An 84,853-nucleotide genomic window follows, 5' to 3' on the forward strand; every position below is an offset into this window, starting at 1 on the left:
AGTAGCAAATCAAAAGGGCGGTGTAGGTAAAACCACAACGGCTGTTAGTCTTGCGGGTATTTTAGCATTGCAAGGTAAACGCGTATTACTTATTGATACCGACCCTCACGCTTCACTTACGTATTATTTTGGTATTGATTCTGAAGATTTAGAAGTCAGTGTGTACGATATTTTTGCTCGCGGCACCTCAATGCAAAGTGAAGAAATATTGCAAGCTTTGTGCCCCTCTACAATGGAAAACCTAGATATATTGCCCGCAACGATGGCTATAGCAACTCTCGATAGAAGTATGGGCAATAAAACGGGGATGGGCTTAATTTTAAAAAAAACACTTGCAAAAATTAGTGAACATTACGATTATGCGTTGCTTGATTGCCCTCCTGTTTTAGGTGTTCTAATGGTGAATGCGTTAGCTGCCAGCGAACGTATTTTAGTGCCTGTGCAAACTGAGTTTTTGGCGCTCAAAGGGCTTGATAGAATGATGCGCACTATGGAATTAATGCAAAGCTCTCAAGCGAAACAGTACCAATATACTATAATCCCTACTATGTATGATAAGCGCACAAAAGCGTCGCTTGAAGCCTACAAAACGTTGCAAAATACATATAAAGATAAAGTATGGCCAGGGGTGATCCCCGTTGATACAAAGTTTAGAGATGCAAGCCTTGCACAAAAGGTACCCATAGAGTTTTGCCCACGTTCGCGTGGGGTATACGCTTATAAAGCGTTATTAGATTATTTAATTGGACAAGGTTAATGAATGAGTAAGCAATTATTTGCTAATGAAAAAGTAATGACTCAATACTTAGGGGCGCTCTTATGCGAAGACGAACCTGAGGAAAACCTTGAGCCTGTAGCTAAACTCCTTGAACAAGTACCTAGTGCCATACAAAACGACGAGGTACTTTTAAAACCCAAAGCGCAATTAAGCGTGACCGAGCAGCTTTATTCTGAGCAAGTAAAAGAGGCTATTAGTGACGTTGAGCCCGTTCCCTCTCAAACAGCGCCTATTGAGCCTGAGCCAGTAAATACACCTGAGGTGCAAACCTTGCAAAGTACAGAGCCTGCGCCTTTACTACATAGCCAAGAAGATTACTTTGAAGGAGAATTTCAGGCTCTATTTTTTGAAGTGGCTGGCTTAACATTGGCTGTTCCTTTAAAAGCGCTTGGGGGTATTCATCAATTAGGTGAGGTAAATCATTTATTTGGTAAGCCAAAGTGGTTTAAAGGCGTTATGCTTAATAGGGATGAAAAACTAAACGTAGTTGATACCGCCCGTTGGGTAATGCCAGAAAAGTACGATGAAAAGTTAGAGGCTTCTCTTAATTATCAGTATTTAATCACCCTGGGGGATAGTAACTGGGGGTTATTGGCCGAAAAGTTAATAAATAACATTACATTGAGTAAAGAAGATGTAAAATGGCGAAAAAACAGCGGCAAACGTCCTTGGCTTGCTGGTGTTATTAAAGAAAAAATGTGTGCTTTAATAGATGTAGATAATTTAAATGCACTATTAGAAAAAGGCTTAGATAGCCGTCAGTAGTAATGACCATTACGGGGTAACAGCATGAGCGAAGATAAACTATTATCAGCGAATAAAAACGCAGATAACAACGATGAAATTTTACAGTGGGTAACGTTTAAGCTTGAAGAAGAAACCTACGGCGTAAACGTAATGCAGGTACAAGAAATTTTACGTTATACCGAAATAGCCCCAGTACCTGGTGCGCCTTCTTACGTTATTGGTATTATAAACTTACGTGGTAACGTAGTTACTGTTATTGATACTCGAGCTCGCTTTGGCTTACCAGCTGCAGATGCGACTGATAACTCTCGCATTTTAATTATTGAAGCAGAAGAGCAAGTAATTGGTATTTTAGCTGATAGTGTATCTGAGGTTGTGTACTTACGCAGCTCTGAAATCGACAGCGCCCCAAATGTTGGTACCGAAGAAAGCGCTAAATTTATTCAAGGCGTGTGTAACCGCGATAACGAATTACTTATTTTAGTCGATTTAAATAAATTACTTAGCGATGACGAATGGGATGAGTTGAGCGATATTTAAGCTTTACCACTAAAATTATGTTGTTACTTAGTATCGCAATAATAGCGCTAGGGGCTGGTTTAATATCGCTGGCGCTAATTGTTGCATTAAAAAATAAACAGTCGGCAGAGCTTAATGCAGTATCACAGCAATTAAAAGATACCTCAGAGCAAACACATATATTACGTAGTGAAGTGTCTGAGCTCAGAACAGGGCTTTTAAGTATTGGTAAGCGTGTACTTGAAGTTGAGCAACAAAATCAAGAGTTGATGCAACAACAAGCTGCTCAAAAATATGACGACCCAGACGCAAAAATATATTCTCGAGCTGTTAAAATGGTTGAGCTTGGTGCAGATTTAGATGAGGTGATACGCGAGTGCGAGCTTCCTAGGGCTGAGGCTGAACTATTATTTTCGTTACATAAACAAAAAGACGCCTAGCGTCTTTTTTGCTTTTAACTAAACACAATATCAATGTGCAGTAATACTTAATAAGAGGGAGATAAAATTCACCCATCTGTTTATGCCTTTACATTTAGCTTACCTTGAAAGTCTTGCCAGCCAGGTGGGAACTGCCCACGAAGCACGTACGAAAAAGCAATCAATTCAGCAATAACATAATAAAGCTCTTTGGGTATTTCCTCTCCCAATTCTAAGTGTGAGAGTGTTTTAGCAAGTGCTTCATCTTGGTGGATCATAATGCCTTTTTGTTTTGCAGCAGCGATTATTTCATCAGCCAACTCGCCAAACCCTTTTACACTTACTGCTGGGGTACTTCCCGCTTCATACAAGAGGCCAATAGCTGATTTATTATTTGCTGCAAAATTAGAGGAGTCAGTCATGTTATACCTTAATATTTATAATGGCATGCGATTGATAAAACGCTTGATGACTCGCATCTCCACGTTTTAAGTTTAGCTCGCCTACTTGCAAGCCATGTTGAGCTAATTTAGCCCTGAGGCTATCTAAATGAGGATGTGCAATTGCACTTACTTCTTGGCTAGAGGCTAGCAGCTGGCAATCGAGCGCTTTGTCCATAAGCTCAGCCACTATTTGTAATTGCCCTTGCTGTGCATAATCAAAATTTAATCTAACAAACCACACGTTTTTTTCGGTTTTATCTACACTGGCCTTTTTATATTGCCCTAAGGTTATTTCTGTTTGTCCCGCTTCAGGCGGAAGTTTCATTGGAAATAAAAACTGTGCTAGCGGGTTTGTGTCGTTTTGCTGGTTTGGTGTAGTTACTTGCACTTGGCTAAGGGTATTTTTAACCTGTAGTAGCTCTGGGGCAAGTTCTTGTATGTGTGTTTGTTGAAGTTGTTCTAATAGTTTATCCGCGCCATTACCTACTTTAAAAGTAGGTAAAAGCACGTTAAGTAGGGCATCCACTCCGGTGTGGTTGTTAAACGTTAGTGAAGTACTCGATTGGCTTATTATTGGCGCCGCTAAAATAGTCACCGCAAGCTGCTCAAGTCCTTTTGTAAAGCTACTTTGTAGTGTGTCGTTTGGCGTAGTAAGCGGCTGTAAGGTACTTAAAAGCTCTCGCTGTATGGTTGCTGGGTGAACATTATTACTAGAGACCATTCTATTAAAAGCTTGATTTACCAAACGTGTTAGATCAGGTGTATTTTGAGTCGCTTTACTTGCTATGTCAGTAATTTGGCTACTCAACAATGTTGTAGGGTTAGAAGCGCTATTTGGGCGCTCACTCTCTGTTGGTAAATTTAAAAGCGAAGTTAAAAGCTTGGCTTCAATCGGTTGTAATTGCTGACTTGGTGCGGTTTTAAAAAGCGAGTGAGGTAAACCGGGTTGATTCGAAGTATTTACCTGTGATGTTGTGGCATTTAATGTTTTTAAACTCAGCGGCCCAGAAGGAATGCCTTGCGTACTTATATATGTTGGTTGAGCGCTCACTGCTTGTGGCTGAGCCATGTTGTTTGCTGATTGCCATAACGACACACTGGCCTTTAGTTGCTGGGTTATTTGCACTAAAGGAGGAAGCTGCGCAAAGTGTTTAGCTAAAGGGCTGTTAGGAGTATAAGAATGATTAGCAACTTCAGCGGTTATATTTAGCTTGCTTAAATTAGGGTTTGCTAACGGGTTTATTTGTGTAGGCGTTTTGTTTACATCAAGATTAGCTTGTTGAGCCTGCAAAGGTGACGTTTTACTCGCAAAGGGTTTGCTTTCAAAGTATTTAACGGCATCGTTAATTCGCGTTTTTAAATCACTAAAGCTGCTTTGTAACCATGATTTTATAGGGCTCTGTGCACTTAACTGCGGGCTTGTTTTATCAGCGGGGGGGCTGGTTGCATTTTGCTGCTGTGATAAAACCAAGTCGGTAAAGGATTTACTAAATGAGTTGTTAAGTGCGACCTGCATATTGGGTAAGTTAGTTTTAATGAGCAGCTTATCTGCTTGATGAGTAATATTTACTGCCACGGGTTTACTGGGCAATTCACTAAGTTGTTTATTAGTGATTGGAGTGGTGAACGAGCCGCTATGCTGAGGGTGAGAAATAATAGCTAATTTAGGCGTTGCTTGTAGTTTCGCGCTAGGCAGTAAGTTAGTTAATAGCTGCGTAATTTTATGTTGGCTGAGAGTTTGAGTATGAACGGAATCAGCAAAACGGTTAATAACATTTATTTGTGCGCCTTTATTAGTGGTATTAATAAGTACCTGTAATGGCTGCTCGGTATTTAATAGTTGTGCGGTTTCTTTGTTAATTGCAATACTGGCATTAAGGCTAGGTATTATAAGCTGTGGTGACGGCGAAAGCTTAATATTAACAGGCAAGGGTTTGCTTTGTATTTCACTACCGGTACTTACATAATTTAAAAAACGCTGCAGTTGAGATGCGTTGCTAAGTGTAATATTGGTATTGTTGGGAGTTATATTTAGCTGCTTTCCATCAGCGCTGAGCTGTATGTTAGCACTTGCTATTTTGTCTGTGTTTTGAGAGGCATGGGTAATGCCTAAACGTAGTGTTTGCCAGTGTTTATCAATTAATACATCGAGTGTAATTGAACCTTTTGAAAACTGAATATTTTTAGCCGCAAGTACCTGCTCGGGTAATTGTACTAATTCGTCTGAAGTGCTCGGGGCGCTTTGGTTATTAACCAATGAATTAGATAATGTGATTTGCGTTGGATTATTCATTATTTTAAATCAAGTTTTCGCTAATTTTCGTGAATCGATTTTAAAGCAATATTCGTATTACCCTATCATTATGGTAGACTAACGCCTAATTTTTGGCATAGAGAAACGTCATCTTGTTACACATTAAGTCCGTCACCTGCATCAAGCAAGAACGTTGTTTGTTTGCGGATCTTAATTTTAGCCTAAATAGCGGTCAAATCATGCAATTAGCGGGTCCTAACGGGGCTGGCAAAACATCATTATTGCGTATTGTCGCAGGCTTTAGTGTGCCTGATGAAGGCGCTATTTTTTATAAACAGCAAGCTATTACCAAACATTATGAAGAGTACGCCAGAGACTTACTATTTATAGGCCACAAAACCGGTGTTAATGCACAGCTCAGCGCACTGGAAAACGTAAGTCATTGGTTACACATTAATGGCTATACAAATGAGCCCGACTTATATCCAATGTTAGCTAAGCTTGGCTTAGTGGGCCTTGAAGATGTGCCAGTAAGAATGCTCTCTGCAGGGCAGCAGCGTCGTGTCGCTTTAGTGCGCTTATGGTTAAGCGATGCAAAACTATGGGTGCTTGATGAACCCTTTACTGCACTTGATAAAAATGGCGTTGCATTTTTACAACAACGTTTTTCTGAGCATTTAAAAAGTGGTGGCGCTATTTTACTCACAACCCATCAAGATTTAACAACACAGTTTGAAAACCTACAAACGGTGACCTTGGAGTATCGTTACTGATGACTCGTCAACATTCATATTGGCTGCTGTTTAGTGCGGTATTTAGTAAAGATGTAAAGCTTGCGTTTCGCCAGCGTGCTGAAATTATCAATCCTATCTTGTTTTTTCTCATTGTTATTTCGTTATTTCCGTTAGCAATAGGCCCAGAGCCCGGTCTATTAAACAGAATGGCGCCAGGTATTATTTGGGTAGCCGCTTTGCTCTCTACTATGCTTGGGCTCGATAAATTATTCAGAGACGACTATAACGATGGCTCGTTGGAGCAGTTAATCGCTTCATCGTATCCGCTATCCCTCACCGTGTTGGCCAAAGTCGCGGCGCATTGGGTTGTTACCGGTTTACCATTAGTATTAATGACACCGTTATTTGCTTTATTGCTTAATTTAGAGAGCTCAGCGCTGTTAGCCACCGTATTAACATTATTATTAGGCACGCCATTATTAAGCTTTATTGGTGCTATTGGGGCTGGCCTTACTGTGGGATTACAAAAAGGCGGCATTTTAATGAGCCTATTAGTGTTGCCTTTGTATATCCCTGTTTTAATTTTTGCAACGTCAGCCATTGATACCAGTACTATGTCGCTGGATTATAGCGGGCAGCTTGCCATTCTTGGGGCCATGTTAGTAGTTGCTATTATGTGTGCACCCATCGCCATATCGTCAGCATTAAAAGTGAGTGTAAGTTAATATGTGGAAGTGGTTACATCCCTACGCAAAAGCAGAGCGCGCATATCAATTATGTAATACGTTACTGCCTTATTTTGCCGTTGTTACGGTTATAAGTATGCTTGTTGGTTGGATTTGGGGCTTAGGTTTTGCGCCAGCTGATTACCAACAAAAAGACAGTTACCGTATTATTTTCATTCATGTACCGTCGGCTATTTTGTCTATGGGCGCATATTCTTCTATGGCTATTGCAGCCGTGGTTGCTTTAGTGTGGCAATTACGTAACGCCGAACTTGCAGTCATTGCTATTGCCCCGGTAGGAGCATGTGTAACTGCTATTGCGTTAATTACAGGCGCAGCATGGGGCAAACCTATGTGGGGCGCTTGGTGGGTGTGGGATGCACGTTTAACCTCTGAGCTTATTTTATTATTTTTATACTTAGGTGTACTTTCGCTTTATCATGCATTTGAAGATAAAAAGTCAGCAGGGCGAGCGGCGTCTATTTTGGCCATTGTTGGGGTTATTAACCTACCTATTATTCATTATTCTGTTGAGTGGTGGAATACCCTACATCAAGGCGCAACAATCACAAAGTTTGACACCAAAGCTATTGACCCTAGTATGTTTTGGCCGCTTATGGTGAATATTTTAGCGTTTGGTGCTTTTGTTGGCACTGTAACGTTAATTCGTTTAAAAAATGAAATATTACAACGTGAAAAGCATCGACCGTGGGTTCGAGCCTTGTTAAGTAAGGGGTAAATTATGCAGTTTGACTCTTTTTCTGATTTTATTGCAATGGGGGGCTACGGGTTTTACGTGTGGCTTTCTTTTGGTACGTGCGCCTTAATTTTGTTGGGCATTTTATTTAGCTCTTTACGTGATACAAAACGTATTATGGCCTCAGTAGAGCAGCAAGTTGCGCGCGAAGCGCGAATTAAAAAAGCGAAGCAGGAACAAATCTCATGAACCCTAGACGTAAAAAACGCCTATTGGTAATTATTGCTGTGTTGTTTGGCATTGGTGCTTCTATAGGCTTAGTACTTTATGCACTTCAAGAAAACATTAACTTGTTTTACACACCGAGCGAGCTAATAGAAGGCAAAGGCCCAGATAAAGAAAAACCGCAAATAGGGCAAAAGTTGCGTATAGGCGGTATGGTTGTGCCAGGTTCTGTTATTCGTAATGAACAAAGTTTGCAAGTCAGCTTTAAACTAATAGATACAGGGCCATTGGTTACAATTAAATACCAGGGCATTTTGCCTGACTTATTTCGCGAAGGCCAAGGTATTGTAGCGCAAGGTGTGCTTGTAGAGCCAAACGTGATTGAAGCTTTTGAAGTACTGGCTAAGCATGATGAAGAATACATGCCAGCAGAAGTAGCAGAAGCCGTAAAGGGAATTAAACACGAAAAACCAAAATACAACCTAGATAGCGGTAGCTAATATGATCCCAGAACTTGGTTATTTTTCTTTAACGCTTGCCATGGTGTTAAGCGTTTTACTGTGTATTTTTCCGCTGTGGGGCGCACATACCGGTAATCTTCGTTTAATGCGTGCGGCCCCGTCTTTAGCCGTAGGGCAATTTGTATTTGTCCTTCTCTCATTTGCTGCGCTTATCTATGCCAGCTTAACAGATGACTTTACGGTATCTTATGTAGCGTATCATTCAAGTAGTACCTTGCCTTGGTATTATAAAATCACCTCTACATGGGGTGGGCACGAAGGTGCGATTTTACTGTGGCTTGTAATGCAAGCAGGGTGGAGCGCCGTGGTTGCTATACGCTCTAAAGCACTGCCTTGGGTATTACGTGCACGTGTTTTAGGCGTGCTTGGCTTTTTAGGTGTGGGTTTTATGATGTACACACTACTGCTTTCGAGCCCATTTGAGCGTTTACTGCCATATTTTCCTGTTGAAGGACGTGATTTAAATCCACTATTACAAGACCCTGGTATGATCATTCATCCACCGTTACTTTATATGGGATATGTAGGATTATCGGTTGCGTTTTCCTTTGCTATTGCAGCACTTTTAACCGGTAAACTTGATAACACTTGGGCTAAATGGTCACGCCCATGGACGATGACTGCTTGGGGCTTTTTAAGTTTAGGAATAACCATAGGTAGCTGGTGGGCTTACTCTGAGCTTGGCTGGGGTGGCTGGTGGTTTTGGGATCCGGTAGAAAATGCATCGCTCATGCCTTGGCTAGTCGCTACGGCTTTATTGCACTCTCTGAGCGTGACAGAAAAACGCGGTGTATTTAAATCGTGGACTGTGCTGCTTGCTATCGCTGCATTCTCGCTGAGCTTATTAGGTACTTTTATTGTTCGCTCGGGCATTATTGTATCGGTGCATGCATTTGCCACAGACCCCGATAGAGGTTTATTTATTTTAGCCTTTTTAGGCATTGTGGTTGGTGGCGGTTTATCGTTGTATGCGCTGCGCGTATCACAAGTTAAGAGTGAAGGTCGTTACAAGTTTGTATCTCGCGAAGTAGCGTTGTGGTTAAACAATATATTCTTAGTCGTGGCTACATTAATTGTTCTTTTAGGTACTTTATTACCTATGGTACACAAAGAAATGGGTCTAGGCAGTATTTCTATTGGCGAACCGTTCTTTAATAAAATGTTCGCCATTTTATTAGTACCTTTTGCCATATTAATGGGAATAGGGCCTTTTCTTCGCTGGAAACAAAATAAGTGGGCTGTACTACAAAATAAAGTATTCGTAGGCGTGCTAGTAAGTGTTGTTATTACCTGTGCGTGGTTGTTCTCAAGCTACGATGTAGTAAAACCGCTTACATTACTAGCCACCACCTTAGGTGTGTGGGTTGCTGTCTCTACTGCCATAGATTTATATGCTAAGGCGTCGGTTCACGGAACACTAAAAGAAGGCGTTAAGCGTTTAGGGGTCAGCTACTGGGCGATGGTGCTAGGTCATGTTGGTTTAGCATTTGTTATTGCGGGTGTTACGCTGACTTCGGCGTACTCGGTAGAGCGTGATGTGTCTATGAAGCAAGGCGATATTGTTACGCTAAACCAATACGAATACCGATTTGATGGTGTTAAATCAATACGCGGCCCTAACTACAGTGGTCATGCTGGTGTCGTGTCGGTATTTAATGACAATGAACTAGTGACTGAGCTGCATGCAGAAAAGCGTAAATACGATATTGGTATGCAATTTATGACCGAAGCGGCAATTGATGCTGGTTTTACTCGTGACCTATATTTAGCGCTGGGTGAGCAATTAAGCAAAGGGGCATGGTCACTGCGTATTTATCACAAACCGTTTGTGCGTTGGATGTGGATAGGCGGTGTACTTATATCGCTTGCAGGGTTTATGATTTTATTTGATAAACGCTACCGTACCTCAGCAAGTACACGTAAAAAAGCGTTGGAGAATGCGTAATGAACCGTAAAATTTTAGCTTTAGCGCCGTTATTAATATTCATATTTTTATGTGTATTCTTATATCAAGGTTTGTTTGCCAACCCGCGTGAAATTCAAACCGGAAGACTAGGCCAAACGATGCCTGCGTTTAACCTGCCGGATTTAATGCAAGATAATAAGCGCTGGACAGATGAAAGCCTAAAAGGCGAAGTTTATTTACTTAATGTATGGGGGACTTGGTGCCCTACATGTTTAGTTGAACTAGGGTATTTAACTAAGCTACGCGAGCAAGGCGTAAAAATTATTGGTTTGTACTATGTACAAGGGTACGATGCCGATTTTGATGGCCCATTTGATATGCAAGCTTTGCGCACCGATGTGAGCGATATGCTCAGCCGTGCTGGCGACCCATACCAATTTAATATTTTAGACTTGCACCGTACCTTGTCATTAGATTTAGGTGTATCGGGTGCCCCTGAAACATTTTTAGTGGATAAAACGGGTAAAATTTTATTACACCATACGGGAGATCTAAATCCGCGCGTATGGCGTGCTAAATTTGCCCCGGTTATGCAGGAGCTAAATTAATGCGAGTGTTTTTATTAACCCTGAGCTTTTTTATAAGTATGGCAGTGTATGCCGAGCAAGATCGCTATCAGTTTGACAATAACCAACAAGCCGTGCGCTTTGAAGAGTTAACTAAAGAGCTTAGGTGCCCTAAATGTCAAAACCAAAATATTGCAGACTCTGATGCCATTGTTGCAAAAGATTTACGCGACAAGGTACTTGCGCTGGTAAAAGAGGGTAAAACAAAAGACGAAGTTATCGATTACATGATAGACAGATACGGTTATTTTGTTCATTACGACCCGCCTGTGACACCAGCTACATTAGTGCTGTGGGTTTTACCTGTACTTATTGTAATTTTGGGGTTTGGTTTTATTGTAATTCGTCAACGTAAGGCGTCAGTTAAGCAAACCTGGAACAGCGACGATGAAGCAAGACTTGCTAAATTAATTGCAGAAAATAAACGCCAGGAGCAAATTTAATGATTTTAATGTGGGCGTGTTTTGCCTTACTCATACTCATTGCACTGGCATTTATTATGGTGCCTTTTTTAAAAAAAGAGCGCGTTCAAACCATTACTCACAATGCTAATGCAGAATTGATCAGCATTTACGAGCAGCGTTTAGTTGAGCTGCAAAATGACTTAGATAATCAACGTATTGATGCACAAAGTCATAACGAATCTGTTATTGAATTAAAGCGTCGTTTATTGAACGAGCTATCACCAGAAAAATCGCTTAATAGCAAAGGTAATAATCGTATTTTTGCTTTAACTGGCGCAGCATTTTTATTAGCCCTCACCGGTGTTTTTTACACCTTTACAGGGAGCCAACAACAAATAGCCGCGTGGTATGATGCAATGGATAACCTTGCTGATTATGGCGAGCGTGCTGTAATGCAAAAAGGTGAGCCACTTACTCAAAACGAGTTACAAGCCTTTGCTTTAGCTTTGCGTACTAAACTTAGCGAATCTGGTGATGACGAAGTTGCATGGATGTTACTCGGGCGTGTAGCTATGTCGTTAAACGAATTCGACATGGCACAGCAATCGTTTGATAAAGCACTGCGAATAAACCCTGACAACATGCAAGTACTCATTAGCTACAGCCAAGTTTTACTGCTTGAAGGTAGTGAAGAGAATATGACGCGTGCAGCGGGTATGCTATCTAAAGTGCTAAAGGTTGAGCCGACAAATCTTGATGCTATTTCCTTATTAGCGCTCATTGCTTATGAGCGCAAGGACTGGCCGCAAGCTAAAGCGGCGTTCGAGGTACTACTTGCTAGCATGGATGAAAGCGATACGCGTTACTCAATGATAGCGCAGCGTATTTCTGATATTGAACAACAAATGCAAAATGAGGGTTCTGTAATGCCTGTCTCTGCTAACAGTGCTATTAATGTTACTGTGAGCTTAGCAGATGAGCTTTTAGATAAGCAGCCACAGCAGGGGACTTTATTTATTTTTGCAAAGGCTGCTCAAGGCTCTCCTATGCCGCTAGCGGTTGTTAAACTTAATGAATACAGTTTTCCGCTCACAGTGCAACTCACTGATGCTAATGCAATGGTTGATGGGTTAAACTTATCAAGTGCAAAAGATATTGTGATTACAGCGCGGATCTCAATAGATGAGTCAGTTATGCCAAGTAGTGGTGAGTTAGAGGGTCACTCTGAGGCACTGCAACGTGAAAACGTAAGTGACTACCAACTTCAAATTAATACATTAATACCTTAAGGACAGTAGATGTTAAAGCATAGTTTTACTTTTTTATGTTTATTGGTGCTAGCCGGATGTGCGCAAGTGCCAGAAAACAAAGTTGATGAGCGAGACCCGCTGCAAAGCATAAACCGTCCATTGTACGACTTTAATATGGACATTTTAGATGCTTATATTTTACGCCCTGTAGCTGTAGGGTATGTAGAAGTAACCCCTGTACCTGTACGCAATGGTATTGTTAACTTTACCGATAATATTAGTGCGCCTGTTGATATGATAAATGCTGGGCTACAAGGTAAGGCAGGTAACGCAGGCGTGAGTTTAGCGCGTTTTTTAGTTAACTCTACGGTAGGCGTATTTGGTATTTTTGATGTTGCAAGCTCATTAGGACTTGAACTTGTAGATGAAGATTTTGGCCAAACATTGGGCGTGTGGGGCGTTGGTGATGGCGCATATATTATGTTGCCAGCAATGGGTCCGACAACAGCACGCAACTTAACAGGCGATGTAGTCGATAACTTTGTGTTACCAGAAATAGCGCTGACTACGCCGCAAACTATTTTGGTGTTTGCGCTAAAAGCGGTTGAAGCTCGTGCGGCACTTATCCCGCAAGAAGGCCTACTTAATGACTCACTTGACCCGTACTTGTTTGTTAAAGACATATACTTTCAGCGTCAGCTTTATGAGCTATACGATGGCAACCCGCCAATTAAAGAAGAGCCTGAAGACTTTGATGAAGACTTCTTAGAAAGCTTATAAATAATAGCCATAAAAAATGCCAGCAATTGCTGGCATTTTTTTATGTGTAATTTGAGCTTAAATAAACGAGCACGTGTTTATTATTCTTTAACCATCAGCTGCATTTGCTCATTTACCCAGGTTAGGGCGTCATGGTATGCATTGGCCACTTCTTCGCCTAAATTTAACTGTTTAGCAATTTCGTTGGCGGCTTCCCAGTCTGCGTGCTCATAAAACTTAACCAAGTTTAGATACTGAGCAAGCAGGCCTTCGTCATTTAAGAGCGCTGCTTTGATCTCTGCAGAAAGCGGAAGCTTTTGCATAACGCTTTCCATGGTTTCATCTAAAATGGCATCCATAAGCGACATCATGCCGGTTAAAAAGGCCATACCGGTGTCTTTAAACTGGCCATGTGAAATAGCAAGTAGTTCGCCAAACCGTGCACGCGTTAGCGAAAGCCTGATTAGCTCTACGGGTTTATCCGCCGATACTTGCGCTGCAAATAGCAAAGATAACAGCTTTTTAATTTCGTTAGCGCCAAGTACGATGAGTGCTTGTTTAATTGTGTTTATTTCTGCTCTGCGTGCAAACGCAGCAGAGTTTGAATAACGCAATAACTTGTATGATAGATTTACATCACGTTCAAACACATCGGTGATCTTTTTAAGATCCATTTCAACAGATGAGGTTTCGTAAAGTAGCTCTGCTAATGCCATTTCTGATGGCGGTAGCGCTTTACTTTGTACCATTTCAGGCTTTGAAAAAAAGAACCCCTGAAAATACTCAAATCCAAGCTCAAGGGCTAAGTTATAAGCCTCATAGGTTTCTACTTTTTCAGCTAAAAGCTTGATGTGTGGATAGGCTTTAATATCGTTAATTATGGTTTTTATTGCACTTTCGTCAGTGGTTAAAAAGTCTATTTTTATAATATTGATAAACGGGTAAAAATGGCGCCATACAGGCTGATGAACATAGTCATCTAGTGCCAGTGTATAGCCTTTTTCGTTTAGCTCTTTGACTATAGCGAGTAAACGTTTACCTGGTTGCACTGTTTCAAGGATTTCTACAACAACCGTCTCTTTCCCTAACATCGTAGGGTAACCTTTTAGCAAAGTTTCCAGAGTAAAGTTAATATAGGCGGGCTTATTGCCAGTCAAATCTTCTAAACCAAAATTAAATTGACTTCCTTCGATTAGCTTCGTTGTTGCTTCGTCACCGTCTATGTCTGGAAATACATTATCCACGCCATCACGAAATAATAACTCGTAACCAACAAGCTCCTTTTCGCGGTCTAAAATAGGTTGGCGTGCAGCATAAAAATACATAAATAGTTCCGTACAAATTAATAATAAATAGCAATGGCTATAATATATGGGAAAACACTCTAAATAGCATTAGGTAATTATTATTGATTTAATGAATTGTTATTAAAAATTAGCTATATATGTAAATAAATTTACCATATATCGGGTGTTTGAGGGTTAAATAGTCAATAAGGCTGTTTTTTGTTCACTTCAGTGTAACAAGTTGGAGTTATCACCTTTAAGCATGATATAGTCAAGACGGATGGTTTTTACCCCAATAGTGTCTTTATTATAATATTTTAAGAGTCATTATTAGGATTAAAAGCCTGTTTTATACAACTTTGTGGAGGCGAATTTGGAAACAGGAATGATTATTTCACTGGCATTGTATTTTGTAGTCATGCTTGGCATTGGACTTTATGCATACAAACAGTCTACAAGTGATGTATCGGGTTATATGCTGGGTGGGCGTAGCTTATCTCCAAGTGTTGCAGCATTATCTGCTGGCGCATCGGATATGAGCGGTTGGATTCTAATGGGTTTACCCGGCGCAATGTTCGTTACTGGCTTTAGTAGCACATGGATAGCAATTGGTTTGGTTATTGGTGCATGGTTAAACTACTTTTTAGTTGCGCCTCGTTTGCGTGTTTACACTGAAAAAGCAAGCGATTCAATCACCATTCCAGACTACTTCTCTAATCGTTTTAATGATAAATCAAACCTTTTACGTGTAGTTTCTGCGGTAGTAATTATTGTTTTCTTTACGCTTTATACATCATCGGGTGTTGTAGCAGGCGGTAAATTGTTTGAAAGCTCATTTGGCTTAAGTTACGAAATGGGTTTATACATCACCACTGGTGTTGTTGTTTTATATACCTTATTTGGTGGCTTTTTAGCTGTTAGCTTAACGGACTTTGTGCAAGGCTGTATTATGTTTATCGCCTTGATACTTGTACCAACTGTTGCTTACTCTTTATTAGAGCAACCGCTAGAGTCGACTCTCCATAGTGTTAATCCAGATATGCTTAATTGGATAGGCGCAGGCTCTGCACTAGGTATAATTTCGGCAATGGCATGGGGCTTAGGCTACTTTGGTCAACCTCATATTATTGTGCGTTTTATGTCTGTGCGCAGCGTAAAAGACATGCCAACGGCTCGCCGTATCGGTATGACATGGATGATAGTTGCAGCGATTGGTGCTGTGGGTACTGGTTTATTTGGTGCCGCGTATACATACGAAAACAACATTGTTGTTGACGACCCTGAAACCATTTTCTTAATTCTTTCTGAATTATTATTCCACCCATTAATTGCTGGTTTTTTATTGGCGGCTATTTTAGCTGCAATCATGAGTACTATTTCTTCTCAGTTACTTGTTAGCTCAAGCTCATTAACAGAAGATTTTTATAAAACGTTTTTACGCAAAGAAGCAAGCGACACTGAGCTTGTTACTGTAGGGCGCGTTAGTGTTGCTGCGGTTGCACTGTGTGCGATTTACTTAGCGTATGATAGAGACAGCTCAATATTAAGCTTAGTAAGTAATGCATGGGCAGGTTTTGGTGCGGCATTTGGCCCACTGGTTCTATTTAGCTTGTACTGGAAACGCATGAACTTTGAAGGCGCTCTAGCAGGTATGATTGTAGGTGCTGGTACGGTTCTGTTTTGGATTTACTCACCATTTATGATTGATGGGCAAAGCTTAAGTAGTTACATGTACGAAATTGTACCTGGCTTTATTTTGGCAAGTATTGCAATTGTAGTGGTAAGTTTAGCGACGAAAGAACCAGCGCAAAACATTACTTCGCTATTTGATGAAGTTGAAAAGGAACTTTAATTAAATAACGTACTATAAGTATAAAAAAAGCCACCTAATTTAATTAGGTGGCTTTTTTATTGCTCGTGTTTTATTGAAACATCATAATCAATAGTTATTTAGCGGGTAATACAGTACTTTCTACGCTGCCAAAACCAATACGTGCAAAGCCTTCTCTTTCACACCAGCCGCGCATAATTACATTATCGCCATCTTCTAAAAAGCTGCGTTGCTCACCATTACTCAGGGTTATTTTTTCTTTTCCACCACGAGAAAGCTCTAATAAAGAACCCGCTTCTTCATGTGTAGGGCCAGACTGTGTACCTGAGCCGAGCATATCACCGGGCATAAAGTTACAGCCATTTACTGTGTGATGAGCCACCATTTGCGCCACTGTCCAGTATGAATGTTTAAAGCTTGAGGCAGAGACCTGCGTGGGTTGGTGGTTTTCATCACGCATTTTTTGGGTCTGAATTTTAACATCCATTTGAATATCAAACGCACCTTGCTCGCGGTTAGCTGCAGATTCTAGGTACGGCATTGGTTGCGGGTCGTTTTCATCACGTGTCCACGCCGTTCTAAAAGGCGCCAGTGCTTCAGTGGTAACAATCCAAGGCGATACGGTTGAGGCAAAGTTTTTAGCTAAAAACGGACCTAATGGTTGGTATTCCCATGCTTGTAAATCTCGTGCCGACCAATCGTTAAATACACAAAAACCAAATACATGGTTTTCAGCGTTTTCAATGGCGATAGCATCACCCAGTGCATTACCTTTGCCTAAGTAAATGCCAAGCTCTAACTCATAATCTAGGCGTTTACATGGGCCAAATGAGGGGGTATCTGCATCGGGGGCTTTAGTTTGCCCTTTAGGGCGGTGAAACGTTTGCCCCGATACATCAATAGATGATGAGCGACCATGATAGCCAATCGGCACCCATTTATAGTTTGGTAAAAGCGGGTTATCAGGGCGGAATAAACTACCAACGGCCGTTGCATGGTAAATTGAGGTATAAAAGTCGGTGTAATCACCAATACGACATGGCAGTGAAAACTCTATATCAGCTTGCGCAATAAGGGTACTTTGCATGTCTTTTTGTTGCTGTGCGCCTTCGCGTAATGCCTTTGAAAGTGCTAAACGAAGTGCTGACCAATACTGACTACCTAAACCCATAAATGTATTTAATGTTGATTCGCTTGCTGCATCAAGGGCTGTTTTAGCGTCACCGGTAAAAATGTTTAAGCGGCTCAATTTTGCTAAATCAATAACCTGATCGCCAATAGCAACCCCGCCTCTGAATTCCTCATTTGTGTTTTTAGTACGAAATTCTGCAAAAGGTAAATTTTGAATCGGGAAGTCACAGCCTTTAATATTGGCCGACTCTACCCAGCTGGTTAAATTAATGTCGTGGGTTTCGTTAATTTGGCTCATTACTTATCCTTTAGGTTTGATGTGAGGTGCATGCATTTATTTAAGCATACTTGTATCTTGCACCCTACTTTTTAAATATTAAAACGACAAAAAGCAGCGAAGATCGCTGCTTTTAATTTACTCAAAAAAAGTTATAAAACGCCGCGACGCTTTTGGTCTCGCTCAATTGACTCAAACAATGCTTGGAAATTACCTTCACCAAAACCACCGTCATCTACACGCTGGATCATTTCTATGAAAATAGGTCCAAATAAGTTTTTAGAGAAAATTTGTAATAGGTAGCAATTTTCACTTTGGCTATCGACTAATATTTGATGCTCGCGAATTTTTTCTTTGTCTTCTGCAACCCAAGGCACACGGTCAAAAATAGTGTCGTAGTACTCAGGAATAATGTCTAAAGTAGCAATGGTCGATTTATCAAGCTTATCAAGTGAGCTTACTAAATCGTCAGTTAAAAACGCGAGATGTTGTACACCAGGACCATTATATTCGCCTAAGTACTCATCAATTTGATTGTTGTTATTGCCTTTACCTTCATTAATAGGAATTGAGAAGGTGCCACAGGGCGATTTAAGTGCATACGATAGCAACGCTGTTTTTTGCCCTTTAATATCGAAGTAGCGTACTTCTGTAAAACCAAACACGTCTTTGTAAAAGTTTGCCCATGTTTCCATAGTGCCTTTATAAACGTTATTAGTTAAGTGATCTATACGAATAAAGCCTTTATCTTCAACTACATTTGGAGATGATAAATCGTCAAAGTCAGACTCATAAATAGACCCTTTATCACCAAATTGCTCAATAAAGTAAATTAGGCTGTCGCCAATACCGTAAATTGCGGGATAAGGTAAGTCTTTATGGGTAGAATCGGTTGCGGGTTTTGCACCCCTTGCCACAGCTGTTTCAAATGCATGCTGTGCATCGTTTACGCGCCAACCCATAGAGCAAATTGCTGGTCCATGACTTTTTGCAAATTCAGCAGAAAAGCCATCGCGTTCGTTATTTAGTAAAAAGTGAATGTCGTTTTGGTTGTAGTAGACAATATCTTTGCCTTTAAATTTTTTTAATTTTGAAAAACCAAAATCAGTAAACACTTTATCCATGTAGTCTGCATCAGGTGTTGCGTATTCAGTAAACTCAATACCAACTAAACCTAGTGGATTATTTGCTTCACTCATTTTTATTACTCCTGCAATAAATATTGCTACTGCGATTATGTGTTGTTGTCGTGTTGAGCTAGATAATCAACTAGATTTTGGATTTGGGGAAGAGGGGGGGCAGATTTAGCATTTGAGTAAACTGTAAATTTAATAAGACGTTTAATGTGTCAGTAGGTTTATACCTTACGCTTTAGCGTGAATATGTATAAATTAGCTTGATAATTTTAATTTATTAAAGTTTAAGATGTTGATTTAAATAAATAAAAAAGAGGTTTTATAAAAATAAAACCTCTTTTTAAAATATGGTTACGTATTGTTTTTTGTACTTAATTATTTACACTTTGTGTGCGATTGTTAAAAAACTGGTTGCGCTGCTCGAGCCAAAGGTTAGGTTTTACCGTGGGTGCTGCTTGGTAATGGCGCTCAATAGCTTGGTTTAATACCCGTGTTGTAGGGGTAAACGTAAGCTTTGATTGAGCGCTGCCCATGCTTTTAATTTCGTTTCGACTCAGGGCGCGCCCAGCATATAAAAGGGCGTTTAAATAACCAGGTACTGTTTCAAAGTTGTTATCTGTAAAGAGTAAAACAGCTGATGTTAATGCCCAGGTGTTATTTATTTCACCGTCTTCTTTAACACCAGCAAGCTCGCCGTCAATGTACACTTCAAATACCCCATTGCTGGGGGCGGTATAAAATACAAATGCTACACGGTGCCAGTTTTCAGGCTCTGTTTGCCCAAAATAACCACTATCACTGGTTGATTTACCGTAACCGCCCGCTGGGTCGATAAACATATCGGCATCATCAGTGAGGTAATCCTGTGTGTTTGCTTGCATGATAGCGCGATAAATATCTTTACCTTCTTCAGGCCAGTATAAGTCCATTACTAAGGTGTAGTCAGAGACCATGCCTTCGCTTGCATAATCACCATTGGCAGGTGTATTGAGGGTTATTAATAGCCCCTCAGTAGGCGCGTGGCGTGAAAACGCCATTACACCTGAGCTGCCATCAGCAAAATCAGAAATACCAAGCGCTTGCGTGGTACTATATTGAGTTTCCTCAGGGCCCCAGTTTGTTTGCTCAGGGTCAAAGTAGCTCAATACCGAAGGACCATAATCTGGTGTTAAAGGGTTGTTAGCATCGTCAAAATTCCACACAGTTACGTTGTTTTGTTCATCACATGAAAAGAGTCGATTATCGGTATCTAGGTATAGGCATTGGCTGGTTCTAAAGCGCGCATATTGATCAAGTAACCACCATGCTTCGTCAATGGCTTCTACGTTTAAAAAGTTGACGCCATTAAAAAATAATTCAGGATTAAGCGCTGCCCCTTTAAATAAAGCAACTTGATAGGTGCTCGCCGCTTGTATATTGTCTGGTTTGAGTAAAAGCCAATCGGGTTGACTGGCAAACATGGTGTTTAAATCGCTCCCAGTAACCGTTACGCTATATAACGAATTAAAACCGGGTGTGTTAGAGGGCTGGCGCTCAACATAGTAGGCTTTATGAAAGTCTTCTTGTGTTACAGTCCCGGGTGTCCACCTTGTTTGTACTAACTCAGGGTTGAGCAGTGCGGCCGTTATATCACTAGCATGGGCTGCAGCTAATGCCGTTATTTCTGCAAGCTCGATACTACTTGGGTAATTTTCAGAAATAGCAATTTCTGTGTTTGCATCAGGCGCATAACGCCCCATAATTTCGTCGATGGCACGTTTTGTTGCTTCATCATGTTCGCTAACGCTGTCAGTTTCAATGGTGCTGTAATCTATCGTTGGCGATGTCTTATCTTGCAGATTAAATGTCAGGGTAACATCGGTAATGCCTTTAGCATAAAAATCTGGCTGAATAACCACAGCGCCGTTCTCGAGCGTATTATAACTTTCTCCGCCATGAGTATGGCCGCCTAATACTAAGTCTATACCGCTTACATCGGTTGCCATATCAATATCTAAGCCTTCACCTAAATGGCTTAGCATTACCATATAATCAACGTCGTCTTGATACTGGCTTATTATACTTTGTGCTATTTGTTGCCACTGCCAGCTCATTTTAAATTGTTGGATAAAATCAGGAATGGGCTCATCATCTATCGGCTCATCTAGTTCGTTCCATGGTACAGAGGTCATGCCGAATACGCCCAAGGTCACACAGCCCACTTGTACTTTAGCGAAGCCTACAGCGGCAAAATCTTGTAATTGTTCACCTTCGTAGCGCGTATTACTGGCAAGCACAATGGCATTGTCATCTTGTGAATAGCTTAATAATTTTTCAGGTCCCCATGCATAGTCGTGATTACCTACCACACGTAAATCAAACTGCATGGCTTTAATGGCTTCTTCTGTAGCGCTACCTTGTGATAGTTGCTCAGCAACCGTGCCTTTTTCGTAGTCATCACCCCCGTTGGTAAAAAGGGTATGCGGCGTTTGTGCAAGTACTTGGTTGTAGTAGGCTTTTATGCGGCTAAAGTATTGCTCTTCATAACCGAATCGAGCATGTAAGTCGGCAACGTGAATAAACCTTACTGATTGTTCTGTTGCAGTGCTGTCACACGTTGGGCCAATAGCAGCAAAGGCCTCTTTACGTTGCATCATTATAGCGAAGGTACCCAGAGTTGTTACTTGTGCACTGATAAAGCCATCTTCAACAAAAGAGTTTTCAATAATTGTCCAAGAATCGTCCGATTGACTGGCAATAAATAGCTGGCCACCTAATTGGTAATCATCAGGTATTTTTATGGTAATTGTTATTGGATTACTAAAAGAAAACGTACTAGGGGTCAGTAGGTGTATATCTGAGATAATATTTAACAGTGCATTGGCATCATCTAATACTGTTTTTTCGTAGGTAAGCTCAGTACTTTGAGAAACAGCATTGGCGGGTACAGTCAGCAAAAAGCTTCCTTCATCAAGGCTGACATCTAAACCGGTAGTTGAAGATACGGTTAACTCGCTTGGCTCTGGCTCGACTGGATCGTTAGGGTTAGTTGTAACTTGATCGTCTGAACCACCACAGGCAGATAATAAAAAAATACAAAAAATTAAAAATGGGGTGCGATATAAAGTTAACAAGCGCATGTACTGCGTCCCTGAGACAAGTTAAAAATTAATCAGCAGATAATAGCAGTTTACAGCGAGGTGATATAGAAGTTTGAGAAAATTTCCCCCATAGCGGCTATGGGGGAAATTATAAGTAGTATTACGCGTAATTAAACGTGCAATATTATGCGGTTTTTTCTTCCAGGCCTTGTTTTTCCCATACTTTCGCTTTAAAGCTCATTAGTACTAAAACAATACCAACGCCAATGCTGAATAAGGCGATTTGTAAATATAAGTTAGGGATTTCTTGAACGTTATTCGGATCAAAGTTACCCGCAAGTATGCCCGAGATAACATTACCAATAGAGTAGGTTAATACAAATACACCCATTAACTGGCCTGTATAACGGCGAGGTGATAATTTGCTTACCGCACTTAATGCTACAGGGCTTAAACAAAGCTCACCCACTGTATGTAAAAAGTAAGTAGTAACAAGCCAATAAGGCGCCACTTTTAATCCTTCAGCAGCGTACTGAGCAGCCATGAACATGACTAAAAAGCCAGAAGCCATAATAATCAAGCCAAGTGCACATTTAACGCTGTAAGTTGGCGAGATCATTTTCTTAGATAAATTAATCCAAAGCGCTGCGAAAAACGGCGACAGTACAATAATAAACAGTGAGTTTAAAGATTGAAACCATGTAGTTGGAATTTCAAACGTACCGATAAGGCGGTCTGTGTAATCACGAGCAAATAGGTTAAGTGATGAACCCGCTTGCTCAAAACCAGACCAAAAACACGCAGAGGCAACACACACTAAAAATAGTGCCCACATTCTTTGTTTTTCTTCACCAGTTAAATTGCCTTTAAAGTAAATAAGGCCAAAGTATACAAAAAATATAACAGTAAATATAACGGCTGTGTAACCGGCTACAACCGACGGGTTTATGGTAATAACACCCGTCATAGCGGCTACTGTAACGCCAGTAACAACAGCAACAAACAATGCAATTGCACCCCATGTGCGTGTAGTACCTTGAGGGCTTAATGGGTTAGCAGGTAGTGCGCTGTGCTCAGGTAGGTTGTTTAATGTACGTTTATATTGGATTAAGCCAATCGCCATACCTACAGCTGCAGCACCAAATGCCCAGTGCCAGCCAACGTTTTCCATAAAGTAACCACATACGTAGTAACCAATTAAAGAACCTAAGTTAATACCCATGTAGTATATAGCGTAACCGCCATCGCGGCGCTCATCAGCATCACTGTATAATTGGCCTACCATAGCGCTGATATTTGGTTTAAGTAAACCAGTACCTGTTGCTACAAATATTAAACCAATAAAAAATGAATATTCATGTGGAACGGCCAAAATAATATGGCCACACATAATTATTATACCGCCATACCACACCGCTTTTTGACCACCGAATAATCTATCGGCAAGCCAACCACCTGGCAGGCCTAAAAAGTATACCGCGCCTGTGTATAAACCATAAATTGCAGCAGCTGATGCAACAGTAAAGCCTAAGCCTTCTTGTTGTAAGCTTGCTGTCATAAACAATACGAGCATCGCTCGCATGCCGTAGTAACTCATTCGTTCCCACATTTCAGTGAAGAACAATGTTGAAAGTCCTTTAGGGTGGCCAAACCAACCACTATCTGGAGCTGAACTCATATTTACTTCCTAACTTTAAGAATTGTTGTAATGGCCTTATAATTTTTTGCTTTAGCTGTTTTGTGCCATGGGGCATTAAAACGCTCGACCATCTGTATATTATTTGTAGCTAAGATAATGATTTGCTAAATGGTAGTAACACCACAAGGTAAGAGACACACCCTTATCCTAGTTACAATTGCGCTCAAGTATACATATACCTTAGTGCGAGGGGAAGCATTCGCGATGTATCACCTTGCGCTGCGTTAAAAGTCTGCATAAGGAACAATTGGGGTGCCAGGGAACTCTAACGCCCCGTACACAGGATTGAAGTAATAGCGAATATAGAGCTGACCAAAGTTGGGCTCATAAAAATCAGAGCGGTCTATGGCTAAGTAGCCCCCAAAAAACCAATGCGGCGTTATACGATACTCAAAGCTTCCTTCAAGATTGTATGAGATGCCTGCGCTGTCATCACTCTCAAATACAGGGTCTACCCCAGTTATCGACTCTCTATCGTAGGCTTGTAGTTGCAAGTCTGTGTCGTTGGGATAAAAGTCAATCGCTTGCGTTTTCGTTTGCGAGTACGATATACCTGTTTTTAAGCGATAAACAAAATCATCGCCCCAGCGCGCATCGTAGCTTAAAGGCAGTGATAACCCAACGTAGTTTTGAGGGCTATAGTAACCGCCGTGACCCCATGTTTCTTCACTTAAATTATACTGATACGCCCAATGCAATAGGCTTGCGCCGACAGTAAATTCGCGTTCTTGATTGCTAATAACGCGATAATACGACCCACCCATTACTCTATAGCGTTGGTTATCTTTAACATTTTGACCTTTATAAAGTGTAAAGTCGGCGCTTGACCAAAAGCCCCAATCGTCACCTAAATCATGAGATAGATTGGCCGTTAGGCCAGTTGAGCGCACGCCGCCCCAAATTTCACCGGTATTTACATCCTCAAGGCCAGCATAAGAGAGCACAGAGCTAGTTACAGGGCGTTTTTCGAGCTCTAGGCTATAGCCAAAATCGCCAATGCTGTTTGCGTAGTTTACACCCCATACTATGTCTTCAATCAAAAAGCCAAGTGGGGTAGTACCCACATCAACACGCCAATTTTCATTTTGCCAGCCAATACCTATATCGACCCCATCTTGCTCAGGGCTAACCTCATCAATGCCGCAGGTAAATATACACAGTGCACCTTGGCCGTAGCGGCTTCCAGCAAATTGCTCATCAAAGCGCGTTGTTTGTGCACTGATGCTAGTTGGATCTATTTTAATAAACCCTTGACCTTGCCAAAGTGGAAAATAGGCCTCAATAGGGACTAAGCCAGCGCCAAGCGTCGCTTCGCTTTCTGTACTTGTTTGGCCACTAAAGTTAACCCCAATGGCAATGTATGCTTGGTTTTTGCTTTGCTCATTTATAAGCTCGCGTTTAGCACCATTGATATACCACGCATCATTTTCATCTATACGCGCAATTTGTTTGTAAAACGATTCATCGTTTAGGCGTTGCTCGCTCGATAGTGTTTTTAAATACCATTGCTTAGCTTGGTCGTGTTCATTAAAGTTTCGGGCAACTTCAGCGCCCAAATAACTAAGCTCTTTATCATTGGGTGATTTAGCTATTAATTGATTGGCTAAAGCTAACGCATCACCTGCGTAATTAAAGTCATTTAACGAGGCCATAATTTGGCGCTGTAAATAGGCCTGCTGATCATCTGTTTGCGCTATTGCACGCTCAGTCACTTCTTTTGCTTGAAAGTCATTACCTAATTCTCTATGAGCTTTTGCTATTGCTAACATAGCTTGAGGGTCAATTGGCTGATTGTTTTTTAGTTTTTGTTGATAAACAATAATTGCCGACTCACGCTGCTCAAGGGCTAAATTAGCATTTATTAATGCCGTGGTCGTTGCGGGGGTACTTGGGTACTTTTGATCAAGCTGGTTTAGCTTAGCTAATAGTTCGCCGCCTTCGTAATACTCATTAATATATGTAGTGTATAAATTGACGTACTGTTCTATTTCGCCAGTACTGGCATTACTAGGTAAACTATAATTAGTAAACCATTGCTCTACAGATGGGCGCTCATTTTGCTCGAGTAGCCATTCTCCATACAGCATATGCCAATAAGGTGATAAAGAAGGTTCAGTATTTAATGCATCATTAATTAACTTTATAGCGTGTTTTTTCTCATCTATTTGATACCAGCTACGCGATAGCTCGGCTTTCATTACGGGTGTTAAATTTTGCGCTTCTAAATTACTTAAATGAAAAATAGCCGTGGTTCTATTTTTGCTATTTAAGTGGCGCTCACTTTGTCTGAGAGATTCGTTCAGCCTAAGCTGTTGCTCAAGCGTAATTATGTCGTCATTTCGCTCATTAACTGGTACATACTCTAAGGTGTTTAAAGCACCTTGGTAATCATCTATTGAGCGCAAAAATAGGGCATGGCTGTAGCGTAACTGTGGATTAAGAGGAAACTGCCAAAGCACATTGTTAAATAACGTTTTTGCCTTTTGCGTTAACCCATTTTGTTGATAAATAAACGCTAAGTCATAATAAAGCCAAGGCTGCTCAGGGGCTAATTCTATGGCCTCTCTTAAAGTCTGCTCTGCAAGTCCTACCTCACCCGAATCGGTGTACTGACGTGCTTTTTCGCGAAGCAGGCTACTCAATGAAGCTACATAAACGGGCTTTAGCTGTGCTTTTTGCGTATCGGATAAAGCATTGTAAAAGTTGATTAACGACTGCTCAGAGTTATCCAGTTCAGCGATTTCTAATAACCCGGTCAAGGCACCATTATTTAAAGGATCACCTTTGAGCACCGTTTGGTATATGGTTGCCGCCTGAGAGAAGTTACCTTGTGCAAACTGTAATAGCCCTCGGTTATATAAAACAGTAGCAGGGTCTTGTTCTAAGGTCTTGGCTAAATCTAGCTTTAGCTTGGCTGTTTTAAATTCACGCTCGTTTATAGCTTCTTTTGCTTGACGGATATAAAGCCAAAATTTAGCTGTAGTGGCTAGCGCTTTTAATGTTTCGCGCTCAGCAAAATCCGCAGTGTTACTTTGCGCTCGCGTAAAATAATTATATGATTTTTGGTTTTCACCCATTCGCAGGTATAAGATGCCAAGGCTGCGCATAATCGCGCCATCTTTTGGGCGCCCTTTGAGTGCTTTCAATAAAATGGGCTCTGCGGCAGCTAACTTGTTTTTTTCAAGTAATGCTTCTCCTTTCACCCATAACTGATAGTGCGGATTAGCTAATAGCTTTTGTCGCGCTTTAAGATCTTTTTTGAAATCTTGATACTGTAGCTCACCTTTATTACTGAAAGGGTACACAGTAAAGTAGCGCTGAAATTGCTTATCAGTAGCGCTGTTTAATTGCATGTTAGATAGAGCACCTAACCAAATCGCTTCTACCTCATTACTATAACGAGAGGTAGCACCATATTTGCTTAAAAGAGATAACGCAGCGTCATCAGTCGGGTTATTTCTGAGTAAGTGGCGAGCGTATGGGATATCTATAGCACCAATGTTTTCATAAGTGCGTAGCAGCCTTTCGTAACCTTTTTTTACATTTTGCCATTGGCTCTGATCTTGTGCATACCAACTTAAATGCTCTAACTCAAACGCTAGGCTTGGATAGGCATTTTTAAAAAGAGAATTGTAAATTAAACGTGCTTGTTCAAAGCGACCCGCACGGGCAAGTAATTTAGCTTGCTGTATGTCCGCTTTATCTTCATTTTCTAATCTAGCAACTAATCGTAATTGCTCTATACAAGGGTGAATTTGTGTATTGCTATTATCTATTTTTCTTAATATTTGATTTGCTTGCCCCGCTTTGCCATTGGCAAATTCATAGCGAGCAAGCGCACACTGACTTTCTATGCGATTAGGCGCTATTGCCAATAGCTTTTGTAAGCTATCGGCAACTAAGTCTTTATTTTCTTGTACTTCACCAATGTTGATTTGGCTTAAAAGCCACTCAACAGAGCGTGTATCAATGTCATTATTTGTTTTAGCATGTACACTTGCGCTGACTGCTAACGTACAAACAACAGCCCATTTTAGCGACATTCAGTGCTCCACATTGGCTCGAGCGTCCCGTCTGCTGATATTGAAAAGCGTTTATTTAGTGTACTATTACCAAATAGATTTAATACACTGTCGTAGTAGCGAGTTCGTGTAAATGATTTATCGACCATCAACTTTTGCTGAATAGCCATAACCTGCGAATCATTCCCTTTTTCTTTTAGCATTGGCAATAGGGCAGCATTAAAACCAACTGGGCCACGCTTTTGGGTTTTGCCAGAGCTTGCATAAGTGTTTAAAGGCACATAGCCACGGCTGTTTATAGCCTCTAAAAAAGGACTAAATTGTTCGCTTAGCTGCGTTTTGTAAGGGGCATCCTCTGCCATCATACTGGCCCATAAGTAAACCCGAATAGCATTGTAGCTGCCTAAGTCAGTTGCTTTATTATTATGATAAAAGCCTTTTGCAGGGCTATACATTACCCAATCAGGACTAACGCCGTTTTTAGCGGTGTCTAAAATAAGCTTGGCAGACGCTTGATGGAGTTGCTGCCACGGGGAATTGGGGTATAGTTTGCTAAACTGCTGATAAATAAACAACGGAGAATAGCTAGGGTTAAGTTTGTAGGTGTTATTTTCAAACTCAAACCCAGCCGGTGCGGGTAATAAAGTCAGCCCTAAACCAGAGATATAAGCGGTTTCCTCTCGCATAATACGCTGCGCTAGTACGGCAGCTAAAATACTATAACGGCGTTCATCCCATAAGATGGCTGCTTGCGATAAACTATATGCTATCCATAAATCAGAGTCTGATGCTGGGTTTGAGTCTAAAATTCCAGTGGTGTCATTACCTGTTTTGCCCCATTGCCAAGCAGGTAAACGTGTACTTAAATCACCTTCAGAGAGGTGCTCTTGCGTCCAGTCTAAAATAGTATCAAACGCAGCTTTATCATTTGCCACAAGCGCAAAAAATAGCGCGTATGATTGACCTTCTGAGGTGGTAATATTTTGCTTTGAGCCTAAGTCGATAACGCGCCCTTCATCACTAATAAAGTGGTTTTTAAATACTTGCCATCCTTGCCAGGGCTCGCACTGCTGTGTTTGCGCTGATACAGAAAAACTAAAAAATGTGACTATTAATAATGCACGGTTAAGCAATGTCATTATTCATCTCCTTCAGCTAAACGTTTATGGGTAAGTGCTTGCAGTAATCGCCATAAAATAAATGAGATCAATAACAGCGTTAATATCGAAAGTAGAGCTAAAATAAACGGGTGGTCAGACAAATGGAACCACACCAGTGTATGTACAGGAATATGGCCTACAAAGTATTGCTCATCAGTTTTTATGGTTTTAACACCTTGTGAGTTTATAACTGCGGCACTGCCTTTTAATTGACTTAATGTTTGTGAGTCCATAAGGGTTTTATCAATTAAGCCAAAAGCTTTTTCGGTAGTTGCATTGAGTGACACGACAGAGCGCTCAGAATCAAAAGGAGATTGATACGCTGTAATGACCGCCATATCACCACTGCTTTTTACACTTACTTGGATTTTGTCGGGCGTCTGCTCATCGTATGCACCGTTATAAATTGCCTGCTTTATTTCGCGCTGATTATTATTTAAAAGTACATTTGTTTGCACATCTTCATCTAGTTGTTGTGCTGTCTTATTAGGCTTTGCAATAACTAGAATATCTTTATCGTCTAAGTCAACGTTCTCATTTAAATGGGCAACGGCCATTCTATGGGTTGGGTAACCTGTTATAGCACCAAAATGTCCAGTAAGATTAAACAGTAACGTTAATGCTTTTGCAGAAGGTTGCTGATCAACAAGTACAAGTGTTTGTTGTAAGTCGGCATATTTAGTGTAAGGGAAACCACTATTAGCAAATACGTTTAAATCCGGCAGGGCAATGTAATGATCAAAACCACTTACATCAATGTGTGAATTACCATCAATAACTCCAAACTCGCCCCCAGGCGGTGCTATTGCACATTCGCCCTTTTTTAATACACCAAATTTAAAATCAAAATTTAGTTCGTTTCGTGTGGCTAAATTAATACCATTTAATGAAAAATTTTCTGCGTTTTGTGTGGTGTCCGTATTAGCAATAAGTGGCAATAATGTTTTTGTCGTACTGAGAGTAGATTCCTCATTATCTAACAAATAACCACTAATAAACTTTTGATTAATCAGCATATTTAACCGAGAGTCCAAAGACTCACTCTCGGGCGTGCTGCGATACTGTAATGTGATGGGAATGCCTTTTTCACGCCAGGTAAATAAATCGGGTGCAAAACGTACATTTAATTTCACGGGCCCGTTATTTAATCCCTGTGCTTGTAGTTGGGTATCAAAATCGATTAGTTCGTCAAAATGTACCGCTCTATCACCGCGTAACCAACGCGGGGCGTCGTAAGGCTTACGAAGCGGGAGTTGGTTAATTGCTTCTATGCTTGCAGTTCTACCTGTCATTACTTTGTGCCCGAAGGCCAACCCAGTAACGGCTGTTTTTAAATCATCTTCATCACGGCCCAAAATAAGCAACATTTTGCTGTATCTATGCAGTGGGTTTGAAATAATCTCAACGGTTGGCTTTTCAACATCTGGGTAATCTTTTAAAAAGTCAGGCTTTGAATCGTTGGTAATAAAAACAACGCTGTGCGTATCTAATGATTTATTAATGACTACCGGGAAATCAGCACCGCGCCAGTCAGCTTGTGCGCCAAACCAACTAGATAAAGTGGCTGCCGCTTCAATCGTTTTGGTGTTAGGTGTTTTTGCAAACACAAACGGTAAGCTTAACTTATTATAATCTTTGGCATCAAAAAAAGGCGCTGGTAAATATTCCAAACGACTATCTATTGCTAATTGCTTTTGATTAAGTGTGATATTGCTCGATTTATTAATTTCGGTCCAAATAGAGCGGCTAAAGTAGTCTTGGCAACGTAAATCATAATAGCCCACAAGCTCAAAGCGTACTTGGTTGTAGTCTTGTACATATTTAGCATTGAGTTTAAGGCTATGATTAACCGTATTTTTAACTACACTTAGTTGCTCATTGATGGGCAGTACAGTGACTAAGTTTTCATTAAAATACACTTTTAAATGCGATACGTTAGCAATTAATGATGGCGAGTTTGTGTAAGAAAAATTAAGCTGTAAATCGGTGCTTAATTTATCAATGCGGTTTGTAAAATCCACTCTTGAGTTATTGTTTATGCCATCTAGCTTGTAACCATTAAAACCTAAAGCAGCAAAGTCTAATCGTAAACTAGATACGTTGGCGCTCTCAGGGTAGCCATTTATAAACACAGATTTATCGTGCATTGGCTCAATAGCACATGCCTTATGGGCGCTGCATGTTATAAACAGTATTAGAAATGTATTAAGCAAATTTTTAATCATAATTATTATGCACTATTGGTTTTTTAGGGGTGAAAGAGTTTATATATACAACAATTTTTGTCATTAATTTTACAAACGGTTGTAACGGTTTAGGAGCATGAAACAATAAATTGCTAAATCCTCTTAAACTTGTTTTTTGTACTTCTTTAAAACTATAAGAAGGGCGGTCATGGCGAAAGTTATTTTGCCAATCAAGCCATGCATCCGCTCTTGAAAAGGTGCATTGTATAAATGCTTTTTGCTTTTCGAGCGAAAGATCTTTTAAGGTTAAGCCTATTTGTTTGTTTCGAGTGTTACAAACATACGTTGTAAACGAAAATTGCTTATTACCGCGGCTCATTAATAGCTCTATTTTATCGTTTACACGGCATAAGTGAGCATGTTCTGTTTCAATGCCCACCCCGTTATCAGAGTAATCAGTTATTTTAACTTTTAACGTATGGCCATTTGCTAAACGCACACCTGCTGGAAAATGCGCCTTAATACGATGTGATTGCCTTACTTGTCTTGCTTCGGCTGCAACGGCTACCGCAGCACCTAGAATAATAATATTGTAGATTGCCCACCCCATGCTTATCAGTAAAACGCCCACTTGGCTTGGGTCGCCAAAGCCTAAGCGTAAAATACCTACCAGCATGCCGACTAGGTTTATCAGCAAAAGCACCAAGTAAGGTTTAGATATGCCCCAATCGTAATGTTCTTTATCGTTTAAGCCACCTTTCTCGGTCACATTAAATTTACCCTTATTAGGGTTAATTAGCGCAACGGTTGTTGGCTTTAATATGTACCACGCAAGCACAGACTCATACACTTCACCCCAAAAAGAGTAGCGATATTTACCCTGAATGCGCGAGTTGGTCGCTTTTATTTGTATTAACGTAGGCACTACGTAAATAAAAATGGCTAAAAATGGTGCATAAATAATGTACGCATTAAAGTATATAAGCGCTAAGGGGGCGGTTAAAAATACAATCCGCGGAATGCCTGATAAAAAATGCAACATGGCGTTTAGGTAGCATAGGCGCTGAGGTATATCGAGCCCTTTACCTAAAATTGGATTATCGAGTCTAAATATTTGCGCCATACCTCGCGCCCACCGAATACGCTGACCAATATGAGCTGACAGGCTATCTGTAGCAAGCCCTGCAGCTTGAGGGATATTAATATATGCGGTTTTATAACCGGCACGTTGCATACGCAGAGCAGTGTGGGCATCTTCGGTTACCGTTTCAAAAGCAAAGCCACCAATATCATCCAGTGCTTGTCTTTTTAGTACAGCACATGAGCCACAAAAAAAGGTCGCATCCCACATGTCATTACCGTCTTGAATTAACCCGTAAAAAAGCATGTTTTCATTAGGTATTTGGCTGTGGTTATTCAAGTTACGCTCAAACGGGTCCGCAGAAAAAAAGTGATGCGGTGTTTGCACTAAACATACTTTACTATCTTTTAAAAATTGTCCCATGGTCATTTGTAAAAATGAGCGGGCAGGGACGTGGTCGCAATCAAAAATAGCGATGTAATCACCGTTGGTATAGCGCATGGCGCTGTTCATGTTACCGGCTTTAGCGTGGTTATTATCAGGGCGAGTTAAATAACCGACTCCCACTTTCTGAGCAAACTCTTTAAATTCAGGGCGTTTTCCATCATCAAGAATATACACGTTTAGTTTATCTGCGGGCCAATCAATACTCATGGCCGCAAGTGTGGTTGGCTGCACAACACTCAGTGGCTCATTATAAGTAGGTATGTATACATCAACTGTTGGCCATAAGTCGGTGTTTTCAGGCAACGGAACAGGTTTGCGCTCAAGCGGGTTTATAGTTTGGAAAAAGCCTAAAATAAGCACTAACCATGCGTAGGTTTCTGCAAGTAGCAACCCCGCGCCCAAGGTAAGCGCAACAGGGTCATCCCAGTTTAGGGTTTCTGTGTAACGCCACCACAAATAACGCGATGAAGTGGTTACCGATAGGGTGATCATTACAATCGTGGCCATTTGCCCTTTTACGCGCTTAAGCCCATAAGCCACTATTAATATAAAACTAATAAACACAGCTTGTGCTTCTAAGCTAAACGGAATGGTGATAAAAATAGCCAGTAAAAACAATATAAAGGCCACAACCACATACTTTATTAGTTTATTTTGCCATATTTTGGCATCTGCCATGGTCTTAAATGCGCTTTTTTTAGGTCCTTTAGCATTTTTTGACAATAAGCGTTTTAGCATTCGCCCTAACTTTAAATCAAACCAACGCAACTGTTTAAGTGAGTAGCTTACCCCATTATAAAACTGATTAGAGAGCCGCTCCCTTACTGAATTTTTTTTTGGTCTGTATTTAAAAAATAATAAATAAACACTTTGAATGATAAAGCGCAAAATATTTGAATAAATAAACGTACGGTACGGTAAGCGCAGGTGCGGGTAGTAATCATATAAAATAAGTTCAAAGTTAATTTTGTGGTCTTTTATATTGATAAACAATGAACTAATTAGCGTAATAAAAGGCATTAAAAAGGCTTCTATTACGTTTACTTTGTGCTGATTAAAATAACTATGAAACTTAAATAAAATATAACGGACAAGTTTTTCAGTAAATATAATGCTTAACAGTATATATAAAGTACTGTGTATTGGGCGCTTATAAAATAGAGAAAAGCTCATAATTACAAAGCCGACTTACTTACAAGCCAACCGGCAAGCGTTTCAAAGTCATCGTTAGCAACACTGTAAGGCGCACAGTTAAGCGCTACATTTCGATAGGCTGTAGACTCTTTAATGACTTCATCACTGTTTATAAAAAAAGGCGCTATAAATGGTAAAGTAGATTGCCACAATGAAAACAGGTCAAATTCAAGTGTTGATGCAGAGTTATAACGATTGACTAAAAAAAAGTGTTTCCACTGGTTGTCAGTCTGTTTTAGCGTTTGCAGGTTTTTGTAAATTAAGCTGTGACAAATAGCATCACAATTGACTATTTCAATTACTATGTCGTTTTTATCTAGGGGGTAATGGGTAATATCGACATGTGCAGGGCAATCGAATAGAAGCCAAGTATCTTTGTTATAATCCAGTTTATTGCAATTGTTAATAAGCTCAAATAACGCTTCACGACTTACGCAATTGTTGCCGAATGGCAAAAATACAATACCATCACTATCTTGATGAAAGTGCGCTAAAGCGTCCTCAAAACGTTCCTCATTGCTCCAACCCTGGTTGTATTTCCAAGGCAGGCCAAAGTGCAGTCCCAAATCGCTTTTAGAATCTAAATCTATAGCAATCACATCTGAGCCTGATTTTTTTAATACGCAGGCTAAGTTGGCAACCATCGAAGTAGCGCCAGTACCGCCTTTAATGCCTTTTAGAAAAATTCTTTGCAAAGGGTTGTTTACCTGTCGTTTTAATTACACATTACGCATTTACCGCACGGTGTATTTCGTTTAGTAATGCGTATTTTTTTATTGTTTGTTTATTTTTCTGTTTATTAACAATTTCAACGTAATCTTCGCTTTTGCCACCAAAGCGTCGTGCGAGGTTCTCAATGTCGTTGGATGTTAAGGTTTCAGAGCTTTTTGTTGTTAATTTGTGCATTGATGCCTTTGTGCTAAAGTTTATTATTTTTATTTAAAGTGGACAATATTTGTCTATTATATATAGAATAGCGGGTAAAACTAGTAAAAAAGTATTTTTTATAGGCTAAATTCAGTGCAAAACTTTAACATCTCAGGCTTACAGCCCGCTGCTACAGAGCTAAAACCTGCATCGTTATATGCAATTTTAGCCCCTTTAGATCATTTTTCTACTGAACTGGCCCTACATGCAATTAATAAGCCCTCAACCTCTGATATATATATTGTTTCTTCGCAAATAGAAACATTTTTTGAGGGTGCTTACAGCGATGCTTTAAATCACGCATTTGACCAGCACAAAGTGCACCCATTCAGGTTTTCTGCTGACACCCGCGATTGGCCTAAACAACAAATAATTAACAATACTTTAAAAGAGCTAAATGCTTATAAACAGTTAAACGAAGCGCTAGTTATTGTGCACTTTAGCACGACGGATTTAGCCTCGGTGGATCAGCGGCAACTGACAAATAGCATTCATGCCTTTAAGGGTTTTAGTAGAGATTCGGGGGCGACTACTTTATTTTTAGTTTCTGGCCCTGAGGTAACTAACTATCGTTTTCTGTTCAGGCGGTTAAATGATGTTTTAGATGGGTTAGTTTATGTTGAGAATGATTCAACGGTGCGTGTGCTTGAATACGATTATTGGCACCACAGTACGGGTATTTTGGCCTCGGTGCAGTACCCTTTAATGATTGAGGATGGTTACTTTAAAGTCCAGCAAGATACTATTATTGAAAAACAACCTTTAACTGCAGGTGTGTTTGCAGATGAAGATGAAGTGTGGATTGTGCAAGGGGCGATTCCTGAAGGTACCAAGCTTCCTGCAAAATATAAAATAATAAAAGACAACAACGCGCTTTTTTCAAAAGGTCCTAAACTTGAAGCGGCGACATTGGTGTTTGCAGTGTCGCGTTATACTGATTTAGCTCTGCTTGCTAAGCAATGTTTTGAGCTTAGAAAAAACTGCGGTCGTTGGCTTAAATTAGTGATTCAAAACGTTGATGGTGTGATCCGCCATCAAGATGAATGCTTATTTTTGACTTTAGGTGTTAACCTTATTTTGTATAGTTTTTCGGAACCTTCAAGGTTGCTTTCACAGGTTCAGTCAATTCAAGGGTTTCAGTTTTCAAGGCCCTTACCGCCCTCTATTGAACATGTACTTCAATTTACCGAAAATACCTTTTCGAAAGGCTACTTACCTTTTATAGAATTTACCAAACAGGTTGAAGTGCACAGCGATTCAGCTGTAAATCTAGGGGTTAGCGGGGTGTTGGTTAAACTTGAGCTTTTACCCCGAATTGACCCCATCCATCCATTGCATTTGTTTCATATTAAACGTGAAGGTGACGTTTTCAGTTTGGTAGAAAATACCGTGTACTTGTACTTGCATGCGTGTCGCGAAAATGATGTTAATAACGCGATAAAACACTTATTTAAATTAGAAACAAACGACTTTTTTGCACAACAAAATATAATTTCCGATCATTTTTATATTCAGCAAGAATGTAAACAACTCAGGCGTTACTATGCAGGGCAGGATATAACGGATTACTCTGCCCAATTAACGGAAAATGAAAGCTATAAATTTACTCAAGCAATTGATGCAAGTGTTGCAGCAGATATAGAAACCCCTGAGTTTACTAAAAATGAGCGCGCAGATGCCGTGCCGTTTAAAATGGCTTTAAAGAGTAACTTATGAGTATTAATCAATTATTGATTACAGCAATTTTAGCGATGCTAGTTGGCGTATTTTTGTGTATGTCGGGGTCGCTACTACTGAATAAATTAAAAAAATACTATGCTCAGCTTACGTTTAAGCATGAAGTACTTGAACCTTACAAACCAAACAGAATAAAGAAGGGTAAATAGTGAAATTATCAGGCTTAGGGGTATGGAACCTTTACTTTTTAGTTAAGTTTGCACTTTTTTATTATGGTGCGATCGACTTTAGCTTATTGGCAAATGCGGCGTTAGCTGCTTTTTTTGCTATTTCTTACGCACACCCTTTTCTCAATAAAGTTAAGCATTGGTTAGGCGCGGTAATAGCCATCGTTTTATTGTATAAAGACTCGTGGTTGCCACCAATAGAGCGCTTAACCCGTCAGGCCGGCAATGTACAAGATTTCAGTTTTGGCTACTTTTTGGAGCTGATGGCGCGTGTTATCAATGTTGACATGTTATTGGCTTTGTTTGTTATTACGGTGTGTTTTTGGTATTGCTCGCAATGGATACGCTTCACCACAGTAACCGTTGCTGGGTTAATGTTTGTAGCTTGGCAAAGCAATCACAGTGAAGATGAATTAATGACCCAGCCAGTAGCAGCTAATAACGTAACAACAGCTGCGCCTCGTGCACAAGCACAAGTAGTAACACAAGAAGCAAAATCACCAGATGAGCAGTTAAAAGCGTTTTATGAACAACAAAGTAGACTAATTAGCCAATTCCCACAGCAATATAACGGTGAGTTATTTGATGTTATTGTGTTAAATATTTGCTCTATGGCAGTGGCTGACTTAGAAACTATTGGTGTAAGTCTTGACGATTTATACAGCGACTTTGATGTGGTGTTTTCTGATTTTAACTCGGCTACTTCTTACTCTGGACCGGCTGCAATTCGTCTGCTTAGAGCAAGCTGTGGTCAAACAAGTCAGACGGCTTTATTTGAGAATGCGCCTGAACAGTGCCACTTATTTAAAAATTTAGAAAGCTTAGGGTATAAGAGTAGTGTTGTAATGAACCACGACGGTCACTTTGATGAGTTTAAGGGCTTAGTTAAAAGGTTCGGAAAAATAGATGAGCAGCCTTACGATATTACTAACTTACCCGTTGCTCAATATGGGTTTGATAACAAGCCTATTTATTCAGACGGTGCGGTACTTAATTCATGGCTAAATGAAAAAGGTGAAGACTGTGCGCCATGCGCTATGTATTATAATACAACCAGTTTGCACGATGGCAACCAATTAGCTAATCAGCCTCGCATGAGTAGCCTTGAAAGCTACCCGACCAGGCATAAAAACTTATTTAACGACATTAACGGGTTTATTAAAAATTTAGAAAAGCGTGGCCGTAATGTGATGCTAATGATAGTACCAGAACACGGTGCAGCTTTAAAAGGCGATAAAGTGCAATTTGCAGGTCTTCGCGAAATACCAAGCCCAAGTATTGTATCTGTTCCGGTGGCGATTAAGTTTATTGGTAAAAATGTACAAAGCTATTCACAAACGCTTGTAAGCGAATCAACAAGTTACTTTGGTTTATCGGAGCTAATTAGTGGCGTGCTTAGCACAAACTTTTTTGCAGGTAATGGCAATATTGCTGACTTAGTTGATACGCTGCCTCGTGCACCTAAAGTAGCCGAAAACGCCGATACAATAATGATGTATGTTAATAAGCGCCCTTATATCCAATTAGATGGCGGAGACTGGACCCCATACCCGCAAAACTAATAGCATATAGGTATTACCCCTTTTTAAAACGCAGCTTACACGCTGCGTTTTTACTTTTAAGCTGGACGTTATTACAGTTTGATGTTTACAGGTGTAAGGTTACAGTAAAAAAGATCTGGGCTTGTCCAAATTTGTTTACAATTTACTGTATTGAATAACGCAGTTAGCGTATTATTCGGCTAATATAGTTTTTCCTTATTCGAGGATGTATGCGTCTAGATATTCATTGTGCCGACCGTGTAGGTATTGCCCAAGAAATCCTAAATATTTTAGTTAACTACGATGTTGATTTAAAAGGGATTGAGGTTGATTCGGTAAATTGCCGTATGTATGTAAGCTTTCCTGAAATTGAATTTGAGCAATTTCAAAAAATTATGCCTTCTATTCGTTTGATTGATGGCGTACATGATGTTCGCACCACTGCCTTTTTACCCTCTGAACGAGAGCATAACGAGCTCAATACACTGCTGCGCGCATTACCAGATGGAGTTATCTCGATTGACGCAAAAGGGTGGGTTCGTTTGTGTAACGATGCCGCCTGTAAAGACTTGCAACTAAGTGAAAAAGAAGTGGTAGGAGCCAATATTAATAACCTACTAAAAGGTTTTAATTTTACACGCTGGCTAGAAGGCAAAGAAGTACTTGGTCAAACAACCCGTGTAGATGTGGCCGGTGAAGACTTTATTGCCGATATTTTACCGATTGCCGTCCCGCAAGGTGGTGAAGGTGATGTGTTAGCTGGTGCGGTTATAAATATTAAATCGCAAAGCCGATTAGGTCAGCAAGTCAGTGCCTTTAGGCGTTATGGGCAAGAAAGCTTTGCAACTATTCACAATTTTAGTACTGCTATGCGCCGTGTTGTACGTGAAGCACGAAAAATGTCGCAGTTAGAAGCGCCCATTTTAATAACTGGCGAAACTGGCACGGGTAAAGAACTTCTTGCTCGTGCTTGTCACTATGCTTCTAACCGTTCGGTTAAACCATTTATCGCTCTATCGTGTGCATCGTTGCCTGATGATGTAGCCGAATCTGAATTATTTGGCTACGCCGGCTATGAAGAAAATACCGCGCCTAAGCGTGGGGTATTAGAACAAGCAGATGGCGGTACTGTGTTTTTAGATGAAGTAGGCGAAATGTCTACACAGTTACAAACAAAGCTACTGCGCTTTTTGCAAGACGGTACATTTAGAAAAGTGGGCGATGAAAACGAAGTAAAAGTAAATGTACGTATTATTGCAGCCACACAAAAAGATTTACCAGCCATGGTACAAGAGGGCGTATTTAGAGAGGATTTATATTACCGAATTAATGTGCTCACGTTAGAGATTGCACCACTAAGAGACCGTAAAGCTGATGTGGGTCCATTAGCCGAGCACTTTATCCAAAAATACGCACAGCAAAACGGCCATGCTATTCCGTTATTATCACAAGAATGCTTACGCTTTTTACAAGAATACCCGTGGCCGGGTAATGTACGCCAGTTAGAAAATGCGATTTACCGAGCTGTGTCGCTACTCGATGACAGTGAGCTGCGTGTGGAGCATTTACAATTGCCCACATTTACGCACGATCTAGGCTATTTAGAGTCAGATTTTGAGGGGACGTTAGATCAAGCTGTAAAACGTTTTGAAGCAACTTTATTACGTAAGTTGTATCCTGCTTACCCAAGTTCAAGGCAATTGGCTAAACGTTTAGGGCTTAGTCATACTGCAGTGGCAAATAAACTGCGTGATTATGGTATTAATCGCAAAACTGTTAAAGTTTAATAGCTGATTTACTGGGCGCCAGGGCGTGTTGTTCTTTGATGGTTGAATTTGCAGCAGTATGTTTGGTTTTTAGGCAAGGCAGAGCCTATGAAGTGTGGTTATTCCCCATAAATAGGCGATAACGCAGCATAAATACCAAACATGCGCTGCCCTTTGGGTTCTGCCTAGGGGCGATCAACTCTTTGTTGCCTACATGGATGTAGGTAAGGGGCGTGAGCAGGGCGCGGCAGCTTTACTCGGTTTTTACTTATTCTTACATGGATGTAAGTCATTAGAATAACGCAGGAGCAGTTATCGAGCCCACTAGGTTACAAACCTCGCGCCGCGATTTAATCGCCCCTAGGTTGAACAAATTTCAATCCGCAAAGGTCAACACGCCCTAGTTTTTAGTGCCCATGTTTTTTGTAACTCCATCAATGGCGATCGTTTCTATGCCATTTTCATCAAAATTAATCACTATGCTTGCGTTATTACGAGTAAAAAAGTAACTGCGGCCATTGAGCTCAATCACGTAATTGCCTTTTACGGGCTCTTTAAATTGCTGCTTTTTTAGACTGACAGTATGTTTACCTATATGCCATTCAAACGTTTCAATAAAGCCATTATTAAACTCTTGTACCCACACTTGGCTATCATCTTTAGCTAACGTGATTGCCACCGAGTATGAATTAGGTAATTGCGACATATCGTAGCTTTTATTTCCTATTGTAAATTTACCCAGTTGCTGCTGCCATGCAAACCCAAAATTAAATGGTTTTTCTATGCCTGTGGGGTAACTCACCGCGCCTGAGCCTTTAATTGTAAAATCGGCCAGTGCGCTGGGGCTAATGCATAATAAACTGATGGTAAAAAGTGTCGCTAATTTATATTTCATACTATGACTTTTTTATATTTATAATTTGAGAGTAAAACGGAACATTCGCCTTAACAAGTGGTTATGTTACACTGAGTTAACTTTATACTGGTAAGACCTTCTCGTGAACTTATATATTAGACTTCTTTTATTATTTTTAAAAATTAAGCGCAACCGTGACTACCAACAGTTACTTGATACGGTAGATATTGATTACAAAGCACTACCCACAGATTGCGATATAAACCTGCATCTAACAAATTCGCGTTATTTGGCGATGATGGACTTGTCGCGCACCTGGATGATTGAGCGAATAGGCTTACTAAAACAAGTAATGAAGCGCCGTTGGTTTCCTATAGTTAATGCGACAGCCATCACTTATATTCGCGATATTAAACCTATGCAGCGTTATACCATCAGTACTAGGCTGGTGGGGTGGGATCATAAATATTTTTACATTGAACAAAAATTTCATTCTGCGCGTGGCCTGCACGCTATAGCGTATGTGCGTGGTGTGTTTAAAAATAAAAAAGGCATTGTTTCTATTGAAGAAATGCTTGAAGTAGCCGAGTTTGATGGCGTGGCGCCTATTTTGCCAGCTGAAATTATGCATTGGAAAGAAATGCTTGAGCAAAAAAAGGTGAATAACCTGCCTAAATAATTTTCATAAAATAAGGCCTTTCGGCCTTAAACACATAGAACATAGGCACTGCAAACTTAACTAAAAGTTGTACCTTACACCAAACATAGCAACGACTGGGTCAAGCTCAACGGTTGATGTAAGGGCTTTAGCTCCGTTTGCATACACAGTGGCATCGGTATCTATATCAATCATGGATACCATAGCATGTAGCCCCCAATGTTGATCGATTTTATAGTTAGCGCCTACTTGTGCAATAAAGCCAAACGAATCATCGAGTTTTACTTCAACATCATCAGTACCTAGGGTTGCTTTTAGCGCTTGTGAAGGCTGCTCGTCAAAAAAGGTGGTGTAATTTAACCCTACACCAATAAACGGTCGTAGCGCGTAACTGGTATCTAAAAAGTGGTATTGCGCAACCAATGATGGCGGAAGCTGTTTTATGTCGGCAATCTTATTGCCCGCTAGCCCACCCGCGCCATTTACATCGTGCGAAAACGGCGTAGCGGCAATAAGTTCTACCACCCACTTATCGTTAAATGCATAGTCGATTGTAATACCTAGCTGCGTGTCAGAGTCGCCTTTAAGGCCCAGTGTTGGCGCTTCGTTAATGGCCGAGCTGCTGTTATCTGGATTTACATTAATAGCGCCAACATTAACGCTTAAGTTAGCGTGTGCCGCAGGGGTAATAGCAAGTAAAGAGGTAAGTAATGCAATGCTGATTTGGGTTTTCATGTTGTGCTCCAATAACTACTTTTTGATTGCCGCTATTATTACAACCTCCGAGCGTTAAAAACCTGTTCTAGATCAAAGTTTCAAAAATGTTTGAAGCATGTGAATCCTTTTATTGATTTAGATTAAAGTTGCTGCAAAAAGTATTTTAATTAATTGACACTGCTATGTATTTAACAGTCATCGCACTGTATTAACTTTGCCATTATTTGGTCATATTAGCGCGCTTTAATAATCTCTCTTATGGTTATTGAGTGTGTTGTTATGTCTGTTGCAAAAGTATCGCAAAACAGTGTAAGTAAGCCTTTAAGCGCGGTGGTCAAAAGTACGCAAACGCTTATTAGGTTTGAATCTGTAACGCCGAACCAAGGCGGTGCCATAGATTGGCTTAACAATGAGTTAGCTGCGCTTGGTTTTAACTGTGAGCAGTTTATGTGTGAAGACGTTACCAATTTAATTGCCTACATTAATTTTGAGCAAGAAGGGCCCTGTGTTGCGTTTTCTGGGCATATTGATGTTGTACCTGCAGAGTCGGGCAACTGGTTAAGTCCGCCTTTTGCCGGCAATATTTTTAATAATGCCGTGTATGGGCGTGGCGCTGCAGATATGAAAGGTGGCGTGGCGGCTATGTTGGGTGCTACTAAGGCACTATTAAATGATACAAAAAATAAAAAAGGGCATTTTTACTGGCTTATTACCTCCGATGAGGAAGGCGAGGCAGAATTTGGCTCAGAGGTAATAGCCGCGCGCCTAGCAAAAAATAATATACAACTTGATGGCTGTATTGTTGGTGAACCGACAAGTTCTGCACACGTAGGCGATACAATTAAAAATGGTCGCCGAGGCGCTATATCTTCTCGTATAAAAGTACATGGCAAGGCTGGACATGTTGCCTACCCGCAGAACACTATAAATGCAGCGCATATTGCGGGTAATATTGTAAATTGTTTAAGCAATTTAACATGGCCTGAAGATGAGCCAAGCTCTAAAACCGCCTTGCAAGTGACTGGTATTAATATAAATAATGTTGTTGATAATTTAGTGCCTAGTGAATGCGAAATTACCTTTAATGTGCGATATAGCCATGGTTATACAAGCAGTAAAATAAAGCAGTGTATATCAGCGGCACTGAGTGAGTACGCTCAGCACCTTGATGTTGAATGGGAGCGAGCGTGTGAGCCCTATTATACAGCACCAACAAACGGGTGGAGTTTATTACAGCAGTTAGAGCACACCATTTATGCGCAAACAGGAAATTACCCCATGTTAAGTACCAGCGGTGGCACGTCTGATGGGCGATTTTTTGCAAACCAGCATACCCAAGTTATTGAGTGCGGAGTTAAAAATAGTACCATTCACCAGGTAAACGAGCATGTTCCGGTTGATGATTTACTTAAAATTGAGGCCATTTATACCGACTTATTAGCGCGGATTTTTAGCCATAAATAGGCCTTATATAAATAAACAGCGAGAATTACCTCGCTGTTTGTTTGAGTAGGGCGTGTTGATCTTAAATGATTGAGTTTGCAGCAGTATGTTTGGTTTTTAGGCAAGGCAGAGCCTATGAAGTGTGGTTATTCCCCATAAATAGGCGATAACGCAGCATAAATGCCAAACATGCGCTGCCCTTCGGGTTCTGCCTAGGGGCGATAAACTCTTTGTTGCCTACATGGATGTTGGTAAGGGGCGTGAGCAGGACGCGGAAGCTTTGCTCGGTTTTTACCTATTCTTACATGGATGTAAGTCATTAGAATAACGCAGGAGTAGTTATCGAGCCCACTAGGTTACAAACCTCGCGCCGCGATTAAATCGCCCCTAGGTTGAACAAATTTCAATCCGTAAAGTTCAACACGCCCTAACCTAAATAGCGCTTGGCTTTGTTTTCTTTTACGTTTTGTAAGTCTACCAGCACTAACCCATCAATACAGTTGTTAAAGTCGGGGTCGATACTAAAGCTTAAAAACTTTACGCCACCAGGCTGACACAGTTCGGTATATTGTTTAAATAGGGTGGGAACGTGTGCACCCATATTGGCCAGTACGTGTTTTAATTCTACAAAGTCTTCTTTTATATCATTGCCATTAAAAACAGTTTTACACTGAGTAAGTTGTTGTTCGCTTAATTTAAACTCGTTATTAGGGATGGCGAGGTGCTGCTCTGATTTATAATAATGTTGATAGTAATACACGAGCGTGGCTTTTGCTTGTTCAGGCAAGGCGTTAGAGACGCTAACTGCGCCAAATAAGTAACGATATTGCGGGTAGTTTTTAATAAATGCACCAATACCATACCACAAGTAGTCTAAGCTTTTTCGCCCCCAATACTTAGGTTGCACAAAACTGCGACCAAGCTCTATACCTTGCTCTAAATACGGTTTCATTGCTTGTGTGTAACTAAATAAACTATCGGTGTATAAGCCTTCTCGACCATGTTTATTTATTATTTCCTTTGCACAAGCAAGGCGATACGCCCCCACTAATTCTAATTGCGTAGGATCCCATAGCACTAAGTGTTGATAATCCATATCATATTTGTCGATGTCGCGGCGTTTCCCGCTGCCTTCACCTACCGCTCTAAAGGCAATTTCTCTCAGTCGCCCAAGCTCTCTAAACACCGCTGAGCTCCCAGTATACTGGTATAAATGAATATGCATGCCATCTTGTGTTTTACCTAATATCTGACAACTTTCTATGGCTTTTTTTAGCTCTTTGCGGCACTCGGGTATTGCAATAGGGGTTTGGGTTTTAAGAGGGAGGGGCTTTTTAGTGGTAAGGCGATAAAGTTGCTTGCGAATGAGGTTAACGATTTCTTTATCTTTTAAATTTTCGATTAAATATGATTCAGGCGGAATGGAAGCGCCAATTTCAAACTCTAATGACTTTTGTCGCTGCTTAAACATTTCTTTTACTAATAATAAGCTCGCAAGCGGCTTGTAAATCATTGAGGTGCCATAAAAAAGCGGGCTGTTTTTAGCTTTTATATAAATAGGTAAAATAGGGCTGTTTGCTTTTTTAGCCATGCGTAAAAAGCCACTGTTCCACTTGCAATCTTTAATTCCGGTAGGGCTTAATCGAGAGACTTCGCCGGCAGGAAAAATTAACAAAGCACCTTCATCTTTTAAGTGTTTTTGTATATTACTTAGTTCTTGTTTTTTACTGGTTCCCGATAAATTATCTACTGGCAACAGCAATGAATGCATAGGGGTGACCGACATTAGCATGCGATTGGCAACCACTTTTAAGTCTTGCCTAACGCTTGATAGTACCTTTATCAGTGCAAGTGCGTCGAGCGAGCCTATGGGGTGGTTAGCCACAATAACTAACTTACCTTCGCTGGGTATATTTTCAATTTGCTTTGGTTTGTAGCGGGTATCAAAGTCAAGTTCATCAAGTACTTGTTCAACAAATTCTAGCCCTTGTAGATGAGGGTAAGCATCGCCAAAGGCAACAAACTCTTGTTCATGTAATAAGTAGCCAAGCCCTTTTTTAACTAAACCTTTTACTTTAGGGGAGTTCTCTAACTGTGGTAAGTTTGCTGCTATTACTTTATCAACGCTTATCATATTAACCTCATTTACAATTTGGCCTATTCGCCATCCTGTTTAGAGTAAAAAAAGGGTGTGACATTTACTTTGCAGTAGTGTGACTTTTTAAAGAGTAAATAACCAAGAGTACATTTACCCAGTGAAAAACATAAAATTATTTAAGCTTATTAGGAGTTTACATGTCAGTTTTAGTTGCCATTACAGGGCGTGATAATACAAAGTTAATCGCAAGGCTAACTGAGTTGCTACCAAATGAGACCATTGAGGAATGGCCATCATGTAAAAACCCCAGTAATGTAGAGTTTGTACTCGCCTGGAATGCCCCAAATGACTTGTGGCAACAATTGCCAAATTTAAGAGCCGTTTCTTCATTTGGTGCCGGTGTGGATAGTATTAACCTGTCGCTATTGCATGAGCATATAGATGTGGTGCGTATTGTAGATAAACAACTAGCTGATGATATGGCAGAGTATGTACTAACTCATGTGTTAGCTCAAAAGCTACGCTTACAAGAGTACTTTGTTAAGCAATCGCAAGGTAACTGGAAACCCAAACGTGGTTACAAATATAAGCATGTCGGTATTTTGGGGTTTGGTGAACTCGCAAAAGCATGCGCAGATAAGCTACTTATTAATGGCTTTACGCTAAGCGCATGGTCAAAAACGGCTAAAGAAAGTCAGCATGTTAAGCTATACACTGGAACAGGGCTTGATGAAATGTTACCTCAAATAGATTTTTTAGTGTGTTTATTGCCACTAACTGACGAGACGAAAGGCATCATAAATACACAATTATTAGCAAAGCTTCCCAAACACGCCTGCGTAATAAATGTAGCAAGAGGGCAGCATATTATTGAGTCGGATTTATTATCAGCTTTAGATTCAGATAATCTAAGATCAGCAACCCTAGACGTGTTCACTGAGGAGCCGTTACCGAGTTCACACCCATTTTGGCAGCACACTAAAGTGACTATTACCCCGCATTGTGCAGCAATATCAGATTTAAATAGTGTGGCAGTACAAATAGCAGAGAATGTTGATCGCTTAAATAGGGGGCTTGAGTTAAACAATCGAGTTAATAGAACAAAAGGTTATTAATAGATAACAAATTGGTTTAGAAAACACCTTGTTAACATTTGTAATTTTAATTAATGTAGAATTTAAACACCAAAATAAAAATAATAAGAGTGACGTATGAAATCAAGTCAAGGCGGAGTAAAACTAAGTTTAGTGGTGGTTTCTATTATTGTGTTGGGCGTTTCTGCTTGGTTAAACCAAGCGAGTGCCGATCAATTACCTCAAAGTGGTAACGCACAGTCAACGCAAAGTGAGTAGTTACACTCTTCAGTATGCTCTAAAAAGGGAACTCTTTTTATTCATTCATGGCTAAGCCTGAATGTTCAAGAGTATCCCTCCTTTCATATAACCTTACAATTGCTTTAGCTTGCTTTAATTATCTAGCAACAAGCTAGTTAATAGCGCTTAGCATGGATCTCTCGGTTTTCGTGTTTTTTCTCATCACTTTTTTTAAGTAATACGTAGGTTGCACCACTGCCACCGTGATGTTTGAGGGCGGTATGATAAGCTAAAACTGCGGGTAGCGTCTGTAGCCACTTATTAACATAGCTTTTAAGTATACCGGGCTTCGCTTTATTTTTTATGCCAATACCATGGCGCACTAATACAACACGAATGTTTCGTTGATGGCAATCAGTAATAAAGTTAAATAATGTTGTACGGGCATTTTTAAGTAGCTGGCCATGTAAGTCTAATGTGGCATCAACTTGGTACTTTGCTAAGCGTAAGTTTTTAAAAACAGCGCTTTGTACACCGTCTTTTTTAAAGCTTAATAATGCATGTGGGTCTAATAGTTCTACATGCTCAGTTTGTAAGTAATTTTCATCGTTCGCGAGGCTAAGTTCAGCAGCTTTGCGTTTCTCTTGTTGTGCAAGGGTGACACTGGGATTACTTGCAAGAGGAGTTACAGTATCGTGGTTTATAGGTGTTACATCTTCCATAGAAGATAAAAATAAATCAAAATCAGATAAAGACATAGTAAGACCTAAATGAGGATTAATACGCGGTAAATATTATCTTAGTTCAATCTGTTCCCCAAGCCTTTTAATTTTTTAAATAAAAAAGCCCAGCAAGGCTGGGCTATAAAATATTCTAAGGGGAAATGTTAATTCTGCGTTACATTAAACTGCCCAAACGTATACACTTTGAACAAATAAAACGTATTGATCAACACTAAACTCATATTCGAAATAACACTCGACGACATCAAATCCAAGCTAAAAGTCAAAAATAACAGTCCACACGCACTAATGGCTGCAACGCGCAGTATTGTTATATTATTAATAAAGAATGCACCTAGTCCTAGTGCAAGTAATACAGTGTTTAAAAGCCAATCTAGCTCGTTTAGCATGGTCGTTTCAATAGTTCAGTTGTTGAAAAAAGGAGCGCCATTATGGTGATCTTTTGCACACCTTTCAACCAAGTAATTTTAAATTTTCAGATTAGTTTTTTTAATGCTAAATGTAGCTAGTCAATGCAGCAAAAAAGCCATTATTTTTTATTAGTTGGTACTTTTGACAGCTTTGCGGCACCTTCATATCTGCGCATAAATAAAGGGCATTGCGCTTCTCGTCTAGTTGCGGGTGCAAGTTTGAGTCAAGCAGTGTACGGCCATAACCAAAAACGCCAGGCCAATAAATACTTTCGCTTACTAATCCTAATTTTTTATAGGTGAGCAAAGTTGGTTTTGGAAAAATAATAGCTATAGCAAAAATGATAGCCAACGCAATAAGTAACCCTTTTTTAGACTTTACTGGCTGCTCTGCTGGGGGAGCTATTGGGTTAGCTGAAGATTGCGGTGCTGTTTGCGGCCTATTGCGAGGCTTTTTTACAGGGGGGTTTCTTTTTTGTGGTGTTTTACCAAGCAATGATTGTTTTTTTGTATTGTTTGACATAAAGCAAATCTGGCCTTTTGAGCTTAGGTCTCTATAATAAAATGATTAAATATCTAGTTATATAATAACTTATACAATGCTTTTAGCCTACGAGGAAGATACATGGATACGCAGCTATCAATTTTAATAGTGGATGATGTTAGCACAGTGCGTAGTTTTTTGAGCCAAACGCTCATGCACTTAGGAATAGAAAACGTTAAAGAGGCTTCAACGGCTAAACAGTGTATTAGCGAATGCCAGGCTGCTAATTACAATATGATTTTTTTAGATATAGAACTGCCTGATGGTGATGGTAAAGAGTTAATCGCGCAAATTAATAATATTAACCCTGAGACTAATGTGGTGATGGTGTCGGCCCATTCAGCAGTAGAAAACGTGAAAGAAGCCATTGATAAAGGTGCTAAAGGGTTTGTAGTAAAGCCATTTACACCTAAAAAAATAGCAGCCATGTTGAAAAAGTTTTATCCCGATCTAGAAAGCGTTTAGTCATTTTTTAAGGACTAAACTGTAGACATAAAAAAACCGGCCTAAGCCGGTTTTTTAATCATAAAACAAATTATAGCGCTTTAATTTTAGCTGCTAAACGGCTCTTATGACGAGCTGCTTTGTTTTTATGAATTAGACCCTTAGTTGCGTAACGGTCTAGGATAGGTGTAGCAACAGAGAAAGCTTGCTGTGCAGCTTCTTTATCGCCAGCTTCAATAGCAGCGGTTACTTTTTTGAAGTAAGTACGCATCATTGAACGACGGCTTGCGTTGTGCTGACGGTTTTTTTCGCTAGTGATAGCGCGTTTTTTTGCAGACTTGATGTTAGCCAAGGTTTGCTCCTAACAATCTTAAATAAAGCTTAAATTAAAGGCCGTGGAATATGCCTGTTTTTATCATGAATGTCAATGTAAATTTAACAATTCAAGAAAAACTGCTCCTTATAACGAACATCAATTTGCCGCTTCAGCAGTTAATATCGCTATTGTAACAAAGCACAGACGCCCAGCCTAGTGCTTTAAAGCGATTTATAAAAAAGACTGTGGCATAATTGCCTCAATTAAAGGTTTTTAAGTAGGTTTAAGGTGTCAAAAGGATTATTTCGCTCCGGTATGATTGTAAGTGCTATGACAATGATATCGCGTATTTTAGGGTTAGTACGAGATGCCGTTGTTGCAAACTTATTAGGTGCAAGTGCTGCTGCCGATGTTTTTTTATTTGCTAACCGTATTCCCAATTTTTTACGACGTCTATTTGCAGAGGGGGCTTTTGCTCAGGCTTTTGTGCCTGTACTTAGCGAAATTAAAGAAGACCATGGTGATGATAAAGTTAAGTTATTTGTAGCACAAGCGGCTGGTACGCTGGGCACTATTTTACTGTGCGTAACTATTTTTGGCGTTGTTGCCTCACCTGTTATTGCCGCGTTGTTTGGAACCGGCTGGTTTATTGATTGGTGGCAAGGAGGACCCAATGCAGAAAAATTTGTGCTGGCAAGCTCATTACTAAAATTAACCTTTCCGTATTTGCTATTTGTAAGTTTAGTGGCACTTAGCGGTGCAGTAATGAATGTATATAATCGCTTTGCAGTGGCTGCTTTTACGCCCGTATTACTTAATGTTTCTATTATTACCTGCGCTATTTTATTGCACGACAAATTTAGCGTTGGGGCATATGCGTTAGCCGTTGGTGTATTTGTGGGTGGGGTGGTGCAATTGTTGTTTCAGTTACCATTTTTATACCGCGCAAAAATGTTGGCGCGCCCGCGCTGGGCTTGGCAAGATGAAAACGTTAAAAAAGTGCGTAAGCTTATGTTGCCGGCCTTATTTGGTGTGTCGATAAGCCAAATTAATCTTCTGCTCGATACTATGATTGCCTCGTTATTAATGACGGGGTCTATCGCATGGCTTTATTACTCGGATAGATTAATTGAGTTTCCACTTGGTTTATTTGGTATTGGTATTGCCACTGTTATTTTACCTGCACTTTCTAAATTACATAGCAGTAAAAAACGCAGCGATTTTCAGCATACGCTGGATTGGGGAGTGCGTTTTGTCATCTTTTTAGGCATACCCGCTATGGTCGGGTTAATGATTATAAGCCCGCTTATTATTACTGTGCTGTTTGATCATGGCGCATTTAAGGAGGCGGATGTTGATCATGTCAAAGCGGTAAGTTTAGGGGTGGTCGCCTACTCGGTAGGGTTAGTTAGCTTTATGCTTATTAAAGTCTTAGCGCCGGGTTTTTACTCGCGCCAGGATACTAAAACGCCTGTGCGCATTGGAATTATTACGTTGGTACTTAATATGGTATTCAATATAATGTTAGCCCCATTTATTGGGTATTTGGGGCTTGCTTTAGCAACGTCTATGTCGGCCAGCTGCAATGCCTTTTTACTTTACAGGCAACTTAAAAAAGAAAACGTGTATCAGTTTTCTGCTATGAGCCTACGCTTTACCATAAAATGTATAGTGGCAAGCTTAGCCATGGGCGCGCTAACTTGGTATGTCAGTAGCCGTTATTATTGGGCTACATGGCACTTTCATGAGCAAATAATGTTGTTAATTGTACTGTTACTGGTTGCTGCAATAAGTTACTTTGCAGTGCTGTTTTTACTTGGCGTAAGACTAAATACGATAAAAAGTGTAGCAACTACTGAATCAAACTAAAAAAAAGATTATAATCGGCAGCCCTGTGGTTTTGAACAATTTTAAACTCGTTAATAATACTCGCTGAAAAAGGCATTAGGTGGCATGGAGTTAATTAGAGGTATACACAATATTCGAGCGCAACATTATGGTTGCGTATTGACTATTGGTAATTTTGACGGTGTGCATTTAGGCCATGGTGAAGTGTTAAAAGGGCTGTTAGCGGATGCCAAAGCACATAACTTACCCAGTACGGTGATGTTATTTGAGCCACAGCCGCAAGAGTTTTTCGCCAAAAATAATGCACCTGCTCGACTTACTCGGTTACGCGATAAACTTAAGCTGCTTAGTAACTTAGGTATTGAGCGCGTTATTTGTATTAGCTTTAATCAACAATTTGCCAATATGCACGCTGAGCAATTTGTTAGCGATATTTTAATTAAAAAGCTAGGTGTAAAAGCATTAACAGTAGGCGATGATTTTAAATTTGGTAAACAGCGCCAAGGGGATTTTAATTTACTGCGCAGTATGGGCAAACAAGCGGGCATGGATGTAAAAAGCACCGCGAGTTTTCGCCAATTAAATGCTAGAGTAAGCAGCACACTAATACGTGAAGCATTAGCCGCAGGCGACTTAGAAAATGCTAAGTTAATGCTAGGGCATAACTATGCTATTTCAGGGCGTGTAATACATGGTTGGAAAAGAGGGCGAGAGCTTGGTTTTCGAACTGCAAATATAGCGCTTAAACGCCAAGTTTGCCCTGTAAATGGGGTGTTTGCTGTAAAAGCTAATATTGCCGGTAAGCAGGTTTATGGGGTAGCCAATATTGGTAATAAGCCCACTTTTAATGGAACGCGTGCTTTGTTAGAAGTTCACCTTTTTGACTTTGCACACGATATATATGGACAGTTTATGCACGTGGAGTTAATTGAAAAACTTCGCGATGAGAAAAAATTCGAGACATTAACACAGTTAACGGCACAAATAGCAACCGATGTTGCCGCCGCAAAACAGTGTTTTGGTTTAAATTAGGTAGCCGATAGATACGGAAAGTAGGATTAATGAGCGACTACAAACATACTTTGAATTTACCGGAAACACAGTTTCCAATGCGTGGCAATTTGGCACAACGTGAACCAAAAATGCTTAAAGCATGGTATGAAGACGACCTGTACGGTCAAATTCGCAGCGCTAAAAAAGGTAAAAAAACCTTTATTTTGCATGACGGTCCTCCGTATGCAAACGGCGATATCCATTTAGGCCACTCAGTAAATAAAATTTTAAAAGACATTATTGTAAAGTCTAAAACTTTATCTGACTTTGATGCCCCTTACGTGCCTGGTTGGGATTGTCATGGCTTGCCGATTGAGTTAATGGTTGAGAAAAAAGTAGGCAAGCCTGGTGTTAAAGTAACCGCGAGCGAGTTTCGTGAAAAATGCCGTGCTTACGCTAAAAAGCAAGTTGAAGGTCAAAAAGTAGACTTTAAACGCTTAGGTGTGTTTGGCGATTGGGACAAACCTTACCTAACAATGAACTATGACTTTGAAGCAAACGCCATTCGCGTGCTTGGCCGTATTATTAAAAATGGCCACCTTCATAAAGGTGCAAAGCCTGTGCATTGGTGTACAGACTGTGGCTCTGCACTTGCAGAGGCAGAAGTTGAGTACCAAGATAAGCAATCACCAGCAATCGATGTGCGCTTTACATTTGCCGATCAAGATGCGGTTGTTAATGCCTTTGATTTAGCCGATGGCCATAAAGGTCAAGGCAGTGTTGGTACTGTTATTTGGACTACAACACCGTGGACCTTACCCGCTAACCGTGCCGTAGCTGTGCATGCAGATTTAGAGTACGCCTTAGTACAAGTCGATGATGAAGGCTCACAGCAACGCTTAATTTTAGGCTCAGAGCTTGTTAAAGATGCAATGGACCGTTACGGGTTTAATCATTTCCACGTACTAGGTTATGTTAAAGGTGCAGCACTAGAGAATTTACAGGTTGCTCACCCATTTTACGATTTTGATGTACCGGTCATTGTAGCAGATCACGTTACTACTGAATCAGGTACGGGTGTGGTTCATACTGCGCCAGGTCATGGCCAAGAAGATTTCGCGGCAGGCTTAAATTACAATCTTGAAGTAGCAAATCCTGTAGGCGCTAATGGTGTTTACCTACCTGATACAGAATTATTTGCAGGTCAGCACGTATTTAAAGCAAACGCCAGTGTAATTGATGTATTAACAGAGCGTGGTGCCTTAATGCACCATCATGCGCTTACGCATAGCTACCCGCATTGCTGGCGCCACAAAACACCTATTATTTTCCGTGCTACACCGCAGTGGTTTGTAAGCATGGATCAGGCTAACTTACGCCAAGACTCGTTAAGCGAAATTAAAAACACTCAATGGTTGCCAGAGTGGGGCGAAAGCCGCATTGCAAACATGGTTGAAGGTCGCCCAGATTGGTGTATTTCTCGTCAACGTACTTGGGGTGTGCCAATTGCTTTATTTGTTGATAAAGACACCGGTGCTTTACACCCAAATACGCAAGAACTGATAGAACAAGCTGCAGAACTAGTAGAAAAGTCAGGCATTCAAGCGTGGTATGACCTAGAGCCTGCCACCTTGTTAGGCGAAGACGATGCCAAGCAATACATGAAAGTACAAGATACGTTAGATGTATGGTTTGATTCGGGCGTAACACATGCCTGTGTTGTTGATGCACGTGAAGAGTTAGTTGGCCCAGCTGATTTATACCTAGAAGGCTCTGATCAGCACCGTGGTTGGTTTATGTCATCAATGATGACCTCAGTTGCTATTAACGGTCACGCTCCTTACAAGCAAGTACTAACGCATGGCTTTACCGTAGATGAAAACGGCCGCAAAATGTCAAAATCATTAGGTAACGTTATTTCACCACAAAATGTGATGAACAAACTTGGCGCTGACATTTTACGTTTATGGGTTGCTTCAACCGATTACACGGCAGAAATGACCGTATCGGATGAAATATTTAAACGCTCTGCCGATCGCTACCGTCGTATTCGTAACACAAGCCGTTACTTATTAGCTAACTTAAGTGGTTTTGATCCTAAAACAGACCAAGTTGCTGTTGATGACATGGTTGAGCTTGATAAGTGGATTGTTGGCCGTGCAGCCCAATTACAAGAAGAAATTTTAGCAGCCTACGATAGCTACCAAATGCTATTAGTAACGCAAAAGCTAATGAACTTCTGTACAGGTGAGTTGGGTTCATTCTACTTAGATGTAATTAAAGACCGCCAGTACACAGCAAAAAGCGACAGTCACGCACGTCGTTCTTGTCAAACTGCGCTTTACCACATTGCAGAAGCAATGACGCGCTGGATGGCACCAATTATGAGCTTTACAGCGCAAGAAATTTGGGAAGCATTACCGGGCGAGCGTAGCGATTACGTATTTACATCGGTATGGTACGACGGTTTACATGCACCGACAAACAGCCAATTTAGCAACGATGACTGGCAAGCGATTCTAAATGTACGTGACGAAGTAAACCGCGTACTAGAAGCAGCCCGTAAAGAAGAAGTGATTGGCGCAACGCTGCAAGCAAGTGTTAACTTATATGCCGAAAAATCATTGGCTGATAAGTTAGCTGCATTAGGTGATGAGCTACGTTTTGTATTACTAACCTCTGCGGTTACTGTATCTGCAGTAGATAGCCAGCCAAGTGATACACAAACAACCGAAATTGAAGGTTTATACATTAGCGTAGCAGCCACAGATGCAACTAAATGTGAGCGTTGTTGGCATTACAGCGACGATGTAGGCTCTGAGCCTGCACATCCTGAAATTTGTGGTCGTTGTGTAAGCAATGTTGACGGCGAAGGTGAAAAGCGTCAATTCGCTTAGGAGTTTTACTCAGTGAGCAAACTAGCCCAAAAAAGTGGTTTAGTGTGGCTTTGGTTAAGTCTATTACTGCTTGTAATAGACTTTGCCACTAAAACACTTGTTGTAAATACCATGGCTTATCAAGAGTCGATTAATTTACTGCCTGTTTTTAGTATTACCTACGTACATAACTATGGAGCGGCCTACAGTTTTTTAAGTGAAGCTGGTGGCTGGCAACGTTGGTTTTTAAGTTTTATTGCCATTGCTATTAGCGCGCTATTAGTATGGTGGTTAAAGCGCTTACCAGCGACAAATAAAATATTATGTAGTGCTTATGCGTTAGTACTTGCTGGCGCTATTGGTAATTTGTATGACCGCGTTGCTTATGGTTATGTAATTGACTTTATACATGTGTTTTATAAAAACTCGCATTTTCCAGTATTTAATATTGCCGACTGTGCAATTTGTATTGGTGCCGCATTATTATTATTTGATGCCTTTACAGGCGAAAGTCCGAAGGAGCATAAAGCATGAGCCAAGCTGTAATTGGTGAAAACTCAGAGGTTATTTTTCACTTTTCTATTAAACTAGAAGATGGCTCTGCCGCAGACTCAACAAAGGTGCATAATAAACCAGCCAAGTTAACGATGGGTGATGGCAGCTTAACGGCTAATTTTGAAAAGTGTTTGCTCGGTTTAAGCGCAGGCGAAAGCAAAACGTTTGAGCTAGAACCAGAAGATGCATTTGGCCAACCTAATCCAGATAATATTTACTATGTAGAACGCAGCAAATTTGGTGCAGAAACGCCAGCTAAAGTCGGCGCAATTATTGCCTTTACTCAGCCAGATGGTACTGAGCTGCCAGGACTGGTACGCGAAGTACAAGGTGAGTCGGTTACTATCGATTTTAATCACCCGTTAGCGGGCCAACGCTTAACGTTTGAAGTAGATATTATTGAGGTGCAAGGCTAATGGATATTTTATTAGCGAATCCGCGAGGCTTTTGTGCAGGGGTAGATCGTGCAATTAGCATAGTAGAGCGCGCTTTAGATATTTTTGAAAAGCCAATTTACGTACGCCACGAGGTAGTGCATAACCGCTACGTAGTAGATGGTTTAAAAAACCGTGGTGCCGTATTTGTTGAAGAGCTAGACCAAGTACCTGATGACAGCATTGTTATTTTTAGCGCCCACGGTGTATCGCAAGCGGTACGCTCAGAAGCTAAACGCCGCGATTTAAAAGTATTTGATGCAACATGCCCATTAGTTACTAAAGTGCATATGGAAGTAACACGTGCGAGCCGCAAAGGTATTGAATGTATTTTAATTGGTCACCATGGTCACCCAGAGGTTGAGGGGACTATGGGACAGTATGACAACAACGACGGTGGTATTTACCTTGTAGAGACCGCAGAAGATGTTGCCAAACTTAACGTTAAAAATGCTGATAACCTATTTTATTGCAGCCAAACAACGCTCTCAGTAGATGACACTGCAGATGTAATTGATGCGCTGCGCGAAAAATTCCCAGCAATTGATGGCCCGCGTAAAGATGACATTTGCTATGCCACACAAAACCGACAAGATGCGGTGCGTGATTTAGCAGATAAAGTTGATGTGCTTTTAGTTGTGGGAGCAAAAAACAGCTCTAACTCTAATCGTTTACGTGAACTTGCAGATAAAATGGGCACAACCGCTTATTTAATCGATGATGCAACAAATGTTGAAGCACAGTGGTTTGCTAACACGAGCGCTGTGGGAGTAACTGCGGGGGCTTCTGCGCCAGAAGTGCTTGTTCAACAAGTTATTGCGCGCTTAAAAGAGCTTGGCGGTACGCAGGTAGTTGAAAACCCAGGTGAAGAAGAGAATATCGTATTTGCCGTTCCTGTTGAGCTGCGTTAATCTATATAAATTAATTATTTAGATTACAAGGAGAGCCGTTATGAGCAAGTTGCCGCAAGGTGAAACATTGCTTTTTTCGGCTCTTTTTAATGAGCGAGGGGTACTTGCCACGCTTATTGTTACCCAAGTTGTTGCTACCATCTTAGCATTTTCTCCTTTTGTTGAGGGGGATAGCTGGCAAAGCCTTGGCGTAATTAGTTTATTTTCTCATATGACCGTGCTGGTCAGCATTTCTGCTTTATACTCTTTTCAGCGTGTTTTACAAAAAAAGCCGCAAACCACTCAACTTTTTGCTTTTTTTATTTCCTTTTTAGTCAGTACCGCTTTATTCAGTGCGCTGTGTGCCCGCTACTTTTTAGATATTGCAAATAATGAAACGAGTATTTATTTTGTACTACGAAACTGCTTAATTGTTTTTTTGATTACGGCTTTATTTGTACAGTTTTTACTGATTTATTTTGAAAAAGAGCAGCAAACAAAAGCGCTTTCGCGCGCAGAGCTTGACGCTTTACAAGCCCGAATACGCCCACATTTTTTGTACAATAGCTTGAATACCGCCGCTGAGCTAACACACCACGATGCCGATGCTGCAGAGCAAGCAATTCTTGCGCTTGCAGCGTTATCGCAAGCAGCTATGCGTTCAGGGCAACGCGTTTCTCTCGAGGATGAGCTGACCTTATCAAAACAATATGTTGCGCTGGAAACATGGCGCTTTGGCAGCCGCTTAGAGGTTAACTGGCAACTGCCTGCTGACTTGCCCGATATTAGTATTCCGTGCTTAACCCTTCAGCCGTTAATAGAAAATGCGGTGTGCCACGGGGTAGAGCCCAGTGAAACAGGGGCTGTTATTAATGTAGAACTGCATGTAACAACGGGATACTTAACATTGATTGTTTCCAATCCGATTACTCATACTGAGGCGTTAACAAGACCAAATAACGGTATGGCGCTTGAAAATATTCGCCAGCGATTGTTTATATATTACAAAGAAAAAGCACAGCTTTCAGTCACGCACAAAGAAAATGTGTTTAGAGTAAAAGTGGTGATCCCTAAACAGTTTGAGAATACCTAATGAATGTTGTAATTATTGATGATGAGCCACTTGCTCGCGCTAGAATAAAACGTTTACTGCAGCACAATGAGCATATTTTAGTACAGGGTGAAGGGGATAATGGCGCACAGGGGCTTGCCCTTATCAAGCAGGTTCAACCCGATTTGGTGTTTTTAGATATAGATATGCCCGGGATCAATGGTTTAGAAGTGGCACAGCAGCTCAATACTTTAAGTGTGCCACCAGCGATAGTATTTGTGACAGCCTATCCAGAGCATGCACTTGATGCATTACAGCTCAGTGCAGCAGGCTACTTAGTAAAACCAGTCACTGAGCAAGCATTAGATAAAGTATTAGCACAGGTAGGGCGTTTAAATAAAGCACATATGCAAACGCAGCAGTCTACAAAAATTAGTTATCAGCTTGGCGGTACGATTAAAAGTATTGAACTTGATCTCGTATATTATTTTAATGCTCAAGAAAAATACACCAATATGGTATTTGAAGGGGGCGAGGCGCTAATTGAGCAAAGCTTAAAGCAACTTGAGCAGCGCTTCCCAACGCAATTATTGCGTATTCACAGAAATACACTGATAAATAAGCAAAGGCTTGTTGCCTTACACACCCTAAATTCAGGTGTACATAGTGTAGAACTCGCTGGGTGTAAGGAGCAATTAAACGTGAGTAGGCGAGAGCTAAAAACAGTAAAAAGTATATTACAGTAGTTTTGTTTACCGTTTATCAACAAATTTAACCGTTTATCCTAGTATATATTGCATCTACATTTTCAATGCATAAACTTATGATCAGATAAAATTGATTTGGTTTTTACTATGCATTCACCTCACAAAAAACCTCAAAAAGGCTTTACCCTAATTGAAGTGCTGATTGCGTTTATTATTTTAAGCTTTGGCTTATTAGGCGCTGTTGCACTGCAGGCAAAAGCTAAGCAGGCAAGCTTTGACTCTATGCAGCGCGCAGCAGCAGTCGCGTTAGGAAATGACATTATTCAACGCATTAGAGCAAATGATACCGCACAGCTCGTTGCCTTATATACGCAAACATTCACGAGCAAAACCTCAACATCTACCTCTACTGCGTGTTTTAGTGGGTCGTGCACTGCAGCGCAAGTTGCAGCCCTCGATTTACAACAATGGAAACGCGCCATTCGTGCACGCGAAAATACCGGCACACTTGATGATGCCACAGTGTGTATAAACCCTACGGCTGCAGCAGGCACGGGGGGGCGTGGCTTTAATATTGAGGTCATAGTGTCTTGGCAAGGTCGTCAAGAGTTTAATGCTAATGATGAAACCAAAGCGCTTAAATGTGGTACTGATGACAAAAAACGCCGCTTGGTTGCATTAAATAGCTATATATACCTAAGGAGCTAACATGAGAGAAAAAGGTTTTACACTAATAGAAATGATGATTTCATTATTTATTGGTGGGCTTATTTTAGGTGGGGTGATGTTTACCTATATTGGTATGAAGGTAACCACAAAAGACACAATGACAATAGGTGAATTGCAAGAGTCTGGTCGCTTAGCAATTAATATTATGCAGCGCGATATTGAGCAGGTAGGCTTTTGGGGAACTTATTATGATGATTCGTTCACGGCAGCAAACACACAAACGCTTGCTACCCCTGGTGGAGATTGCTTTGAGGGGCTTAATAACGGCAGCTTTCCAGATTTAACATCTTCTAGTAATTTCAGAACTATTTATGCAAAAGAAGCCAGTTCAACAAGCGAGCTTAACTGTATAACTAAGCCAATTGCAGGGACTGATATTTTACAAATTAAGTTTTTACAAGGTGAGCAGCTCACTGTTGATGGTGCAACGAATGAAACACAAGCGGGTGAGAACTATTTTATAGCTGAGCAAGAAAGCGCAGAATTTACCCGAGGCGTTGTAGCTGCTGGTAGTTTGAACGTAAATGCCACGGTGTGGCCCTATAGCCATCATGTTTATTACCTCGCAGAGCAAACTTATACGGTAAATAATAAAAGCCTTACAGTCCCAGCATTAATGCGAAAACGCTTAAATGGCGCCAATATGAAGGCCGAAACCATTATGGAGGGCGTTGAAAATATGCGCTTTGTGTTTGGTTTAGATACAGATAGTGATAGCCGTGTAGACTCTTACCGAAGCATTAAGGACATGCAACACACTGATTGGGAAAACCGCAAAAGCATTCTAACAGTACAAGTTTTTTTATTAGTAAGAGCATTGCAGCCAGATCCGGGACTTAAAATAAAAAATCAAACATATACTTTAGGTGAAGATGAAGACGCTCGAGAGCTTACTTTTAATGACTCTTACAGAAGAACAGTATTTACCACCACCATTCGTTTAAATAACGTGGGAGCAAATTTATGGCGTATCTAAGTAAACACGCAAATAAACAACAAGGTGTAGTGCTTATTACAGCCCTCATTATGGTTATTGCAGTAACGGGTATTGCCGTTACATTAATGAGCAGTAGTAGCGTTGACATAAAAATTACCAATGCAGCCCAAGAGCGTGAAGTGGCTGAAAATGAGCTTATTGGTGAGGTACAGCGCATGATTTCTGATGAAGCAAGTAAAGGCGCTGCTAATCAGTTTTTTTTAACGCCAGATGAAGTCTCAACTCATGCAGGCGCAGACGATGAGGGAATGGTCATCGCCGCGCATGACGACATGCAAAGCAAAATGGTAAACCTAAATCAGGGAGCGCTTGATTTAGAATGCCCACGCCGATTTAATTTTACTGCGGGTATATCGTGCAACATGCTGCAAGTTTCTACCACTATAAAATATGGCTCTAAAGCGAAACACGAACTTACAATTGTAACCGGCGTTGCTCAAGAAATGGCCAGTATAAGTAAGGGGATTTAAAGATGAAACCGAATAAAGTTCTCGCCTCTTTAATTGGCATCACTTTAAGCAGCTATGTTGCTGCCGAAGATATAGAGTTGTATGTAAACCACGATGTGGATGTGGAAGAAAAACCGCGAGTACTGTTAATTTTTGATACATCAGGCAGTATGGCTTTTTCATCTACTAATGGTAATAGCTGTGGTTATAGCAATCAAACAGGTTACTACTTATGTGCGGATAGTCGACTTGCGGCAGCACAATATGCCATGACAAAAGTAGTATCAGATAACGAAGACACTATCGATTTTGGCCTAATGCGCTTTGAAAGAAATTCAGCCGGAGGATATGTTGTAAATGGAGTTGGTAGTGATTCATCGGTAGTACGTACTTCTATCGCAGGGTTACCAGCAGATGGGGGGACACCACTGACAGAGACGCTTTGGGAAGCATATTTGTATATCACTGGACAGGAGGTTCAATACGGAGAGGGGGTTACCACTGCAGAGCGTGATACAAATGTAGAGTTACGCACGGGTAGCCAATGGACAGATGTTGAGTGTGAATGGGTTTGGAATCGCCGTCGAGGTTGGGTGTATGAATGTGAAAATATAGTGAGAGATAATTACGAGTATACTTATATATCGCCATTTGCAGACAGTGAAGCTGAAGCGGCTCGTTGTGATAATTCAATCAACATCATTTACATGACCGATGGTGATCCATCTAATGATAACGGCAGCGATAGTGATATTAGTGATGAACACGAAAAGTACTTTGGAGAGCCATTAAACTGGGACACCGATAGTTATTACAGTAATTATTTACACCAAATGGCCAAAATTATTCATGGTACAAGTGATGTTACTGTTGATTTATACCCTGCTACTGCTGATATTCACGAAACAGGCCGCTTATACACCATAGGTTTTGGGTCAGGCATGAGTGACGAAGGTCAAGAGTTATTAAGGCGTGCGGCCTTATTAGGTGGCGGTGAAAACTTACCAGCGAGTACACCTGACGAGCTCTCTAACTCATTAAATAGTGCAATTTCTCGCATTCGTGAAGTTAACGATAGCTTTTCATCGCCTTCGGTAGCAAGTAACAACGTAGACCAAACACGTAGCCGTGATGCCATTTACTTTGCCATGTTTTATCCAGAAACAAACACACGCTGGGGCGGTAACTTAAAAAAATTAAAAGTATCAGGCAGTGAAATAGTCGACTCAGTTGGCAACACCGCGCTTGACTCTGATGGTTTAATCGATACTGATGCTAAAACATTTTGGTTGCCAGATGGCCAGTCAGCTGATGGTAACTTAGTAGCACAAGGGGGGGTAAATTATCACTTGTCTTCATTAACAGGCTCACCCGCTGAGGGCAGACGTAACCTCTATACCGATAAACAAGGCGATATAGTTGAGTTTACAACCAGTATTGTGAGCGACATTTTAGACTTAGTAACTAACAACCCGATTAGCCTAGCCAGTTCTGATATAAAATGGGCAATGGGAATAGATGTTGATGATGAAGATAACGATGGCTCTAACACCGATCAACGCAGTGATATTTTTGGTGACCCTTTACACTCTAAGCCCGTAGCAATCGACTATGGTAATAACGACATACGCATATTGATTGGTACTAATGCCGGCTTTTTACATATGTTTAAAGACGATGATACTAATAATCAAGTAACCGAAAGTTGGGCATTCATTCCCTCCGATCTTTACGATATTATTCAGCCTTTACGCAATGAAAACACCGGTAAACTCTATGGTATGGACGGCCCAATCAGTGTTTACTTTAGTGATAAAAGCTTAAATGATGATGGCATCAATGATGGTATTGTTGATGCGAGCGATGGTGATGACGTGTGGGCGTTTGCAGGCATGCGCCGTGGCGGGAAAAACTATTATGCCTTTGATATCACTAACCCCGATCAGCCTAAAAAACTATGGGATAACCCTATAGAGGGTGGTAAAGGCGATTTTAAAGAGCTTGCTCAAACGTGGTCAAAGCCCCAAATAGCCTACATAAAAGCATTTGGTGATAAACCATTACTCATTTTTGGTGCAGGGTATGACACGAATAAAGACGCCGTGGTAAGAAGTGAAGATTCTGTAGGCCGCGGTATTTATATTGTAGAAGCTGAAACAGGCAAAAAAGTGTGGGCTTTAACACCAAGCGAAAACGGATTTAAAGGTAAGCACTCGATTGCAGCAAATCTATCTACGCTTGATTCAGATTACGATGGTTACATTGACAGAATTTATGCTGCCGATACCGGGGGCGATATTTGGCGTATTGACATGCCAGGCACTAGCACCAGTAATTTTACGCATTTTAAACTTGCAGAACTAGGTAGCAGTTTAGCAAGCCAAGACCGTCGCTTTTTTTATCAACCAATGGTGGCGCGCACACTATATAGCAAGGTAAGTGAAACAACCGTTAATGGCGAAACAGTTATTACACGTTTAGATACACCTTATGACGCGATAGTGATTGGTAGCGGTAACCGCTCAAAACCCACCGGGACCAATGAAGACGATCAACTGTTTATGATAAGAGACGAAAACACAGTAACTCAGTCATTCACGACTGCACCAGCAGCGATTAAACCAGCAGATCTAATGCTAATGAACAGCGACCCGTTTGGTAATGCATTAGACGATGTAGATGAGTTTGTTGATTTAGAAGTTGATTTAGCTAAATTCAAAGGGTGGCGTTATGAGTTAGGCACCGGCGAAAAATCTTTAGCCGCTGCAACCGTGGTTGGCGGTGTCGCTTATTATACAAGCTTTACACCTTCATCTGAAACTTCCACAGAGAACCAATGTTCGTTAAGTGGTGGAGGCGGCTCGTTATATGCTTTCCATTTACATTATGGCACCAAAGTCTATGACGACCTAAAATTTACCACTAGTTATGATGTACCTGACACACCACAATTGTACTTCGGTGAAGCCCCATCGTGTGCAGATGGCAACGGTGATGGCATGTGTGATGATAACCCAACCATTGAAGTGACCGAAGAAAGCCAGTTTTACCTAATTGGGCCGGGGATAAAAGGCGAAAATGCGCAAAACCCAATGAAGCCAGTAGAAATAATGGGCCCAGGCTTAACGGTTGTAGATGGTACAGTACAATTAGTTAATGACGACGATAATGTAGGGTTTGGTTTTAAAACCCAACAAACCTATATTTATAAACGTGAAGAGAATGATGAAATTGATGATTAAGGAATATTAATGAATAAACACGTACGCGGATTCACGTTGATAGAGTTAATGATAGCCGTGGCTATTGTAGGTATTTTAGCCTCAATAGCACTGCCTAATTATACTGAGTATGTAAAACGCTCTTCTCGCGCAGAGGCTGCAGCAGCGCTTTTAGATGCCGCAAACAAACAAGAGCAATACTTTGTAGACAATCGTGAGTACACAGAGTCATTTTCAGACCTAGGTATACAAGACACCACAGAAAACGGCCATTTTGAGCTGTCGATTGATGTGGAAGAGGACGACAATACCTTTGTAATTACAGCTAAACCTATTGCAGGTGCAGTAAAAGGCGACGGTGATTGCACACAAATTACAATCACTGATACAGGCTATAAAGGCGCAAAAGGCACTAAAGGTAACTCAGACGTTGAGTACTGTTGGGGACGTTAACTTAATCTGGTTAACTAGTCGCGCTGACATTTGTCGGTTGATTTAATTCGTATACGCCCTGTTTGACTAACAGATAAAGCCAGCCCCTCAAGGTTGGCTTTTTCTTTATTTGGGCAGTATATAAATGTTCCATTTTGAAAACCATTTAAAGAGCCATCGGGCCGAAAGGTAATTGCACTTCGGGGGTACTGCATAGAATCGGCATTATGGATTTTTTCAAAAGTGCTTATTAATAAGTCGTCGGCGTCTAATGATGTAGACTTGTCGTTATCAATAAATAACGACATTTGTCCATCCCACTCATCTTTAGTGCATTGATTATTTTTTAAAGCACACAAAGTAACATAAGTGCCATTTTCAATGGCGTAAAGGCGGCCATAATTAATGTTTCGGTGCAGCAAACTAACATGGTTATCGGCGCGGTTTTTCGCTAAAAAGTCAGGAAAAACCGATAGAGAAATTTGGCTAACAATACTCACTATAGCAATAGATGCCATCAATTCTAAAAGCGTATAGCCAGCCTGAGTTTGGGTAGATAACCTCATCCCTGAAGCCCTGAGTCAAAAAATGTATTAGCTCAGTGTAGTAAATGATAAAAATATGACAACTTAAATTGTATATTTTTTAACCGCAACTAAGTGCGCTGTCACCGGCATAAAAAGCGGTACCAGATTGCGATAAAGTAAGGGCTTTATTATTTTCAGTACCACCATTGGGACAAAAAACAAAGTCACCTGGGTTAGTGGTAATTCGTCCACTGGTATTAAATCGTAAGCGACGCTCATTGCCTGTAAAGGTTAATTTGTCGTTATCTGAAATTTTTTCCATTACTCTAAGCAATGTATCGGTAGCACCATTATAGTGCCCGTCGTTATCTAAATCGATAAACACAACAATAATCTTATTCTCGTCCCACTTTTTGTTGCAATTGAAAGTGTCTTTGCTGTTTTTAATTTTACCTTGACCGGTAGGGCATACAACAACAATTTCATCGGTACTGGCGGCTTGCGAACGGGCAAAACTAATATTACGTTTTAGTTCAAGTAAGAAGTTTTCAGCGCGGTTTTCTTCAAGCATATCGCTGCTGTCCCAAAGCGCTATAGAGGCAATAATACCCACTATGGCCACTGCCACCATAAGCTCTAATAAAGTTAAACCGGTTTGGAATTTTTTCATATTTTTTACACCTACTACATTTGTTATTGTTATAGCGAGTTGAGAATATTTACACATTGGACTTATAAGCAATTATACCATGCTTGGTTGTTTTATCATCGAATTCAATTGCTTTGTTTGCTATGAACCCCATGATTGTCTAAAATCGAGGCAACTAAAGCTTTAATAAGTAGTGAGCATGAAAAAAATAGAAGCAATCATCAAACCCTTTAAGTTAGACGATGTACGCGAAGCCTTATCAGATGTAGGTATTACAGGTATGACTGTAAGTGAAGTAAAAGGCTTTGGCCGTCAAAAAGGGCACACAGAACTTTACCGTGGCGCTGAGTACATGGTGGACTTTTTACCTAAAGTTAAACTTGATATTGTACTAACCGATGAAGACGTTGAGCGCGCAATAGAAGTAATAGTAAAAACAGCGCAAACCGGCAAAATTGGTGATGGTAAAATATTTGTCACTGATGTTGAGCGTGTAGTGCGTATCCGTACAGCAGAAGAAGACGAAGAAGCAATTTAATTTTATAGTGCAAAACATTTTTGTATATAAAGCTAAAAAGGCTGCAAATAGTTATATTTGCAGCCTTTTTTATAAGGTACTATTTTTTAAGTAGTAAAACTATTAAAGCTTATTGCTCTTGAGAATGCGCTTCACGAGCTTCTTCAATTTCTTGTGCAATTTCTTGCGCTTTTTGCTTTGTTTTTTCAGTTAGCTCGCCTGCGGCTTCTTTACTTTTTATCCATGCATCAACGGCAATTTCTTTGCCATCGTCGTACATGTCTAAGCCCATCGCTTTACTTTGCTCAAGTAGCTCATTTAACGACTCATCGTTTTTAAGCTCGTTGGCTTTATCTTTTACATCGTTCCATGTATCACCAAGCTGCTCTTGCATTTGTGCGCTTTTATCTTTTGCATCTTCTTGTGTTTGTTGGGCATCTTCACAGCCCGTAAGTGTAATTAAAGTGCCTAATAAAGCTAAACCTGCTAATTTGTTCATGTGTTATCTCTCCTTAGAGACAAGTAATTAATTCACCCTAATAATAGAACAACGAAAATGAACACACCTGTAACAACACGCTTAAATTTTGAATTAATGAATGAACACGACTGGCCTTTGTTGTATGAACTAGATCAAGACCCCGCGGTAATGAAATATATAAATCGGGGCACTCCTTCTTCATTAAAGCAAATTAAAGAAATAGGAATCCCCAGAATGCTTGCCTACAAAAATGCAAACAAAGGTTGGGGGCTGTGGAAAATCACCCTAAAAAAAGACGGCTCTTTTATAGGGTGGGTACTTATTAGGCCTATGCACTTTTTTACTCAAACGCCCGATTTTTCAAATATTGAAATAGGATGGCGCTTTAAACAATCTAGTTGGGGGCAAGGCTTTGCAACTGAGGCTGCGAGCGCATTATGTAACGCTTTAAAAATGCAGCCAGAGGTAAAAACACTATCGGCAATGGCACTGGCCGATAATAAAGCTTCAATTGGTATTATGAAAAAGCTTGGGCTTAGGTGGGTCAAAAATTATGTGCATACCGATGAGCAAGGCGACTTAAATGCCGTTTTATACGCTAAGCCGCTATAGCATACAAAAATTAACGTGTATAAACATTGACCTAGCATTCTATGGTATGCATAAATGAGCCAAGCGAGATTAAAATAATAAAGTAAGGATGTTTTATGGGATTATTTTTTCGACCAAGCAGGCTCATTGTTAAGAGTGTATTGATTGCACAATTTTGCATATTTAGCGTGCAGGCAGAGCAAGTTGCTAAAAGCGCGGTAGCAATGCCTGACGCTTTCAGTGCAGATGTCGCGCAAGCTATTTTAGAGCAAGGTGGAAATGCTGTTGATGCGGCTATAGCTGCGCAATTTGTATTGGCGGTAACACTTCCCGAGGCAGGTAATATTGGCGGGGGAGGTTTTATGCTTATACAAAAAGAAGGAAAAAGTGATTTTATAGACTATCGCGAAACCGCCCCCCAAGCAGCGCACAGAGATATGTATTTAGATGCCAAGGGCAATGTAATTAAAAACAAGTCCATTTATGGTATTCACGCCAGTGGCGTACCGCGGAGTGTAGCTGGTATGTGGTTGGCGCACAAAAAACACGGCACCTTAAAATGGCAAACATTAGTACAGCCGGCGGTTACCTTAGCAGAGCAAGGCTTTAAGGTGCCGCCCAAATTGGCCAAAGGCGTTAAGCAATACATTGCTCATTTAGACAAGCAAAAAATAAATGTAAATTTTAAGCACTATTTTGCAGATATAAAAGCAAATCAGGTATTTAAACAACCCGAGCTAGCGGCTACTTTAAAACGAATAAGAGATAACGGCCAAGACGGATTTTATAAAGGTGAAACAGCCCGCATTATTGCCAACTTTATGCACCAGCATGGCGGTATTATTAATGAAGCAGATTTGGCTCACTACTCTGCTGTGTCGCGCACGCCTATTAAGGCTAATTGGAATGGCTATGAAGTATTAACTGCTCCACCACCAAGTTCTGGTGGAATAGCTATTTTACAGTGGCTAAAAATGTTTGAGCTTAAAAAAAGCGAAATGGGGCTAGTACATAACTCTACTCAATACGTACATTTACTTGCTGAAATAGGCAAACGAGTGTTTGCCGATAGAGCAGAGTACTTGGGCGATCCTGACTTTTTTGATGTACCAGTGACTGAGCTTACTAATATTGATTATTTAAAAGGGCGCAGTAAGGGGATTTCTTTAACCGCTATTTCCACCACCGAAAATATAAAACCTGGGCTTAAAGAAAGTGAGCAAACCACACATTTTTCTATTATTGATAAAATGGGTAATGCGGTGGCCAATACCACAACAATTAATTTAAGCTTTGGTAGTGGCGTTGTGGTTGAAGGTGCGGGCTTTATATTAAATGACGAAATGGATGACTTTAGCGCTAAACCAGGGGTAATGAACGCCTTTGGTGCGCTCGGTGGTAAAGCAAACGAAATTCAGCCAAAAAAGCGTATGCTTAGCTCAATGTCGCCAACTATACTGCTTAAAAACAATCGCGTTAAAATGGTTACGGGTTCGCCTGGGGGCACAACAATCATTAGCTCGGTGTATCAATCGATTATAAATGCGGTTGAATTTAACATGAGCGCCGAGGGTATTGTTAACAGCACGCGGTTTCATCATCAGTTGTGGCCTAAAAACGTGATCAGAGTGCATGCAGGGCTTAGTGAAAACACAAAAACTGAGCTTATAAAAATGGGCTACACACTGGATGAGCGAGGTTTTGGTGACTTGCAGGTTATTGTAAATAAAGACGGTGAGCTACAAGCTGCGTCTCAGGCTACAGGTCGCGGTGAGTCTCGCTTTTTTTAAAGGCCTGGAGCTAACTCCTTTAAGCTAAAGGGGTTAGCCTTTAATTTATCAACCAATAGCGGGTACTAATCCCAACATTTGCATAAATTGGGCGACAATAATTGCAATACCGCACAGCCCAGCAACTGCTAAACCAACATTACCACTTCGTACTTTATACCCTGATTGCGGGCCTACCTTACGCTGCTTATAAACCATCGACACGGGTAAAAATATAGCTAGTACCACAAGGGCGATGGCTGCATAACCCAGCGCCATTATAAATCCCTGAGGATAAAACAACGCAAACCCTAAAGGAGGAATAAAGGTAATTAGTGCGGTTTTTATTCTCTCTGATTTGGTATCGCCTTTATTAAATGCATCAGCAAAAAAATCAAATAAGCCTAAGCTAACACCTAAAAAAGAGGTGGCCAATGCTAAGTCGGCAAACAGTGTAACGGCGCTTGTTACTTGCGGATTATGCGCAATATTCGCGACACTCTCTACAAAGCCTGTTAAGCCATTACTATTGAGTAAATCACTTTGCTGCATAATACCTTGGCTAAGCAGTTGCCAAAAAATATAAATCACTAAAGGTAAAGCAGCCCCTGCAATCATTACTTTACGCAATACTTTTGTTTCTAGCCCCACATACTTAACAATTGACGGAATAGAGCCGTGAAAACCAAACGAGGTAAAAATAACGGGTAATGCAGATAAAATCAGCCCTTGCTCAACGGGTATTTCAAGTAAGTGCTTACCTTGTACATAGGGTGTAAGCATATAAAACAAGCTGCCTAGTACTAAAATTTTAATAGTAAATAACACGCGGTTGAGTTTATCTACTTTACTGGTACCTAAAGTAACCACGCTACCAATTACAGCGGCCAAAACCACAGAGGCAATTTGTGGCGCGATGTTTATGCTTAAATCACTACTAATCCGCGACTGTAACTGTGCGCCACCACCGGCAATATAAGCTGCACACAGGGCGTAAAATAAAAATACCATCGAAAAATTAGCAATATATTGCCCACGCTTTCCTAACCAGCGTTTTGCTAAGGTGTTCAAAGTTGCATCTCTGGGAGCGTGTTGGTGGAGCTCTAGCATTAATAAAGCGGTGTAGGTCATCAGTAACCAGCTGGCTATTATCAGTGCAAGAGCAGTATTAAAGCCAAGCCCAGCAGAGGCAATGGGTAACGCTAGCATACCAGCGCCTATGGTGGTGCCTGCAACAATTAACATGCTGCCTATTGTTTTATTTTTAAGCACTTAACTATCCTTAAATGTGTGAGAGGCACTCAAGATATAACTAGTTACTTAAAACATAAATAGTTTTGTAATAAATGCGCGTAAATAATAATGTAACCATGAATTTACAGCTGTATTTACGCGCTTAAAGTAGTTACATTTTCGCTATTTGAATAATTAAGCGGCGGTTTTTATTTCGGCCTAAAATATTTTCATTGGTATCAACAAAGCGTTTTTCACCAAGGCCAGTGGTTTGTACTTTGTTTTCATCAACACCTAAGCTGACCATATAGTCTTTTATCGCATTGGCACGCTTACGCGATAAGTCTAAGTTATTCCAGCGTCCACCGTAACTATCGGTATACGAATCAATACTGATAGATTCAATACTCGCGTCATTTTTTAAATACTCAGCAATTTTATCTAAGCGCTTTTGCGACTCTTTAGTGAGCTTGCTACTATTTGATTGGTAGTTCATTACGGTAAATGAAATATCCTCAAAACTGTACGGTAAAAGCTCATCTCGGCACTGCAAAAATGCCCAATAGGCTTGTTTAAAATTAACGCTTGAAATACCAACGGCAATTTTGTCGGCACTATTTTGCCAGTCTTGGTAGTAAAAGGTAGGATGAAACCCTTTTTCAAGTTCGCTCAGCATTTCCCATGCGGTTTTATTACCAAGCTCACCATCAAACTTTTTAAGTAACTTCATCGTAGTTATATCACGCGTGGGCAAGCCTGCTCGCCATGCTGGTGGCACTGCCTTTAAACCTGCTATATCATAATTTTCCGGACGCACAACCATATCTAAATTAAAAGTTAGATTTTTATTTTTACTTGCCGATGCCTTGAATATAGCCTCGCCATAGTAGGGCACTTCGTGGTTTAGCTGGCACTGTAAGCGTGTTGTTTTTATAACTTCCCAGTTAGAGTTATCTTGATTTGCGCTGTATTGACGCATAGCCGCTTGCGATGAATAGCTCATCAGGGCGGTGCCAAGGCTTACGCTAATAAAAAACAACTTACACTTCATAAAACGCTCCAGTTAATCTACTAAGCCAATATTTTGGCGTGCTACAAAAGCTAGGCTCAATTAATAGCCAATACGGGTAGCAGTTATTAGAAAGCAAATAGCATGCCTACAATATATTCATTAAAAAATTTATAAAGCCCTAGCCGAGTCGCCCTCAATTTTGACATAATAGTGAGCTTATCCTCACAAACCAAGAAGACTATGGCAAATACTGAGCAAACACTTTTCGCACAACGCTTTCGCGGCTTTTTTCCTGTTGTAATCGACGTAGAAACCGCCGGCTTTAATAAAGAAACCGACGCCTTACTTGAAATTGCCGTATCCATTTTAAAAATGGATGACCAAGGGTTACTCAGCATAGATCATACCGTTCATTTTCATGTAGAGCCTTTTGAAGGTGCTAATATAGAACAAGCTGCCATTGAATTTAACGGCATAGACCCGTTTAGTCCACTGCGTGGCGCTGTACCTGAAGAAGAAGCAATAAAAGAAATTTGTAAAGCAGTACGTAAAGCGCAAAAAGCCGCCGGGTGTCAACGCTCAGTTGTAGTGGCACATAATGCTGCCTTTGATCATGGTTTTTTAAATGCAGCCATTGAGCGTAACAATATTAAGCGTACGCCATTTCATCCGTTTGTAAGCTTTGACACAACCTCGCTTGCAGGCTTAGCGTTAGGCCAAACGGTACTGGCTAAAGCATGTAGAGCCGCGGGCATTGAGTTTGATAACAGCCAAGCACACTCTGCACTTTACGATACAGAGCGCACAGCAGAGCTGTATTGTTTAATAGTAAATCGTTGGCAAGAATTAGGGGGCTGGCCGTTAGCGCCACTACCTGAAAGTGACGCTCAAGAAACTGAAAACACTCAAGAGGATACTAAAACGACTGAGTGATTTTCCCCTCAGACAGTTTTACCAAGTGGGGTGGGTAAATACGCGAAAACTGTTTTGTGTCTTTTGCTATTTTAAGCTCCACACCTGGGTGCATTATTTCATTAATTTTTAAGCGGCTAGTGGCTAATAGCTGAGAAATTTTTTGTTTCACCAATCTTTTTTGACGTTGTACGTGCATAGCACGCGTTTTTATATGCTGCTCATTAGCGGCAATTTTATCTAACAGCTGTTGTCGTTGAGCTGCAACAGGAATTTTTATCGCTTTTTCTTTAGCTTGATTAAGCGCCGACGTTTTACTTGCTAACACCTTTTCAAAATCAATTATCTGAGACTGCTTTGAGCGCAGTTCATGCCAGTTTTGAGCTAAAAACACGCGTGTTTTAGTACCTGCAGGTGCACCTAGTTCCCCTGTTTCAATACGCATAGCATCAAGAATATTACCCCCAATTATTTTTCCGCGCGGGTTACCTGCTTTACCTACCCGTATTAAGCGCCTTGCACTTAAATTACAATGCAAGGCCTGGCGCTCTATAAATAAATCCTGTGCACTTTTAATATTACAGTACTGGGCATAGCCAATAGAAATGGTACGCTTAGCTGAAATTTCACAAGTAAATGCTTCTTCATTTTCGCGCTTGCGCCCAATAGCGCCGAGCATAATAGTGACCGCGCTTTGGCTTTCAATCGTGCCTGATTCAACAAACCCTAATACAGTAATATCGCCATTGGCTTTAACCCGCATACCATCTTTAACATCACCAGAGATAATTACGCTGCCATCAAAATCAACATGGCCTGTGCTTACATCTACATTATGAAAGCATAAAACGTCGTCCACCCGCATGCCTCTGGGTAGTGCAACTGGCACGCCCTTACAATCGGCAATGAGCATGTTTGGGTTGTTAGGGTCTATTTTTGTGCCTTCAAAGGGCTGTAATTCATGCTCTTTACCTGGCGTGGCCTTAATTAGGTCGCCAAAAACCGTATAGCCATCCTCCCCGGGTGTAGCAGCCACACGCTGCATTAAAGGAGTGCCGGGTTTTACGGTAATAATGGCGCCAAGGTCTTTCATATCCACCTTGCCACCTTCTTTTGCTTGAGGGCTAAGTACGCGGTCTTGCGCAGTAGAGCAAAGGCGAACAAACCTCGCATCACTGCCTTCTTTGGGGTTTCGGCCATGGGCCACAATAGCGCTATATGCTGTACCTGCAGGATGAGAAAACTGCTGTCCTAAAAACGTATCAAGTGCACGAGGGCTAATGCCTTTTTTCACACCAGCTTCAGCCAGCGCGGCTTGAGCGGCTTCCATAGAAAGTAAAGCACCGCCTCTGGCCGTGGTAAGTGTTGCCTCAGCAACCATGTTTTTTTCATCAACATTAATAACAAGGCTCGCGTCCGTTGCTTTGGCAATTACTAATGACTCTTGCTGATAATTTTTACTTGGTGAAAATAACTTACCAATATTGCCAGGGAGCACTTCAAACTCGCAATAATCCGACTGCTCAAGTAACTCAATAAGCTGAGCGCTTGTTACCGGAAATCCATTATCAATAGGGTGCGCAGATAACGCCAGCTCACCCGTTTGTTCATTAAATAAAAAAACCGACATTTATAAATTCCCTACGATTATGCCTGTTATTATGATTATTACTTTCACTACAAAAACTTAAGCCTCTGCGTAAAAATTAACTCCTTATTTGAGCACAACTTGAACGGTATGTTAAGTAAATGTTCAGTATTTGTTTGCTTTTTTGCAAACTTGTGCTTATTAACTGTTCACTTGATTCTGTAGGCTAAAATAAAAGTGTCACACCCCTTGAGTATCAGACGTTTACTCAGTTATACTGCCCTCACTGAAAGAAATTCATATTTCAGGGGCTGATTAGGATTCGACGGAATTCAAGAAGCCTGAGGTGCATGTCGAGGTGCGGTTTGCCTCGTAAAAAAGCCGCAATTTAAAGTAATCGCAAACGACGATAACTACTCTCTAGCAGCTTAGGCTGGCTAGCGCTCCTTCCATGTATTCTTGTGGACTGGATTTTGGAGTGTCACCCTAACACCTGATCGCGACGGAAACCCTGGCCGGGGTTGAAGCGTTAAAACTAAGCGGCCTCGCCTTTATCTATCGTGTTTGTCCGGGATTTAAAGGTTAACTAAATGACAATACTAAACATGTAGTACCGACGGTCGAGGCTTTTCGGACGGGGGTTCAAATCCCCCCAGCTCCACCAATACAGGTATTTAAGTTCGTTACTTAAAAACCATAAAAAACCGCCAATTTGAGCAATCAAGTTGGCGGTTTTTTTATGGGTTTAATTTATTCTGTGCTTATAGTGGCTAGCTTCATTTTTAACGATCTTACTTTCATTTTAATACTAATAATAATAAGCGTTAAGAACGACATTAAGCTAATTAGCAGAGTTAAATCTAAAATTGGTGACTTGGCGAGTTGTGTGTTTGCAGGCGAGGCCGGTAAAGCGTTAGGCTTATTTTGTTGCTGCCTAATATAGCTTTGGCTTATCCAATCAACGGCGTTGATCCACTGAATTTTATCTGGGTTATCATTAGCAAGCTTGCTCATTATATGGGCGTCATTATTGAGCGATTTAGCAAGGTTAATTAATTGCTCCCAAAATACATGTTCCGTGCCTAGTGCGTCTATTTCTTGTAAGTGCTGCTTTAACTTTCCTGCACCCATGCTGTTTATGTTTGGTTGCTTTAGAATCTTTGCGTAACTGTTTATGTGCGCTGAAAAGCGAGCAAAATAGCTATCAATTTTTTGCTGCGCCCTTTGGTTAAGCTCATCTGTGCTGTGGGTGCTAGGCAAGGTGACTTCTGGGTGCTTTTTTTGATTTGCTAAGTACTGCTTATAATTAACGTAATTTAATGTTGCAGAGGGGGAAGCTATTGAGCTGTCTATCATACTCATTTTAAGTGTGTTAAAGCTTATTACTGCTGAGCAAATAAGGCAGATGAATAATAAGCTATAGCAAAAAAATAACGCACTTTGCAGTGCAAGTTTGGGCAGGGTGGCAGGGCTATTTACGCCGGCCTTTTTAATGCTGGTTATTGTATTGGCTATGTTTTTTACCGCTGGCTCGTTGTTAGTAACAACCAGTTTAGTACCCGCTGTACTTTGGGGTGCCCTTACACTTGCGTGCGGTTCAACCTTAGTTATTAAGCCAAAGCTTTTCAGCTGTGATTCGGTTTTAACTGCATCAATACTCGATAGGTCTTTAACGAGTGCATAGGCTCGGCCATCAAATAATTTTACAACGACATTATGGGGAATTTTTAAAAACTGACAAAGTTGGTCTTGTACGGTACCAATGTCAGCATTTTGATGTAACTGACCATTAAAAATAATTTTAAATGAGGCGCTCACGCTATGTCCTTATTCGTGCAACTTCCATTGAGGAATTTTTATTATTGTTTTAACACGCTGTTAATTTACCAGATAAAATAAGGGGTTTCTAGTATTTAACCTTATTAAACTAGTAAAAAAGCCTGAACAAAAATCAACCTTTCATAATCTCAACATGCTGTTTTATAGCCGTTTTAATGGAAATACTTGTTTTTCCTGTGGTTTTATTAGGGACGATGTTGATTTGTGTTATTAAAGCAATTTAAACGTGTTGTTTACATTTATAAATTTAAAGAGGAGGCGGTGCATAGAGGGTTCTGTTGCACCTAGGTAGAGTGCCCTTTGCATGGGAGTTGCAAAGGGCAGCAAGGCCTGATTTATTTTACAGCTGTTTTAATCGGTGTTTCACCATTAAATAACTCAAAAACGCGGTTGCCATTAAATGTATTTGTAGCAATATGCAACAAGGCATTGGCTACGTTTTCGCGGCTAATTTTAGCTTTAGAACGATCGCTTGGGCGTTCTGTGGTTACCTTCATTGAGGCGCTTTCATTGGTTAAAGTACCTGGGCGCACTATGGTGTAGTTTAAACCACTGTTGATAAGGTGCTCATCTGCCATATGTTTGGCAACTAAGTAAGGTTTTAAGTCGCTTTCAATCGAGTCTGGATCGTCAGCGCCAATAGAACTGATCATAATAAAATGCTTAACGCCATGCTCTTTAGCATACGTGGCTGCTTTGGTAGCCGCCCATAAATCAATTAGCACGGTTTTATCTGTGCCTGTACTTCCGCCAGAACCTGCAGCAAATATTACTTGGTCGCAATCTTTTAACGCAGTAGAAAAGTCGCCTTCGAGGTCTTGCTCTACAATAGTTAAAAACGGGCTATCTAAATCACTTAACTTGCTTTTATCGCGCACTAATGCAGATACATTTTGCTCATTGTTTAAAAGCAGCTCGGTTGCCATTTTACCAATCTGTCCGCTAGCGCCAATAATTAGGGTCTTACTCATAATTAATTCCTTCTCAATTTAGTGTAAAGGTGTTTAGTACAAATAGACCTTGGGGTAGGCATGCGTTTTTAAAGGGTAAAACATGATTATTCTTCACAAATAATAAATTTGCTGGTGAATAAAGTAGGAGTCTGAACTGAGCGTGAAAATTAGCCGCTTTTTGCCGTGTTTATTCAATCATTATACTGACTTCGGTAACATAATTATGATGGTATAAGCTAATGCGTACGGCATGACTTTGATAGTTATAGTAAAGGGTGCGGTAGTTGTTATCGCCTTTAATGTTGAGAGGCTCACCAAGTGCGTGTTGATAAAATTTAGCAATATCATTGATAGAGGTGGCTAAATACCCAGTGCGTACCTTTGGGTATTCGTTAGTTACATCCATGGTAGTGACAAACTCTTCGGGTAAGGGGATCTCGCTTACGTTTTGGCTAAATGCGTTAAACGATATAGCGGCAAGTATTGCTACAGCATAAGTTAAAGCTTTCATTTTTTTCCTTTTATTTATACCCATTCGCATTCGTACATAGGCTGCGCTTGGGTAATATAAATTCCTTTTATAGGTATTATTTTACGCAAAAAAAGAATGGTGTCATTTAAATTTTATTTCGTATTAAATCACGCACTATAAAACGCGCTGGGTGAATAGCTTGGCTTACACGCTCGCTTAATGGACGTGGCTCGTTATTTAAGGTGCTAATAAAGTGCTCACTTAATAGCGGTGCACTGCATAATGCACGCGCTCCAAATCCGGTAAAAATATGTAAGCCTTGTTGTGGCTTTTGCAAAGGCAAGTATTGATAGCGTTTACCTAAGCGTAAATTAGCAAAGGCGTTGATGTAATCACTTTGCTCACACCATTGCCCCGCCATTGGCAAATGATCTATAAATGTGCAGCGTACAGCGGCTTTAGCGCAGGTTATATCACCTAATGAGGTGGCAAAGTCGCTTTGGTGGTAAAAGCTAAGGAGTTGCTCGTGGTTTAATTGGTTATCTTTTTCTGTAACGGCGCGACTTTTTGTGTTTTTTTCAAATGTAGCGCCCATACAGTGTTTACCTAAATAGGCGGGTGTAAAATAACCTTTATGGCACAACACAGTTTTAAGCTTTTTAGAGTGTTCACTGGCTTGAATATGCGATACTTGGCCGCGTACTCCTACAATAGGTAATGCGTTTGTTTGCTCAAACGCATCGCTATGCTCACCAGCACATATTATTACATCACTAAATGGGCCGTACTGAATGTTATTAGCGGCTAAATACCAGCCTTCGGGTGTTTTGTTAAGCTGCTTAACATGACAGTTAAAATGGCGGCTAAAAGGCTGTAAAGTGTGGGCAGCCTGAAGCATTGCTTCTACTAATTGCGGTGGGTTTACCCAACCGCCTTGCTCAAAATAAACGCCGGGGTAGCCGGTTGTTACGCCTGCAAGTGTGTCTCCTTGCTCGGCAGTTACATTGCGCATTAAGGATTGAGGCCATAGCTGTTTTTGTTCTAAGTTTTGGTGTTTATCGGCAAGTGGTTTTTTTACCGCATGTTGCAACACACCACACCAACTATGATCAAAATTAAAGCCGTTTTTAAGTAGTTGCTGGTAGTTGCGTTTAGCGTATAAAAAACTATGCGCAAATAATTCGCTGTGCGGTGAATTTTTAGCTTGTAAGTGCGGGTAAACCGCACCTTGTACATTATGTGAAGCCCCCATAGCTGGTTTTTCATCTTGACAAAATAGGGTGCTTTTAATGCCACGCTTAGCCAAACTGTGCAAAATACAGCTACTTGCAATTCCGCCGCCTATTACAGCAACATGTTCTAGCTTGGCAGGGGGGTGTTCAAAGTATGGGGGTGATGAGTGCGCACTATTAGCATCGGCTAATTGGCCTATTAGCATTTCCCGTTTGCGCCCAAAACCTTTTACTTTTTGCATATTAAAGCCTGCGGCTATCAAGCCCCGGCGTACAAAGCCTGCCGCGGTAAAGGTGGCTAGTGTTGCTTGCTTGCGTGATATATCAACCATGGCATTAAACACACTTTGTTGCCACATGTCGGGGTTTTTACTCGGTGCAAAGCCGTCTAAAAACCATGCATCGACCACCCCCGATTGCGGGTAGCTCATCGCGTTTATGGAATCAAGCACGTCGCCAAAATACAAATCAAGAATAACTTGGCCGTTATTAAATTCAATACGGTGGCAGCCAGCTAAATTAATTGGGTAATGCGTTGTTAATTCATCACTTAGCTTGTGCAGTGTTGGCCACGCTTGCAATGCTTTTTTTAGATCGTCAGCATTGAGCGGGTATTTTTCAAACGAAATAAAATGCAAACGCTTAACACGTTTGTCTACTTGATTTTGAACTTGTTGATTGGCAAGGTGGTCATTAAAGTGCTGCCATGCATTTAAAAAGTTTAAACCCGTGCCAAAACCGGTTTCGGCAATAACAAAATGCGCTTGGTCATGATTTTGTAACCGCGCCTGTATATTGTTTTGTTGATAAAACACGTAATGCGATTCAGCAAGGCCGTCGTCATTAGAAAAATAAACATCGTCAAAGTTATCGGCTACCGGTGTGCCTACTTCATTAAAGTGTATTTGGGCGTTTTTTATCATGACTTATTAAATTTTTAGACAGTATTTTTTTATTATTTTACGGGTTTTCTTTGAAATAGTCTGGCGTTATTTATAAGCTATTAAATTCAGAGTACAGGTGTACGCTAGAAAGCTGACCACTTAACACCTAAAAACAGCGTAAAATACACAGTAATTTAGTTTCAAGCTAAGGGAATTACCCATGAGAAGAGCCGTAATTACGGGTATCGGTGTTGTATCAAGCATCGGTAATAACAAACAAGAAGTTTTAGAGTCATTAAAAGCGGGTAAAAGCGGTATTGCTTTTAACCAAGAATTTGCCGATTACAACTTACGCAGTAATGTGTCGGGCAAAATTGATATTGATGTTAAAGAACACGTAGACCGTAAAGCAATGCGCTTTATGGGAGATGCTGCTGCTTACTCTTATATTTCTATGAAGCAAGCAATTGAAGATGCTGGCTTATCAGATGAGCAAGTATCTAATGAGCGCACGGGTTTATTAGTAGGCTCAGGTGGTGGCTCTTCAAAGTGGCAAGTAGAAGCAGCCGATATTTTGCGCGAAAAAGGTGTAAAACGTGTAGGCCCATATATGGTACCGCGTACAATGGCGAGCACCACATCGGCCTGTTTAGCAACGCCATTTAAAATTAAAGGTGTTAACTATTCTATAAGCTCTGCGTGTGCAACCTCTGCACATTGTATTGGTCACGCGGTTGAGCAAATTCAATTAGGCAAGCAAGATGTTATTTTTGCCGGTGGTGGTGAAGAGCTACACTGGACCCTTGCAATGGAATTTGACGCAATGGGTGCGTTGTCTACTAAATACAACGAAACACCAGAAAAAGCATCACGTACGTACGATGCAAACCGCGATGGTTTTGTTATTTCTGCTGGTGGCGGTATTGTTGTAGTAGAAGAGCTTGAGCATGCACTTGCTCGTGGCGCACATATTTACGCAGAAATTGTAGGCTACGGTGCTACATCTGATGGCTACGACATGGTAGCACCTTCAGGTGAAGGTGCAGTACGCTGTATGCGCCAAGCAATGCAAGGTGTTGATGCACCCATTGATTATTTAAACACGCACGGTACCTCTACGCCAGTAGGTGATGTTAAAGAGCTAGGCGCCATTCAAGAAGTGTTTGGTGGTAATTCGCCGCTTATTAGTGCGACTAAATCATTAACGGGTCACGCATTGGGTGCTGCGGGTGTTCACGAAGCTATTTTCTCAATTTTAATGATGGAAAACGACTTTGTAGCGCCATCTATTAACGTAGAAGAGCTAGATGGGCAAGCACAAGGCCTTAACATTGTAACTGAGCGCCGCGATGCACAGCTTAATACGGTAATGTCTAATAGCTTTGGCTTTGGTGGTACAAATGCCACATTAGTTATGAGCAAATATAAAGGTTAATTCGTTTTCTCTTTATAGTGATTAAAAGCCGAGCATTGCTCGGCTTTTTAGTTTGTGTAATTGCTTGGTTGTTCGTTACAATAGCGCCTCATTTTGCCATACGGACTCCCCAATGAAGATTCTTGCCGATCAAAACATGCCTTTAGTTGAGCAGTATTTTGCAGACTTTGGTGAGGTAACGCGCTTTGATGGACGAAATTTAACACCTGATGCGTTAATTGATGTTGATGTACTCCTTACGCGCTCGGTTACTAAAGTAAACAGTGATCTGCTTGCAAAGGCTAATAAATTAAGCTTTGTAGGTACCGCCACCATTGGTGTTGATCATATAGATACACTTTTACTTAACGAGAAAGGCATTGCTTTTAGCAGTGCCCCTGGCTGCAATGCAATTGCGGTGGCTGAATATGTAATAAGTAGCTTATTCGCTTTAAGCCAAGAAAACGCAACCTCACTGAGTGGGCAAACAATAGGTATTGTTGGGGTGGGAAATATTGGCAGCTGTTTAGCTCAAAAACTAAAAGCACTTGATGTTGATGTTTTATTATGTGACCCAATTAAACATGAGCAGGGCTTATTAGCCGAGCATGTAGAACTTGATGAGCTACTTGAGCTTGTAGATGCGGTTACTTTTCATGTGCCGCTGATTAAAACTGGTGAGCATAAAACACATCATTTAATAGATGAAAAACGCCTAAATGCGTTAAAGCCTGGGTTAGCTGTTATAAATGCTAGCCGTGGAGAAGTGATTGATAACCAGGCTTTGTTATCGGTTATGAAGCAAGGGGCAGACTTAGATTTGGTTCTTGATGTGTGGGAAAACGAGCCTAACATTTTAATTCCATTGCTTGATCATGTGCGCTATGCCAGCGTGCACATTGCCGGGCATACCCTTGAAGGAAAAGCCCGCGGCACACAAATGCTGTATCAGGCTCTATGTAAATTAAAAGACGTAACCGCAGAAAAATCGCTTTCTGATTTTTTACCACAACCTGCTGTTACAAACTTAAATTTAGAAAGCACCTTTACTGAGGCTGATATTGCGCGTTTAGTGCATTTAATCTACGACGTACGCCGCGATGATGGCATTTTGCTACGTCACTTAGCAAAAGATGGGTTTGATCGTTTACGTAAAAACTACCCAGTAAGGCGAGAGTTTAGCACTTTAACAGTGCAAGGGAGTGGGCAGCATACAAATGCACTCGCTCAGCTTGGTTTTAACACCGCAAACTAATTTAACTAGCATTGTTGTTTTAACAGTGCTTAAAGAGGATAAAATATGTCGCAAAAATATAATGTTGCTGTGCTTGGCGCTACAGGCTTAGTAGGTCGTCAAATTATTGAAACCCTGGAAGATCGTAAGTTTCCGGTAGACCAACTCTTTTTACTAGCCAGTAGCCGCAGCGCAGGTGAAGACATAAAGTTTCGTGGCGAAACCATTGAAGTACAAGACGTAGAAGGCTTTGACTTTAGCCAAGCACACATTGGTTTGTTTTCAGCTGGTGGCAGTGTATCAGAAAAATACGCGCCAATTGCGGCCGACGCTGGCTGTGTTGTAATTGATAACACTTCACATTTTAGAAATGATTTTGAAGTGCCGCTAGTGGTACCAGAAGTGAATGCAGCAAGCCTTGAAGACTTTAGAAACCGCAATATTATTGCAAACCCTAATTGCTCTACTATTCAAATGATGCTTGCCCTTAAACCCATTTACGATGCTTATGGTATTGACCGCATTAATGTATCTACCTACCAAGCTGTATCTGGTGCAGGCAAAGAAGCAGTAGATGAATTGGCAAAACAAACCGCCAATTTGATGAATGCGCGTCCAATGGAAAACGAAATTTTTCCTAAGCAAATTGCATTTAACGTTATCCCTCAAATCGATACCTTTGAAGATAACGGCTACACACGCGAAGAAATGAAAATGGTAAACGAAACACATAAAATTTTGGGCGATACTACCATTGCGGTTAACCCAACCTGTGTACGTGTACCTGTATTTTTTGGCCATTCTGAGTCAATCAATATTGAAACACGCATGCCGTATGACTTTGAGCACGTTAAGCAGCTTTTAAATGATGCGCCAGGGGTCGAACTTATTGAAGACGAAGGAGATTACCCAACCGCGGTTTCAGATGCCAGTGGTAATGATACGGTTTACGTTGGCCGCTTGCGCGCCGATATTTCGCACCCGCATGGTTTAAATATGTGGGTTGTGAGTGACAACACCCGCAAAGGGGCTGCAACAAATAGCGTACAAATAGCTGAAGAGTTAATCGCTAACTATTTATAAATAGCAGCTAATATAGTATGTAAATTAAGCGGCAAACTTTAAGAGTTTGCCGCTTTTGTTTTTGGAGAAGCCAAATTATTGCCGCTTAGCGTTGCTACTAAGCTAAACGCCTTGATCTATCACGATAAAATAGTATTAAGAATAAAGTTTTAAGGTATTTATTTTCAAAGCGTTGCAATGGATATTAGACCGTAACTGGTTTATAGTTTGTAACTGGAATAGAGCTTGCAACAAAAATAGATTGTAATAACAAATGTAGATCAGCTGTTTGGCTGGTTACGGCAAGAATAATTAATGTTGAGCAGCTTAATAAATAGCAAAGCATTTAACATTTACACATTAAAGGATCAGCATGCGCGGTTTAGCTTCACTTATTATATTAGCGTCTGCATTGGTAGTAACTCCAATTTACTCTCAAGACAGCACCCAATTAAAGGGGCCAAAAGGCGCTGACTATGGTGCGCAAGGGCGATCAATAGGGCCTATAAAGCCAACCGATACACTATGGCGTATTGCTGCCAAAGTACGCCCAGATAATTCAGTTAGTATCTACCAAGTTATGCAAGCCTTGTATAACAAAAACCCTAATTCATTTTTAGAACAAAACCTAAACCACATGCAAAGTGGTGCCTATTTAAAAATACCCACTTTAGCGGAAATTAGACGCATAGATCCACAGCTTGCTAAACAACGCTCAGAGCAAGACGACGCGCTGTGGGAAAAAAAGAAAAATGGCACACTAACCACCAGTGAAATTAACGCTGCGCAAACTAAAGTTACTCAAGCGCGTAAAGCCGATGTTGACGACGCTAAAAAAGAAATTCAAAAAGAATTAAATGAAATAAAAACGCAGCAAGGTAATAAACTTGTAGAGCTGCAGCAGCAATTTAAAAGTTCGGTCAATAATGTAGAAGAAATATTAGCTGAAAATAATAATCTCAAAAAGCAACTGTCGGGCATTTCAAAAGAACTGGCTAATGTAAAAGAGCAACTAGGCCAAGACAGCGAAATTCAAAAACAGTTAAAAGAACTCATTGAAAAGCAAAATGAAATAATTGCGCAACAAAAAGTACAAGAAGTACCAAAAGAAGAACCTTTTGACTTAGGCGCTTTCATGTCTAAACCGCTTGTGCTTATTTTATTAATGACCATTCCTGCATTATTAATTATTTTTGCTGTGGTGATGTTTTTACGAAAGCGCACCAACAAAGATGAGGAAACGCAAGATGACGACGACTTTCTACCACAAACGCCCAGCTTTACCGAAGACGAGCCGCAAAGTAATGATGCGCTAGACGATCCAATCATTCCTGACCCTCTTGATGATTTAGATATTCAACTGGATGACAATCATAGCGACGATATTTTGCCAGAGGGTGATATTGCATTTGACGATTCTCTAGATGATGCGTTAGACGAGGAATTTTCTGATACTGAAAACTTGCTCGATCAAGACGAATTAGAAAGCTTATTAAGTGATGATATTGTTTTTGATGATGAAGGCGGTGCAGGAGACGAGTTAGATATTTTCATGCAGCAGGGCTTTGATGAGCCTGTAGATGAGAAACCAGAGGATGAAATTGACCTCGATTTAGGTGATGCAAAAGAGTCAGACGATATTTTAAGCAGCGATGATCTAGATGATTTATTTGATGAGGACGATAGCTTACCTGAAATTGACTTGCCTGAGGTTGAGCAACCGAGTGATAGTAATGTCGAAAGCAATGATGAGTTGGCCGCCTTAAGCGAAGAACTTGCCCAAGAAGAAGGCGATGACTTTGATATTGATGAATTATTAGATCAACAAGCTGATACAGACTCACCAAAAGACGATGACTTTGACTTAGACGACATAGACAGCTTAATTGATGAAGCGAGTGATACCACCGATACGGCCTCTGCTGATGCGCTCGTTGAAGAAAGCGATGATTTTGATTTAGATGATATAGACAGCCTAATTGATGAAGCGGGCGACACACCTGATGAAACCCCAGCAGATGCACTTGTTGAAGAAAGTGATGACTTTGAGATAGGTTTTGGTGAGTGAAGTGTAAGTGAGGAGTG

Annotated in this window: 75 protein-coding genes and 1 other RNA gene (1 of these 76 running past the window's edge); 46 read left to right on the top strand and 30 right to left on the bottom strand. The window is 40.7% G+C overall.

The window, feature by feature from the left end:
* The 4 genes in view from CWC16_RS05705 to CWC16_RS05720 are tightly spaced (at most 24 nt apart) and all read left to right on the top strand, a layout consistent with a single transcriptional unit that may run on beyond the window.
* Positions 1-757 carry the 3' portion of a ParA family protein gene (locus CWC16_RS05705; protein ID WP_004588314.1) on the top strand. The gene continues 14 nt to the left of window position 1, outside the view, so only the last 757 of its 771 coding nucleotides appear in the window; its start codon lies beyond the left edge, outside the window; its stop codon occupies positions 755-757.
* Positions 758-760: 3 nt separating this feature from the next.
* Positions 761-1,543, top strand: coding sequence for a chemotaxis protein CheW (locus CWC16_RS05710; protein WP_138540828.1), 783 nt, complete (start codon positions 761-763; stop codon positions 1,541-1,543).
* A 24-nt stretch (positions 1,544-1,567) separates the two neighbouring features.
* Positions 1,568-2,065 carry a chemotaxis protein CheW gene (locus tag CWC16_RS05715; RefSeq protein ID WP_055018072.1) on the top strand — a complete coding sequence of 166 codons (498 nt, stop codon included), beginning with the start codon at positions 1,568-1,570 and terminating at the stop codon, positions 2,063-2,065.
* Positions 2,066-2,082: 17 nt separating this feature from the next.
* On the top strand, positions 2,083-2,484 hold the full coding sequence (locus CWC16_RS05720; protein WP_055018073.1) for a DUF2802 domain-containing protein: 402 nt from the start codon (positions 2,083-2,085) through the stop codon (positions 2,482-2,484).
* 80 nt (positions 2,485-2,564) lie between these two features.
* Here CWC16_RS05720 and CWC16_RS05725 read toward each other — a convergent pair whose 3' ends face one another.
* Positions 2,565-2,885, bottom strand: a complete 321-nt coding sequence (locus CWC16_RS05725; protein WP_138540829.1) for an EscU/YscU/HrcU family type III secretion system export apparatus switch protein — start codon at positions 2,883-2,885, stop codon at positions 2,565-2,567.
* Between the two features lies 1 nt (position 2,886).
* Positions 2,887-5,199 carry a flagellar hook-length control protein FliK gene (fliK, locus tag CWC16_RS05730; protein WP_138540830.1) on the bottom strand — a complete coding sequence of 771 codons (2,313 nt, stop codon included), beginning with the start codon at positions 5,197-5,199 and terminating at the stop codon, positions 2,887-2,889.
* Positions 5,200-5,312: 113 nt separating this feature from the next.
* On the opposite strand from fliK, the gene ccmA reads away from it, so the two are divergent.
* From ccmA to CWC16_RS05780, 10 genes are read left to right on the top strand one after another with little or no spacing between them, the layout of a single operon-like run.
* The gene (gene ccmA / locus CWC16_RS05735) at positions 5,313-5,933 is read left to right on the top strand and encodes a cytochrome c biogenesis heme-transporting ATPase CcmA (RefSeq protein ID WP_138540831.1); all 621 of its coding nucleotides are present in this window, start codon (positions 5,313-5,315) and stop codon (positions 5,931-5,933) included.
* Positions 5,933-6,619: a heme exporter protein CcmB gene (ccmB, locus tag CWC16_RS05740; protein WP_004588321.1), complete on the top strand. Its 687-nt coding sequence runs from the start codon at positions 5,933-5,935 to the stop codon at positions 6,617-6,619. Before ccmA ends, ccmB begins: the two co-directional genes overlap by 1 nt.
* A gap of 1 nt (position 6,620) precedes the next feature.
* The gene (locus CWC16_RS05745; RefSeq protein ID WP_138540832.1) at positions 6,621-7,358 is read left to right on the top strand and encodes a heme ABC transporter permease; all 738 of its coding nucleotides are present in this window, start codon (positions 6,621-6,623) and stop codon (positions 7,356-7,358) included.
* A 3-nt stretch (positions 7,359-7,361) separates the two neighbouring features.
* Entirely contained in the window at positions 7,362-7,565 is a 204-nt protein-coding gene (ccmD, locus tag CWC16_RS05750) for a heme exporter protein CcmD (protein ID WP_004588323.1), read from the top strand.
* On the top strand, positions 7,562-8,041 hold the full coding sequence (gene ccmE, locus CWC16_RS05755; RefSeq protein ID WP_055015944.1) for a cytochrome c maturation protein CcmE: 480 nt from the start codon (positions 7,562-7,564) through the stop codon (positions 8,039-8,041). The genes ccmD and ccmE overlap by 4 nt, the downstream gene beginning before the upstream one ends.
* A 1-nt stretch (position 8,042) precedes the next feature.
* A complete protein-coding gene (locus tag CWC16_RS05760; RefSeq protein WP_138540833.1) occupies positions 8,043-10,007 on the top strand; it encodes a heme lyase CcmF/NrfE family subunit in 1,965 nt (654 codons plus the stop codon).
* A complete protein-coding gene (locus tag CWC16_RS05765; RefSeq protein ID WP_138540834.1) occupies positions 10,007-10,576 on the top strand; it encodes a redoxin family protein in 570 nt (189 codons plus the stop codon). The genes CWC16_RS05760 and CWC16_RS05765 overlap by 1 nt, the downstream gene beginning before the upstream one ends.
* Entirely contained in the window at positions 10,576-11,037 is a 462-nt protein-coding gene (locus CWC16_RS05770) for a cytochrome c-type biogenesis protein (RefSeq protein ID WP_055015946.1), read from the top strand. The genes CWC16_RS05765 and CWC16_RS05770 overlap by 1 nt, the downstream gene beginning before the upstream one ends.
* On the top strand, positions 11,037-12,287 hold the full coding sequence (gene ccmI / locus CWC16_RS05775; protein ID WP_138540835.1) for a c-type cytochrome biogenesis protein CcmI: 1,251 nt from the start codon (positions 11,037-11,039) through the stop codon (positions 12,285-12,287). Before CWC16_RS05770 ends, ccmI begins: the two co-directional genes overlap by 1 nt.
* Before the next feature lie 9 nt (positions 12,288-12,296).
* Positions 12,297-13,028 (top strand): MlaA family lipoprotein, encoded by a 732-nt coding sequence (locus CWC16_RS05780; RefSeq protein WP_138540836.1) that lies wholly within the window; start codon positions 12,297-12,299, stop codon positions 13,026-13,028.
* Between the two features lie 80 nt (positions 13,029-13,108).
* On the opposite strand, the gene CWC16_RS05785 is transcribed toward CWC16_RS05780, so the two are convergent.
* Positions 13,109-14,332 (bottom strand): EAL and HDOD domain-containing protein, encoded by a 1,224-nt coding sequence (locus CWC16_RS05785; RefSeq protein ID WP_138540837.1) that lies wholly within the window; start codon positions 14,330-14,332, stop codon positions 13,109-13,111.
* A gap of 334 nt (positions 14,333-14,666) precedes the next feature.
* On the opposite strand from CWC16_RS05785, the gene putP reads away from it, so the two are divergent.
* Complete coding sequence (gene putP / locus CWC16_RS05790) at positions 14,667-16,145, top strand: sodium/proline symporter PutP (RefSeq protein WP_055015950.1); 1,479 nt, start codon at positions 14,667-14,669, stop codon at positions 16,143-16,145.
* 94 nt (positions 16,146-16,239) lie between these two features.
* Here putP and fahA read toward each other — a convergent pair whose 3' ends face one another.
* The 10 genes from fahA to bcsR all read right to left on the bottom strand — a co-directional run bounded on the left by fahA (position 16,240) and on the right by bcsR (position 34,443).
* Positions 16,240-17,553 (bottom strand): fumarylacetoacetase, encoded by a 1,314-nt coding sequence (gene fahA / locus CWC16_RS05795; RefSeq protein ID WP_138540838.1) that lies wholly within the window; start codon positions 17,551-17,553, stop codon positions 16,240-16,242.
* A 131-nt stretch (positions 17,554-17,684) separates the two neighbouring features.
* Positions 17,685-18,731, bottom strand: a complete 1,047-nt coding sequence (hppD, locus tag CWC16_RS05800; RefSeq protein ID WP_138540839.1) for a 4-hydroxyphenylpyruvate dioxygenase — start codon at positions 18,729-18,731, stop codon at positions 17,685-17,687.
* Between the two features lie 308 nt (positions 18,732-19,039).
* The gene (locus CWC16_RS05805) at positions 19,040-21,787 is read right to left on the bottom strand and encodes a metallophosphoesterase (RefSeq protein WP_138540840.1); all 2,748 of its coding nucleotides are present in this window, start codon (positions 21,785-21,787) and stop codon (positions 19,040-19,042) included.
* Positions 21,788-21,932: 145 nt separating this feature from the next.
* On the bottom strand, positions 21,933-23,426 hold the full coding sequence (locus tag CWC16_RS05810) for a peptide MFS transporter (RefSeq protein ID WP_138540841.1): 1,494 nt from the start codon (positions 23,424-23,426) through the stop codon (positions 21,933-21,935).
* Positions 23,427-23,671: 245 nt separating this feature from the next.
* Entirely contained in the window at positions 23,672-27,490 is a 3,819-nt protein-coding gene (locus tag CWC16_RS05815; RefSeq protein ID WP_138540842.1) for a cellulose synthase subunit BcsC-related outer membrane protein, read from the bottom strand.
* Positions 27,481-28,608: a cellulose synthase complex periplasmic endoglucanase BcsZ gene (gene bcsZ, locus CWC16_RS05820; protein WP_138540843.1), complete on the bottom strand. Its 1,128-nt coding sequence runs from the start codon at positions 28,606-28,608 to the stop codon at positions 27,481-27,483. Before bcsZ ends, CWC16_RS05815 begins: the two co-directional genes overlap by 10 nt.
* On the bottom strand, positions 28,608-30,854 hold the full coding sequence (bcsB, locus tag CWC16_RS05825; RefSeq protein ID WP_138540844.1) for a cellulose biosynthesis cyclic di-GMP-binding regulatory protein BcsB: 2,247 nt from the start codon (positions 30,852-30,854) through the stop codon (positions 28,608-28,610). Before bcsB ends, bcsZ begins: the two co-directional genes overlap by 1 nt.
* Entirely contained in the window at positions 30,847-33,516 is a 2,670-nt protein-coding gene (bcsA, locus tag CWC16_RS05830; RefSeq protein WP_138540845.1) for a UDP-forming cellulose synthase catalytic subunit, read from the bottom strand. Before bcsA ends, bcsB begins: the two co-directional genes overlap by 8 nt.
* A 2-nt stretch (positions 33,517-33,518) precedes the next feature.
* Positions 33,519-34,232 carry a cellulose biosynthesis protein BcsQ gene (bcsQ, locus tag CWC16_RS05835; protein WP_138540846.1) on the bottom strand — a complete coding sequence of 238 codons (714 nt, stop codon included), beginning with the start codon at positions 34,230-34,232 and terminating at the stop codon, positions 33,519-33,521.
* A gap of 31 nt (positions 34,233-34,263) precedes the next feature.
* Positions 34,264-34,443, bottom strand: a complete 180-nt coding sequence (bcsR, locus tag CWC16_RS05840) for a BcsR/BcsP family cellulose biosynthesis protein (protein WP_055015960.1) — start codon at positions 34,441-34,443, stop codon at positions 34,264-34,266.
* Between the two features lie 114 nt (positions 34,444-34,557).
* On the opposite strand from bcsR, the gene bcsE reads away from it, so the two are divergent.
* From bcsE to tyrR, 4 genes are all read left to right on the top strand, one after another.
* Positions 34,558-36,180 carry a cellulose biosynthesis protein BcsE gene (gene bcsE / locus CWC16_RS05845; RefSeq protein ID WP_138540847.1) on the top strand — a complete coding sequence of 541 codons (1,623 nt, stop codon included), beginning with the start codon at positions 34,558-34,560 and terminating at the stop codon, positions 36,178-36,180.
* Positions 36,177-36,350 carry a hypothetical protein gene (locus CWC16_RS19840; protein ID WP_171037630.1) on the top strand — a complete coding sequence of 58 codons (174 nt, stop codon included), beginning with the start codon at positions 36,177-36,179 and terminating at the stop codon, positions 36,348-36,350. Before bcsE ends, CWC16_RS19840 begins: the two co-directional genes overlap by 4 nt.
* A complete protein-coding gene (gene bcsG / locus CWC16_RS05850) occupies positions 36,350-37,930 on the top strand; it encodes a cellulose biosynthesis protein BcsG (RefSeq protein ID WP_138540848.1) in 1,581 nt (526 codons plus the stop codon). The genes CWC16_RS19840 and bcsG overlap by 1 nt, the downstream gene beginning before the upstream one ends.
* A gap of 209 nt (positions 37,931-38,139) precedes the next feature.
* Positions 38,140-39,696, top strand: coding sequence for a transcriptional regulator TyrR (tyrR, locus tag CWC16_RS05855; RefSeq protein WP_055015963.1), 1,557 nt, complete (start codon positions 38,140-38,142; stop codon positions 39,694-39,696).
* Positions 39,697-40,075: 379 nt separating this feature from the next.
* Here the strand turns inward: tyrR and CWC16_RS05860 are convergent, their stop codons facing one another.
* Positions 40,076-40,570 carry a hypothetical protein gene (locus CWC16_RS05860; protein ID WP_138540849.1) on the bottom strand — a complete coding sequence of 165 codons (495 nt, stop codon included), beginning with the start codon at positions 40,568-40,570 and terminating at the stop codon, positions 40,076-40,078.
* 103 nt (positions 40,571-40,673) lie between these two features.
* On the opposite strand from CWC16_RS05860, the gene CWC16_RS05865 reads away from it, so the two are divergent.
* Positions 40,674-41,210 carry a thioesterase family protein gene (locus CWC16_RS05865; RefSeq protein ID WP_138540850.1) on the top strand — a complete coding sequence of 179 codons (537 nt, stop codon included), beginning with the start codon at positions 40,674-40,676 and terminating at the stop codon, positions 41,208-41,210.
* Between the two features lie 60 nt (positions 41,211-41,270).
* On the opposite strand, the gene CWC16_RS05870 is transcribed toward CWC16_RS05865, so the two are convergent.
* Positions 41,271-41,924 (bottom strand): OmpW/AlkL family protein, encoded by a 654-nt coding sequence (locus CWC16_RS05870; protein WP_138540851.1) that lies wholly within the window; start codon positions 41,922-41,924, stop codon positions 41,271-41,273.
* A 261-nt stretch (positions 41,925-42,185) separates the two neighbouring features.
* On the opposite strand from CWC16_RS05870, the gene dapE reads away from it, so the two are divergent.
* Complete coding sequence (gene dapE / locus CWC16_RS05875) at positions 42,186-43,370, top strand: succinyl-diaminopimelate desuccinylase (protein ID WP_138540852.1); 1,185 nt, start codon at positions 42,186-42,188, stop codon at positions 43,368-43,370.
* 406 nt (positions 43,371-43,776) lie between these two features.
* Here dapE and olsF read toward each other — a convergent pair whose 3' ends face one another.
* Positions 43,777-45,483 carry a bifunctional ornithine lipid synthase OlsF gene (gene olsF / locus CWC16_RS05880; protein ID WP_138540853.1) on the bottom strand — a complete coding sequence of 569 codons (1,707 nt, stop codon included), beginning with the start codon at positions 45,481-45,483 and terminating at the stop codon, positions 43,777-43,779.
* A 161-nt stretch (positions 45,484-45,644) separates the two neighbouring features.
* Here olsF and CWC16_RS05885 point away from each other — a divergent pair, with 161 nt between their 5' ends.
* Entirely contained in the window at positions 45,645-46,562 is a 918-nt protein-coding gene (locus tag CWC16_RS05885) for a 2-hydroxyacid dehydrogenase (protein ID WP_138540854.1), read from the top strand.
* 96 nt (positions 46,563-46,658) lie between these two features.
* Complete coding sequence (locus CWC16_RS19845) at positions 46,659-46,799, top strand: hypothetical protein (RefSeq protein ID WP_162838342.1); 141 nt, start codon at positions 46,659-46,661, stop codon at positions 46,797-46,799.
* A gap of 137 nt (positions 46,800-46,936) precedes the next feature.
* Here the strand turns inward: CWC16_RS19845 and smrA are convergent, their stop codons facing one another.
* The 3 genes from smrA to CWC16_RS05900 all read right to left on the bottom strand — a co-directional run bounded on the left by smrA (position 46,937) and on the right by CWC16_RS05900 (position 48,436).
* Entirely contained in the window at positions 46,937-47,518 is a 582-nt protein-coding gene (gene smrA, locus CWC16_RS05890) for a DNA endonuclease SmrA (protein ID WP_138540855.1), read from the bottom strand.
* Positions 47,519-47,646: 128 nt separating this feature from the next.
* Positions 47,647-47,892: a hypothetical protein gene (locus CWC16_RS20220; protein WP_138540856.1), complete on the bottom strand. Its 246-nt coding sequence runs from the start codon at positions 47,890-47,892 to the stop codon at positions 47,647-47,649.
* 106 nt (positions 47,893-47,998) lie between these two features.
* A complete protein-coding gene (locus tag CWC16_RS05900) occupies positions 47,999-48,436 on the bottom strand; it encodes a hypothetical protein (protein ID WP_138540857.1) in 438 nt (145 codons plus the stop codon).
* A gap of 102 nt (positions 48,437-48,538) precedes the next feature.
* Between CWC16_RS05900 and CWC16_RS05905 the strand changes: the two genes are divergently transcribed.
* Positions 48,539-48,922 carry a response regulator gene (locus CWC16_RS05905; RefSeq protein ID WP_055015832.1) on the top strand — a complete coding sequence of 128 codons (384 nt, stop codon included), beginning with the start codon at positions 48,539-48,541 and terminating at the stop codon, positions 48,920-48,922.
* 70 nt (positions 48,923-48,992) lie between these two features.
* Here the strand turns inward: CWC16_RS05905 and rpsT are convergent, their stop codons facing one another.
* A complete protein-coding gene (gene rpsT / locus CWC16_RS05910; RefSeq protein WP_004588355.1) occupies positions 48,993-49,253 on the bottom strand; it encodes a 30S ribosomal protein S20 in 261 nt (86 codons plus the stop codon).
* Positions 49,254-49,547: 294 nt separating this feature from the next.
* On the opposite strand from rpsT, the gene murJ reads away from it, so the two are divergent.
* The 13 genes from murJ to CWC16_RS05975 all read left to right on the top strand — a co-directional run bounded on the left by murJ (position 49,548) and on the right by CWC16_RS05975 (position 64,420).
* Complete coding sequence (gene murJ, locus CWC16_RS05915; RefSeq protein ID WP_502705071.1) at positions 49,548-51,086, top strand: murein biosynthesis integral membrane protein MurJ; 1,539 nt, start codon at positions 49,548-49,550, stop codon at positions 51,084-51,086.
* 84 nt (positions 51,087-51,170) lie between these two features.
* Positions 51,171-52,097, top strand: coding sequence for a bifunctional riboflavin kinase/FAD synthetase (gene ribF / locus CWC16_RS05920; RefSeq protein ID WP_055018089.1), 927 nt, complete (start codon positions 51,171-51,173; stop codon positions 52,095-52,097).
* Positions 52,098-52,126: 29 nt separating this feature from the next.
* A complete protein-coding gene (gene ileS / locus CWC16_RS05925; protein ID WP_138540858.1) occupies positions 52,127-54,955 on the top strand; it encodes an isoleucine--tRNA ligase in 2,829 nt (942 codons plus the stop codon).
* A gap of 12 nt (positions 54,956-54,967) precedes the next feature.
* Complete coding sequence (gene lspA / locus CWC16_RS05930) at positions 54,968-55,468, top strand: signal peptidase II (RefSeq protein WP_004588359.1); 501 nt, start codon at positions 54,968-54,970, stop codon at positions 55,466-55,468.
* Positions 55,465-55,905: an FKBP-type peptidyl-prolyl cis-trans isomerase gene (gene fkpB / locus CWC16_RS05935; protein WP_004588360.1), complete on the top strand. Its 441-nt coding sequence runs from the start codon at positions 55,465-55,467 to the stop codon at positions 55,903-55,905. Before lspA ends, fkpB begins: the two co-directional genes overlap by 4 nt.
* On the top strand, positions 55,905-56,834 hold the full coding sequence (gene ispH / locus CWC16_RS05940) for a 4-hydroxy-3-methylbut-2-enyl diphosphate reductase (protein ID WP_055015829.1): 930 nt from the start codon (positions 55,905-55,907) through the stop codon (positions 56,832-56,834). Before fkpB ends, ispH begins: the two co-directional genes overlap by 1 nt.
* A gap of 40 nt (positions 56,835-56,874) precedes the next feature.
* The gene (locus CWC16_RS05945; RefSeq protein ID WP_138540859.1) at positions 56,875-57,906 is read left to right on the top strand and encodes a sensor histidine kinase; all 1,032 of its coding nucleotides are present in this window, start codon (positions 56,875-56,877) and stop codon (positions 57,904-57,906) included.
* The gene (locus tag CWC16_RS05950; RefSeq protein WP_055019483.1) at positions 57,906-58,610 is read left to right on the top strand and encodes a LytR/AlgR family response regulator transcription factor; all 705 of its coding nucleotides are present in this window, start codon (positions 57,906-57,908) and stop codon (positions 58,608-58,610) included. The genes CWC16_RS05945 and CWC16_RS05950 overlap by 1 nt, the downstream gene beginning before the upstream one ends.
* Positions 58,611-58,718: 108 nt before the next feature.
* On the top strand, positions 58,719-59,279 hold the full coding sequence (gene pilV, locus CWC16_RS05955) for a type IV pilus modification protein PilV (RefSeq protein WP_055019482.1): 561 nt from the start codon (positions 58,719-58,721) through the stop codon (positions 59,277-59,279).
* Between the two features lies 1 nt (position 59,280).
* On the top strand, positions 59,281-60,276 hold the full coding sequence (locus CWC16_RS05960) for a PilW family protein (protein WP_138540860.1): 996 nt from the start codon (positions 59,281-59,283) through the stop codon (positions 60,274-60,276).
* Positions 60,264-60,767 (top strand): hypothetical protein, encoded by a 504-nt coding sequence (locus CWC16_RS05965; RefSeq protein WP_055019480.1) that lies wholly within the window; start codon positions 60,264-60,266, stop codon positions 60,765-60,767. The genes CWC16_RS05960 and CWC16_RS05965 overlap by 13 nt, the downstream gene beginning before the upstream one ends.
* A gap of 2 nt (positions 60,768-60,769) precedes the next feature.
* Positions 60,770-63,988, top strand: a complete 3,219-nt coding sequence (locus CWC16_RS05970; RefSeq protein ID WP_138540861.1) for a pilus assembly protein — start codon at positions 60,770-60,772, stop codon at positions 63,986-63,988.
* Between the two features lie 9 nt (positions 63,989-63,997).
* Positions 63,998-64,420, top strand: a complete 423-nt coding sequence (locus CWC16_RS05975) for a type IV pilin protein (RefSeq protein ID WP_055015822.1) — start codon at positions 63,998-64,000, stop codon at positions 64,418-64,420.
* Positions 64,421-64,434: 14 nt separating this feature from the next.
* Here CWC16_RS05975 and CWC16_RS05980 read toward each other — a convergent pair whose 3' ends face one another.
* Together CWC16_RS05980 and CWC16_RS05985 are read right to left on the bottom strand one after the other, a co-directional pair.
* Positions 64,435-64,965: a GspH/FimT family pseudopilin gene (locus CWC16_RS05980; protein WP_138540862.1), complete on the bottom strand. Its 531-nt coding sequence runs from the start codon at positions 64,963-64,965 to the stop codon at positions 64,435-64,437.
* A 79-nt stretch (positions 64,966-65,044) separates the two neighbouring features.
* Positions 65,045-65,596 carry a GspH/FimT family pseudopilin gene (locus tag CWC16_RS05985; protein ID WP_138540863.1) on the bottom strand — a complete coding sequence of 184 codons (552 nt, stop codon included), beginning with the start codon at positions 65,594-65,596 and terminating at the stop codon, positions 65,045-65,047.
* 178 nt (positions 65,597-65,774) lie between these two features.
* Between CWC16_RS05985 and CWC16_RS05990 the strand changes: the two genes are divergently transcribed.
* Entirely contained in the window at positions 65,775-66,113 is a 339-nt protein-coding gene (locus CWC16_RS05990; RefSeq protein WP_004588371.1) for a P-II family nitrogen regulator, read from the top strand.
* A 109-nt stretch (positions 66,114-66,222) separates the two neighbouring features.
* On the opposite strand, the gene CWC16_RS05995 is transcribed toward CWC16_RS05990, so the two are convergent.
* The gene (locus tag CWC16_RS05995) at positions 66,223-66,591 is read right to left on the bottom strand and encodes a hypothetical protein (RefSeq protein ID WP_138540864.1); all 369 of its coding nucleotides are present in this window, start codon (positions 66,589-66,591) and stop codon (positions 66,223-66,225) included.
* Between the two features lie 57 nt (positions 66,592-66,648).
* Here CWC16_RS05995 and CWC16_RS06000 point away from each other — a divergent pair, with 57 nt between their 5' ends.
* The gene (locus tag CWC16_RS06000) at positions 66,649-67,185 is read left to right on the top strand and encodes a GNAT family N-acetyltransferase (protein ID WP_138540865.1); all 537 of its coding nucleotides are present in this window, start codon (positions 66,649-66,651) and stop codon (positions 67,183-67,185) included.
* A gap of 95 nt (positions 67,186-67,280) precedes the next feature.
* The gene (gene ggt, locus CWC16_RS06005) at positions 67,281-68,954 is read left to right on the top strand and encodes a gamma-glutamyltransferase (RefSeq protein ID WP_138540866.1); all 1,674 of its coding nucleotides are present in this window, start codon (positions 67,281-67,283) and stop codon (positions 68,952-68,954) included.
* Positions 68,955-69,002: 48 nt separating this feature from the next.
* On the opposite strand, the gene CWC16_RS06010 is transcribed toward ggt, so the two are convergent.
* Together CWC16_RS06010 and CWC16_RS06015 are read right to left on the bottom strand one after the other, a co-directional pair.
* Entirely contained in the window at positions 69,003-70,205 is a 1,203-nt protein-coding gene (locus CWC16_RS06010) for an aromatic amino acid transport family protein (RefSeq protein WP_138540867.1), read from the bottom strand.
* A gap of 133 nt (positions 70,206-70,338) precedes the next feature.
* The gene (locus CWC16_RS06015; RefSeq protein WP_138540868.1) at positions 70,339-71,217 is read right to left on the bottom strand and encodes a flagellar protein MotY; all 879 of its coding nucleotides are present in this window, start codon (positions 71,215-71,217) and stop codon (positions 70,339-70,341) included.
* 201 nt (positions 71,218-71,418) lie between these two features.
* On the opposite strand from CWC16_RS06015, the gene rnt reads away from it, so the two are divergent.
* Positions 71,419-72,111 (top strand): ribonuclease T, encoded by a 693-nt coding sequence (gene rnt / locus CWC16_RS06020; RefSeq protein WP_055015815.1) that lies wholly within the window; start codon positions 71,419-71,421, stop codon positions 72,109-72,111.
* On the opposite strand, the gene CWC16_RS06025 is transcribed toward rnt, so the two are convergent.
* Complete coding sequence (locus CWC16_RS06025; RefSeq protein WP_138540869.1) at positions 72,095-73,720, bottom strand: flagellar assembly protein A; 1,626 nt, start codon at positions 73,718-73,720, stop codon at positions 72,095-72,097. The genes rnt and CWC16_RS06025 overlap by 17 nt on opposite strands.
* A gap of 265 nt (positions 73,721-73,985) precedes the next feature.
* On the opposite strand from CWC16_RS06025, the gene ssrA reads away from it, so the two are divergent.
* Positions 73,986-74,342: a transfer-messenger RNA gene (ssrA, locus tag CWC16_RS06030) on the top strand.
* 86 nt (positions 74,343-74,428) lie between these two features.
* Here ssrA and CWC16_RS06035 read toward each other — a convergent pair.
* The 4 genes from CWC16_RS06035 to mnmC all read right to left on the bottom strand — a co-directional run bounded on the left by CWC16_RS06035 (position 74,429) and on the right by mnmC (position 79,097).
* Positions 74,429-75,496: a hypothetical protein gene (locus tag CWC16_RS06035; protein WP_138540870.1), complete on the bottom strand. Its 1,068-nt coding sequence runs from the start codon at positions 75,494-75,496 to the stop codon at positions 74,429-74,431.
* Between the two features lie 356 nt (positions 75,497-75,852).
* Positions 75,853-76,488 carry an SDR family oxidoreductase gene (locus tag CWC16_RS06040; protein WP_138540871.1) on the bottom strand — a complete coding sequence of 212 codons (636 nt, stop codon included), beginning with the start codon at positions 76,486-76,488 and terminating at the stop codon, positions 75,853-75,855.
* Between the two features lie 169 nt (positions 76,489-76,657).
* Positions 76,658-76,981: a hypothetical protein gene (locus tag CWC16_RS06045; RefSeq protein WP_138540872.1), complete on the bottom strand. Its 324-nt coding sequence runs from the start codon at positions 76,979-76,981 to the stop codon at positions 76,658-76,660.
* A 106-nt stretch (positions 76,982-77,087) separates the two neighbouring features.
* Entirely contained in the window at positions 77,088-79,097 is a 2,010-nt protein-coding gene (gene mnmC, locus CWC16_RS06050) for a bifunctional tRNA (5-methylaminomethyl-2-thiouridine)(34)-methyltransferase MnmC2/FAD-dependent 5-carboxymethylaminomethyl-2-thiouridine(34) oxidoreductase MnmC1 (protein ID WP_138540873.1), read from the bottom strand.
* A 181-nt stretch (positions 79,098-79,278) separates the two neighbouring features.
* On the opposite strand from mnmC, the gene fabB reads away from it, so the two are divergent.
* The 4 genes from fabB to CWC16_RS06075 all read left to right on the top strand — a co-directional run bounded on the left by fabB (position 79,279) and on the right by CWC16_RS06075 (position 84,836).
* On the top strand, positions 79,279-80,493 hold the full coding sequence (gene fabB, locus CWC16_RS06055) for a beta-ketoacyl-ACP synthase I (protein ID WP_138540874.1): 1,215 nt from the start codon (positions 79,279-79,281) through the stop codon (positions 80,491-80,493).
* Positions 80,494-80,605: 112 nt separating this feature from the next.
* Entirely contained in the window at positions 80,606-81,727 is a 1,122-nt protein-coding gene (locus tag CWC16_RS06060) for a 4-phosphoerythronate dehydrogenase (RefSeq protein ID WP_138540875.1), read from the top strand.
* Between the two features lie 45 nt (positions 81,728-81,772).
* Positions 81,773-82,789: an aspartate-semialdehyde dehydrogenase gene (locus CWC16_RS06065; protein WP_004588395.1), complete on the top strand. Its 1,017-nt coding sequence runs from the start codon at positions 81,773-81,775 to the stop codon at positions 82,787-82,789.
* Positions 82,790-83,141: 352 nt separating this feature from the next.
* Complete coding sequence (locus CWC16_RS06075) at positions 83,142-84,836, top strand: FimV/HubP family polar landmark protein (protein WP_138540876.1); 1,695 nt, start codon at positions 83,142-83,144, stop codon at positions 84,834-84,836.
* Positions 84,837-84,853: the final 17 nt, after the last annotated feature.

Source organism: Pseudoalteromonas sp. S3776 (genome assembly GCF_005886915.1).
Lineage (GTDB): Bacteria > Pseudomonadota > Gammaproteobacteria > Enterobacterales > Alteromonadaceae > Pseudoalteromonas.

Coding starts and splice junctions, on each gene's coding strand:
- CWC16_RS05710 (WP_138540828.1), top strand. CDS start 761: ATGAGTAAGCAATTATTTGCTAATGAAAAAGTAATGACTCAATACTTA.
- CWC16_RS05715 (WP_055018072.1), top strand. CDS start 1,568: ATGAGCGAAGATAAACTATTATCAGCGAATAAAAACGCAGATAACAAC.
- CWC16_RS05720 (WP_055018073.1), top strand. CDS start 2,083: ATGTTGTTACTTAGTATCGCAATAATAGCGCTAGGGGCTGGTTTAATA.
- CWC16_RS05725 (WP_138540829.1), bottom strand. CDS start 2,885: ATGACTGACTCCTCTAATTTTGCAGCAAATAATAAATCAGCTATTGGC.
- fliK (WP_138540830.1), bottom strand. CDS start 5,199: ATGAATAATCCAACGCAAATCACATTATCTAATTCATTGGTTAATAAC.
- ccmB (WP_004588321.1), top strand. CDS start 5,933: ATGACTCGTCAACATTCATATTGGCTGCTGTTTAGTGCGGTATTTAGT.
- CWC16_RS05745 (WP_138540832.1), top strand. CDS start 6,621: ATGTGGAAGTGGTTACATCCCTACGCAAAAGCAGAGCGCGCATATCAA.
- ccmD (WP_004588323.1), top strand. CDS start 7,362: ATGCAGTTTGACTCTTTTTCTGATTTTATTGCAATGGGGGGCTACGGG.
- ccmE (WP_055015944.1), top strand. CDS start 7,562: ATGAACCCTAGACGTAAAAAACGCCTATTGGTAATTATTGCTGTGTTG.
- CWC16_RS05760 (WP_138540833.1), top strand. CDS start 8,043: ATGATCCCAGAACTTGGTTATTTTTCTTTAACGCTTGCCATGGTGTTA.
- CWC16_RS05765 (WP_138540834.1), top strand. CDS start 10,007: ATGAACCGTAAAATTTTAGCTTTAGCGCCGTTATTAATATTCATATTT.
- CWC16_RS05770 (WP_055015946.1), top strand. CDS start 10,576: ATGCGAGTGTTTTTATTAACCCTGAGCTTTTTTATAAGTATGGCAGTG.
- ccmI (WP_138540835.1), top strand. CDS start 11,037: ATGATTTTAATGTGGGCGTGTTTTGCCTTACTCATACTCATTGCACTG.
- CWC16_RS05780 (WP_138540836.1), top strand. CDS start 12,297: ATGTTAAAGCATAGTTTTACTTTTTTATGTTTATTGGTGCTAGCCGGA.
- CWC16_RS05785 (WP_138540837.1), bottom strand. CDS start 14,332: ATGTATTTTTATGCTGCACGCCAACCTATTTTAGACCGCGAAAAGGAG.
- fahA (WP_138540838.1), bottom strand. CDS start 17,553: ATGAGCCAAATTAACGAAACCCACGACATTAATTTAACCAGCTGGGTA.
- hppD (WP_138540839.1), bottom strand. CDS start 18,731: ATGAGTGAAGCAAATAATCCACTAGGTTTAGTTGGTATTGAGTTTACT.
- CWC16_RS05805 (WP_138540840.1), bottom strand. CDS start 21,787: ATGCGCTTGTTAACTTTATATCGCACCCCATTTTTAATTTTTTGTATT.
- CWC16_RS05810 (WP_138540841.1), bottom strand. CDS start 23,426: ATGAGTTCAGCTCCAGATAGTGGTTGGTTTGGCCACCCTAAAGGACTT.
- CWC16_RS05815 (WP_138540842.1), bottom strand. CDS start 27,490: ATGTCGCTAAAATGGGCTGTTGTTTGTACGTTAGCAGTCAGCGCAAGT.
- bcsZ (WP_138540843.1), bottom strand. CDS start 28,608: ATGACATTGCTTAACCGTGCATTATTAATAGTCACATTTTTTAGTTTT.
- bcsB (WP_138540844.1), bottom strand. CDS start 30,854: ATGATTAAAAATTTGCTTAATACATTTCTAATACTGTTTATAACATGC.
- bcsA (WP_138540845.1), bottom strand. CDS start 33,516: ATGAGCTTTTCTCTATTTTATAAGCGCCCAATACACAGTACTTTATAT.
- bcsR (WP_055015960.1), bottom strand. CDS start 34,443: ATGCACAAATTAACAACAAAAAGCTCTGAAACCTTAACATCCAACGAC.
- CWC16_RS19840 (WP_171037630.1), top strand. CDS start 36,177: ATGAGTATTAATCAATTATTGATTACAGCAATTTTAGCGATGCTAGTT.
- tyrR (WP_055015963.1), top strand. CDS start 38,140: ATGCGTCTAGATATTCATTGTGCCGACCGTGTAGGTATTGCCCAAGAA.
- CWC16_RS05860 (WP_138540849.1), bottom strand. CDS start 40,570: ATGAAATATAAATTAGCGACACTTTTTACCATCAGTTTATTATGCATT.
- CWC16_RS05870 (WP_138540851.1), bottom strand. CDS start 41,924: ATGAAAACCCAAATCAGCATTGCATTACTTACCTCTTTACTTGCTATT.
- dapE (WP_138540852.1), top strand. CDS start 42,186: ATGTCTGTTGCAAAAGTATCGCAAAACAGTGTAAGTAAGCCTTTAAGC.
- olsF (WP_138540853.1), bottom strand. CDS start 45,483: ATGATAAGCGTTGATAAAGTAATAGCAGCAAACTTACCACAGTTAGAG.
- CWC16_RS05885 (WP_138540854.1), top strand. CDS start 45,645: ATGTCAGTTTTAGTTGCCATTACAGGGCGTGATAATACAAAGTTAATC.
- CWC16_RS19845 (WP_162838342.1), top strand. CDS start 46,659: ATGAAATCAAGTCAAGGCGGAGTAAAACTAAGTTTAGTGGTGGTTTCT.
- smrA (WP_138540855.1), bottom strand. CDS start 47,518: ATGTCTTTATCTGATTTTGATTTATTTTTATCTTCTATGGAAGATGTA.
- CWC16_RS20220 (WP_138540856.1), bottom strand. CDS start 47,892: ATGCTAAACGAGCTAGATTGGCTTTTAAACACTGTATTACTTGCACTA.
- CWC16_RS05900 (WP_138540857.1), bottom strand. CDS start 48,436: ATGTCAAACAATACAAAAAAACAATCATTGCTTGGTAAAACACCACAA.
- CWC16_RS05905 (WP_055015832.1), top strand. CDS start 48,539: ATGGATACGCAGCTATCAATTTTAATAGTGGATGATGTTAGCACAGTG.
- murJ (WP_502705071.1), top strand. CDS start 49,548: ATGACAATGATATCGCGTATTTTAGGGTTAGTACGAGATGCCGTTGTT.
- ribF (WP_055018089.1), top strand. CDS start 51,171: ATGGAGTTAATTAGAGGTATACACAATATTCGAGCGCAACATTATGGT.
- ileS (WP_138540858.1), top strand. CDS start 52,127: ATGAGCGACTACAAACATACTTTGAATTTACCGGAAACACAGTTTCCA.
- fkpB (WP_004588360.1), top strand. CDS start 55,465: ATGAGCCAAGCTGTAATTGGTGAAAACTCAGAGGTTATTTTTCACTTT.
- ispH (WP_055015829.1), top strand. CDS start 55,905: ATGGATATTTTATTAGCGAATCCGCGAGGCTTTTGTGCAGGGGTAGAT.
- CWC16_RS05945 (WP_138540859.1), top strand. CDS start 56,875: ATGAGCAAGTTGCCGCAAGGTGAAACATTGCTTTTTTCGGCTCTTTTT.
- CWC16_RS05950 (WP_055019483.1), top strand. CDS start 57,906: ATGAATGTTGTAATTATTGATGATGAGCCACTTGCTCGCGCTAGAATA.
- pilV (WP_055019482.1), top strand. CDS start 58,719: ATGCATTCACCTCACAAAAAACCTCAAAAAGGCTTTACCCTAATTGAA.
- CWC16_RS05960 (WP_138540860.1), top strand. CDS start 59,281: ATGAGAGAAAAAGGTTTTACACTAATAGAAATGATGATTTCATTATTT.
- CWC16_RS05965 (WP_055019480.1), top strand. CDS start 60,264: ATGGCGTATCTAAGTAAACACGCAAATAAACAACAAGGTGTAGTGCTT.
- CWC16_RS05970 (WP_138540861.1), top strand. CDS start 60,770: ATGAAACCGAATAAAGTTCTCGCCTCTTTAATTGGCATCACTTTAAGC.
- CWC16_RS05975 (WP_055015822.1), top strand. CDS start 63,998: ATGAATAAACACGTACGCGGATTCACGTTGATAGAGTTAATGATAGCC.
- CWC16_RS05980 (WP_138540862.1), bottom strand. CDS start 64,965: ATGAGGTTATCTACCCAAACTCAGGCTGGCTATACGCTTTTAGAATTG.
- CWC16_RS05985 (WP_138540863.1), bottom strand. CDS start 65,596: ATGAAAAAATTCCAAACCGGTTTAACTTTATTAGAGCTTATGGTGGCA.
- CWC16_RS05990 (WP_004588371.1), top strand. CDS start 65,775: ATGAAAAAAATAGAAGCAATCATCAAACCCTTTAAGTTAGACGATGTA.
- CWC16_RS05995 (WP_138540864.1), bottom strand. CDS start 66,591: ATGAACAAATTAGCAGGTTTAGCTTTATTAGGCACTTTAATTACACTT.
- CWC16_RS06000 (WP_138540865.1), top strand. CDS start 66,649: ATGAACACACCTGTAACAACACGCTTAAATTTTGAATTAATGAATGAA.
- ggt (WP_138540866.1), top strand. CDS start 67,281: ATGGGATTATTTTTTCGACCAAGCAGGCTCATTGTTAAGAGTGTATTG.
- CWC16_RS06015 (WP_138540868.1), bottom strand. CDS start 71,217: ATGAAGTGTAAGTTGTTTTTTATTAGCGTAAGCCTTGGCACCGCCCTG.
- rnt (WP_055015815.1), top strand. CDS start 71,419: ATGGCAAATACTGAGCAAACACTTTTCGCACAACGCTTTCGCGGCTTT.
- CWC16_RS06025 (WP_138540869.1), bottom strand. CDS start 73,720: ATGTCGGTTTTTTTATTTAATGAACAAACGGGTGAGCTGGCGTTATCT.
- CWC16_RS06040 (WP_138540871.1), bottom strand. CDS start 76,488: ATGAGTAAGACCCTAATTATTGGCGCTAGCGGACAGATTGGTAAAATG.
- CWC16_RS06045 (WP_138540872.1), bottom strand. CDS start 76,981: ATGAAAGCTTTAACTTATGCTGTAGCAATACTTGCCGCTATATCGTTT.
- mnmC (WP_138540873.1), bottom strand. CDS start 79,097: ATGATAAAAAACGCCCAAATACACTTTAATGAAGTAGGCACACCGGTA.
- fabB (WP_138540874.1), top strand. CDS start 79,279: ATGAGAAGAGCCGTAATTACGGGTATCGGTGTTGTATCAAGCATCGGT.
- CWC16_RS06060 (WP_138540875.1), top strand. CDS start 80,606: ATGAAGATTCTTGCCGATCAAAACATGCCTTTAGTTGAGCAGTATTTT.
- CWC16_RS06065 (WP_004588395.1), top strand. CDS start 81,773: ATGTCGCAAAAATATAATGTTGCTGTGCTTGGCGCTACAGGCTTAGTA.
- CWC16_RS06075 (WP_138540876.1), top strand. CDS start 83,142: ATGCGCGGTTTAGCTTCACTTATTATATTAGCGTCTGCATTGGTAGTA.